At 30.2% G+C, this 115343-nt stretch carries 115 protein-coding genes, 2 tRNA genes, 1 rRNA gene and 1 pseudogene (1 of these 119 running past the window's edge); 97 read left to right on the top strand and 22 right to left on the bottom strand.

Annotated elements, in window-relative coordinates; genetic code table 11:
- Positions 1-117: the 3' end of a hypothetical protein gene (locus HZY82_RS00650; RefSeq protein ID WP_135157254.1), read on the top strand. The gene continues 132 nt to the left of window position 1, outside the view; 117 of the gene's 249 nt are visible here — the last part of the coding sequence; its start codon lies off the left edge, out of view; it ends in the stop codon at positions 115-117.
- Here HZY82_RS00650 and HZY82_RS00645 read toward each other — a convergent pair.
- On the bottom strand, positions 107-304 hold the full coding sequence (locus tag HZY82_RS00645; RefSeq protein WP_135157252.1) for a hypothetical protein: 198 nt from the start codon (positions 302-304) through the stop codon (positions 107-109). The two genes, HZY82_RS00650 and HZY82_RS00645, sit on opposite strands and share 11 nt — an antisense overlap.
- 284 nt (positions 305-588) lie before the next feature.
- Here HZY82_RS00645 and HZY82_RS00640 point away from each other — a divergent pair, with 284 nt between their 5' ends.
- From HZY82_RS00640 to HZY82_RS00530, 23 genes are all read left to right on the top strand, one after another.
- Positions 589-1158 (top strand): hypothetical protein, encoded by a 570-nt coding sequence (locus tag HZY82_RS00640; protein WP_179938386.1) that lies wholly within the window; start codon positions 589-591, stop codon positions 1156-1158.
- Between the two features lie 21 nt (positions 1159-1179).
- Positions 1180-2061 (top strand): phage capsid protein, encoded by an 882-nt coding sequence (locus tag HZY82_RS00635; RefSeq protein WP_179938384.1) that lies wholly within the window; start codon positions 1180-1182, stop codon positions 2059-2061.
- Positions 2062-2071: 10 nt separating this feature from the next.
- The gene (locus HZY82_RS00630) at positions 2072-2245 is read left to right on the top strand and encodes a hypothetical protein (protein ID WP_179938382.1); all 174 of its coding nucleotides are present in this window, start codon (positions 2072-2074) and stop codon (positions 2243-2245) included.
- Positions 2246-2273: 28 nt separating this feature from the next.
- A complete protein-coding gene (locus HZY82_RS00625; RefSeq protein WP_135157246.1) occupies positions 2274-2666 on the top strand; it encodes a head-tail connector protein in 393 nt (130 codons plus the stop codon).
- On the top strand, positions 2656-2997 hold the full coding sequence (locus HZY82_RS00620; RefSeq protein WP_179938380.1) for a putative minor capsid protein: 342 nt from the start codon (positions 2656-2658) through the stop codon (positions 2995-2997). Before HZY82_RS00625 ends, HZY82_RS00620 begins: the two co-directional genes overlap by 11 nt.
- Entirely contained in the window at positions 2998-3345 is a 348-nt protein-coding gene (locus tag HZY82_RS00615; RefSeq protein WP_218925219.1) for a minor capsid protein, read from the top strand.
- Positions 3346-3747 (top strand): minor capsid protein, encoded by a 402-nt coding sequence (locus HZY82_RS00610; RefSeq protein WP_135157242.1) that lies wholly within the window; start codon positions 3346-3348, stop codon positions 3745-3747.
- The gene (locus HZY82_RS00605) at positions 3748-4212 is read left to right on the top strand and encodes a phage tail tube protein (RefSeq protein ID WP_179938378.1); all 465 of its coding nucleotides are present in this window, start codon (positions 3748-3750) and stop codon (positions 4210-4212) included. It abuts the gene before it with no gap.
- A gap of 14 nt (positions 4213-4226) precedes the next feature.
- Positions 4227-4565: a hypothetical protein gene (locus HZY82_RS00600; RefSeq protein ID WP_179938376.1), complete on the top strand. Its 339-nt coding sequence runs from the start codon at positions 4227-4229 to the stop codon at positions 4563-4565.
- Positions 4565-5146 (top strand): Gp15 family bacteriophage protein, encoded by a 582-nt coding sequence (locus HZY82_RS00595; protein ID WP_135157236.1) that lies wholly within the window; start codon positions 4565-4567, stop codon positions 5144-5146. The genes HZY82_RS00600 and HZY82_RS00595 overlap by 1 nt, the downstream gene beginning before the upstream one ends.
- An 18-nt stretch (positions 5147-5164) precedes the next feature.
- A complete protein-coding gene (locus HZY82_RS00590; protein WP_179938374.1) occupies positions 5165-9061 on the top strand; it encodes a hypothetical protein in 3897 nt (1298 codons plus the stop codon).
- Positions 9058-9786, top strand: coding sequence for a hypothetical protein (locus tag HZY82_RS00585; protein WP_179938372.1), 729 nt, complete (start codon positions 9058-9060; stop codon positions 9784-9786). Before HZY82_RS00590 ends, HZY82_RS00585 begins: the two co-directional genes overlap by 4 nt.
- Positions 9786-14786, top strand: a complete 5001-nt coding sequence (locus HZY82_RS00580) for a phage tail spike protein (RefSeq protein WP_179938370.1) — start codon at positions 9786-9788, stop codon at positions 14784-14786. The genes HZY82_RS00585 and HZY82_RS00580 overlap by 1 nt, the downstream gene beginning before the upstream one ends.
- The gene (locus tag HZY82_RS00575) at positions 14776-15150 is read left to right on the top strand and encodes a DUF1366 domain-containing protein (protein WP_179938368.1); all 375 of its coding nucleotides are present in this window, start codon (positions 14776-14778) and stop codon (positions 15148-15150) included. Before HZY82_RS00580 ends, HZY82_RS00575 begins: the two co-directional genes overlap by 11 nt.
- Before the next feature lie 31 nt (positions 15151-15181).
- Entirely contained in the window at positions 15182-15559 is a 378-nt protein-coding gene (locus tag HZY82_RS00570; protein ID WP_179938366.1) for a hypothetical protein, read from the top strand.
- Positions 15552-15812: a phage holin family protein gene (locus tag HZY82_RS00565; protein WP_167753244.1), complete on the top strand. Its 261-nt coding sequence runs from the start codon at positions 15552-15554 to the stop codon at positions 15810-15812. Before HZY82_RS00570 ends, HZY82_RS00565 begins: the two co-directional genes overlap by 8 nt.
- A 2-nt stretch (positions 15813-15814) precedes the next feature.
- A complete protein-coding gene (locus tag HZY82_RS00560) occupies positions 15815-15967 on the top strand; it encodes a hypothetical protein (RefSeq protein WP_167753243.1) in 153 nt (50 codons plus the stop codon).
- A 37-nt stretch (positions 15968-16004) separates the two neighbouring features.
- Positions 16005-16349, top strand: coding sequence for a PBECR3 domain-containing polyvalent protein (locus HZY82_RS00555; protein ID WP_135157222.1), 345 nt, complete (start codon positions 16005-16007; stop codon positions 16347-16349).
- Between the two features lie 200 nt (positions 16350-16549).
- Entirely contained in the window at positions 16550-17707 is a 1158-nt protein-coding gene (locus HZY82_RS00550; protein WP_179938364.1) for an N-acetylmuramoyl-L-alanine amidase, read from the top strand.
- A gap of 173 nt (positions 17708-17880) precedes the next feature.
- Positions 17881-18060, top strand: coding sequence for a hypothetical protein (locus HZY82_RS00545; protein ID WP_179938362.1), 180 nt, complete (start codon positions 17881-17883; stop codon positions 18058-18060).
- Between the two features lie 268 nt (positions 18061-18328).
- A complete protein-coding gene (locus HZY82_RS00540; RefSeq protein ID WP_167753241.1) occupies positions 18329-18496 on the top strand; it encodes a hypothetical protein in 168 nt (55 codons plus the stop codon).
- Between the two features lie 118 nt (positions 18497-18614).
- The gene (locus tag HZY82_RS00535) at positions 18615-19475 is read left to right on the top strand and encodes a hypothetical protein (RefSeq protein ID WP_179938360.1); all 861 of its coding nucleotides are present in this window, start codon (positions 18615-18617) and stop codon (positions 19473-19475) included.
- Positions 19476-19778: 303 nt separating this feature from the next.
- Positions 19779-20354 carry a rhomboid family intramembrane serine protease gene (locus HZY82_RS00530; RefSeq protein WP_135156544.1) on the top strand — a complete coding sequence of 192 codons (576 nt, stop codon included), beginning with the start codon at positions 19779-19781 and terminating at the stop codon, positions 20352-20354.
- A 35-nt stretch (positions 20355-20389) separates the two neighbouring features.
- Here HZY82_RS00530 and HZY82_RS00525 read toward each other — a convergent pair whose 3' ends face one another.
- Positions 20390-20701, bottom strand: coding sequence for a DNA topoisomerase IV (locus tag HZY82_RS00525; protein WP_135156546.1), 312 nt, complete (start codon positions 20699-20701; stop codon positions 20390-20392).
- 202 nt (positions 20702-20903) lie between these two features.
- On the opposite strand from HZY82_RS00525, the gene HZY82_RS00520 reads away from it, so the two are divergent.
- The 5 genes from HZY82_RS00520 (at position 20904) to HZY82_RS00500 (ending at position 26796) form a co-directional block, all read left to right on the top strand.
- A complete protein-coding gene (locus tag HZY82_RS00520) occupies positions 20904-22325 on the top strand; it encodes a sucrose-specific PTS transporter subunit IIBC (protein WP_135156548.1) in 1422 nt (473 codons plus the stop codon).
- The gene (locus HZY82_RS00515; protein ID WP_228098193.1) at positions 22315-23619 is read left to right on the top strand and encodes a glycoside hydrolase family 32 protein; all 1305 of its coding nucleotides are present in this window, start codon (positions 22315-22317) and stop codon (positions 23617-23619) included. The genes HZY82_RS00520 and HZY82_RS00515 overlap by 11 nt, the downstream gene beginning before the upstream one ends.
- 2 nt (positions 23620-23621) lie before the next feature.
- Positions 23622-24557, top strand: a complete 936-nt coding sequence (locus HZY82_RS00510; protein ID WP_135156552.1) for a carbohydrate kinase family protein — start codon at positions 23622-23624, stop codon at positions 24555-24557.
- Between the two features lie 163 nt (positions 24558-24720).
- Positions 24721-26022 carry an NCS2 family permease gene (locus tag HZY82_RS00505; protein WP_135156554.1) on the top strand — a complete coding sequence of 434 codons (1302 nt, stop codon included), beginning with the start codon at positions 24721-24723 and terminating at the stop codon, positions 26020-26022.
- 261 nt (positions 26023-26283) lie between these two features.
- Positions 26284-26796 (top strand): NADPH-dependent FMN reductase, encoded by a 513-nt coding sequence (locus HZY82_RS00500; RefSeq protein WP_135156560.1) that lies wholly within the window; start codon positions 26284-26286, stop codon positions 26794-26796.
- A 154-nt stretch (positions 26797-26950) separates the two neighbouring features.
- On the opposite strand, the gene HZY82_RS00495 is transcribed toward HZY82_RS00500, so the two are convergent.
- Positions 26951-28111, bottom strand: a complete 1161-nt coding sequence (locus HZY82_RS00495; RefSeq protein WP_135156562.1) for a class I SAM-dependent methyltransferase — start codon at positions 28109-28111, stop codon at positions 26951-26953.
- Positions 28112-28254: 143 nt separating this feature from the next.
- Between HZY82_RS00495 and HZY82_RS00490 the strand changes: the two genes are divergently transcribed.
- The 9 genes from HZY82_RS00490 (at position 28255) to HZY82_RS00450 (ending at position 37632) form a co-directional block, all read left to right on the top strand.
- On the top strand, positions 28255-29751 hold the full coding sequence (locus HZY82_RS00490; protein ID WP_135156564.1) for a UDP-N-acetylmuramoyl-L-alanyl-D-glutamate--2,6-diaminopimelate ligase: 1497 nt from the start codon (positions 28255-28257) through the stop codon (positions 29749-29751).
- Positions 29752-29769: 18 nt separating this feature from the next.
- Entirely contained in the window at positions 29770-31332 is a 1563-nt protein-coding gene (locus HZY82_RS00485) for a peptide chain release factor 3 (RefSeq protein ID WP_179938358.1), read from the top strand.
- Between the two features lie 7 nt (positions 31333-31339).
- On the top strand, positions 31340-31759 hold the full coding sequence (locus tag HZY82_RS00480; RefSeq protein ID WP_135156568.1) for a GtrA family protein: 420 nt from the start codon (positions 31340-31342) through the stop codon (positions 31757-31759).
- A gap of 18 nt (positions 31760-31777) precedes the next feature.
- Entirely contained in the window at positions 31778-32614 is an 837-nt protein-coding gene (locus HZY82_RS00475; RefSeq protein WP_179938356.1) for an HAD family hydrolase, read from the top strand.
- Between the two features lie 9 nt (positions 32615-32623).
- Positions 32624-34921, top strand: a complete 2298-nt coding sequence (secD, locus tag HZY82_RS00470; RefSeq protein WP_135156572.1) for a protein translocase subunit SecD — start codon at positions 32624-32626, stop codon at positions 34919-34921.
- Positions 34922-35063: 142 nt separating this feature from the next.
- Positions 35064-36371, top strand: a complete 1308-nt coding sequence (locus tag HZY82_RS00465) for an isochorismatase family protein (protein WP_179938354.1) — start codon at positions 35064-35066, stop codon at positions 36369-36371.
- 85 nt (positions 36372-36456) lie between these two features.
- Positions 36457-36532, top strand: a tRNA-His gene (locus HZY82_RS00460).
- Positions 36533-36543: 11 nt separating this feature from the next.
- Positions 36544-36614 (top strand) — tRNA-Cys (locus tag HZY82_RS00455).
- A gap of 130 nt (positions 36615-36744) precedes the next feature.
- The gene (locus HZY82_RS00450) at positions 36745-37632 is read left to right on the top strand and encodes a phosphate/phosphite/phosphonate ABC transporter substrate-binding protein (protein WP_135156574.1); all 888 of its coding nucleotides are present in this window, start codon (positions 36745-36747) and stop codon (positions 37630-37632) included.
- A 166-nt stretch (positions 37633-37798) separates the two neighbouring features.
- Here HZY82_RS00450 and HZY82_RS00445 read toward each other — a convergent pair whose 3' ends face one another.
- Positions 37799-38662, bottom strand: a complete 864-nt coding sequence (locus tag HZY82_RS00445; RefSeq protein WP_179938352.1) for an NAD(P)-dependent oxidoreductase — start codon at positions 38660-38662, stop codon at positions 37799-37801.
- Positions 38663-38802: 140 nt separating this feature from the next.
- On the opposite strand from HZY82_RS00445, the gene HZY82_RS00440 reads away from it, so the two are divergent.
- From HZY82_RS00440 to mutM, 4 genes are all read left to right on the top strand, one after another.
- Positions 38803-39153 carry a YlbF family regulator gene (locus tag HZY82_RS00440; protein ID WP_179938350.1) on the top strand — a complete coding sequence of 117 codons (351 nt, stop codon included), beginning with the start codon at positions 38803-38805 and terminating at the stop codon, positions 39151-39153.
- Positions 39154-39221: 68 nt separating this feature from the next.
- Positions 39222-40163, top strand: coding sequence for an HD domain-containing protein (locus HZY82_RS00435; protein WP_135156578.1), 942 nt, complete (start codon positions 39222-39224; stop codon positions 40161-40163).
- A gap of 114 nt (positions 40164-40277) precedes the next feature.
- Entirely contained in the window at positions 40278-42299 is a 2022-nt protein-coding gene (locus tag HZY82_RS00430; RefSeq protein ID WP_135156580.1) for a glycosyltransferase family 39 protein, read from the top strand.
- A 116-nt stretch (positions 42300-42415) separates the two neighbouring features.
- Positions 42416-43273 carry a DNA-formamidopyrimidine glycosylase gene (gene mutM / locus HZY82_RS00425; protein ID WP_135156582.1) on the top strand — a complete coding sequence of 286 codons (858 nt, stop codon included), beginning with the start codon at positions 42416-42418 and terminating at the stop codon, positions 43271-43273.
- Between the two features lie 22 nt (positions 43274-43295).
- Here the strand turns inward: mutM and HZY82_RS00420 are convergent, their stop codons facing one another.
- The 3 genes from HZY82_RS00420 to HZY82_RS00410 form a co-directional block, all read right to left on the bottom strand.
- The gene (locus HZY82_RS00420) at positions 43296-44423 is read right to left on the bottom strand and encodes a peptidylprolyl isomerase (RefSeq protein WP_135156584.1); all 1128 of its coding nucleotides are present in this window, start codon (positions 44421-44423) and stop codon (positions 43296-43298) included.
- A 419-nt stretch (positions 44424-44842) separates the two neighbouring features.
- Positions 44843-44980, bottom strand: coding sequence for a protein phosphatase (locus tag HZY82_RS00415; protein ID WP_167753228.1), 138 nt, complete (start codon positions 44978-44980; stop codon positions 44843-44845).
- A gap of 27 nt (positions 44981-45007) precedes the next feature.
- On the bottom strand, positions 45008-45199 hold the full coding sequence (locus HZY82_RS00410) for a hypothetical protein (RefSeq protein WP_135156586.1): 192 nt from the start codon (positions 45197-45199) through the stop codon (positions 45008-45010).
- 433 nt (positions 45200-45632) lie between these two features.
- Here HZY82_RS00410 and HZY82_RS00405 point away from each other — a divergent pair, with 433 nt between their 5' ends.
- The 4 genes and pseudogenes from HZY82_RS00405 (at position 45633) to HZY82_RS00390 (ending at position 48957) form a co-directional block, all read left to right on the top strand.
- On the top strand, positions 45633-45788 hold the full coding sequence (locus HZY82_RS00405) for an SE1561 family protein (protein ID WP_167753229.1): 156 nt from the start codon (positions 45633-45635) through the stop codon (positions 45786-45788).
- A gap of 55 nt (positions 45789-45843) precedes the next feature.
- Positions 45844-47187 carry a 23S rRNA (uracil(1939)-C(5))-methyltransferase RlmD gene (rlmD, locus tag HZY82_RS00400; protein ID WP_135156590.1) on the top strand — a complete coding sequence of 448 codons (1344 nt, stop codon included), beginning with the start codon at positions 45844-45846 and terminating at the stop codon, positions 47185-47187.
- 929 nt (positions 47188-48116) lie between these two features.
- Positions 48117-48182 (top strand): annotated as a pseudogene (locus HZY82_RS06670) (DUF2087 domain-containing protein); the annotation flags it as partial.
- Positions 48183-48297: 115 nt separating this feature from the next.
- Complete coding sequence (locus HZY82_RS00390) at positions 48298-48957, top strand: DNA alkylation repair protein (protein WP_135156592.1); 660 nt, start codon at positions 48298-48300, stop codon at positions 48955-48957.
- Positions 48958-49315: 358 nt separating this feature from the next.
- Here HZY82_RS00390 and HZY82_RS00385 read toward each other — a convergent pair whose 3' ends face one another.
- On the bottom strand, positions 49316-50218 hold the full coding sequence (locus HZY82_RS00385) for a hypothetical protein (protein WP_135156594.1): 903 nt from the start codon (positions 50216-50218) through the stop codon (positions 49316-49318).
- Positions 50219-50549: 331 nt separating this feature from the next.
- Between HZY82_RS00385 and HZY82_RS00380 the strand changes: the two genes are divergently transcribed.
- The 6 genes from HZY82_RS00380 (at position 50550) to HZY82_RS00355 (ending at position 56983) form a co-directional block, all read left to right on the top strand.
- Complete coding sequence (locus tag HZY82_RS00380; protein WP_135156596.1) at positions 50550-51227, top strand: ATP-binding cassette domain-containing protein; 678 nt, start codon at positions 50550-50552, stop codon at positions 51225-51227.
- Positions 51221-51919 (top strand): hypothetical protein, encoded by a 699-nt coding sequence (locus HZY82_RS00375; protein WP_179938348.1) that lies wholly within the window; start codon positions 51221-51223, stop codon positions 51917-51919. Before HZY82_RS00380 ends, HZY82_RS00375 begins: the two co-directional genes overlap by 7 nt.
- A 354-nt stretch (positions 51920-52273) precedes the next feature.
- Positions 52274-53776 (top strand): glycerol kinase GlpK, encoded by a 1503-nt coding sequence (gene glpK, locus HZY82_RS00370; RefSeq protein ID WP_179938346.1) that lies wholly within the window; start codon positions 52274-52276, stop codon positions 53774-53776.
- A 13-nt stretch (positions 53777-53789) separates the two neighbouring features.
- Positions 53790-55400 (top strand): type 1 glycerol-3-phosphate oxidase, encoded by a 1611-nt coding sequence (gene glpO / locus HZY82_RS00365; RefSeq protein WP_179938343.1) that lies wholly within the window; start codon positions 53790-53792, stop codon positions 55398-55400.
- A 181-nt stretch (positions 55401-55581) separates the two neighbouring features.
- Positions 55582-56223, top strand: coding sequence for an ABC transporter ATP-binding protein (locus HZY82_RS00360; RefSeq protein WP_135156604.1), 642 nt, complete (start codon positions 55582-55584; stop codon positions 56221-56223).
- Positions 56216-56983, top strand: a complete 768-nt coding sequence (locus tag HZY82_RS00355) for an ABC transporter permease (RefSeq protein WP_135156605.1) — start codon at positions 56216-56218, stop codon at positions 56981-56983. Before HZY82_RS00360 ends, HZY82_RS00355 begins: the two co-directional genes overlap by 8 nt.
- A gap of 134 nt (positions 56984-57117) precedes the next feature.
- Here the strand turns inward: HZY82_RS00355 and HZY82_RS00350 are convergent, their stop codons facing one another.
- Complete coding sequence (locus tag HZY82_RS00350) at positions 57118-58491, bottom strand: glycine--tRNA ligase (protein WP_135156607.1); 1374 nt, start codon at positions 58489-58491, stop codon at positions 57118-57120.
- A gap of 513 nt (positions 58492-59004) precedes the next feature.
- Here HZY82_RS00350 and dnaG point away from each other — a divergent pair.
- The 4 genes from dnaG (at position 59005) to HZY82_RS00330 (ending at position 63560) form a co-directional block, all read left to right on the top strand.
- Complete coding sequence (gene dnaG / locus HZY82_RS00345; protein WP_179938341.1) at positions 59005-60795, top strand: DNA primase; 1791 nt, start codon at positions 59005-59007, stop codon at positions 60793-60795.
- 11 nt (positions 60796-60806) lie between these two features.
- Complete coding sequence (gene rpoD / locus HZY82_RS00340; protein WP_135156611.1) at positions 60807-61898, top strand: RNA polymerase sigma factor RpoD; 1092 nt, start codon at positions 60807-60809, stop codon at positions 61896-61898.
- Positions 61899-62193: 295 nt separating this feature from the next.
- On the top strand, positions 62194-62412 hold the full coding sequence (locus HZY82_RS00335; RefSeq protein WP_135156613.1) for a hypothetical protein: 219 nt from the start codon (positions 62194-62196) through the stop codon (positions 62410-62412).
- Positions 62413-62618: 206 nt separating this feature from the next.
- Positions 62619-63560, top strand: coding sequence for an ROK family glucokinase (locus HZY82_RS00330; RefSeq protein ID WP_135156615.1), 942 nt, complete (start codon positions 62619-62621; stop codon positions 63558-63560).
- A gap of 200 nt (positions 63561-63760) precedes the next feature.
- Here the strand turns inward: HZY82_RS00330 and HZY82_RS00325 are convergent, their stop codons facing one another.
- The 4 genes from HZY82_RS00325 to HZY82_RS00310 all read right to left on the bottom strand — a co-directional run bounded on the left by HZY82_RS00325 (position 63761) and on the right by HZY82_RS00310 (position 65494).
- The gene (locus HZY82_RS00325; protein WP_135156617.1) at positions 63761-64132 is read right to left on the bottom strand and encodes a thioesterase family protein; all 372 of its coding nucleotides are present in this window, start codon (positions 64130-64132) and stop codon (positions 63761-63763) included.
- A gap of 9 nt (positions 64133-64141) precedes the next feature.
- Positions 64142-64618: an NUDIX hydrolase gene (locus tag HZY82_RS00320; RefSeq protein ID WP_135156619.1), complete on the bottom strand. Its 477-nt coding sequence runs from the start codon at positions 64616-64618 to the stop codon at positions 64142-64144.
- Positions 64619-64665: 47 nt separating this feature from the next.
- Positions 64666-64854, bottom strand: coding sequence for a DUF2929 family protein (locus HZY82_RS00315; RefSeq protein WP_135156621.1), 189 nt, complete (start codon positions 64852-64854; stop codon positions 64666-64668).
- Positions 64855-64930: 76 nt separating this feature from the next.
- A complete protein-coding gene (locus HZY82_RS00310) occupies positions 64931-65494 on the bottom strand; it encodes a thermonuclease family protein (protein WP_135156623.1) in 564 nt (187 codons plus the stop codon).
- Positions 65495-65616: 122 nt separating this feature from the next.
- On the opposite strand from HZY82_RS00310, the gene tsaE reads away from it, so the two are divergent.
- The 25 genes from tsaE to HZY82_RS00185 all read left to right on the top strand — a co-directional run bounded on the left by tsaE (position 65617) and on the right by HZY82_RS00185 (position 89392).
- On the top strand, positions 65617-66078 hold the full coding sequence (gene tsaE, locus HZY82_RS00305; RefSeq protein ID WP_179938339.1) for a tRNA (adenosine(37)-N6)-threonylcarbamoyltransferase complex ATPase subunit type 1 TsaE: 462 nt from the start codon (positions 65617-65619) through the stop codon (positions 66076-66078).
- The gene (gene tsaB, locus HZY82_RS00300; RefSeq protein ID WP_179938337.1) at positions 66066-66728 is read left to right on the top strand and encodes a tRNA (adenosine(37)-N6)-threonylcarbamoyltransferase complex dimerization subunit type 1 TsaB; all 663 of its coding nucleotides are present in this window, start codon (positions 66066-66068) and stop codon (positions 66726-66728) included. Before tsaE ends, tsaB begins: the two co-directional genes overlap by 13 nt.
- Positions 66712-67161 carry a ribosomal protein S18-alanine N-acetyltransferase gene (gene rimI, locus HZY82_RS00295; RefSeq protein ID WP_135156629.1) on the top strand — a complete coding sequence of 150 codons (450 nt, stop codon included), beginning with the start codon at positions 66712-66714 and terminating at the stop codon, positions 67159-67161. Before tsaB ends, rimI begins: the two co-directional genes overlap by 17 nt.
- Positions 67151-68167, top strand: coding sequence for a tRNA (adenosine(37)-N6)-threonylcarbamoyltransferase complex transferase subunit TsaD (gene tsaD / locus HZY82_RS00290; RefSeq protein ID WP_135156631.1), 1017 nt, complete (start codon positions 67151-67153; stop codon positions 68165-68167). The genes rimI and tsaD overlap by 11 nt, the downstream gene beginning before the upstream one ends.
- A 141-nt stretch (positions 68168-68308) precedes the next feature.
- Positions 68309-68659, top strand: coding sequence for a holo-ACP synthase (acpS, locus tag HZY82_RS00285; protein ID WP_135156633.1), 351 nt, complete (start codon positions 68309-68311; stop codon positions 68657-68659).
- Between the two features lie 6 nt (positions 68660-68665).
- Positions 68666-69796, top strand: a complete 1131-nt coding sequence (alr, locus tag HZY82_RS00280; protein WP_135156635.1) for an alanine racemase — start codon at positions 68666-68668, stop codon at positions 69794-69796.
- 4 nt (positions 69797-69800) lie between these two features.
- Positions 69801-71969, top strand: a complete 2169-nt coding sequence (locus HZY82_RS00275; protein ID WP_135156637.1) for a Tex family protein — start codon at positions 69801-69803, stop codon at positions 71967-71969.
- A gap of 9 nt (positions 71970-71978) precedes the next feature.
- Positions 71979-73910 (top strand): acyltransferase family protein, encoded by a 1932-nt coding sequence (locus HZY82_RS00270; protein WP_179938335.1) that lies wholly within the window; start codon positions 71979-71981, stop codon positions 73908-73910.
- A 76-nt stretch (positions 73911-73986) separates the two neighbouring features.
- The gene (gene deoD, locus HZY82_RS00265; RefSeq protein ID WP_135156640.1) at positions 73987-74697 is read left to right on the top strand and encodes a purine-nucleoside phosphorylase; all 711 of its coding nucleotides are present in this window, start codon (positions 73987-73989) and stop codon (positions 74695-74697) included.
- A gap of 27 nt (positions 74698-74724) precedes the next feature.
- Positions 74725-76440, top strand: a complete 1716-nt coding sequence (locus HZY82_RS00260; RefSeq protein WP_135156642.1) for a phospho-sugar mutase — start codon at positions 74725-74727, stop codon at positions 76438-76440.
- 166 nt (positions 76441-76606) lie between these two features.
- Positions 76607-77134, top strand: coding sequence for a QueT transporter family protein (locus HZY82_RS00255; RefSeq protein WP_135156644.1), 528 nt, complete (start codon positions 76607-76609; stop codon positions 77132-77134).
- A 158-nt stretch (positions 77135-77292) separates the two neighbouring features.
- Complete coding sequence (gene upp, locus HZY82_RS00250) at positions 77293-77922, top strand: uracil phosphoribosyltransferase (protein WP_135156646.1); 630 nt, start codon at positions 77293-77295, stop codon at positions 77920-77922.
- A gap of 138 nt (positions 77923-78060) precedes the next feature.
- A complete protein-coding gene (atpB, locus tag HZY82_RS00245; protein WP_179938333.1) occupies positions 78061-78789 on the top strand; it encodes a F0F1 ATP synthase subunit A in 729 nt (242 codons plus the stop codon).
- 48 nt (positions 78790-78837) lie between these two features.
- On the top strand, positions 78838-79050 hold the full coding sequence (gene atpE, locus HZY82_RS00240) for a F0F1 ATP synthase subunit C (protein WP_135156650.1): 213 nt from the start codon (positions 78838-78840) through the stop codon (positions 79048-79050).
- Between the two features lie 42 nt (positions 79051-79092).
- Positions 79093-79617: a F0F1 ATP synthase subunit B gene (gene atpF, locus HZY82_RS00235; protein WP_179938331.1), complete on the top strand. Its 525-nt coding sequence runs from the start codon at positions 79093-79095 to the stop codon at positions 79615-79617.
- Positions 79617-80156 (top strand): ATP synthase F1 subunit delta, encoded by a 540-nt coding sequence (gene atpH / locus HZY82_RS00230; RefSeq protein WP_179938329.1) that lies wholly within the window; start codon positions 79617-79619, stop codon positions 80154-80156. The genes atpF and atpH overlap by 1 nt, the downstream gene beginning before the upstream one ends.
- Before the next feature lie 26 nt (positions 80157-80182).
- Positions 80183-81685: a F0F1 ATP synthase subunit alpha gene (gene atpA / locus HZY82_RS00225; protein WP_135156656.1), complete on the top strand. Its 1503-nt coding sequence runs from the start codon at positions 80183-80185 to the stop codon at positions 81683-81685.
- A gap of 28 nt (positions 81686-81713) precedes the next feature.
- Positions 81714-82586, top strand: coding sequence for an ATP synthase F1 subunit gamma (atpG, locus tag HZY82_RS00220; RefSeq protein WP_135156658.1), 873 nt, complete (start codon positions 81714-81716; stop codon positions 82584-82586).
- A 42-nt stretch (positions 82587-82628) separates the two neighbouring features.
- On the top strand, positions 82629-84044 hold the full coding sequence (gene atpD / locus HZY82_RS00215; RefSeq protein WP_135156660.1) for a F0F1 ATP synthase subunit beta: 1416 nt from the start codon (positions 82629-82631) through the stop codon (positions 84042-84044).
- A gap of 14 nt (positions 84045-84058) precedes the next feature.
- Positions 84059-84463 (top strand): F0F1 ATP synthase subunit epsilon, encoded by a 405-nt coding sequence (locus HZY82_RS00210; protein ID WP_179938327.1) that lies wholly within the window; start codon positions 84059-84061, stop codon positions 84461-84463.
- A gap of 172 nt (positions 84464-84635) precedes the next feature.
- Positions 84636-85778, top strand: coding sequence for a glycosyltransferase family 4 protein (locus HZY82_RS00205; RefSeq protein ID WP_135156664.1), 1143 nt, complete (start codon positions 84636-84638; stop codon positions 85776-85778).
- Positions 85768-86403: a phosphatase PAP2 family protein gene (locus HZY82_RS00200; protein ID WP_135156666.1), complete on the top strand. Its 636-nt coding sequence runs from the start codon at positions 85768-85770 to the stop codon at positions 86401-86403. Before HZY82_RS00205 ends, HZY82_RS00200 begins: the two co-directional genes overlap by 11 nt.
- Before the next feature lie 190 nt (positions 86404-86593).
- Positions 86594-87217 carry an MptD family putative ECF transporter S component gene (locus HZY82_RS00195; RefSeq protein WP_135156668.1) on the top strand — a complete coding sequence of 208 codons (624 nt, stop codon included), beginning with the start codon at positions 86594-86596 and terminating at the stop codon, positions 87215-87217.
- 3 nt (positions 87218-87220) lie between these two features.
- Complete coding sequence (locus HZY82_RS00190) at positions 87221-87910, top strand: energy-coupling factor transporter transmembrane component T family protein (RefSeq protein WP_135156670.1); 690 nt, start codon at positions 87221-87223, stop codon at positions 87908-87910.
- A 51-nt stretch (positions 87911-87961) separates the two neighbouring features.
- Entirely contained in the window at positions 87962-89392 is a 1431-nt protein-coding gene (locus tag HZY82_RS00185; protein ID WP_135156672.1) for an ATP-binding cassette domain-containing protein, read from the top strand.
- 34 nt (positions 89393-89426) lie between these two features.
- Here the strand turns inward: HZY82_RS00185 and HZY82_RS00180 are convergent, their stop codons facing one another.
- The 3 genes from HZY82_RS00180 to HZY82_RS06665 all read right to left on the bottom strand — a co-directional run bounded on the left by HZY82_RS00180 (position 89427) and on the right by HZY82_RS06665 (position 91205).
- Positions 89427-89921: a universal stress protein gene (locus tag HZY82_RS00180; protein ID WP_135156674.1), complete on the bottom strand. Its 495-nt coding sequence runs from the start codon at positions 89919-89921 to the stop codon at positions 89427-89429.
- Positions 89922-89994: 73 nt separating this feature from the next.
- Positions 89995-90489 (bottom strand): universal stress protein, encoded by a 495-nt coding sequence (locus tag HZY82_RS00175; protein WP_135156676.1) that lies wholly within the window; start codon positions 90487-90489, stop codon positions 89995-89997.
- A 65-nt stretch (positions 90490-90554) separates the two neighbouring features.
- The gene (locus HZY82_RS06665; protein WP_135156678.1) at positions 90555-91205 is read right to left on the bottom strand and encodes a lipoprotein intramolecular transacylase Lit; all 651 of its coding nucleotides are present in this window, start codon (positions 91203-91205) and stop codon (positions 90555-90557) included.
- 240 nt (positions 91206-91445) lie between these two features.
- On the opposite strand from HZY82_RS06665, the gene HZY82_RS00165 reads away from it, so the two are divergent.
- The 3 genes from HZY82_RS00165 to HZY82_RS00155 all read left to right on the top strand — a co-directional run bounded on the left by HZY82_RS00165 (position 91446) and on the right by HZY82_RS00155 (position 93698).
- Positions 91446-92000 (top strand): GNAT family N-acetyltransferase, encoded by a 555-nt coding sequence (locus HZY82_RS00165; protein ID WP_245174675.1) that lies wholly within the window; start codon positions 91446-91448, stop codon positions 91998-92000.
- Between the two features lie 98 nt (positions 92001-92098).
- Entirely contained in the window at positions 92099-93331 is a 1233-nt protein-coding gene (locus HZY82_RS00160; RefSeq protein ID WP_179938325.1) for a peptidoglycan bridge formation glycyltransferase FemA/FemB family protein, read from the top strand.
- 1 nt (position 93332) lies between these two features.
- Complete coding sequence (locus HZY82_RS00155) at positions 93333-93698, top strand: hypothetical protein (RefSeq protein ID WP_135156682.1); 366 nt, start codon at positions 93333-93335, stop codon at positions 93696-93698.
- A 31-nt stretch (positions 93699-93729) separates the two neighbouring features.
- Here the strand turns inward: HZY82_RS00155 and HZY82_RS00150 are convergent, their stop codons facing one another.
- Both HZY82_RS00150 and HZY82_RS00145 read right to left on the bottom strand, forming a co-directional pair.
- Positions 93730-95037, bottom strand: a complete 1308-nt coding sequence (locus HZY82_RS00150; RefSeq protein WP_135156684.1) for an aspartate kinase — start codon at positions 95035-95037, stop codon at positions 93730-93732.
- A gap of 79 nt (positions 95038-95116) precedes the next feature.
- On the bottom strand, positions 95117-96241 hold the full coding sequence (locus HZY82_RS00145) for a homoserine dehydrogenase (RefSeq protein ID WP_135156686.1): 1125 nt from the start codon (positions 96239-96241) through the stop codon (positions 95117-95119).
- Positions 96242-96352: 111 nt separating this feature from the next.
- On the opposite strand from HZY82_RS00145, the gene thrC reads away from it, so the two are divergent.
- The gene (gene thrC, locus HZY82_RS00140; RefSeq protein WP_179938323.1) at positions 96353-97828 is read left to right on the top strand and encodes a threonine synthase; all 1476 of its coding nucleotides are present in this window, start codon (positions 96353-96355) and stop codon (positions 97826-97828) included.
- Positions 97828-98706 carry a homoserine kinase gene (gene thrB, locus HZY82_RS00135; RefSeq protein ID WP_179938321.1) on the top strand — a complete coding sequence of 293 codons (879 nt, stop codon included), beginning with the start codon at positions 97828-97830 and terminating at the stop codon, positions 98704-98706. Before thrC ends, thrB begins: the two co-directional genes overlap by 1 nt.
- A 62-nt stretch (positions 98707-98768) precedes the next feature.
- On the opposite strand, the gene HZY82_RS00130 is transcribed toward thrB, so the two are convergent.
- Positions 98769-99380: an acetate uptake transporter gene (locus tag HZY82_RS00130; protein ID WP_135156692.1), complete on the bottom strand. Its 612-nt coding sequence runs from the start codon at positions 99378-99380 to the stop codon at positions 98769-98771.
- Positions 99381-99666: 286 nt separating this feature from the next.
- On the opposite strand from HZY82_RS00130, the gene rplM reads away from it, so the two are divergent.
- From rplM to pepT, 5 genes are all read left to right on the top strand, one after another.
- Positions 99667-100104: a 50S ribosomal protein L13 gene (gene rplM / locus HZY82_RS00125; RefSeq protein ID WP_135156694.1), complete on the top strand. Its 438-nt coding sequence runs from the start codon at positions 99667-99669 to the stop codon at positions 100102-100104.
- Between the two features lie 19 nt (positions 100105-100123).
- Positions 100124-100516 carry a 30S ribosomal protein S9 gene (gene rpsI, locus HZY82_RS00120; protein WP_135156696.1) on the top strand — a complete coding sequence of 131 codons (393 nt, stop codon included), beginning with the start codon at positions 100124-100126 and terminating at the stop codon, positions 100514-100516.
- A 329-nt stretch (positions 100517-100845) separates the two neighbouring features.
- A complete protein-coding gene (locus HZY82_RS00115) occupies positions 100846-101493 on the top strand; it encodes an NAD(P)-dependent oxidoreductase (protein WP_167753230.1) in 648 nt (215 codons plus the stop codon).
- Positions 101494-101504: 11 nt separating this feature from the next.
- Positions 101505-102008: an acyl-CoA thioesterase gene (locus tag HZY82_RS00110; protein WP_135156701.1), complete on the top strand. Its 504-nt coding sequence runs from the start codon at positions 101505-101507 to the stop codon at positions 102006-102008.
- Between the two features lie 2 nt (positions 102009-102010).
- Positions 102011-103237, top strand: coding sequence for a peptidase T (gene pepT, locus HZY82_RS00105; protein WP_135156703.1), 1227 nt, complete (start codon positions 102011-102013; stop codon positions 103235-103237).
- Between the two features lie 169 nt (positions 103238-103406).
- On the opposite strand, the gene HZY82_RS00100 is transcribed toward pepT, so the two are convergent.
- Positions 103407-104189: an aldo/keto reductase gene (locus tag HZY82_RS00100; RefSeq protein WP_135156705.1), complete on the bottom strand. Its 783-nt coding sequence runs from the start codon at positions 104187-104189 to the stop codon at positions 103407-103409.
- 80 nt (positions 104190-104269) lie between these two features.
- On the bottom strand, positions 104270-105088 hold the full coding sequence (locus HZY82_RS00095; RefSeq protein ID WP_135156707.1) for a choline kinase family protein: 819 nt from the start codon (positions 105086-105088) through the stop codon (positions 104270-104272).
- Positions 105089-105292: 204 nt separating this feature from the next.
- On the opposite strand from HZY82_RS00095, the gene yaaA reads away from it, so the two are divergent.
- The 5 genes from yaaA to ppc are packed head-to-tail and all read left to right on the top strand — an operon-like array spanning position 105293 to position 113782.
- A complete protein-coding gene (gene yaaA, locus HZY82_RS00090) occupies positions 105293-105508 on the top strand; it encodes a S4 domain-containing protein YaaA (RefSeq protein ID WP_135156709.1) in 216 nt (71 codons plus the stop codon).
- Positions 105498-106634, top strand: coding sequence for a DNA replication/repair protein RecF (gene recF, locus HZY82_RS00085; protein ID WP_135156711.1), 1137 nt, complete (start codon positions 105498-105500; stop codon positions 106632-106634). The genes yaaA and recF overlap by 11 nt, the downstream gene beginning before the upstream one ends.
- Before the next feature lie 14 nt (positions 106635-106648).
- Positions 106649-108565 (top strand): DNA topoisomerase (ATP-hydrolyzing) subunit B, encoded by a 1917-nt coding sequence (gene gyrB, locus HZY82_RS00080; RefSeq protein ID WP_135156713.1) that lies wholly within the window; start codon positions 106649-106651, stop codon positions 108563-108565.
- Positions 108566-108585: 20 nt separating this feature from the next.
- Positions 108586-111033 (top strand): DNA gyrase subunit A, encoded by a 2448-nt coding sequence (gene gyrA, locus HZY82_RS00075; protein WP_179938319.1) that lies wholly within the window; start codon positions 108586-108588, stop codon positions 111031-111033.
- Between the two features lie 55 nt (positions 111034-111088).
- On the top strand, positions 111089-113782 hold the full coding sequence (gene ppc, locus HZY82_RS00070; protein ID WP_135156717.1) for a phosphoenolpyruvate carboxylase: 2694 nt from the start codon (positions 111089-111091) through the stop codon (positions 113780-113782).
- 12 nt (positions 113783-113794) lie between these two features.
- Here the strand turns inward: ppc and HZY82_RS00065 are convergent, their stop codons facing one another.
- Positions 113795-114322 (bottom strand): GNAT family N-acetyltransferase, encoded by a 528-nt coding sequence (locus HZY82_RS00065; protein WP_135156719.1) that lies wholly within the window; start codon positions 114320-114322, stop codon positions 113795-113797.
- Between the two features lie 405 nt (positions 114323-114727).
- Between HZY82_RS00065 and HZY82_RS00060 the strand changes: the two genes are divergently transcribed.
- Positions 114728-115343, top strand: a 16S ribosomal RNA gene (locus HZY82_RS00060); the annotation flags it as partial.

The following is a 115343-nucleotide window of genomic DNA, read 5'->3' as shown; positions in this document are numbered from 1 at the left end:
ATTAAATTAGAAATGATCGCAGGAAAAAGACCAAAACTCACTATAGAAATGTATCCAAGACAGATAGATATTGATTCTATAGTGAGTTCATTAGATATTATAGAAGTTAATGAATAAACCTTAGATTATATTCGTAAAAATATTCAAATTCAGCTGATATTGAACCGTTAGCTATTAGATGTTCAGCGGTATCTTTAAAATCCTGTTGGTCGTAGTCAGGAAGTGCAAAATCGTGAGCTTGACCTTTAGGAACAGAACGCTTTGATTCATCTAAAATTAGTTGAGCAATTTCAGGATTATACATAATATCACCACCTTTTTATAAATTGTGTATGTGAGTAAATTATAACATATAACAAGGAGTAATCCATGGACTGGATTCAAACATATTTTCAATACAAAACAATAACATTGATTATAGAAATTCTTATATGCATTATAGGAGTAGTTTTATTAATTTTAAGTAATAGGAAATAAGAAATAAATAGTCGTCCTAGACATGACGTTAAAAGGTCTTTTTATTATACCTTTTTATCCGTGGTGGGTAATTAAAACGGAAGAAAAATACCTATATTAGGAGGAAATAGAATGAGTGAGAACATTCAAACACAAACAGACCAGTCTGTTAATACTGGAGGACAAGTAGAGCAACAAGAGAAGACATTCACTCAGGAACAAGTAAATGGTTTTGTTGCTAAGGAGGTTAAATCAGCACAAGAAAAATTTTTACGAGACCTAGGCATTGAAGATTTTGAAAGTGCTAAACAAGGTTTAGAACAATTCAAAGCTTATCAAGAATCACAAAAAAGTGAAGCTGAAAAGCAAAGTGAATTACTAAACAATACTACAAAAGAGTTAGAGCAAGAGAGAACTAGAACAAAATACCTAGAAGCTAGTTTATCTGCTTTAAAACAAGGAGTTAATACTGATTCAGTAGAAGATGTAATAGCTCTTGCTGAAAGATTAGTTACAGATGAAAAAGATATTAGCCTTGCAATTAGTGAAGTACTTGCTAAATATCCGCACTTTGGAACTATTCAAGAAGTAAAAAAGGAAGTTACACCAACGATCACAGTCGGTGGTAATCCGAATGGAAATGGGAGCAACCCAGTAACTGACCCATTCCAAAAAATTATAGACAGTTACAAGAGAAAATAATAAAGAAAAGAGGATATAAATATGTCAACAGCAAATCAAAATTTACCAGTAAGACAATATGCACCCCAGTACAAACAAATGCTTTCAACTGTATTTGATGTAACAAGTGCCTTTCAAGGTGTATTAGCACCTATTCAAGTCTTAGATGGTGTACAGGAGAACACAAAGGCTTTTTCTGTAAAAACTAACACAACACCAGTTGTGATCGGAACTTACAACACAGACAAGGATTCAGCAGGTTTTGGTAATGGTTCTAATACTAACCGTTTCGGAGCGAGAACGGAAGTTATCTATGGAAATACAGATGTAGATTATGACTACACTTTAGCTATTCACGAGGGATTCGATAGATACACAGTTAACAACGACTTAAACGCAGCAGTAGCTGACCGTTTAAAATTACAATCAGAGGCACAAACACGTTATATGTCTACGAAAATCGGTAAGTTCTTAGGTGATAATGCCGGAAAAACTGAGGCTCTGGCTGACTTGTCGGAAGAGAATGTAAGAGGCTTGTTTAACAAATTGTCTGCTTATGTAGTAAATACTGAAATTAATGCAGCTATGACAGTTTATTTACGTGCTGAATTATACAACGCTATTGTAGATATGACAGCTAACACTAGTGCTAAAGGATCTTCTGTGTCTTTAGATTCAAACGGTCTACTTAAATATAAAGGATTTACTTTAGTAGAAACAGCTGAACAATACTTCCCAACAGGAGTGGTAGCTTTTGTATGTGCACCATCAATCGTTATTCCATTTGTGGGTATCTCTACAGCTAGAACTGTAGAATCAGAAACTTTTGACGGACAAGCATTACAAGCAGCTGCGAAAGGTGGTACTTTTGTACTTGATGACAACAAGAAAGCTATTATCAAAGTAACAGCTACGCTTGCTTAGGAGGTAGTTTATGAAAAAGTATAAAGTAAATGTTGGATATGTTGATAAAGAAACTAGAGTTAATGTTAACGTTGGTGATATTGTTTCTTTATCTAACGAACGATACAAGGAAATCACTTCTGTTTTAGGTGAAGAAGCATTAACAGAAGTTAAAACAAAATCTAAAAAAGAGGATAGCAAGTAATTATCCTCTTTTTATTATGGAGGTAATTATGAAATATCTAACAAAAGAAGAATTTGAATATATGGGTTTTAGTGTAGATGAATTTACTAAATTATCTACAAAAGCTGAAACAACTATTGATATTTACACTAGATATGTTTATCATTCTGTATCTTTTGAAGATGAGATCCCTTTTAAAAAAGAAGCTGTTAAAAAAGCAGTTGCTTTTCAGATTGATTATTTAAATGAGAGTGGTATTTTAAGCGCTGATGATAAAGTTATAACTTCTTCTATGTCTATTGGTCGTACATCTGTTAATTATAGAAATGGTTATAGTGCAGATAGAAAAATATCACAGGCTTTGAATATGTCTTTGGACGCTATAAATATATTGAAAAGCGCTGGTTTTGGGACAGTGGAGGCGGTTTGCTATGATAGATAAACGATTATTGACTGACAGCGTTACTATTTCTCTTGCTGGTTCTAAGAATGAATGGGGAGAAGTTACATATCAAGATGAATTCGAATTATCGAATGTTAGGTTTGATAGAAGAATTGTCAGTAAAGATAATAAAACTACTAATATACATAATAGCTTTCGTGATAAGCCAGGTATAATCTTTATCTACCCAAAATTTACACCAGTCACTATTACTGATGAATGGCTTGACGCTATCGTTAAAGATGAATATTCAACTTACAGAGTGGTTGGTTATTCAGTTAACAAACTGTATGGCGATAAGGTTTTCTCGTATGAAGTGGAGGTGGTTTAGATGGAAATAAAAGTTAAAGTTGATGTTGATTTAAGTAGAATAGAGAAAGTATTTTCTCATGGAAACATCAAGAAGTCAAAGACGGCTCTAGCTAATCAAATTTTAAAGGACATGACACAATATGTACCTTTCAGAGGAGGAGATCTTCGAGCTGACGGTAGAGTCACTGATGGAGGTAGTTATATTAGGTATAGGATTGTATACGCTAGAGCACATTATTACGGTACGAACGGTATTGTAACTTTTAGTAAATATACAACACCCGGTACCGGAACTAACTGGCTTAACAAAACTTCTGGAAATATAGGTAAATGGGAAAATATTGTAGCGAAAGGTCTAGGTGTATAGATGGGGAATGATTTTTCAATAGTATTAGTTAGATATATTAATAGTTTTGACCTACCTTTACAGGTTAGGTTGGATTATTTCAACGATAATGAAGATGATTTAGTAGTTAACCCTATACCAGGAGGGAAAGTAGATAAACAGTATATGGACGGTACAAAAGAAGTTTCTTTACCTTTTGAAATTGCTGTTAAATCAAAATCTAGTGAATTTGCCAACGGGTTAATTTGGACTATTAATGACGCATTATCGCTTTTTGATTTGGAATTACCAAGTCAAAATAATTCATATATTTTTTTAAATTTAGAAGTGGAGAAGCCGGCTATCAACGGAAAGGATAGTCAAGGCTTTTTTGTTTATACGTTAGGGCTGACAGCCAAAATAGAAATAGAGGAGATTATATAAATGACAAGATTTAAAAACGTTAAAAGAATACACGAAGTAGGAGTATACGACCCTGAAAATCCAACAACAGAGCCAACAGAATGGTTGAAGTTAGCTAAATATATAGCGACTGTGTCTGACGAGTCAGATGAGGAAACAGAAGACGAGGCGTTTTATGACGGAGATGGTACGCCGGAAGAGGTAGTGTATTCTGTTTCTGCTGGATATGCTTTTGAGGGTCACTATGATTCAGAAATACCAGCTCAAAAACTGATTGCTGATATGAAATATGAGGTCGGAGATAAAAGACGATTATGGTTTAGAGTGACCACGGCAGATGGCAGATATACTTTTACTGAGGTGGCATCTGTCACAGGAATTAAAGCGGGTGATGGTGACGCTTCAGAATTTGAAGGTTTTGAAGCGACTATTAAGTGGATTAGAAAACCTAAAAAAGTAGAAGTTAAAAATAGACCGGTAGTGTAAAAGGAGGATAATAAATGGTAGTAATTAAAAAAGTAGAAAATAGTATTCCGATAGATTTTGGAGAGTTCGTATTGGAATTTAGTATTAGTGATGAAAGTATAAAAAGATTAGATGAAGCTAAGAAAAAATATGAAAATTCCAAATTACAAGATAACAGTAATTTAGATGAAGTTAGGGAGGTTTTAAAAGAAACTTGGATAACTTTATTTAGTCAGGAAGATTATGAAAAAGTCATTAAACTAGCTGGCGATTCTACTATCAACTTCTTTATTTATCTTGTGCAAACTATCCAAGGGATTCAAACTGAAATTGAAGTTAGAGGATCTCTAGAGAATATTCAAAGTTATATGTAATGTTAGATATTTCTAAAAAATTAAAAGATGAAGTAATTATTAAAGATGAGGTCTACAGGATAAATTTAGCCTTTGATAATGTCTTGAGAGTCTTAGATATATTTAATGATGACAGTAAATCTAATTATAGTAAGATTTTTATCGCATTAGGTTTTTTAACTGGGGTTAATTTAATGGATAGATTGACACTAATAGAAGCTATTGGGATTTATAATAAAATATTAGACGAGTATATTAAATTATCTTCTTTATCGGATTTTAATAATCTTGATTTAGAGGGAAATCCTATGCCTTTAAAAAAAGGAGAAAAACAAGAAAAGCGAGTATATAGTTTACGTTACGATGGCGACTATATATTCGCTTCTTTTTTACAAGCATATAATATCGATTTAATCGAACAGCAAGGTAAACTGCATTGGAAAAAGTTTAATGCTTTACTTGTAGGGCTTCCTAAAGATACTAAATTTATGCAAGTTTGCAAAATACGTTCGTGGAAACCCTCGAAAGGAGAAGATAGGACGTATAAGGAGCAAATGAGAAGACTACAGGAAGAGTATAGACTCCCTGATGAAGATTTTTAAAGAAAGGAGGAAAAAGAAATGGCTCAAGGTAAGGTTAATATACAAGTTAATGTACAGTCTGGTAATGCTAAAAGTGAAATATCAGCTTTAAAAGCACAGTTACAAAGTCTTAGTAGTGCGGGTGGCAAGTTAGCTGGTGGTATTGCAAAGTTTAGTGATAAAATGCAGCCGTTAGGACAAGCAATGACTGCTGGACTTACAGCTCCAGCCTTAGCTGGTATTGGAGCTGTCATTAAAGGATACGCTAAGATGGAACAAGCTGTCGGTGGTGTTAGAACTTTATTTAATAACGCTAGCGGTGATGCCTCACAAGTAGTTATTGATAACGCTAATAGAGCTTTTAGAACAGCCGGTGTATCTGCAAGTGAATACATGGAACAAGTGACATCTATCTCTGCTACTTTACTTCAAGGTTTAGGTGGAGATACGGCAAAAGCTGCAGAAGTTGCTGATAAAGCGATTATTCAAATGGCAGATAACGCCAATAAATTTGGTACTAACATGTCGGAAATACAGCACGCTTATCAAAACTTCGCAAAAGATAATTACAGCTTGCTAGATAACTTGAAACTTGGGTACGGGGGTACTCAAGAGGAGATGGCTAGGCTTGTTAATGATTCGGGTGTAATGGGGGAAAACTTTAAAGCGACAGCTGAAAACATTAAAGATATCCCTTTACATAAAATCATTGAAGCTATAGGTAAAATTCAAGATCAACTTGGTATTACAGGAACGACAGCAAAAGAAGCAAGTGATACAGTTGAAGGATCTTTTAATAAAATGTTATCAGCCGGAAAAAATTTAGTATCCGGTTTAGGTGATAATGAAGCAAATATATCCGAACTAATGTCTAACATGAAAGAAAGTGTTACAGACTTTGGTAAAAATGTCAAACGAGTTCTAGGAAATATTTGGGATAACTTACCATTAGCACCATGGCAGAAATGGGTTGGAGCTGTTGCACTTGGTGCAGGACCAGCTATATTGGCACTTGGAGGAATGGTTAAGGCTGGTAGAGTAGTGCGAGATGTTTTTAAAGGTACTACTAAAGCTATAGGCGGGGTAGTCAAAGGTATGAAGAAAGTTGCTAAACTTTTCAAGAAAAACCCTAAAGAAGAACTACCTGAAACAGCGAAAAAATCGACTAAAAAAACTTCTGGAAAAACTGTAAAAGATCCAAGCCCGTCAAAAAGTGAAAGAATGAAAAAACGTGGTGCAGGTAGCAGACAAAAAACGTCAAAACCAAAATCTGTACCTGAAGCACCTGTTAAAGAATCTGTAGGAAAAGCAAGACATGCTCAAGGAAGAATCGCTCAGGCTTTCAATGGGTTAGGAAATGTTATACGATCGTCTGGAACAGCTGTAGGGAGAGTGATAAAATCTATTGGAAACGGGTTGAGTAAAACTTTCACTGGTTTAGGTAAAGGTGTTTCTACTGCAGCTAAAGGTGTAGGAACAGGTATAGCTACAGCCTTGAAAGGTGCCGGAACAGGTATTTCCATCGCAGCTAAGGGAATCGGTACTGGTGTTTCAATAGCCGCAAAAGGAATCGGTACTGGTTTAGCAACGGCATTCAGAGGTTTAGGTGCAGCTATTGCTATGGTACCGCCTCAAAACTTTATCGCTCTAGGAGCAGGTATCGCTATTGCAGCTGCTGGTTTTGCCTTATTAGCTACACAAGCTGATGGAGTAAGTCAGATACTTACGACGGTTGGTGATGTAGTAAGTCAAGTTTTACATACGATTGGTGATGTAGTAAGTCAATTGATTACAACAATAGCTGACGCAATTGTTAAAATAGGTCCGACAATAGTCAGCGTTATAGATTCTATATCAAATGGAATCTCAAGGGTAGTAACTTCTATAGCTAGCGGTGTTTCACAAGTTGTTGATTCGCTTTCTGGTCTAGCTGATTCTATTTCAGGGGTCTTTGATTCTATCGGTGGTGTTATTGAATCTATCGGAGGAGCTATTAAAGATACATTAGAGGGTCTAGGAACAGCTTTTGAAGGATTTGGAAATGGTGTAAGACTAGCTCTTGAGGGTGTTGGAGATGTTGTTAAAGAAACAGGAGAGGCTATCAAGAAAGGTTTTGATGGTGTAGCTAACGTTGTTGAAAAGGCAGGAGAAGCTATTAAAAAGGCATTTGAGGGTGCTGCAGACTTAATTCGTTCGGTTGGAGAATCTGCTGAAAAAGCAGGTAATGGATTTAGATTGTTTTCAGAGGGTATGAAGACACTGTCTGAGATCGGAGCTATCGACATAGCAACTACACTGGCTGCCGTTGCGACTGGTATTAGAAAATTAACGGATAAGTCAGACGACTTGTCAACTGTTAGTACATCGATGACAAGTATTTCAAGCGCTATGAGCTCATTTTCTACTGCAGCAAGTGCTCTTACAGGAGCTATGGGTCAATTACCTGGACAGTTAGAAAAGTTTTCAACTTCTGCTAAAGACTTACCTAGTAATTTAACTAGTGCAGCAACGTCTATTGGTGAATTCGGGACAAAAGTATCAAGTAGTCTTGAAGGTCTTACTCAGGCTGCAAGTCAAATGCAGCAATTTGCGCAAGCTGTAGGTCAGTCAATGACTTCTTTAAGCGCAGCTGATACTGCATTGACTGCTTTTTCTAGTAAAATAACAGAGATTTCTACAAGTTTAACAAGTGTAGTTGCTGATTTTACTAGTTTAGATACTACACTAAGTACATTGAATACAAGTTTAACTACACTTACAAGTTCGCTTACAACTTTTGTGACTAGTTTTACCCAATTATCAACAAGTCTTACAAGTGCAGATAGCTCTATTACTACGTTTACTACTAATCTAACTAACTTACAAACTACTTTAACGACAGTATCTACTAGTTTTACCACTTTTATAAGCGGGGTAACTTCTGCGATGAGTCAGCTAAGTTCTGCTAATTCAGCAATAAGTGCTTTTAATACTAGTTTCACTAGTGTAGGAACTTCTATTACAAGCTTAAACACTTCTTTTACAAGTCTTTCTACAACGATAACTACAGTAAATACAGCATTAACTACTATAAATACTTCTATCACTAGTTTAATAAGTCAGTTTACAGCTTTATCGGCTGCTATGACGACTTTAACTACGAGTGTAACTACTATGATTACAAGCATTACTAGTGGTTTTGCTAGTCTAGGTTCAAGTGTTGAAAGTGCATTTAGCGCAATTGTAGCTACTATTAGTTCTTCTATGTCATCTGCTGTTTCAGCTGTACAGTCAGCTACTGACAATATGATTAGTATAGTAAGATCTTTTGCATCTCAAATGCAATCTTTGGGTCAACAAGCAGGAAGTCAGTTCTCACAAGCATTAGCTGCGGGTATTGCTGGAGGAGCAGGTGCTGTGACTGGAGCAATAGCTTCTATTAGTGCAGCTATAACATCTGCTTTGTCATCACTACCAGGGCAAGCTCAAGCGATAGGAGCTCAAATTTCACAAGGTATAGCTTCTGGTATGATGTCGGCGCTTGGTGCTGTAACTGCTGCAGCAAATGCTATTGTATCTCAAGTGGAAAGAGCACTTAGAGCTAAAGCTCAAATTCATTCACCATCAAGACTTATGGCTAACAGGGTTGGTCGTTACATTCCGCAAGGGGTGGCAATGGGTATGAATAAAGGATTAGGAGCGATCGATAAGTCGGTTGGCTTTATCAACGATATGATTTCTAGCTTTAGAGTTCAACCTGAAGCTATGCTATCTTTTGGTAGAGGATATTCACCAATTACATCAGCTACTACAAATAATAGTAATGTAACAAATAATAATAGTTCTTACGGCTCTTTACTACATATAGAAAACTTCCAAAATACAGATGGTCAAGACGTAAGAAAACTAGCCCATCAAATAAAATTCTTAATGAGAGAGGAGAAAGATAGATTATGATAAGTAAATATATAATTTACAACGGTGTAAGATCTAGCGAGCTTGGTTTAAGATTAGTAGACGATATTACATTTGAATCGCCCGAAAAAGATGTTGAATTAATTAATATTGATGGTGTTAATGGCTCTAAAATAAGAAGTAAACAAAGGTTGAATGTCATTTCTAAAACTTTTCCTTTCAAGGTTTATAATTTCAATGTTGATATTCAAGATATTATAGGTAAATTGAATGTCACTTATCTGAATCAAGAAGACAAATGGCATGATTTTGAATTATCGTGGGATCCTGATTATATTTATAAGGCTTATTGTTATGAAACTTTTTCAATTGAAGGTAGTTTGAAAGCTAGAAAAAAATGTGTAATTAATTTTAAAGTTCACCCTGTTAAATTTAGAAAAAATGGATTTAGAAAATTCGTATTTATGAGGACTGGAGATTATCTTGTAAATCCCGAAAAAAGAGAGGCTAAACCACTAATAAAATTAGTTGGTTCAGGAGATGTTACTCTTAATATCAACAGTCAGATTTTCAGACTTAAGGGGGTTCAAGGTCATATAATTATTGACTGTGAATCTCAGTCAGCTTCTTGGGATAATAAGGAGGCTCAGTATGACAAAGTCTATTCTTATCCATTCCCAAAACTTGAATTAGGTAAAAATTTAATCAACTGGGATAATAGTAATTTTAGGGTTGAAATAACGCCTAGATGGGAGGCGAATGTGTAATGTCATATCCAATTTTGTACAAAGCAAATGAAAGTAATTTTAATCATTTAGGAGTGTCTGTTTTATCAGACGCTCTTTCTTGTTTAGTAACTAGAGAGCGTAACGGAATTTATATACTCGAGATGGAATATCCTGTAGATGGTAAAGACGCCCAAAAAATAAAAGAGGGTATGATAATCAAGACTGACGCAGGCTACAGGGCTAAGAATCAAAAATTCATAGTTTCACAAATTATTGATAATATGAATGGAACTAAAAAGGTTTACTGTAAACATATTTCTCAAGTTAAAACGATGATGAATGCCATTAAACCAAATGTATCTGTAGCTGGTTCTGCCCAGGCAGCGCTTAGAGTTTGGAGAGAGAACCTGTTAGATTCATCTTCTGAATTCACTGTTTGGTCGGACGTTCCAGGGGATAATTTAACTGTTTGGGATATTGAAGAGATAGAAAACGCCAGAGAGGCTCTTGGTGGTAAGAAAGGTTCTATTTTAGATGTATGGGGCGGAGAATATGAATTCGATAATTTAAATATCAAATTACACAATCAAATGGGAAGGGACGTAGCTACGATAATAGCTTATGGACGTAACTTAACCGATTTAGAACAGGAATTGTCAATACTTGAAACTTACACGTCTATATATCCTTTTAAAAAGACCACAGAAAGCGTTGAAGTTGAAAAGGACGGAAACAAAACTACAGAACAACAAGATAAATTAATATTCTTACCTGAATTTTTCATCAATTCAGAACATGCTAATAAATTTACTCATAAAAGAATTTTAAAAGTAGATTTTTCAAGTGAAGAAGAAATAGAAACGGTAGAGCAATTACGAAAACATGCTGAAAAATATATTAAAGATAATAATGTAGGTGTACCTAAAGTTAACCTAACTATTAAATATCAAGATTTATCCAAAGTAGAGGGGATTTGGGCTAATTCAACCCTTGAAGAAGTTGATTTGTGCGATAGAGTTAAAGTTTACTATGAAGATTTAGGTATAACTAACGAATCGGCTAAAGTCATTAAAGTAGTATGGAATGTACTTCTTGATGAAAACTATGAGATTGAGATCGGAGATTCAAAAAGTTCTTTCGTAGAATCCAGCGGAGTAGCAAGTCAAGCTGATTTATCTGAATTAAAAAAGGAAGTGACTGGTTTACTACATGACGCTGAATACGATAAGAAGATAAAAGAAGCACATGAGGCTTTTATAAGATACTTTAACGAAGAAAGTCAAAAGATAAAAACCGAGGTTAAAGACGGTATTGAAAAAGAAAGATTAAGAGCACTAAGAGAAGAAGATAGAATAAGTAGAGAAATAAATTCTAAAATCTCAGAAGCCACCAAAGATATTCCAAAAATTAGGTCAAACTATCAAAAAGATATTGATAAAACTAAAAGAGATCTTGAATCTTTAGTTGTAGGAAGAATAGATTCTATTCAGATTCCTGACGTAAGTTCCATTGTAAACACTAAAATTAGGGAAGAAAGATCTACTACAGAAAATTTAATTAATGAAAAGATTGCAAACATTGAACCTATTTCTGTAGGAGCTAGAAACTATATATTAAATTCAGATAGATCAATTGTCTTATCTGGCGGAGAAACTAGATCACTAACGCTATCAGATGATTTTTTAAATAATTTAGATTCACTAAGAGGACAAACACTTATTGCAAGTGTCCATATTCAAAACGTTAATGCTTCTGGACAAGCAACGCAGTATCCCGCAAACTCAGCATTAGAGCTAAGATTAGAATACGAAGACGGAGAAAAGCAGTGGTTAACTGCATTTAACGGAGATTCTAATTTTTCAGGAAGAGTTTTTGGAAAATTAAAAGTTAAAGACAAGCCAATTGCCAAGATTGGTAAAATAGAGCTTTACAACAGGTTTTCAAATGGAAGAAGTGATCTAACACGTCCAATGATAGAAATAGCAAATACTCAATCAGACTGGCGACCGGCTGAGGAAGATAGCAAAGGTTATTTAGACAATAAATTTTCTGAATATAAAAGAAATATTGACGGTGAAATTTCTAGATTTAGTGGTGTAGTTGACGGCGCTACTAAAGTAGCTAACGAAGCTAAAACAACAGCTACAAGTGTACAGAGCGTTTTATCTAGCATAAGACCAAGATTTAATGCAGATGGAACGCTAAAAGAATTTAAAAACTTTGAAAATAACTACAACAGGACAGCAAGAGAAACAAATGAGAAATTTCTTAATTTAAACGCTAAGTTTAATGCTGACGGAACAATAAAAAATACTTCTAATATAACAGCTGAAATTAATAGAACAGCTGACAGTATAAGAGAAGATTTACGTAAAGTTAATCAAAAGTTCAATGCAGATGGATCTTTAAAAGAATTTAAAAACTTTGAAAATTCTTACAACAGAACAGCTAATGAAACAAGTAGAAAACTTGAAGAACTGACGTCTTACAGAAACGCTGATAGGACTAGACGCGATGAGATAATACGTGCTACATCTAGTGAAACAGCTAGACAGATAAACGCTGAAAGAGAAACTATTAGACGTGACTATATCGCAAAATCAAGATATGAAGAAGATGTTAGAGGTCTTACTAGACGTTTTAATGAACAAATAGACAGCTTAAATTTTGGAGCTAGAAACTATGCTGAAGATTATAATTTTTCAAGAAATCTTTGGGAATATACTCAAGGGGACGCGTCACGACGAGACTATAACTTTAATGACGGCGTGTATACATTAACAAGTATTACTAATAACTGGAAACAGCTACAGATTCATTCTAAAACAGGTTCTAGGGCGAATAACAATAACTCATCAACTACCTTAGCTCAGCTTGAAAAAGGAAAACAATATACATTATCTTTTCAAGCCAAAAGAATTTCTGGTTCTAATGAGGTTTGGGTATGTCTTAGAGAAAATAGAAAAAGTGCTGAAAATGTTGATCGTATTTTTGCAAGTTTTAATATAACAGATGACTGGAAAACTTATGAAGTGACTAGTGATTCACTTGAGATAAGCTCTGAATTCGATTTTTGGAGAATTATTTTGGGATATTCACAGGTTGGGAAAGTAGCTTTTAAAAAAGTAGAACTAACACAAAGCAGAAGACGAACTGACGCTGGACAAGCTTTAGAAGACAGCCAATTTTTCGCAGATAGAAAAGTAGCTGAATATAGACAAACGGTTGATGGAACATTGTCTAGATTAGAACAATCAGACAGAGATAGCAATAGAAAAATAAGCACGATTGAACAAAATATTAATAATATCACGTCATCGCTATCTACAACATCTGCTGATTTAAACAGATATAAAACAGAGAGAAATCAAACAGATAGACAGATTAGCGACAAAGTAACAAGTCTTGAAAATAACGCTTTGAAAATAGGAGATATTCAAATAAACAGTGACAATATTAGATTAGGGGCAAGTAAGACTATTGATAAAGCTACTATAGCATCTATGGTAGTTACTACGCCGGAAGCAGTAAAAGCTATTACAGATAGTTTTGTAGTCACTGCAAATCATGAAAATCTTTTAAGAAAAGATTCAGACAGAAATTTCACTATAAATAATACAAGGGATAAATTCGCTAGCGACTGGTATCAAAACACGGGTGATTTTAAGTTAAAAGCCGGAGATGAATTTTTAATAAAAGGTGAAATAGTTAATAGCAATAGCTCTCATGGATCTAATATTGGTATTCATGCAGACACCACGTCTGGTGGTAAGTGGTGGTATGTTCCTTTTGCACAAGCAGGAGAAACTGGTGAAAGGACAGTTACTTTAAAACTACCCCAGGAAGTTAATGATTTAAATATTACAAAATATAGAATCGGTGCTAACATTAGTGCTTATTCAGATCACGGATCAAGAACTTTCGCTAACATGTACGTTATCAAGAAAAAAGACGCTTCTTTAATTGTTGACGGAAGTGTAACAGCTAGACAGATAAAGTCAGAATCAATAGAATCTGGTCACTTTAAGACAGGGGCTTTCTCAGCTCATATAGCTAAAATCAACGCTATAGAATCTGAAAATGTAAAACTAAGAAATGCTTTGATTGATAATCTAATGATAGATAATGCGATTGTAAATAGATTGAAAGCTAATTCTGTATTCACAGCTTATCTGAATTCAGTAACAATTGACGCTAGTCAAATAAACGGTGGTGTGATTAGTGCTAATGTTAAATACCGTATTGGGACAAAAGGACAAATAGCACCTTTTTCTACAGGGGTTAGATTTACAGTTCCAGAAAATGAGTTCAGTAATCGCGGGGTTGGTTTCCAGGTTAGCGGTAAGCAGAACGGAAATATTAATAAGGGTATTAATGTTTATAAACTTGATGATTTCTCAAGCCCTGATAAACCAAGACAAGACTATGGTGACACCTTGATGACAGTTCATGGTCAGATATTAGCTGGTTTCCAGTTTGAAAATGACATTAACGGAAAAGTTGATAATTTTCTTGGAAAAGTAGTTTGTACAAACTTACATGAAAACAGACCAATTCAATTAGTAGGTTTTAACGGTGCTAAACTAAAACCAATCCACGCACTTTCTTGGGGTGAGGGAGGAGGACTGGGTGGTCAAAAGATTGTCTTTACTTACGGTGGTAGAAACAACGTCAATACATTTATGGTCAATGTAGCCCAGTCTTACTCTGATGAAAAATTAAAGACAGCTATTGAAGATAGTGACGTGAATGCGATAGACTTTATCTCAAAACTTAAGTTTAAAAAATTTAAGTGGAGGGGTGATATAGGAGAAGTTGCTGGTATGGCTGATGTTAATGTTGGTCTTGTAGCTCAAGATATAGAAGAGATTGAAGATAATTTGGTTTCTGATGTTAATAAATATAAAGAGCTTGAATATAATAGATTAACTATGTACACAATGAAAGCTGTACAAGAATTGATTGAAGAAAATAAAATCTTGAAAGAGAGATTAGAAAAAATAGAAAAAATGTTGGAGGATAAATACAATGAAATTTGAAATAAGTCAAATATTACCTATTTATAATAATGAAAATGAAGTTGTGAAAACTAATATCACATTCAAACCAAATGAAAAGTCTATTATGGTTATTGATATTGACAGAGATTTAATTAATGAAAATCACGAAGTTATTACAAGTGCAGTGCTTGAACAAATTTACAATGACTGGTTCCCAAATCGTGCTGAAAATGAAAAGTTTAATGAAATGGATAAATCTATTGAAAAAGTAAGTGAAGACATTAACTTAAATAAAAAATCATGTGACAAGCTTATTAAAAGAGTAGATGATTTAGAAGAATTGGTTAATAGAATCGCAAAAGAAATTAATTTTCATACAGTCGAAATTGAATTAGAAGACTAGAGAAATCTAGTCTTTTTATTTTGGAGGTAAAATGAAAGATTTATTAATGAATCCGCAGTTTTGGAGCGTAGTGACTCCAGGTCTATTAATACCAGTTATAAAATACTACAGCGAAAAATCCAAAGAAAAAACCGAAAAACAAAACGATAAAACTATTGAAAGACTTGATAAAATAGACGCTAAACTCGAAAGTCAAGGACAAGCTACTAAAAATATTATTAGATACAGGCTCATAAAAAATATGAGGCGTGCAATTCGTCGTGGTTATACGTCTAGTTCTGAACTGCAAGAAATGTGTAATTTGTATGATTCATATCACGATCTTGGCGGAAACGGGACGGTTGATAAAGTTTACAATGATTTTATTAATCTGAAAATAGATGATGAAAGGAGTATTGAAAATGACTGAATATTTAATGAAAGAATTTTTTGTTCCAGTTGTGGTACTGGCATTTTTACTTTTTGGAAAGTTTTTGAAAGAAAATCCAAAGATTGATAACAAATATATACCAATAATCCTTACATTTACTGGCGGATTATTAGGAGCAATCTTTTTTAAAGACACAAGTTATGTTTTAACAGTTGCCGGTCTTGGTGGATTTTCAAATAATTTACATCAGATTTTCAAAGGGTTTTCAAAAGATTTAAGGGAGGATAAATAAAAATGTTATTTGTAATTTTATTTATTTTAGTTGGAATTTATATGTTTTGTGAATTTTTATTAGAAAGAAGACATAATAAATATATAACTAAACATATGAAAAAATATATCTCAAATACAGAAATTTTGGAAGATGATTATCATTTAAAATCATAATGAAAATGTGATATGATATCTATACGGAGGATTCAATATGAAAGTAAATAAAGAAGTAAAAAAACTGTTAAACATTAAAACAGATGTTGAAAAAATCATTATTTCAAATGGTTTAAAATCACATATGATAAAACATAATCACAGTAACGTTTTATCGTATATTGACAATATAAAAGAAATTATTAAAAACCCTGATTTTGTAGGGGTAAATAGAAGAATAAAAGGTACAAGTGTTGAATATTTAAAGTTGCTTGATGATAATATTTTAGTTGCTGTTAAACTTGATAGCAAAAATAACTATTTTTATACAGCTTCTATGTATGAAGTTAAAACAGCAAAACTAGAACATATGATAAAAACAGGCAGACTAAAAAAATATTGATTGACATTTGTTATTAAATAGTGTATTATTAAGATACAAATAAATATTTTTTTGAAGTAGAAAAGGCACTCTACGCACCCGAAAGGGTACCTGAGATGTTGGATACGCCGCCCAACCAAAAAATATTTTATATTGAATCCGAAAAAGAACAATTCGTTTGAGTTGTTCTTTTTTTATTTATACAAAAAGGAGATAAATAAATGGTAAAAGTACAAGAAGCAATAAATTACATTCATTCAATAGTAAAAAACGGGGGAATTGACGTTGACGGATATTGGGGAAAACAATGCGTTGATTTATCTAATGCTGTTCCTCAAAAATTTTTTAATACGAGATTAGAGGGGAACGCTATTGATTTATTAAATTCAGCTAAAAAACGTGGCTGGGTAGTTGAATATGACGCTGTCGGTGTAAATCCAAAAGCCGGAGCAATCTTTGTATCACAAGAGGCAATGCCATATGGACATACTGGATTTGTTTATGAGGACAGTAATGGTTTTACTATTAAAACAGTTGAACAAAATATTGATGGATATTCTGATAAAAATAATGATGGAATAAACGATCAATTGCAAGTCGGAGGACCGGCTAGATATCATGAAAGAACTTTTGATGGTGTTCTTGGTTGGTTTTATCCGCCGTATGAAGATTTTAAAAAAGGAGATAAAAAAATGAGTAAAAAAATATTATTAATTGCCGGACACGGTGCTGGAGATCCTGGAGCTGTGAGCGGAGGACATACAGAAGAAAAAATTACAAGAGAATTAGTTAAAAAAATGTGTATTATAGACCCAACGCTAGATCATTATGACTATAATCGCAATTGCTTTGCAGATAATGGGTTAGCTAGATATGCGCTAGCAGAAAAATATGACGAGATTGTCGAATTTCACTTAGATTCTAGCGGTCGTGGTACTGCAACTGGAGGTCATACTATTATACATTCAAGTTTCAGACCAGACAATACAGATAAAGCAGTGCAAGCTGTAGTTAATAAATACGTTGGAACTTTCAAAGGTCACGCAGCAAATGGAGGTTTTTCATTCAGAAATAACTTATTAAATTTAAACGTGGCAGCAACTGTTGGTTATGCGAGCTATCGTTTAGTTGAACTTGGTTTCATTGACAACGCAACAGATAGAAACAAGATTTTAAATAATTTAGACAAGATAGCTAATGATTTTGTCCTTGCTTTAAGAGGTGAGATTAAAACTGAATTAAAACCTCTAAAAGAAGTGGCTAGAGAAGTGCGACTTGGACGCTGGGGGAACGGGAAAGAAAGAGTAGATAGATTAACTAAAGCTGGTTACAATGCTCCTGAAGTTCAAGCAGAAGTTGACAGACAGAAGAAAAAGTAGTATAATATATACATAATCTAAAACCCAAAATTGGCAATTAATTTTGTCACCATACATAAAAGAGCGTATTAATTTACGCTCTTTTTTTTTTGTTATTTTAAAAAAAACTCTTGACTTTTTGTGAACCCCATAATATAATTTGATTATGGGCAACACCGAAAGGAGTGAGAGAAATGAGTAGTCCAAAAATTGGGAGACCTAAAAGTGAAAATCCTAAATCAAAAAGATTGTCTGTGAAACTTACAGACAATGAATTTAAATATATCGATGAGTGTTCTAAAAAATTGAATATGACAAAATCTGAAATGGTTTTTAAAGGAATTGAACTTTTAATCAAACAAAAAAAAGATTAGAGATTTACTTTTCGACGGTGTATCTCTAATCAATATCACAAACCATTAAGATTTGGTAAATACATTATACCATATTCTTACTGGTTAATCGATTTAACTTAGGAGAATGAATATGAATTTAATAGTAAGTAATTTAACTTTAGATAGTAGAGAAGTAGCAGAAATGATTTCTAAAAAATTCTAAAAAAATTAAAAATATACTTGACATATTGTTGCAAGTAACATATAATAAATGTAGCTCGCAACAATAGACAGAGAGGTGAAAATAATGAGAAGTAGAGCTGATTATTTCAAAAAACGTCGAGAACAATTTAAACAATTTAATGTTTCGGTTGAAAAGGAAAAGATTACAATATTTGAAGAAATATTGAAAAAGAAAAATCTAACTAAAGCGGAATGGTTAAATAAAAAAATAGACGAAGAAATAAAAAAATAGAAGATTGTGGAACCCTGAGAAAGTTTCAATCTTCTACACTGATAGGAATTATATTCCTAAATAAAGTATAACATAGGAATGTAATTTTTATCAAATAAATAAAATTTAGGAGATAAAAATGCAACAACTACAGATTAAAGATAATATTACAAGTTTAGAATTATTAGAACAAATCAATTTTTTTAGAAGTGAAATAGAAAATAAATCAAAACTTAGACATGATGATTTACTTAATGTAATCAGAAATGAATTTGAAGAAGAAATCTCACTCCGAAAAATTTCGGAGTCAAAATATACAAATAGTCGTGGTCGTAAATACCCTATGTTTATTTTAAGTTTATCACAAGCAAAGCAAGTACTTGTAAGGGAAAGTAAATATGTTAGACGTGCTGTTATTAAGTATATAGAAGATTTAGAAAAACAACTATCACCTATCCCACAACCAACTTTTACACGCTTGTACTGGAATAATCAAGTAGTAATGACTGTTGAAATGTTTTCTAATTTAATGAATGTTTCTAAAATAAAGATCAATCGAATTCTTGTTAAATTAGGAAATAATGATATACTTTGTGGTGCTGAGTTACAGTTATTCAAGAAGAATAATGCTAACCATAAAATGAAATGTAATTCATTACGTGTTATCACGCATAAAACTGCTATTGAAGTTGCTAATATATTAAATAAATCTTGTGATTTATTCTTGAAATATTACACAGTTATGGAAGAAAAGTTTAAACTTCCTACTGAACAAATGAAGATTGCTTTAGAACAAGCAAGATTGCTTTGTATGTCTTATTCTCAAATTAGAGATAAGGATATTAGAGAAGCTATTGGTATTCAAGTAACTACTATTTTATCTAATATTGGTTTATGGGATAAGGAAATAGATAGTGAATTAGATAATAATACTTTGCTTGGTTGGAGCAAGCAGTCTATTATCCAGAATAATATTTCTGGTATGAAGTTATTGAAATAATATTAAAAGAGGGTATTTACACCCTCTTTTATTTCTTATCTTTATACAAGATTCTTGTATAAAGTCAAGTATTTTTATAAAGTTTTTTTATTTTTTTAATTAAGAATCCGAGCAAGATATTTTATTTTTTAGTTACGATTTTAGTTACGTTTTTAGTTACGTTTTTTAAGTTTAATAAGCGTTGTTTATTGTTTTGTATTTTTGTAAAGTGTTTATTTTATAGGTTTTAAGGTTGTTTATTGTTGTTTTGACTAATAACCCATGATATAATAACAAACATTACTGACTATATAAGAGGTTATTATGGGTAAAAATTTTCCTTTTGCAACTATTGTATTTGCTTGTGGATCAATTATTTGGTTCATGTATATGATGTTTGTTTATGGTACAACAACTAATTCAAAAATACTATATTTGAATGGAGCAATCTATGGGGCAGAATTCACTATTGTTGAATGGTGGAGATTAATCACACCTTTATTTGTACATATAGGTTTAGACCATTTATTATCGAATATGCTTTTATTAATAACTGTTGGCCGTGTATTGGAAACTTTAATTGGGAGTTTTAAATTTACTATGCTGTATCTTTTATCGGGTGTTGCAGGTAATTTAGCTGTTGTATTTTATGACCCAAATACTATTACAGCAGGAGCTTCATCAGCACTTTTTGGAGTCTTGGGCTTATTAGCAACTCATGCTATATTCAAGATAAGTCCTTATATCACTTATTTTGGTAAGTCTTCTTTTGGGATTATAATTATTAATCTTATATATACTTTTGTAGTTCCGGGGATAAGTGTTGCTGGCCACATTGGAGGTTTCATAGCCGGAATAATTTTAGGTTTATTTATCACAGAGAAGAATAGTGTAAAATAATATTAGTAGAAAAAACTAGAGGCATAATTATGCCTCTAGTTTTTTCTATCTTCGTCAGAAGCATCTTCTAACATCATTTGATCATTAGATATACCAACTTCATCATATTCAAAGTCATCCTCATCATAAGAATATTCCATGGTAAGACCTATACTATCTGAATAATCATTAAAATCATCTTGATACCTATCATTAATTAGTTCATTACTATTAAATGATTCATCTGCATAATCAGATAGAATTTCATCTTCATAGTCAATTTCTGTATCAAAGTCCTGGGAATATTCATCGTCATCTGAATAGATGAGGTGAGGGGACTCCAAATTAGATAAGTTTTTATAGTACATAAACAATCTCCTTATAATAATATTTGAAAAAATTATATAACAAATATAAGAAACAAGCAAGAAAAATATAAAAATGATAAACGTTACCATTTTATATTGACAAAGTTTATAAAAAAGTATATACTAAAAAAGTAACGTTACCACAATTGAAAAATTGAGTTTTACGTATTTATTTTAAAATTTTATATAAAGGAGAATTACGATGGACTTAAAAAAAATAATTAAAGACATCGTTGAGCACGCAGGTGGTAAAGAAAATATTCACAACGTGACTCACTGTGCGACTCGTTTAAGAATTGAATTAAACGATGAATCTAAATATAACCAATCAGCCTTAGAAAATGTTGAAGGAGCTAAGGGTGTGTTTTTCACTAATGGTCAACTTCAGATTATCTTTGGATCAGGTCTAGTAAACCAGGTTTACGGAGCATATAATGATGAATTTGGTGGAGGAGAAAGCCCTGAGCCAAAAGAAAGAAAGGTTCAAGGAAACGCAGCACAACGTTTTGTTAAAATGTTAAGTGATATCTTTGTTCCAATTATTCCAGCAATTGTTGCTGGTGGTCTTTTAATGGGGATTAACAATGTTCTTACATCGGCAGGGATTTTTGATTCTACAAAATCTTTGATTGAACTATATCCAAATATTGCAGACTTAGCGGCTATGATTAACTTATTAGCCAATGCACCTTTTGTATTTTTACCGGTATTAATAGGATTCTCGGCTACTAAGCGTTTTGGAGGAAATCCATACCTTGGAGCAGCTTTAGGTATGATTCTTGTCCATCCAGATTTAACTAATGCTTATTTAGAAGTTAAGGCGCGCGCGGCTGGAGAGATTGTTTCTTGGAATATCTTAGGTTTATCAATAGAACAAATTGGTTATCAAGGAACAGTATTACCAATTATAGTAATGAGTTTTGTATTAGCTACAATTGAGAAATTTTTACGCCGTGTAACACCTATCTATTTAGATAATTTAACAACACCACTTATTTCGTTATTGACTACAGGATTTTTAACATTTGCAGTAACTGGACCACTTTTACGTGATGCTGGTAATTTATTAGCTGATGGATTATCTTGGTTATACAACACTTTAGGATTTGTAGGAGCAGGTATCTTCGGATTATTCTACGCACCAATTGTTATTACAGGTATGCACCATTCATTCTCAGCAATAGAGACTACATTATTATCTCAAATTGCTGATACTGGAGGAACATTCATCTTCCCAATTGCTTCTATGAACAATATAGCTCAAGCAGGGGCAGTATTCGCTGTTATGTTCTTTATTAAAGATGCAAAAATTAAATCCTTAGCTTCAGCTTCTGGTGTTTCTGCAGCTTTAGGTATTACAGAACCAGCCATGTTCGGGGTTAACTTAAGATTAAGATATCCATTCTACGGAGCTATTATAGGATCCGCAGTAGGGTCAGCTTGGTTAGGATTTAACAAGGTATTGGCTTCAGCATTAGGAGCTGCTGGTCTTCCAGGATTCCTATCAATCCCACCACATCACTGGGGAATATTTGCTATAGGGCTATTACTGTCATTCGGTACAGCATTTGCAGTAACAGCTTACTTCTTTAAAACGAAAAAGGAGTTAGTTGATGCAAAATAATAACCACTGGAAGCAAAGTTTACACTTAGAACCAGTCAAAGGCTGGCTTAATGATCCCAATGGTTTGGCTTACTTTTCTGGTAAGTACCATATTTTCTATCAATATTCATATGAAGTAGATGGAGGACTAAAATATTGGTATTACCTAACAAGTAAGGATTTGATTAACTATACAGATAAAGGTGTATTTCTGAAGCCCGATACAGAATTTGATTCGCACGGTGCTTATTCAGGAAGTGCTAATATAGAGGGAGATAGATTAGCATTTTATTACACTGGAAATGTTAAATACAAAGGTGATTATGACTACGTCCATGAAGGACGTGGTCATAATACCATTTTATTCACTACTAAAGATGGGATTAAGTTTTCTGAAAAAGAAGTTATCTTAAAAACAGAAGAATATCCAAATATGTCAAACCATGTAAGGGATCCAAAAATATTTGAAAAAAATGGAGATAGTTATTTAATATTAGGAGCAAGAGATTCTAAAGACTATGGCTGTCTACTGGTTTATAAAAATAGACAGTACTTTAAAACAATTTACTCTGACAAAAATTTAGGTTATATGTGGGAATGCCCTGATTATTTTAACTTAGATGGTGAGGAGATATTTTTATTTTCACCTCAAGGTATAGCAAACATGTATCCAGATAATAAAAATGTATATCAAATGGGATATTCTATCGTTAGTGAGGGTATTGAAAATGTTGAAAAAATCAAAAATTTTAAAATTTTAGATTTTGGTCATGATTTTTATGCATCACAAACTTTCATTGATGAAAATGGAGATAGGGTTATGTATGCTTGGGCATATGTACCTGATTCTGCCTATACAAACCCTACAACAAAATTTGGATATCAAAATTGTCTAACAGTACCAAGAATATTAAAATTTAAAAATGGACAACTTATTCAAAAGATACACTCATCAGTTGAAAAATTATATGCTGAAGAAATTAAGGAAAATACTTTTGATGGAAAGGCATGGTACTTCAAACAAGATAATGGACAAGAATTTTCTATCTTGGTAGATAGAACAAGTATTTCTTATAAAGAGGGAAAATTGGTAATTGAAGTGAATGAAAATGGATATGGTCGTGATAATAGAAAGTTTGATCTAGATATAAAAGACGTAGAGATAATTTTTGACGCATCATCTATGGAAATTTTTGCTAATGGTGGATCTTGGACATTTACTACAAGATTTTACCCAGAAAATCACAATTACAAAGTTATATCAAATGCATATCTTGCTAGAAAAATTAATTCAATTAATGTAAAGGGAGAATAGTTATGGCAATTTTATCAATCGGGGAAATGCTTATAGACTTTATTGGAACTGAAAAAGCTTCAATTGATAAGGTATCGGCATTTAAAAAAGAAGCAGGGGGCTGTGTAGCTAATGTGGCCTGTGTCGCTTCAAAATTAGGTCATAAATCATACTTACTAACTTCACTAGGTCAAGATGGCTTTGGTGATTTTTTAGAAAATATTTTAGAAAAGGAAAATGTAGATACAAAATATGTTTCAAGAAGGTCGTTTACACCACTAGCTTTTGTCGCTTTGGATGAATCGGGAGATAGATCATTTTCTTTTTATTTCAAAGGTTCTTCAGCTTTATCGATTTCTAAACAAGATATCGAGAGTGTTGACTTGTCAGAAATAAAGGCAATTCATTTTGCATCAATTGCAATTCAAGAAGAGTCAAAAGAAAGCCATATGCTTTTAATGAAAAAAGCTAAAGAAAAAGGAATTTTAATCTCATTTGATGTTAATTTACGATTTAATTTATGGGATTCTAAGGAAGAATATCTGAAAACAATTAAAGAATTTTTACCTTATGTTGATGTAATTAAAGTTGCTGATAATGAATTGGAATTTCTAACAGGAACTACTGATATTAAAGAGGCCTTGAATAATGATTTATCCCATATCAAATTTGTATTGTATACAAAAGGAGGAGATGGAGCAGAAGTTTACAACAAGTCTAATGTAGTTCTGAAAAAAGTACCTAAGGTAGAAGTTATTGATACTACGGGAGCAGGTGATGCCTTTGCGGGTTCATTTTTATCTCAATTATTGAAAGTTGCAGATATAGATAATGTATCAATAGAAGAACTAGAAGAATTGGCAACATTTTCTACAAATTATGCTAGCTTTACGACAACAAGAACAGGTGCCATTTCTTCTTACGTAACAAGAGAAGAGCTAGCTCACTATATGAAATAATTATAAAAAGAACTTAGTAAATAACTAAGTTCTTTTTATAAGTTTATGATTTATAGTAATTATGAATTTATATAAAAATGGACTTGATTTTATATAAGAAAAAGAGTAAACTAATATAGTTCGATTTTTAATTGAATATTTAAAATTTACAGGAGAAACATATATGTTAAATCGTTTTTTTAAATTACAGGAAAACAAGACTAATGTTAGGACGGAATTGTCATCTGGAGCGATCACATTTTTCGCTATGGCATATATTCTTGTCGTCAATCCAGCTGTTTTATCTAGTGCTGGAATACCCTTTGATAGAGTCTTTACAGCTACAATTATATCTATAGTCTTGGCAACACTGATCGTTGCGTTTGGAGCGAATTATCCAATTGTTGTAGCACCAGCAATGGGGATTAATTCATATTTTGCAAGTATGGTAGGTTTGTGGGGTGTTGATTATAAAACAATATTAGCCACATGTTTAGTAGCAGGACTTGTATTTATCTTTTTATCTTTAACTAATTTAAGAGAAGAGCTAATCAATGCAATTCCAAACAACTTAAGACATGGAATTTCAGTTGCTATAGGATTATTTATTACTTTTATAGGTTTTAAAAATTCAGGGATTATAGTCGCTAATCCAGCTACAATTCTTTCATTAGGGAAATTAGGTGAACCATCTGTTTATCTAACAATACTAGGTGTAGTATTAATTCTAGCTCTTATAGTCTTGGAGGTTAAAGGAGCAATCTTTATTGGAATGTTTATAACAGCAGTCATTTCATACTTTATGGGTATTTTAAAAATAGGTGAGATATTTGAGATGCCCAATATGGACTTTTCCTTATTATATAATCCTATAACTGAAATATCTAATATATTTGAAGTAGGGCTATACGGTGTTGTGTTTGCTTTCTTAATGGTAACTTTATTTGACACTACAGGAACTATGATGGCTGTAACTAGTCAGGCAGGATTGGTAAAAAATAATAAGATTCCAAAAGCAAGATTTGTATTTTTAGCTGATTCGATTGCAACAACAGTGGGTGCTTTATTAGGTACATCACCAACAAGCCCTTATATTGAATCTTCATCAGGAGTTGCTAATGGTGGACGTACAGGTTTAACAGCTTTAACAACAGCGGTTTTAGTATTTTTATCACTATTCCTTGCTCCTCTAGCGGCAGCTCTATCATCGGTACCAGCGATTACATCGCCTGCATTAATTATCATTGGTTCATTTATGATGGAAAATGTTTCTAAAATTGAATGGGATGATATAACAGAATCATTTCCAGCATTTATTACTATTTTGGGAATTCCATTAACTGGATCAATTAATGATGGTATTGCATTTGGATTTATTTTCTATGTTATTTTAAAAGTAATTAAAGGAAAAGCAAAAGATATACATCCACTAATGTATATATTCTCATTATTATTCTTGATACAATTGATAGTAATGTATAAATAAGATAAGAAAATAAGATTATAATCCTTCATCTTAGGATTTTTTATATGGGAAATGTGATTACATACAAAACAAAAATAGTAAGTTAGCTTCAGCTAGCTTACTATTTTTGTTTTGAAATTGTTTAAAATTTCTAAATTATATTATATTTAGCTAATATTTTTGAGCAAATGCATTTACATAAAAATAATATAGCTTTATAATTATATTACTAGTTAGTGCTAAATTAACTTGAAAAATTTTATAACTTAAGGAGAAAAAGCAATGTCAAAAAATATTTTATTTTTAGTAGGATCATTAAGAGAAGGTTCTTTTAATTATCAAATGGCTAAAGAAGTAGAGGGATTATTAGAAGGGAAAGCTGTTGTAACTTACTTAGATTATAAAGATGTACCTGTATTTAACCAAGATTTAGAAACACCAGTTCTAGCATCAGTAGCTAAAGTTAGAGAAGAAATTCAAAAAGCGGATGCAATCTGGATTTTTAGTCCAGTTTATAATTCTGCAATTCCTGGACCAGTAAAAAACTTGTTAGATTGGGCATCACGTGTTTTAGATTTAACAAACCCGGGTGGACCATCTGCACTTCAAGATAAAGTAGTTACTGTATCATCAGTTGCTAGCAGCTGGCAAGAGAAAGTTTTCCCAGCTTATATAGATTTACTAACATTCGTTAGAACAAAAGTTGTTGGTGAATTTACAGCAGCTAAAGTAAACCCAGAAGCATGGGGAAATGGGAAATTAGTTTTAGCTGATGAATTATTAGCAGCACTTTAATATAAAAAAGATTTGTGATGAAAATCACAAATCTTTTTTATATTAAAGCATTAATGTTAATTTTAAAAAATATCATTGGACAATATAAAAAGAATTAGAAATAACTATTTTTAGATGTTAATTATCAATAGTTGAAAATATCAATATATCCTAATTATTTAGTCACTTGTTTTAGTAACATCATCTCTATACCAATATTTGCTAGATATGATTTTTTTTCTAATAATTTAGCTTTATCAATAAAATCACTTTCTTTATAGGCTCGGATTAGCATATTTTTAGGTGTATTATCCTCTGAGATAAATTCTATAATATCAGTCTTGTAACCATAGCTATTTAATACATCAGCCCTAATAGAGTCAGTAAGTAAGCTAGCATATTTTTCTTTTATTATCCCGTGTTTAAGCATAAAAGGAATATGCTTTTCTTTCAGTTGTTTGTTAATTTCTTTTTGACAACAAGGCACAGCTAGGAAAACTTTTACTTTCCATTTTAAAGCTTTAAGTATAGCGATATCACTAGCTGTATCGCAAGCATGCAAACTTATAAGCATATCTATTTCATCAGTAGTAGAGAAATCAGCCACATCTCCGTAAATAAACTCTAAGCCAGAATAGTTTAGATTTTTTGCTATTTCATTACAAGAGTCAATTACTTCTTTTTTTAGATCAATTCCAATAATGTTAACTTTAATGTTTTTTTCTAGGGCAAGATAGTGATAGGCAGCAAATGTCAAATAAGATTTTCCAGAAGCAAAATCTAAAATTTTGATAGTTTTTTTAGGATCTAATTTTTTTACAGCATGATCAATAAATTCGAGGTATTTGTTTATTTGTCTAAATTTGGAATAACGTTCTTTCTTTATCTTACCATCCTTGCTTTGAATTCCTAATTCGATTAGGAAAGCGTGAGGTTTATTTTCATCTAGAAGGTAGCTCTTCTTCTTATTTTGACCTGTTATCGTAAGTTTATTGTCAGCATTTTTTCTATTAATTGCTAATTTGAATTTTTTAGAAATCTTAATATTAATATTTTGTTTTTTAGTTTGGATATTGATGTCTTTAGCTAAATTGAAGAGTTCAGTTAAAGTTTTTTCTAACTCAAGTTTATCAGTTATGAGGATATTTTTATGTTTAATAATACGTTTATAACGATATTCTATTTGTAAGGAAGTTGAGCCTTTGATTAAAATTAGATTGGCAAATGATTTCTCTAGTTCTAATTCTTTATTTCTAATATTAGAAAAAGTAGCTTTAATAAGTTCTGAATTTTGGATAGTTGAGATTAATTCTTCTATAAATTCTTGGATATTCATATTGTTCTCCTTAAATCATTCTGTTTTTATTATAAGACATTAAAGAGAAAAATAAAAGATTAAGTTACTTTTAATATGATTGTTAATAAACTAGTATCGTGGTATAATATAGGGTGGCAAATTTTATAAAGGTTGATTATTTTATGAACGTAAAAAAAATTATTAAGGACATTAAGATAAAAAAAATTTATGGAGAAATTCCAAATGAAGTAAGCTCTATAAGTGCAGATTCAAGAAAAATTAAAAAAGATTCAGTATTTGTAGCAACTGTAGGTTATAGGGTAGATGGACATAACTTTATTAATAAAGCAGTTGAGCAAGGGGCTATTTTAATAATTGCTAGTAAGGATGCGGACTATTCTTATCCCAATACATGTGTAATTGTGGTCAAGGAAAAAGAAGTTAATAAAATTGCATCAAAGCTAGCTAAAGAAATAAATGATAATGGTTCTAAGTTATATACAGTGGCAGTAACCGGAACAAATGGTAAAACTAGTATCACAAGTTTATTACACAATATATGGAGACTTTTAGGAAAGACATCATCTTACCTAGGAACAAATGGTTTTTGTAAGAATGACGATGCACCAGTTTATTTTGGAAACACAACACCCGATGTTGTAACACTGCATAACATGATAGGAGAAGTTAAACGTGAGAGGATAGATAATCTTACTTTCGAAGCTTCTTCACATGCTATGGTGCTAGGAAGAATTTACAATGTTGATATAGATGTTGCTGTATTTTCCAACCTGACTCACGAACACTTAGATTTTCATGGGAATATGGAAACCTATGCTTTTGATAAATCTTTATTATTTGCAACTTTAGGTAATAACTTAATGGAATCTAAGTATGGGGTAATTAATAAAGATGATGATTATTATCCACTTATCTCCAAAAACTTATACCACGAGGAAATTTCTTATTCTATAAAAGATGCAAGTGCGGATTTTTATGCTTATAATATTAAAACTGTAGAAAAAGATGGAGTCTTATCGACATCGTTTGATTTGAAAACGCCTTATAAAAATTATTCTGTAGTAATACCTTTTATTGGTGATTTTATGGTTGCTAATGTTATGGCTGCTATGATACCTGTATGGTTAAAAGGTGAAGAGTTGGATAAGATAGTGAATATCTTAGGAAAGTTATCGCCCTTATTTGGACGTATGGAGATACTAGGGAAAGATTTACCTGTAGATATAGTTTCTGATTTTGCTCATACACCAGATGGATACGAGAAATTATTGGAAGCAACTACTAGTATGAGAAAAGGAAGAAGAACCTTGCTGCTTACAGGTATGGGTGGTGGAAGAGATATTTCTAAAGGACCACTTATAGGTAAGATAATTTCGCAAGCAGACTATGTAATTATTACCACAGATAGCCCTAGAGATGAGGATGTGGAAGTTCTTATGGGAGCAATTGAAGAAGGTATGACTCACAAGAATTATGAAAAAGTATGGTTTAGGGGAGATGCAGTAAGGAGAATTTGTCAGCTTGCTGAGGAAGGTGATGTAATAATTCTAGCATCTAAGGGACGTGAAGATTATGAAATTTTAGCAGGTGGTAAAAAAGTGTGGCACTCAGATCCACTTATTGCATTAGAGGAACTTGAGAAAAAATTTAAGAAATAATAAGTTGAAGGGTTAATTATGACAAATATAAAAGAACAAGTAGAAAAAAGAAGAACTTTTGCGATTATATCTCACCCCGATGCAGGGAAAACTACATTAACAGAGAAACTTCTATTATTTGGAGGAGCTATTCGTGAGGCAGGAACAGTAAAAGGTAAGAAGACAGGTAAATTTGCTAAATCTGACTGGATGGATATAGAAAAACAACGTGGTATATCGGTAACTTCTTCAGTAATGCAGTTTGATTATGATAATAAAATTATCAATATTTTAGATACACCAGGTCATGAAGATTTCTCTGAAGATACATACCGTACACTTATGGCAGTTGATTCCGCAGTAATGGTTATCGATGGTGCTAAGGGGATAGAGGCACAAACTTTAAAATTATTTAAAGTTTGTAAAATGCGTGGGATACCCATTTTTACATTTATTAATAAACTAGATAGGGAAATAAAAGATCCTTTAGAATTATTAGAAGAGATTGAGGAAAAATTAGATATTGAAACATATCCAATGAACTTACCTGTTGGTATGGGACAAAATTTTTTCGGGATTATGGATAGAAAGAATCATTATATTGAACCATTTAAAGATGAAGAAGATTTTATAAAATTAGATGAGAACTACAAGATTATTGGAGATAATCCGTTAACAAATGATTCTATGTATCAAAAATGTGTCGAAGATATGATTTTAATTACAGAAGCGGGTGTAGACTACAATTATGATAAACAAATTCGTGGGGATCAAACACCAGTCTTCTTTGGATCAGCCCTATCTTCATTTGGAGTTGAGTCATTTCTTAACTACTATGTAGATACAGCACCAACACCAAAAGATAGAAATACATCAGATGGAGGTAAGGTAGATCCATTTGACCAAGATTTCTCTGGATTTATTTTTAAAATTCAAGCTAATATGGATCCAAAACACCGTGATAGAATTGCTTTCTTACGTATATGTTCAGGAGTATTTAATAGAGGAATGGATGTGAATTTATCAAGAACTGGTAAAAAGATGAAGATTTCACGCTCAACTAACTTTATGGCAGATGATAAAGCCACTATAGATGTTGCTTATCCGGGTGATATTATAGGTCTTTATGATTCAGGTAATTACCAGATAGGAGACACATTATATCAATCGAAGAAAGTAGAGTTTGAAAAGTTACCGTCCTTTACACCGGAAATTTTTGTAAAAGTTTCTCCTAAAAATGTACTTAAACAAAAACATTTTCATAAGGGTGTTGAGCAGTTAGTTCAAGAAGGAGCTATTCAGTATTATAAAACATTGCATACTAACCAAATTATTCTTGGGGCCGTTGGACAGTTACAATTTGAGGTCTTTGAACATCGTATGAAAAATGAATATAATACAGAGGTTGTCATGGAACGTGTAGGGCAAAAAACTACTCGTTGGATAGAAAATGAAGAAGAAATCAAAGAATCAATGTCTTCATCAAGAAGTATACTTGTTAAGGATATATATGGTAAATATGTATTTCTATTCGAGAATGATTTTGCTATGTCTTGGTTCTCTGATAAGTATCCAGAAATTAAGTTATATAGTCTATTGTAGGTGTATTATGGAAAATTTGATGTCAAAACTTTTAAATTTTTATAATAAACCAAGAAATAAATCAATAATTAACTATCTATTTTTTGGAGTATGTACAACATTAGTTAATCTAGTATCTTACTACTTACTAAGCAAGATAGGTGTTGAAAGACTACCAGCCAATTTTATATCTATAAGCGTATCAATACTATTTGCATATTTTGTCAATGCTAGATATGTTTTTAATTCTACAGTTCGTGGTTTTAGAAAAGTTTTTAAAGAATTATCAAAATTTTTTACATCAAGACTTTTTACTATGGCTGTAGAGATTCTTGGAGTTGAAGTTTTAGTATGGATAGGGATAGCTGATTTTACAAGTAAATTAATAACACAATTTATAGTAATAGTAGCTAATTATTTAATTAGTAAATTTTTGGTATTCAAATAAATAGGAGGAAGAAAAAGTATGAACTGGTTTATAACTGACATGGATGGGACATTCCTTAATTCAAATAGAGAAATTGCTCCTAATTCTAAAGAAGTATTGACAAAACTACAAGATGCAGGTAGTAAATTTATTATTGCAACTGGTAGGGTTGATCTTGCAGTTAGAAATTACTATCAACAAATGGGGCTTAGAGATGTAACGATTTCTTGTAACGGAGCATTTATAAGAAATCAAAGTAATGGAGAAGTGATTTATCAAAATTCTTTTTCTACAGAAGAGTTAGAGATAATTCATAGAAAATTTACAGAAATGAATGATGGAAGTATAGATTTCCATGTTTACACTGCTAACTATATTTATTGTGATAAAATTTCTTTTAGCTTAGCAAGAATTTTAAAAGCTGAAGAAAATGCTAGTCCAGAATTTAAAACGCCTATGCTAATAGATAAAGATGTTATACCCAATATAAAAAATAATAATGATCCTTGTTTTAAAGTACTTTTAACATCATCTAACCATGACTTATTGCTACAAATTTATAAAGAAATTAGTAAGGAGTTTGAACTTGAGTCTGTCTTTTCTGCAACTGATTTCTTTGATTTAACACCTAAAGGAACAAGTAAAGGTAATGCTATTAAAAAGGTAGCTCAATATTACGGTTTAGATATCAAGGATACAGTTGTTTTTGGTGACAACTACAACGATATTGATATGCTTACTGTAGCAGGGAGAGCGGTATGCCCATCAAATGCCAAGGATGAAGTGAAGGAAATTTGTCATGAAATAATTGGATCGCATAATGATTTTTCAGTAATTAAATATGTCGAGGATTACTTGAAAAGTCTTGAAAAATAGGAGAATATAATGAAAAAAAAGAGAAATAAAAAAAATAGACTTAAGTTTAGTAGAATTTTTTCTTTCTTAAGTCTACTTGTACTAATTTTTACAAGCATATTTTTAACATATAAACCAAGTTTAGCAAAGACAAATCTTGGTTTAGACTTACAAGGTGGTTTTGAGGTTCTTTATCAAGTAGAACCCCTTAAAGAAGGAGATGTAATAGATGAAAATGCTGTAAAAGCAACATCTGACACAATAGGTAGACGTATTAATATCCTAGGAGTTAGTGAACCGGTGATTACCGTAGAATCTGGTAATCGAATTAGGGTTGAACTTGCTGGAGTAAAAGATCAAACGACAGCACGTAAAGTCTTATCAACCCAAGCTAATCTAACTATTCGTGATGTTGATGATAATATTTTATTAGATGGTTCAGACCTTCAAGAAAATGGTGCTACTCAATCATTTGATGAATTGAAAAAACCAAGTGTATCTTTAAAATTAAAATCTGCAGAAAAATTTGCTAATGTAACATCCGAAATTAGTAAAAAAGAAAAAGGTTCTAATTTAATGGTAATTTGGATGGATTATGAAGAAGGAGACTCATTCCTATTGGAATCTAATAACGAAAATCCTAAATATATTTCATCACCACAAGTTATTCAAACAATTAACTCAAATGACGTACAGATAACAGGGGATTTCCAATTAGAAGAGGCCAAAGAAATGGCGGCTTTACTTAACTCGGGATCTCTACCAGTTAAACTAACAGAAATTTATTCAAACTCGGTTGGAGCTCAATTTGGAGTAGATGCACTTAAACAAACAGTAATTGCAGGGCTTATTTCATTAATAGCAATTTCAGTATTTATGATAATTTTTTATAGATTGCCAGGATTGGTAGCAGCATTAATGTTGATTGCATATGTCTATCTGGTAATTTCAGGTTTCAATCAAATTGGTGGGGTATTAACACTACCGGGGATTGCCGCTATAATACTTGGGGTAGGGATGGCAGTAGATGCAAATATCATTATGTATGAGCGTATTAAAGAAGAGATAAGAGCAGGTCATTCGCTACAGAGGGCTTATAACATCGGTGCTAATCAATCACTATGGACTATTTTTGATGCACAGATTACAACTGTAATTGCAGCTATAGTTTTATTCATCTTTGGGACAAGTTCTGTAAAAGGATTTGCGACCATGTTATTACTTACAATTTTTGTCAGCTTTATAACAGCAGTATTTGCTACTCGTTTATTATTAAGATTATTAGTTTCATCAAATGTGTTCAATAAGGCTACTTGGTGGTTTGGAGTTTCTAAGAAAGCAGTTTATTCTAAAGACTATCCAATAAATTCATTGGACTTACCTACTAAGTATGATTTTATTAAGTTTTCTAAATTAAAACCAGTGTTTTTTACTTTAAGTATTATTATAATGCTTGCAGGTTCAGCATCTATGTTTGTTAATAAACTAAACTTAGGAATTGATTTCACAAGTGGAACTCGTATTGACGTAGTATCTGCTTCTAAAGAACTATCTGTTGATGAAATTAAATCGGATATATCAGCTTTAGATGTTAAAGATGAGAAAATTATTATTGCTCCAGATAAAAAACAAGCTACTGTACATTCTAAAGAATCTTTTGAACAAGATAAATCAGTAGAAATTAAAGAATATTTCCTTAAGAAATATGAAAAAGATGCTAATCTGAGTGTGGTTTCTCCAGTAGTAGGTAAGGAATTAGCTAAGAATGCGATTTCAGCTTTAACATATGCAGCTATTGGTATAATTATCTATGTAGCTCTTAGATTTGAATGGAGAATGGGGGTAACCAGTGTAATAGCCTTACTTCATGACGTAGCAGTTATTATATTCATGGCTTCAATTTTAAAATTAGAAATTGATATTACATTTATTGCAGCAATTCTTACTATTGTAGGTTACTCTATCAATGATACAATCGTTACTTTTGATAGAATTCGTGAACTTATGCGTCATAAAAAAGTTATTAGAACTAAAGAAGATATTGATAATATTGTAGATATCTCTCTAAGACAAACATTAACTCGTTCATTTAACACTGTAATCACAGTTATTATAACTGTAGCAATAATGCTTGCAATTGGTTCGAAAGCAATTTTTGTATTTAACCTTGCTTTATTAATTGGTTTAGTATTTGGACTATATTCTTCTTTATTTATTGCAGCACAATTGTGGGCAGTATTAAAAGTAAGAGAACTTAAGAAAAAAGGAAAAATAGAAGTAATATTACCTAAATCAGAACGTGATGAGAAAGATAAGGTATTAGTATAATGAAAGAGGTGCAGAAGCACCTCTTTTTATGTATAATTATTAGACTTATGTTTGTTATTTTATGTTATTTATACTATAATGTAAGTAATATATGTAATTTTACATTTAATTAATAAGATAGAGTTACAGGAAGGAGATATTAATGGAAGAAACACTATTTAGGTTACTTTCGGAGCATGTATATACCATTTTATTTTTATCAATGATATTAGAGTTTGTTGCCTTACCGATTCCAGGGGAAACCATGATGGTATTAGCAGGAGTTATGGGGTATCATGGACATGCTAACTATTGGCTTATGGTTTTAGCAACATCAGCAGGAACTATATTAGGAATGCAATTATCATTCGAAGTAGGTCGCAGAATAGGAGCTAAGGCTATAGATAAATATGGACCATATGTAGGTTTAACAAAATCTAGAATGAAACAAGCTAGTAAATATTTTAATAAATACGGTAATATAGTAATCTTTATTGCATATTATTTACCTGGTGTTAGACATATTCTTGGTTATTTTTCAGGTATAACTAAGATGGATTCTAAAAAATTTCATATATATTCTTCATTAGGTGGAATTATCTGGGTTTTCACATTTATCACATTAGGTTATATTGTAGGGCCATCATGGAAACATATATTTAATCTCATGCATAAATTTGGATTAATGCTAGTATTGTTAGGTTTAGCAGGATTACTAATTTACCAAATATACAAAAAATTAGGAAGAAAAGAGTTTTTGCAAGAAGCTAGATTGACCTTAAAAGTAGTAGGACCAATTTTGTTAGTAGTTGCAGGGATTGCTACATACCTAGTATCTAATGCTAGAGGACCTAAGATGCGTGACGATGTTTTTATGGGTGTTTCAGTAATCATCTTAATAATTTCTATCTTCATTTTCTTAAAATATAATAATAAAAATAAGACTAGTGAAAAATTATTAGTAGTGGTAGATTTTCAGAAAGATTTTGTTGATGGAGCTTTAGGCTTTGAAAAAGCTAAGACATTAGAACCGATTATTATGGAAAAAATAAAAACTTATAGAAGTGAAAATCAAGATGTAATCTACACGTTAGATACACATGAAGAGGATTATTTGAAAACAAGAGAAGGTAAATTTTTACCAATTGAACATTGTATAAAAGATACAGATGGGCATAGGGTAGTGGCTGCTCTAGAAGAAGATTTTAAAAATGCAAAAAGAGTGTTTGAAAAAGATGTTTTTGCTTCTATACAGCTTGCTCAATTTATTGAGAAGAGTGACTATAAAGAAGTTGAATTTTGTGGTTTAGTATCTAATATTTGCGTATTGAGTAATATAGTTTTAACACAGACATTAAATAAGGAAGTTCAAATTGTTGTGGATTTATCAGCAACAATGAGTAATAACGAAAAAATCAATGATAGTTTTGAAGAATATTTAAAAGCACTAGGTGTTAAGGTTATTAAATAAGGGGATAAAATTCTATCTCCTTTTTTATTTTACTATTGACAAGAAGGTGGAATACTATTATAATATTAAGAGTGTTAATAACATGGCGATCGTGGCGAAGTGGTTAACGCATCGGATTGTGGTTCCGACATTCGGGGGTTCGATTCCCCTCGGTCGCCCCATTTATAATAATGGCGGATTAGCCAAGTGGTAAGGCACGGGTCTGCAAAACCTTGATCACCGGTTCAAATCCGGTATTCGCCTTAATTTAGACTGTAATCTACAGTCTTTTTTTATTTTTTCCGAACAAGTAAAAATTATTTTATTGACTAAGATAAGAACTTATGATACTATATAGTTAAATTTGAAATTAACTTATTAGGAGGAGTTTATAATGAAAAAATTATTTGTTCTATTAGCAAGCTGTCTTTTAATTCTGACAGGATGTGTTAGCTCAAATACAAGTACAGACAAAAAAGAAGAAAAAGTTTTAAAAATGGGATTTGTACCTACAAAAAATAGTGAGAAGTTAGTAGAAGATATTAAACCACTTGCTGAAAAATTAGGTGAAAAATTAGGTATTAAGGTAGAAGCCTTTGTAGCATCTAATTATGTGGGGGTAGTAGAGGGAATTAATAGCGGATCTGTTGATTTTGGTATTATTCCTCCATTCGCTACAATATTAGCTAAACAGCAGTCACAAGCAGAACCTATCTTAGTAACTAGAAATAGAGATAGAGTTACTGGATATAAGTCAGTAATTCTTACTAAAAAAGATTCTGGTATAAACTCATTAGCAGATTTAAAAGGAAAAAAAGTAGCCTTTGTTGATCCAACATCAACTTCTGGATACATTTATCCAGGAGCTACATTAGTAAAAGAAGGAATATCTTTAGAAAATGATATCACAAGTCAATTTTCAGGTGGTCATGATAAGTCTATTACATTACTATTAAATGGAGATGTGGATGCAATCGGGACTTTTGAAACATCACTATCAAGATATAAAAAAGACTTTCCAGATGCAGAAGATAAAGTAAAAGTTCTTGCTACAAGTGATTTAATTCCTGCAATTACAGTAACTGCTTCAAAACATATGGATAAAGATACGCAAGCTAAACTTAAAAATGCTTTATTAGAAATCCAAAAAGATGAAGAAACGATGAAATTATTTGGAGATTTATTCTCAATTACTGGATTTGAAGAGATAGATCAAGATGCCTATACTAAAGTAGAAGAAACTGCTAAATCAATGAAAGTAGACCTAGAAAAAGTTAAATAATAAAGAGAACCTAAAGATTAATCTTTAGGTTCTCTTTGAAATCTTATAGCATTAATATTATTTAATTAAGCAATTCTGAAATTTATTCTTTATTAAACTTTAATCAAGAATAACTCATCACTAAAAATAATCGGAAGATTAATTTTCTAGATTATTTTAAAAGAAATTATTTTTCATAATATTTAACTATTGATTGAGTACCTTCATTATACTTGATTTCATCAGATAATTCATTGTAGATTGTGTAGGATAGCTCTAATCCAGGAAGTGTTATACCTGATCTTTCACATTCTTCTAATGCAAGTTTCATATCTTTAATAAAGTGATGAGTAAAGAATCCTGGTTTGAAATCTTTTTTTAAAACTCTAGGACCATAAGAAGTCATTGAGAATGAGCCAGCAGACCCAGTAGAAATTGTTTCTAGAAATTTTTCTAGATCAAGACCGGTTTCTTTGGCAAACATATATGATTCTGCTAATGAAATCATAGTAGACGCGATAGCGATTTGATTACCAAGTTTTGCGTACTGTCCTTTACCAGCAGGACCAAAATATTCAATAGTTCTTGAAAAAGCAGTCATAACATTTTTAACTTTATTTTCAAATATAGACTTATCTCCACCCACGAAAACAGTAAGACTTCCATTCTTAGCACCTATATCTCCACCAGTTACAGGACTATCTAGAGTATAGGCTTCTTTTTTTAAAAATTCTTTGTTTATTTTTTCAGCCAATATTGGAGATGATGTAGTCATATCTACAAAGATTTGTCCACTTTTAGCATTTTTTATAAGACCATTTTCTCCTAAATAAACTTCTTCCACATCTTTTGGGTATCCCACCATAGTAAAAATTAAATCAGCCATTAAAGGTGCATCTTCGATTTTTTTTAATTTATTAGCTCCAAGAGCAAGAACATTGTCACATTTACTCTCAGTTCTGTTATAGACAAATAGTTCGTGACCTTTATTAATAAGGTGTTTAACCATAGATTCTCCCATAACACCAATACCAATCCATGCTATTTTCATAAATCAGCTCCTTAATAATTATTTAACTACATTTTAGTATTAATTTCTTTCTTGGTCAAGTTAAGTAGGATATTTTCTAGGAAAAAATTTTTTATATGTGTTATAATTTTAATAGTAAAAAACATTAGGAGATAATTACAATGACAAAATTATATGATAAAGCAAATGAATTAGAGAGAGCACTAAGAGATGATGAAAATTATACAGCAGTGGAGAAAGCTTTCCAAAACTTAGATAAAAATGAAGAGTCTAAAAATTTATATAAGGAATTTATTTCAACTCAAAATGAATTTATGGAATTAATGAATACAGGTCAAGAGCCAAATGAAGAAGCAATGGCTAAATTCCAAGAATTACAAACTAAATTAGTAGCTGATGAAAATGTCTCAGCATTAATTCATGCACAACAAAGATTACAAATCACAATGGAAGATATTCAAAAAACAATCTTTAAGCCATTAGAGGAATTATTTACAAAATACGAAAAATAATATTATTTTATAATAAAAGCACCTTGATATCTTCAAGGTGCTAATTTTAGATAAATAGAGGAGAAACTATGTATATAAGTGAATTTGAAAGTGGTATGGATATCAATCAATTTTTTTTATTGGATCAAGTTATAAAGGGAACAGCATCTAATGGGAAAAATTTTCTAACCCTTGTATTAAAAGATAGAACAGGATCAGTAGATGCAAAAATTTGGGAGGTAAAGCCTGAAGATTATGATAATTTAAAAATAGGTGAATTAATTCATATAAGCGCACTGGCTAATGACTATAGAGGGAAGATTCAGCTTAAAGTAAATTCTTATAGATTAAAAGAAGAACATGAGGAATTAAATATTGAAGATTTTATTCAAACAGCACCACTTGCTAAAGAAGAAATGATTGCAGATTTAAATATTTATCTTAATGATATAGAAAATCCCAAACTAAAGGCAATTACTTCAGAAATTTTGAAAAAATATAAGAATGAATTTGTAGTTTATCCGGCTGCTAAGTCAATGCATCATGATTTTTATTCTGGTTTAATCTATCATACAGTAACTATGTTGAAAATTGCTAAGTCATTAATAGAAATTTATCCTAGTCTAAATAAAGATCTATTATATGCAGGTGTAATTCTTCATGATGTTGGAAAAACTGTAGAATTATCTGGACCTATATCAACAACATATACATTAGAAGGAGAGTTATTAGGACATATTTCTATTATTTCTGATGAAATAGTAAGAGCAGCAGAAAAATTAGGAATAGATGGGGAAGAGATTGTATTGCTTCGCCATCTAGTTTTATCCCACCATGGACAGTTAGAATTTGGTTCTCCTAAACGCCCAATGCTTAAGGAAGCAGAAATTCTAAACTTTATTGATAATATAGACGCACGTATGCAAATGTTTGACAAAAATTTAAGTAAGCTTGAACCGGGAACATTTTCTGAAAGAATATTTGGTTTAGAAAATCGTCAATTCTATGTAACAAAGTTTGACAAAGAATAATAAAAAGTGCTTAAGGAAAGTTCTTTAAGCATTTTTATTATGTTTATTGCTAGAAATTCTAAGTAATGATATAATAAATTAATTATATTATAAATAAAATTAAGGAGTAGAATAGTGAGGAGAATATTACACAACATTTTCGCTTATGCATTTATTTCCTTATTTGCAATAGCACTTACCTGGATATGTGTGTCCCCTTTTGTTTATGAAAGAATACTTAATCCTGTAGTGCTTTTATTAGGAATTCCCTTAATGGCAATTTTAGCAGTGGTTGTTGCCAAAAAAATATTAGCAGCAGATGATGGTAAGCTAAAAATATATACTAGGTGGATAATAGCTATATATTTGAGCTTCCAAGCCTTAATATTATCCATGGATACTTTAAACTTTTCTGACGGAGCAGAAATTGAAAATGAAGCCCACTATATGCTTAATTACGGTAAATTTTCTGGAGAGAGATATTTTTTAGTTTATCCTAATAATATAAATCCGACGATAATCCTATATTGGATTTATAGAATAGCAAATTTCTTACATATTTCACATGTATGGGCCTTACATATATTCTGTTTTATTGTTACAAGTCTAGCAATGTATTTTACCTATAAAGCAGGTGGTAAGTTATTTAATAAAAATAAGCAAACATTATTATTACTACTAATGCTCGCATATATTCCATTTCAAATGTATAGTTTATTTTACTATTCAGATACCTTTATGGTAGTTTTAGTTGCTTTAATAATATATGTGCTTATTCCATCGGACGGAAGTTTTATTTTTAGAACTAAGCATTTAGTGGCAGTTGCTATAATTATTGCCTTTGCCTGGAACTTAAGATCTAATATTATTATTGTAGTACCTGCCTTGATAATATATTTATTATTCTTCAAATGGTACAGCAAATTACTAATATTTTTAGTAAGTTTTGGAGTTAGCTTTATTCTTTTTGGAAAAGCCTTTGATTCTTTATGGACTTATTATGGATTCTTCCAAGATGACGGTTATAAATTCCCAATGTTACATTGGGTTATGATGGGAATGAGTATTCAGGGTGGATCTTACAATTGGCAAGATTTTCAGTTTACATATTTGAGTCAAAATAAATCTGCAGATGACTTATCTTTATTCCTAAATAGAATTCTTAATAGACCAATTTTCTTAAATCTCTTAGTCTTCTTATTGAAAATTAGAGGTAATTGGTCAGATGGAACAATAAATTATACAAATGGTACTAGAGCACTCCGTGATGGAGATGGATTTTTATGGCAATTATTTTATGGTTCTAATAATTCATTCTTCATCTATATATCACAGCTGCTTTATGCAGTAATAATATTTATGATGGTTTATTATATGTATAAACGTCGTAAGGAATATATTACATCAGTATTTTTACTTCAAATTATAATTTTTGGAGTATTTATGTTCCACCTTATCTGGGAAGCTAAGCCAAGGTATGTATTTTCTTGGATGCCTATAATATTTATCTTAGCAATAAAGGGTCTAGTAATATTTACTGAAAATAACAAGATAGCTAGGTTAAATAAGTATAAGAAAAAATTGTTAGTAGCTTTTGCTTTTGTTTTTTCTATACAGATAGTGAGTGATTCCTTCTTAAGACCTACATATTCTATGAATTTAGATTATGACTCTAGGGTAATTAATGGTATTTCAATCTATGCTACTGATAATTATTTAAGAGATGGAATAGTTAGGGTGAATAAAGATAATATTGTAGAACAAACTTACAAGGCTACTATGAAATATAATTATATAAGAGCCTACATTTCATCTTATGATGAATCCAATAACTCTAAGTATAAGGTAGAAATTCTAGATAAAGATAGAAATGTGCTAAGAGAAAAAACTTTTATGTATAGAGAATTGTATTGGGAATTACCACTACAAACATATACAATGAGGTGGTACTTTGATGATTTACCTCCAGGTGACTATAGTGTAAGATTTAGTCAGATAGAAAATGAAAACAATGGTTCAATTGTTATATCTGCAGTTCCTAATGAAATGATAGATATGTATGAACCTGGAAGACTGTATATCAACAATGAAGATCAACAAAAGAAGGATTTGGCACTGCAAATTGGTCGCAAATATGAAAAATTATGGTGGTACTAAAAATGATAGCTTTATGCTGTCATTTTTTATTTATCCTAGAGATATTTTTAGATAGTGATAATTTAGTTATAAGTATTTTTATGATATAATTATGAGAAATTTATAGGAGGTATATTATGCCTGAATTACCAGAAGTAGAAAATATAAAAATAGGTTTAAAGCCTAATGTAGTAGGTAAAAGAATATTAGATGTAAAATTTTCAGAACTTGTAATAAATTCACATTTAGCAGCTAGATATGCTTTAGTTAAGTCAAAATTGAAATATTTTAAAGAAAATATTATAGATAAAAAAATTCTTTCATTAGAAAGAAGAGGGAAATATTTATATTTTATTTTAGACAAGGGATATATGATTACTCATTTTGGAATGACTGGTGCATATTTTGTGGTTAATAGTATTGATGAAATTAAAAATAAAAATTATAATAAACACAGGCACCTTATTTTTAAATTAGATAGTGGAGAACTCTTGGTATATTCTGATATTCGTAGGTTTGGAGAATTACGATTTGTAGATAATATAGAAGAATTCAAGCCTTTTAATAATTTAGCCCCGGAACCATTTTCTGAACATGCTTTAGATCACTTTATGGAAAAACTAGATAGCAAAAGATACTGTATGCAGAAGATAAAAGCTCTTTTATTAGAGGGGAGTGTATTTTGTGGGTGTGGAAATATATATGCTTGTGAAATTCTATATCAAGAAAAAATACATCCAGAAAAATTAGCATGTGAATTAAGTCATGAAGAAAAAGTTAGATTATTTAAGTCCTTAGTAAAGATGCTAGAATTTAGTATTGAGCAAGGTGGTTCTACAATATCAGATTATGTTCACTCTGATGGAAGTGAGGGTAATATGCAAAATTTCCATAAAATATATGGAAAAAAAGTGTGTCCATTAGGGCATACAGTTGAGAATTTAATAATAAAAACAAGGTCAAGTCATTATTGTCCTCAATGCCAAAAAAAATAGACTGGATTATCCAGTCTATTTTTTAATTAGAGCTTACTGCTACTGTAGTTACACTAGTTGCACTTGGAGCAAGGCTTGTCTGTACTTGACTTGTTGTAGATGCTGATTCTGTAACACTTGTTTGTGTTTGGTTTGATGTAGAAGTAGCACCCGATTCTGTAGAACTTGTTTGTTCTTGTTGTGCTTGTGCTGCCAATTGAGCAGCAGCTTGATTAGATCCTGCTGATAACATACTTTCTAAGTAAGTTTTAACAGCGTCAGTATTACCTTTTACATTGTATTCTTCAAATAGTTTTTTAATTGCATCAGTATATATATTTGGATTTTCTGCAATTGCTTTCTGTGCTAAACTTAGAACTGCTTGAGTTTTAACTTCATCAATAGAAACTTCTTTAGTATCTAAAACTTTGATAATGTGGTAACCAAATTGAGTTTTAACTATATCTGAGTATTTGCCTTTTTCAGTATTGTAAGCTACATCTGCGAATTCTTTGACAAAAGGTGTTGACTCTTTAGATGACCAACCTAATTCTCCACCATTAGAAGAGTTAGATGTATCAGTAGAATATTCCTTAGCTAATTCAGCAAAATTTGCACCGGAATCTAATTTAGCTTTTACTTCATCTATTTTTGCTTTAGCTTCTTCATCACTAACACCAGTTGGAATAGCATCAGATTTCACAGTGATTAAGATGTGAGCTAAATTGTATTGACTTTTTTCTTTTTCTGCTTGTTCTGCGATTTTAGCGTCATCAATTCCTTTAGCATCTAAAATCATGTAAGGAACAGCAAAATTTAGTTTTAATCTATTTTTATATTTTTCAAGACTAGTTCCTTGAGATTTAAGTGCAGCCTCAAGTTTATCTTTTCCACCTAGTTGTTGTTCTAATTCAGAAATTTGAGTATTAATAGTATTCTCATCAATTCTGTCTTTATATTTGCTTAGAAGTACTTTTTGCATAACTAACTCAGTGGCAACTTTAGAAATATCTTGTTCCCCCATAAATTCTAGCACTTCTTTTTGTGTAATATCTCCATCTTTAGTAGAGATATAAACATCTCCATTAGTTAAGCCAGTAGCTGAACATCCAGTAATTACTAAAGCTCCTGCTAAAAGGCCTGGTAATAAAGATTTTTTTAGCTTTTTCATACTTTAATTCTCCTTAATTTGAGTATATTTAACTACTATATCATATATCTAATGTAAACTCAATTAAAAGTGATAATATTAGAGAATGACGCAAATATGTTATTTGTTTTATAATCACTTTATAAGTTATATTAACTATAAGGTTAGGGCTTTTGTTGAAGTTTTTTAAATAAAATTCATATAATTTTTCAACTGTATCCAAAGTTAAATTTCCGATATTTCTTTTACCGGATTTTAACGTATAAATACTTTTAGTTGATATGCCAGTTTTTTTGAAATTTTGTACACTGTAATATCACTGTTTAAAAGTTCTTCTATTTCTTTTCTCATAACTATTGCCTTTTTCTTGACTTTGTTTTATAATAAATCTAACAGGTGGTGGCAAGTACCACCTGCAAATTTTTATTTTGTAAGAAGTCTTATTTTAATAAGGCTTCTATTTTTTTTATAGCCTCTTCCAAACTTTCGCTTTCTTTTAAGATTTCAAGTATTTTTCTTGTTTGGTTTTCTTCGGCTAATTCTTTTAACAACTCACTTAAGTTCATTTCGTTTTCCATTTTGTCTCCTTTCTGCAACCTGCCTGCTTATTTATAAAGTTTTTTTAATTTTTTTCTTCTTTCTTCAATTAAGTCCTCTAATTCTCTTAATTCTTCTTCTGTTTCTGCAACTTTTATAAAACTTTTAGCTGTTGATTTTTTCACTATATAATTCTTTTTTTGTCTATTATTACTATCCCACTTAGCGCTAGCTCTTTTTTGTGCATCACTTGTTTTCATACAAATCTCCTATTTGAAAAATATTATATACAATTGTAATATGAATGTTATTAGTAAATAAACAATTGTTATTAATTGAAGTAATACAGTTATAAATTGTAAAAAACCTATTACTTTCAATTTGTCTTGTTCTTTTTTCTTTCGTCTAGATCTTATCTTTCTAAGATTACTCATCTTTATTTTTCACCTCCTTTCTTTATAATTATATTATACGTTATAACTTATAAAAAGTTAAGTTTTTTATTTTTTAATTAAAATCCGAGCAGGATATATAATTTTAATTAGGATTTTTAAGTTTAATAGATGTCGTTTAAAATTTTATATTTTTATATTTTTATAAAACTACTTATATTTACTAAGTTGAGGTTGTTTATGGTTGTTTTGATTAATAAGGTTTGATATAATGAAATTAAGAACAATTAAGGAGTCTATTATGTCTGCTAATATTTTAGAAGAATTAAAAACTAAATTTGAAAACATTGCTAATGAACTAGATAGCATTGAGCCTGAAAGTGTTGACTTAACACAAGTTGATAGATTAATAGCTTTATTAGAAGAGCTAGATACTGAGATAAAAACGATTAAATAAAATTAGTCCCAACAGGGGCTTTTTTTCTTAAAATATAATGGAGTGAATAAACAATATGACAAAAAAAATTACACTTACAATAAAAAAAATAGGAATAAATGGAGAAGGAATTGGATACTATCGTAAAAAAATTACTTTTGTAAAAGGAGCATTACCTGATGAAGTAATCAGATGTCAGATTGAAGAAGAAAACGAAAAATATATTAAAGCTAGATTATTAACAGTGTTAGAAAAATCTCCTTATAGGAGAGAAAATGTAAGAAAAGAATTTCTAGAATCAGGGGCCTATGCTTTAGCTCATGTTGAATATGAAAAGCAATTAGAATATAAACGTGATATAGTTCTTGACGCATTTAATAAATATTTAAATATCAAGAATCCTGAAAATAAGATTGCCAAAACCATGCCATCTCCAAAAGAATACCATTACCGAAATAAAAATCAATTTCCTGTTGCTATAAGTAAGGAAGGTAGGGTTGTTGCAGGATTGTATAAAGAAGGGACTAACCAATTAGTAGATATTAAGGACTGTATAGTCCAAACTGAAGCAGCTAATAGGATTATTGAACAATGCAAAAAATATATTGCTAAATTTAAGGTTCCAGTATCAATTTCTAAGAAATATGTTGGTATTAAATATATTTCAACAAGAGTATCATTCTATAATGGTGATATGCAGGTAATCTTTGTTGCAAATTCTAAAAAAATTGATGGATTAGATAGACTTGTTAGGGAATTGAAACGTGAAAGAATAGTTAAATCTATAATTTTGAATATCACCAATGATAAAGATCATTTAGTTATGGGGACGGAAAATATCACTTTATATGGAAGTGACTACATTATTGAAAAAATAGGTCATATTGAGTACAAATTATCAGCTAACTCATTTTTCCAATTAAATCCTAAGCAAACGAAAAATTTATATGATAAAGTTTTAGAATTTGCTGATTTAGATAAAGATGATATTGTATTGGATGCCTATTGTGGTGTAGGTGCTATTGGACAATATATTAGTAAGAACTGCAAAGAAGTTTATGGAATTGATATTGTAGAAGAAGCTATTAAGAATGCTGAAGATAATGCAGAATTAAATGGGTTGGATAATTGCAATTATTCTGTGGGAGATGCAAGTAAAATCTTGCCAAAACTAAAAAGAGAGGCTTACAAATTTGATGTTGCTATCGTAGATCCACCACGTACGGGACTAGGATACTTGGCTAAAAATTTACTAAATGTAGGAGCAAAAAGAATAGTCTATGTATCATGCAATCCATCAACACTCGCTAAAGACTTAAGAATATTAACTAAAAGGTACAAGTTAAGGACAGTTCAACCTATCGATATGTTTCCGCAGACGCCTAATGTTGAGTGTGTAGTTTTGATGACAAAAAACTAAAAGAAAGCCTTTAAATAAAGGCTTTTTAATATGAAGTAATATAAATTTTTAATCTATTAAATACATAGAACATTATGAAATTAGTAGGGTTGAGACTTTAATATAATTACTGGTATATAGAGTTATTAATATAGAAGGCAATATATAGATAGAGTACTATTATAATATTGGGGAAGAAATTAATGAATACAGGAAATAGAATAAAAACTAAGATAAAAAAATTAATATTATAAGAATGAGGTTAAAGAACAAATATAAGTAGATAAAATTTCCTAAGTATGAACAAGGGTATGAAAAAATTTTACTAAAATCTTAATAATTGTCCCTTGAATATTGGGGGAGAATAAAATATGAAAAAAAATCAGAAAAGGTATTAAAAATTAAAAATAAAGAAAATATAGATATAAATACAAAAGATGAACTAATCTATATACTATCTTAAAAGATAATAGAAGATTTATTTATCCTAGGAGAAACAAGTTTAAAAGAATATAGAAAAATAAGGAAAGAGAATCAGAAAAGTTTCAACCATACCTATTTTGAAAGATTAATATCAAAACACAATAATTGTAAACTAGTAAAAATTTTGACATCAGTACCGTTTATTCGTAAGAATCCATTAGAAAAAGAAATACAGTTAAATTAAATAATAGAAAAATAAAAATAAAACATTGTAATAACAAAAATTATATTAGATTTAAACATTTCTCTTTAATTTATTTGAATAATATAAGATTAGTTGAGAATGACTTGGATACAGAAATAGAAGTCTATAAATATTTAACAATTTTTTAAGTAGAGGAAAAATGGAGAAAGAAACAATAATAGATATTAGGGGATGGAAGACTACCTACTATATCTTAAAAATGATTATATTTTTATACTTGTTAAATCAATTATATAAGGATGTTATACTGTAAGTAAATAGTTTTTTGAAAACATATAGTGATGATTATGCTATTTTAAGAAGATATATGATTGATTATGGATTTTAAATAGAGATGATTATGGAGAAAGATATACAATAAATAAAGGAGAATGATATTGATACTAAGAGTAGAGTTATTAGCTAACATATGACTTGGTAGGATATCGAAAAAGATAGAAAATATGAGTAAGTACAGGAATATAGAAGAGCAATTTGAAAAACATCGAAATGAAATAAAAGCCATTTCAATGTCAAAATATATGAGAAATAAATTTTTATTTTTTGGAATTGCAACTCCTGAAAGGAGAAAAATCTATAATGAATTTTTGAAAACTGAAAAGAAAAATGGGGCTGTAGATTGGGAGTTTTTATTTCAATGTTATGAGAATGAACATAGAGAATTTCAATATCTTGTATGTGATTACCTACTTAAAATGAAAGACTTTTTATTTTATAAAGATATTTCAAAAATTAGGAAATTAATAAGGGATAAATCTTGGTGGGATACTATAGATGTTCTTACACAGGTTATTGGCAATATAGCAATTAAAGATGAAAGAGTGCATCAATTAATGTTAGAGTGGTCAAATGAAGAAAATATATGGATAAAAAGAACTGCAATAGAATATCAATTAAGATTAAAGGAAAAAACTAATACTAGAAATCTAAAAAATATTATACTTAATAGTTTGAATACAGATGAATTTTTTATAAACAAAGCTATAGGATGGGTACTAAGAGAGTACTCAAAGACAAATAAGGAGTGGGTAATTGCTTTTATACAAGAACAGCAAGATAAAATGGATAAGTTAAGTATTAGGGAAGCAAGTAAGTATCTTTAAAGTTAGCAGATAGAGCGGTGGATTAAGTTGAGTATACTGATGCTGGTAAGCAAAGTTTATTATTATTTTTATTATTGAACTTCATAAGAGATGGAAATTTGATTGGGAAATACAAAATGGATTTAATTATATTATTAAACTAGATTTATTATTGGATATAAATATATAATAAAAGGATATTACATGCAGGACTAGTGTAGAGAAGAACAGTCAATAAAAAGCACGTATTTAATATTTAGTTTCTGAATAATATATTTATATAATATCTGATGTGATGAATAAAAAAACTCTCTAGGTAAATCTAGAGAGTTTTTATAAGGTTGAGAAAAGTTGGGTAAGTATTAATCCATGGTTACTCTTATTTTAATTTGTTAGATTTTTCTTTTGTATTTTTAGTTGAAATATCTCTGCTTTCAAGTATATCATCTATTATATCAAGTAAAATGTTTTTTATGAGTTCATAATTAAATATATTATTTATATAATAAGTTATATAAATAATGATAACAATAATAATTGAAATATTAATAGTAGCAAGTATTAATTCAAAATTATTATTTTTTGAAAGATTATTAAATATTGCATATACACCACCTGATCCAACTAGTGTGGGAATTAACTTTAATACATAATTGGCTATTCTTATAATTAAATTATAATTTTTAGAGTTTGTAAGAGCTATGCGTAAATAAATTATCTGATCCCTATCGAGTTTACCTATAGATTCACTAACAAGTTTTATATCATTTGATCTAGGAATCAATACAATAATTTCATTACGACTTATCTTTCTTTCTTTTTTATCATTTAAATGGTAGTGCCATACCCATAAAGGAAAATATAAGTCGATTTTTTTATTTTCATAGGATATATTAGTAGGAAATCTAGAGTCAAAATATTGTTTTATAAAAAATATTATTAGCATGTTACTAAATCCAGGGTATAAAATATTTTTATTAATACAATAAAAAATGTAAATTCCCCATATAATAAAAGTAAGTAGTGTAAGATAATTAATGGATTTAATCATTACGCTATTATCTGTCTTTTCTTCTCGTAATGGTGGAATTTCAAATAAGAATTTGGAAACAACTAAAGAAATTATAAATGCAGCTGCAAAATTGAAAGAAAACGCAAAGAAATCTGTATTCATAAATTCAATAGGATGCTGCCAATACCATATTCCACGCCCAGTAAATAATAGGAAAACTGCAAATAGATATAAGTATGCTATCCAATGTTTGATGATTATACTCTTCATTAAAATTCTCCTTTATAAAAATTTTATATATTTTGATTATACCATCAAATAAACCCTATAAAAATATTAATTAAATAATCTTGCTATAAAATTTTGTAAAGAAAATAAAAATTTAAGACTTATTTTCAAAGAACTTTGAAAACCTTGACAAAAAAAAATGTAAGCGGATATAATTAAGGTATAAAGTATTCATATCTAGAAAATACTAAATAAATTATAGGCTTATTCTTAATTGGATTTTAGAATTTTGGATGATTGTAATATAGTAAATAAAAAGAAAATTAGATTGAAATAAATTTAAATAATTTTAATATTATAGGAGGACTAGGAAATGTTGAAGATTTTAAATTTAGATTTTTCTTTTTCCAGAAATAATAAGATATTAAATAATATATCTTTAGAAATAAAAAATAAAAATCAAATAATAGCCTTGTTGGGACCTAATGGTGCAGGGAAAACAACCTTATTGAATGCTATTGCTGATGTTTATCAAAAATATACAGGGAAAATTATAAAGGGGAATAATAGAATATTTTTAATACCTGATGCAGAATTTATACCTAAGGAAATGACAATAAAAACTTGTATGAAAGAATTTTCAGTATTATATGAAGATTTTAATGTTACAAGAGCAAAAAAGATGCTAGATTATTTAAAAATAGATGACAATAAAAAAATTGCAGACTATTCTAAAGGTATGAAGGAACAAATACATCTTGTATTTGGTTTAGCACATGATGTAGATTTTTATTTATTTGATGAACCATTAGCAGCAGTAGATCCACTAACTAGAGATACCATGATTTACTTAATAGAAAATTTTAGAAAAGCTAATAGTCTGGCGATTATCAGTACTCATATAGTTTCTGATATGGAGAAAATTTTTGATGAAGTAATTTTTATAAATGATGGGAAAATTCTTTTATACGAAGAGACTGAGAAATTAAGAAAACAATATCAAGATAGAAAATTAGATGAAATTTTTAAGGAGGTAAATAAAGTATGCTAACCTTAATAAAGAGATTATCACTAAACTATATAAAAATATTTGCCTATATGTCTATAATAGCTCTCTTTTTCAGGTTATTGATGAAGTATATAGATAATCCTATCTTAACAATGATAAATGCTATATGGATATTGACGTCAACAACAATTATGATTGCCTTATCTACATATTTTTTATATGAATTTATTTATACTAAAAGATATTATTTTTACCATACACTAAAATATAGTATCCATGAAGTTTTAGTTATTTTATCTGCGATACTTATTGTATTTAATCTAATATATTACATAATATATAGTAACTTTAATCTGTATGATTTTATTCAAAAGACAATTTCATTAATTTCATACTTTAGTATCTTAATTTTACTTCTATATTTCTTTAGATCTATAAATTCAAAAAAATTCGCTACTAATCTAATCTTATTTAGTTTGTTAGTTTTAATTGCTATTTATCCTGTCATCTTCAATCTAGTATTTAAAGATGAATTAGGATTTGTAATGATAGGAGTAAATTCTAATGAAGGAATTAGAAATATATATACGACAATTCTTCCTTTAACATTGTTTGAAAAAGAAATAGACTACTCTTTATTTTCAAAGTATACTTTAGTAATTAATTCAATCATTACGCTTATATGTGGCTTCTTATTTACAATGATAAGAAAAATAAAAATAAACTGGAGATAGATAATAGAAATGTAGAGAAAAATTCCTTAATAAGCAATTGCTGTATAGAATTAGAAAAATTGGTAAATGATATAAAAACAGAAAAATAATGATATTTGCTATATAAAGCTATTTTAGAGAAATACTTTCTAAAATAGCTTTTTAATATTAGAATGTAAATAGTGTATTCTTATGATTGTGAAAGTTTAGCTGACTTATTTGGAGGCTACTTTTCAGTTTCATAGGAAATTTTATTTGAGATTAGTAGAAAGTATCATATTTTTTCTAAAAAATAAAAAAAATGATAAGGATTACAGGCTATAATTTTATATAATGTAATTGTAAAAAAACGCTTACTATTAGGAGGATATATTTATGGTAGAAAAATACATTATGGCAATTGATCAAGGAACAACTAGTTCTAGAGCTATAATTTTTAATAAAAAAGGGGAAAAAGTTAGTGTTAGTCAAAAAGAATTTCCACAAATTTTCCCACAAGCTGGTTGGGTAGAACACAATGCAAACCAAATTTGGAATTCAGTTCAGTCAGTAATTGCAGGAGCATTTATTGAAAGTGGTGTACATCCTGATCAAATAGAAGCTATCGGTATAACTAATCAACGTGAAACAACAGTTGTTTGGGATAGGGAAACAGGTTTACCAATATACAATGCTATTGTATGGCAGTCACGTCAAACAGCTCCTTTAGCAGAACAATTGAAGAAAGATGGATATGCAGATTTCTTCCATAAAAAAACAGGTTTAGTTATTGATGCTTACTTTTCTGCGACAAAGGTACGTTGGATTTTAGATCATGTACCGGGAGCTCAAGAGAGAGCAGAGAAAGGGGAATTGTTATTTGGTACTATTGATACTTGGTTAGTATGGAAATTAACTAATGGAGCTTCTCACGTTACTGACTACTCAAATGCAGCTAGAACAATGCTTTATAATATTAATAAATTAGAGTGGGATGATGAAATTTTAGAATTGTTAAATATTCCTAAAGCCATGCTACCGGAAGTTAAATCCAACTCAGAGATCTACGGTCAAACAGCTCCTTTCCATTTCTATGGAGGAGAAGTTCCTATTTCAGGAATGGCTGGAGACCAACAGGCTGCTTTATTCGGACAATTAGCTTTTGAACCGGGAATGGTTAAAAATACTTATGGAACAGGATCATTCATAGTAATGAACACTGGAGAGGAAGTTCAGTACTCTAAAAATAATTTATTAACAACTATCGGTTATGGAATTAATGGAAAAGTTTATTATGCATTGGAAGGATCTGTATTTATTGCAGGATCTGCTATTCAATGGCTGCGTGATGGATTAAGAATGGTTGAATCATCTCCAGAATCAGAGCAATTAGCATTAGCGTCTAAAAATGATAATGAAGTTTATGTAGTACCAGCTTTCACAGGACTTGGAGCTCCATATTGGGATTCGAATGCACGTGGATCAGTATTTGGACTTACTCGTGGTACTACTAAAGAAGACTTTGCTAAGGCGACATTCCAGTCTATAGCATATCAGGTTCGTGATGTAATTGATTCGATGAAATTAGACTCAGGAATTGATATTCAACAATTAAAAGTTGATGGAGGAGCAGCAATGAATAACTTCTTGATGCAATTCCAATCAGATATTTTAGGAACTGAAATAGCAAGAGCTAAAAACTTAGAGACTACAGCTTTAGGTGCTGCGTTCTTAGCGGGATTATCAGTAGGGTATTGGAAAGATTTAGAAGAAATAAAAACTTTAAATGAAACAGGACAGTTATTTAAACCAACTATGAATGAAGATGAGAAAGAAAATCTATACAAAGGTTGGAAGAAAGCTGTTAAAGCTACTCGCGTATTTGCGGAGCAAGACTAGTAAGGAGAATAAAATGGAATTTTCAAAAAAGACGCGTCAAACTTCTCTACAAAAAATGAAAGAAAAAAATTTAGACCTACTAATTATAGGTGGAGGTATCACAGGAGCTGGAGTTGCATTGCAGGCTGCTGCAAGTGGGATTGATACAGCTTTAATTGAAATGCAAGATTTTGCTGAAGGTACTAGTAGTAGATCTACAAAACTTGTACATGGAGGATTACGTTACCTTAAACAATTTGATGTAGAAGTGGTGTCGGACACAGTTTCCGAAAGGGCAGTGGTGCAAAAAATTGCACCACACATCCCTAAACCAGACCCTATGTTATTGCCTGTATATGAGGAAGCTGGTTCTACTTTCAGCCTATTTCGTTTGAAGGTAGCTATGGATTTATATGATCTATTAGCTGGAGTAAATCAGACAGATATGGCTAATAAAGTTTTAACTAAAGAAGAAGTTTTAGAAAGAGTGCCAGATCTGAAGAAAGAAGGATTAGTAGGTGGGGGAGTATACCTAGACTTCAGAAATAACGATGCTAGATTGGTTATTGAAAATATTAAGAAAGCCAATCAAGATGGAGCACTTATAGCAAACCATGTTCGTGCAGATGATTTTATATTGGATGCAAATGGAAAAATTATAGGTGTTAAGGCAACAGACTTGTTGACAGGAGAAAATCTAGAAATAAAAGCTAAATTAGTAATAAATACTACAGGACCACGGAGTGATGTAATTAGAAATTTCTCTAATTTAGGTGAAAAAATTAATAGGATGAGGCCTACAAAAGGTGTTCATTTAGTTGTAGATAGTAAGAAATTAAAAGTACCGCAACCTGTCTATTTTGATTCAGGATTAGCTGATGGTCGTATGATTTTTGTATTACCTAGAGAAGATAAGACATATTTTGGAACAACAGATACAGATTACAAAGGAGATTTAGCTAAGCCTACAGTGAATCAAGAAGATGTTGATTACTTATTAAAAATAGTAAACAATAGGTTTCCTAATTCAAAATTGACTATTGATGATATAGAAAGTGCCTGGGCAGGACTTAGACCCTTAATATCAGGTAATAGTGCCTCAGATTATAATGGTGGAAATAGTGGTAAAATTAGCGATGAAAGCTTTGATGCACTTATTGATACTGTAAAAGCTTATTTAAATAATGAAAAAACGAGAGACGATGTAGAGAAGTCGGTTTCAAAATTAGAGTCAAGTACATCTGAAAAATCTTTAGATCCATCAGCAGTTTCTAGGGGATCAAGTTTTGAACGTGATGATAATGGTTTATTAACACTTGCTGGAGGAAAGATTACAGATTACCGTAAAATGGCTGAAGGAGCTTTAGAAAAAATTGTGGATATTCTGAAAGATGAATATAATCAAGAATATAAATTGATTGATTCTACAACTTACCCAGTATCTGGTGGAGAAATAAATCCTAATAAAGTAGATGAAGAATTAGCAACTTTAGCTCAAAGTGGAGAGAAATATGGCTTAAATTATGAAGATTCTCTGTATCTAGCTAATCTTTATGGATCTAAGATAATTTGTCTAATAAAAATAAAGATATTATTCTTTGATAGATTTATCATGAAAAATATAGTTATTTTGAAAATTAAGTAATGTTGTATCTTAAAATTACTAATGTAATTTTAAGCCAAGCAATGAATGATTAAATTTAAGTTATCTTGGCCACTTATTTTAAAATTTATTTGAGCTACAACATATTAAGGTTATATTGACAAAACTAGTTATTAGATTTATAATTAATCAATAGTAATAAAAATATGAAAAGAGGTCTCAAATGAATATTTTTGAATTGAAAAATATTGACTACATTAGCAATGATAAATCAATATTAAAAAATATTAATCTTAGTGTTAAAAATGGTGATAGAATAACCTTAGTAGGACCATCAGGAAGTGGAAAATCTAGTATTCTAAAATTATTAGCAGGTCTACAATCACCTACTAATGGAAGGATTTTATTTGAAAATAAGAATATTGAAAACTTAGATATGGAAGACTATCGTAAGGAAGTGTCTTATTTCTTTCAACAGGCTGTTTTATTCGGAGATACTGTAAAAGACAATTTAGAGTTTCCATTTATTGTGAGAGGACTTGATTTTGACAAGTCGAAAGCAGTCATTGCATTGAGAAGTGTTAATTTGTCAGAAGAGTATTTGAATCATAAAATTAAAGATTTATCTGGTGGAGAAAAACAACGTGTGGCTTTAGTCAGAAATATGATTTTTGAACCTAAAGTTTTGTTACTAGACGAGATAACAGCAGGTTTAGATACAGATACAAAACACTTAGTCCACAATTTAATAAATGAGTATCATAAAAAAGGAAAAACAATTATTGAAGTAACTCATGATCAAGAAGAAATAGATTTAGCTACAAGTGTAATTAATATAGAAGGAGGGGAAATCAAGTATGAATAATAATGTAACAGTGGACAACTTATCACTTGTTTTAATATTTTCTTTAGTTATACTAGCAATGATAATAAGTCAGAAAGAGAAGTTAGATTTGTCTAAGGATATTTTTTATGCAGTAATTAGAACAGTTCTACAACTTACTTTAACTGGTTTTATTTTAAAATATATTTTTCAGGTTTCAAATGCTTTTCTAAGTTTGGCAATGGTGTTAGTAATAATATATAATGCTAGTAGTCAGGCCAAAAAGAGAAATCCTAATAAATCAAGTAAGCAATGGCATTCATTTTTAGCAATTTTGTTATCAACAGGTGTAACTTTAGGGATTTTAGTAGTATCGGGTGCTATTAAATTTATACCATCACAAATTATTCCTATTTCAGGTATGATTGCGAGTAACTCAATGGCAGCTATTGGGCTTGCTTATAAGTCAATGTATAGCTCTTTTAAAGATAATAGGCAACAAATACTAGAAAAATTAACATTAGGAGCTTCTGTTAAGTTGGCATCACAATCAATTTTACGTGATAGTATTAAGACAGGTATGCAGCCAACCATAGATTCAGCAAAAACGGTAGGATTAGTAAGTTTACCTGGTATGATGTCAGGACTTATTTTTGCAGGAGTAGACCCAGTTCATGCTATTAAGTATCAAATTATGGTAATGTTTATGTTGCTATCTGCAACAAGTTTAGGTTCAATGGTGGCAGCATACTTCTCATATAAAACATATTTTAATAAAAGAGACCAATTAGAATTTGAATAAGAAAAAGAGAATTAAGTTTTACTTAATTCTCTTTTTCTTAATTTTAGTGTAAAATTGTGAAATATATTTTATGTGCTAATAGAAAAAAATAGATAAAGTAAATAGACCCGAGGCTAACATCGGGTCTATATTTATTAGAATTTTAATTTTTCTTCTATAAATGCTTTTACTTCAGAAATAGGAATACGAGTTTGTTCCATTGTATCACGGTCACGAATTGTTACCATTCCATCAGTTTCTGAATCAAAATCGTAAGTGATACAGAATGGAGTACCAACTTCGTCTTGACGACGGTATCTTTTACCGATAGATCCAGTTTCATCGAAATCTACCATAAAGTCAGCAGCTAAGTCTGCATAAAGCTTAGTAGCAGCTTTTGATAATTTTTTAGAAAGTGGTAAAATAGCAGCCTTGTAGGGTGCTATTGCTGGATGAAATTTTAGAAGAGTACGTACATCTTTTTCTCCAACTTCTTCTTCCATATAAGCATTACATAAAAATGCTAAAAGAACACGATCAACCCCTACAGATGGCTCGATGCAGTATGGTAGATATTTTTCATTTTTCAGTAAATCATGGTAAGTCAAGTCTACTTTAGAGTGTTCTGAGTGTTGTTTTAAATCGAAATCAGTTCTCGAGGCAATTCCCCATAATTCTCCCCACCCAAATGGGAATAAAAATTCGATATCTGTTGTGGCGTTAGAGTAGTGAGATAATTCTTCTTTATCGTGGTCACGTAGTCTTACAGCTTCTTCTTTCATACCAAGTTTTAATAACCATTCTTTACAGAAGTTTTTCCAATAAGTATGCCATTCTAAGTCAGTTCCTGGTTCACAGAAAAACTCTAATTCCATCTGTTCAAATTCACGAGTACGGAAGATAAAGTTACCTGGAGTAATCTCATTACGGAATGATTTCCCTATTTGAGCAATACCAAATGGTAATTTTTTACGCATAGATCTTTGAACATTTTTGAAGTTTACAAAGATACCTTGTGCTGTTTCTGGACGTAGGAAGATATCACTTGTAGAGTTTTCTACAACACCTTGGCTTGTCTTGAACATTAAGTTGAATTGACGAATCTTAGTATAGTTGTGTTTACCACATTCTGGACAAGGGATATTTTCATCAGCGATGATTTTTTCTAACTCTTCAAATGGTAGTCCGTCAACAACCTTATCTTCACCTTTTTCATTGTAGTAGAATTCTTCTATTAATTTGTCTGCACGTAAACGTGATTTACATTCTTTACAATCCATCATTGGGTCTGAGAAATTACCAACATGACCTGATGCTTCCCAAGTTTTTGGATTCATAAGAATAGCTGAATCTAGACCTACATTGTAGGGAGATTCTTGAATGAATTTTTTCCACCATGCTTTCTTAATATTATTTTTTAATTCAACACCTAGGGGACCATAGTCCCAAGTATTAGCTAGACCTCCGTAAATTTCAGAACCTTGAAATACGAAACCTCTATTTTTAGATAAAGATAAAATCTTTTCCATCAATAAATTCCTCCTTAAAAATATAAAAATCCCTGTACATAGTTAAAGAGACTATATACAGGGACGAATAAAAATCCGTGGTTCCACCCTCGTTAATGCTAAGCATTCACTTTGGTATTAAGTTATAAAAATTCCAAATAAATTTTGCTAAACTCACACCATCATTAGCTCGCTTAGATTTATTTTATCATCTTTAGAATAAAAATACAAGTTATGTATTAAATATATTTTATAAACTTATATATAGATAAGAAGAATGAGTTATAAAATTAGTGTAAGTTAATCATTAAAGGAAATCGTAAGTTTTCTTGCTTTTACTGATAAAGATATTAAGAAGATGGAGATACTTATAAAATAATGATTATTATGAACTAGAATAGTTGTTTTAGTTAGACTTTTTTTAGTTTAAAATAATTGTAAAAAATTAAGGATAAGCTATTAAAAAAATTTGTATTTTATGCTATAATTACACTACTATTATTATGTCTAAATTAGTATTTGGAGGTGAGATGAATGGCTAGAATTGATATAGATTATGTTTTAGAAAATACAGATATTGTTTCTTTGGTTAGCGAATATGTAAAATTGGAAGCTAGAGGAAAAAATTATATAGGTTTGTGTCCATTTCATAATGAAAAAACTCCATCTTTCTCAGTATCTCCTGAGAAAAAAATAGCTCATTGTTTTGGTTGTGGACAGGGAGGAAATGCTATTAATTTTTTAGCACAGCTAGAAAGTATTTCTTTTAAACAAGCCCTAATTAAGTTAGCAACAAGATTAGGTCTAGAGGTAGAAGAAGAAAGAAAAACAAAAGCATACAACTTAGATAATCGTATAGATACAATGTATTATTCATCTGATTTAATAGCAGACTATTATAACTATATTTTATTAAATACAAAAGAAGCAGAAAAAGCACTCAATTATTTATTAAATAGAGGTATTACTAAAGAAAGTATAAAACATTTCAATATAGGATATGCACCAAATGTCGATAAGTTAATAGTAGATTTTTTAAAATCAAAGAATATAAGTTTAGAATATGCTGCAGATGCTGGTTTAGTAACTATGGCTTCAAATGGTAGCTACTATGATGTATTTAAAGATAGGATAATATTTCCTATAAAGGACGATAAATCAAGGGTAGTTGCTTTTTCAGGTAGAACTATGTCTGAAGATAAGTCTGTTGCCAAATATTATAATACTCAGGAAACTGATATTTTTGAAAAAAGAAATATTTTATATAATTTTTCAGATGCAAGACCTTTTATAAGTAAAGAAAATAACATAATTCTTGTTGAAGGATATATGGACGTCATAAGAGCTTACCAAGAAAATGTAAAAAATGTTGTAGCAATAATGGGAACCAGTCTTGATGAAAATAGGGCATCTAGTTTATTAAGATTGGTAGATAATGTAAGCTTAGCCTTAGATAATGATAAGGCTGGCCAAGATGCCTGCATTAATATCGGTAATAGCTTATTGAGTAAAACTAACAATATTTATAAAATAAATATTACTAGCAAAAAAGATATTGATGAATTTGTAGCATATAGAAAAGAAAAGGATGAGAACTTTTCTTTTAGTGACTATGTTATAAATAATAAAACTCACTATATCGATTGGAAAATTTCTTATTTAAAAGATCACTCTAAAAATATAGAAGCGAAATTAAATAATAAAAACGAAATACTAAAAAACATTGCTTATTTAAAAGAAGAATCTTTAAAGGATCTACTTCTATCAAGTTTAGCTAATAATTTTGAAATAGATAAAAAAATATTGGTTAGGGAATTAGCAGCATTAGGAATTACTAGAGATACTATTTCAGTTAATGATTATGTCCCTAATAAAACTAAAATAGAAAAGTTGTTTAGATCACAAAATTATGATATTAACACATGTAGAATGTTTAAATATTTCTTAAAATCCCGTGATATATTCTTTGAATTTTATGAAGAACTTGAAAATATGAACTTTAGTAACCTTTTGTTTTCAAAACTAGTAAAAAACTTAGGAATATATTATAATAATTATATGGATTTTGAGATGTATAAATTTACATCTAATGTAGTAGATTACGAGTTACTACATTTATTGAATTATATAGATAATACAGACTTTTTGATAGAAGAGGAACCGTCTATAGATTCAGTTAAGGAGTATATTGAATATTTCAAAAAGAAAAATAATCTTAAGCAGGAATTTACTCGTTTGAAAACAGAGTTGGACAATGCAATCGGAGAAGAGGATATTCACGCAAAAATATCTATATTGGATAAATTGAAAAATTATAAAAAATAAGGAGAAAGTAAATGGCAAAACAAACGGCAAAAGATTTTGAAACTTTAAAAAGTGAATTACTTGAAAAAGGTAAGAATAATGGTGAATTAACACAAGAAGAAATATTAGATGCTTTCTCTAAGTTAAACGTATCTTCTGACGATATGGATGATTTTTATGAAGAATTAAGTCGTGAAGATGTCATCTTAATTAATGCTAATGCAGAAAAAGAGAAGATTGAAGAAGAAATTGATTTAGAAGATTTATCAGTTCCTGCCGGAATCAAAACTAATGATCCGGTAAGAATGTATTTAAAAGAGATTGGGAAAGTACCGCTTCTTTCAAAAGAAAGAGAGCTCCAACTTGCAAAAATTATCGAATCTGGAACTGACTTTGAAAAAGAAGAAGCTAAACAAGAATTATCAGAAGCTAATTTAAGACTTGTAGTATCTATCGCTAAAAGATATGTGGGCCGAGGAATGTTATTTCTAGACTTAATCCAAGAAGGGAATATGGGTCTAATTAAAGCGGTTGAGAAGTTTGATTATTCTAAGGGATTTAAGTTCTCAACTTATGCAACCTGGTGGATTCGTCAAGCAATTACACGTGCAATTGCAGACCAAGCTAGAACTATCCGTATACCGGTACACATGGTTGAAACAATCAATAGGCTTATAAGAGTACAAAGACAATTACTTCAAGATTTAGGACGTGAACCTAAGCCAGAAGAAATTGGTAAGAAAATGGGAATGACTTCTGAAAAAGTAAGAGAAATTTTGAAGATAGCACAAGAACCAGTTTCACTAGAAACACCAATTGGAGAAGAGGATGATTCGCATTTAGGGGACTTTATCGAAGATAAAGATGCGCAATCTCCAGTAGAGCACGCTGCTAATGAAATACTTAAAGAGCAATTAGAAGAAATTCTTGAAACATTAACAGACCGTGAAGAAAATGTACTAAAATTACGATTTGGATTGAAAGATGGTAAGACACACACTCTTGAAGAAGTAGGTGCTGCTTTTGGTGTAACTCGTGAGCGTATTAGACAGATTGAAGCAAAAGCAATTAGAAAATTAAAACATCCATCTAAGTTAAACAAATTAAAAGGATTTATGGAGTAAACGTTAAAACCTTTGATTTATCAAGGGTTTTAATGTTGTGTTTTTAAAAATGGGGCAGTTAGAATGATATTTTTTTAAAATACTCATGTTCTTTCGGCTCTATTTTTTGTGTTTTATGGATATATATATTTTAGTTATTTCATATCCATCATTACCTAATCTAAATGAAATGAAATTAAAGCTAAAGAAAAATCAATAGAATATGCTGAAAGATATAAATTACCAAAAATTAAAATCGACGCTGTAAATAATGATATAGCGTACTATAAGAAAAAATAAAGGAGTTTGATTAGTTATGATAGTAGAAAAAGTTTTTAAATTTGGAAATATAATAATGTTAACACTGAATAAAGATATACCTAACGAGTTTACTAACCACTCTAATATAATAATTGATGGTCGAACTTTTAAAGATGTAATAATTCCTAGCCCTAACGGAGATTACAGTAGGAGAGATGTTTCTGTAATTTTTGATGGAGATAACTATTTAGTAGGCAAAGAAGTCCTTATTTAACACTTAACAATAGTTAGGTATTTTTATTATATAAAATCAAGGAGATAATTAAGATTTTTAATTATAGTTACATCATTTGTCTTTTTATTTATCATAATTTTAATTGTTGAAACGACTAGAATGATTTAGAAAAATGTTATATAATAAAAGTTAGTTAATTATTGTAAATCATAATATCAATTTTAATTGATAGAAGGGGGTATTTTATGAAAGTTATAGGTATAGATTTAGGTGGAACAAGTGTTAAGATGGCCATATTGTCGTCAGAAGGTAATCTTGAACATCAATGGACAATTGTTACAAATACAGAAAATTCTGGTAAAAACATTGTTAATGATATAGTGACTTCTATAAAAGAATACACAGCAGAGCATAGTATTTCTTTAGATAGCGTTAAAGGAATCGGAATGGGAAGTCCTGGTCAAATTGATTATGAAAAAGGAACTGTAAAAGGGGCCTATAATCTAGGTTGGGCAGAGGTACAAGAAGTTAAATCAATTTTTGAAAAGGAATTTAATAAGCCTTTCTTTATTGATAATGATGCTAATGTGGCAGCTCTTGGTGAAAGATGGCGAGGTGCTGGAGAGAATGAAGAAGATGTTGTATTTGTAACTTTAGGAACAGGAGTAGGTGGTGGAGTAGTTGCTGATGGGAAACTACTTCACGGAGTGAGAGGATCTGCAGGAGAAATTGGACATATGGTAGTTCAGCCAGATGGTTTTGAATGTACATGTGGAAATAAAGGGTGTTTAGAAACTGTAGCTAGTGCAACAGGTATTGTTAAACTTGCTAAAGATATGATTACATTATTAGAAGAAAGTAAATTGAAAGAACTTATTGATAAGGATAAGCTTACAGCTAAGGATGTATTTGACGGAGCAAAAGAAGGGGATGAATTTGCTAATAAAGTAATTGATAAATTTGCCTTTTATTTAGGGCTAGCATGCAGTCAGTTAGCCAATGCTTTAAATCCAAGTTTCATCGTAATAGGAGGGGGAGTATCTGCAGCTGGAGATTTCTTACTTGAAAGAGTAAGAAAAGAATATGAAAAATTTGCATTCCCACCAGTAAGGGAGTCAACGAAATTAGCTTTAGCAACATTAGGAAATGATGCTGGAGTTATTGGGGCAGCTAGCTTAGTGTTATAGTCATTTAATATAGCATAGAAAAACTTAGTAGACATAGGGCTAAATCTTTTAATTAAAAATATTAAGAGCTTACTTATATTAGTAATTTTTCATAAGTAAGAAATAAAAAAGAGTGGTGGGAGTACACCACTCTTTTTGCAATAGAATTTTTATAGGTAGTTTCTATAATTATTATAAAATTATCAAAATGTTCAAATTTATTATAATCTTTCAATAAATTTTTCTTTATTTACTAAAACTCTGGTATGTTTTGCTTTTCCTACAATTTTTTCTCCATCTAAGGCTAGTATTTCAAAGTAGAAAATCTTTTCTTTTTCAATATTTCTTAATTCAACTTCAACTTTTATATTTGTTCCAATTTTACTTGCTGTAAGGTGATCAAGACTTATATGTGAGCCTACACTAGTTAATTTAGTATCTAAATTTTTAGCTAATAAATCTCGAGAAGTCTCTTCCATAAAAGCAACTAGGCAAGGGCTAGATAGTACTTCTAAGTCTCCACTCCCCATATTTTTTGCAGAATGTTTATCTAATACTAAAAATTCTTTATATAATTTGTCTCCAATTTTCATAAATATCTCCTAATAAAAATCAACACTATAATTTTTTAATTTTTTATCTATATATTCAAATTTTGCAGAGAAAAAAGATTTCTCATCAATCAACCAGTCAAGGAAGATGAAATCTCCTTCCCAAGTTTTTATTTTTCGATTTTTTATATCTTCTTTTGCTATCCAAAGCAAATCTCCTTCAGGAGAGTCTTCTAATATTTGCCCTGTATAATCACTTGCTGTAAATACATAAGTATACCAGTTAGATTTACCATCAAAATTAGGAAAACTAATAATTCCTCTGAGTTTTGGATTTTTTAAGTCAAGACCAGTTTCTTCCTTAACCTCTCTAATAATTCCTTCTTGCGGACTTTCTCCTCCTTCCATTTTTCCACCTACCGATATTGTAAGTCCTTCGTGAATATCATTGTCTTTTTTATTTCTTTTAAGCATAAGATAGTGACTACCTGTATCTATATAACACATTGTTGCAAGAATATTATTCATAAATTTCACCCCATATAAATAAAGAACTACCTAGGTAGCTCTTTATTTTATTTTTTATTTTCTTTAATTAAGCTGTTAAGACCAACAGATGTTAATGTAAATAGTACAGCCAGTATAGAACAGTTTAATACCGTAGTTCCCTGGCTAATTTCATTACTTCCTAAAATAGCAGTAATGATGAAAATTGCTATGAAAGAAAAAATATATCCCCAAAATAATGAAACTAAAAATTTCATACTAACACTCCTTTAGTTTAATCACCTTTCATTATACTAGAAAATTCTTAATAAAACAATAAAATACATACAAATTTTATTGACTCCAAATATTTCTTTTATTAGATTTAGCTTGATTTTCAGCTTTTTTTAAAGTAGCCAAATGTCTTGTATTTGGTTCTTTAACATATTTAATTTGAGCAAGACCTTGTTTCAGTAGTATTTCTTGAACTAATTTTCCATCAGCATATACGTAAGCTAAGGCTCTATTATATTTATCTTTTTTTTCACTGACGTCGAATTCTATTTCTACTTTTTTAGCTCTTTTTAAAAGACCTTCATTAGCCGCACTTGCTTCTTTTCCGAAAGCTTGGGGAGGAGTATTAGGTTTTACTGTCTCTGGTGTATCAATATTTAGATATCTTATAGTCAATTCTTGTTTATTGAATAATACTACTATGGTATCACCATCAATTTTTCTTAAAAATTTAACAGGATATCTTGTTTCATCCCCTTTTACAACAATTCCATTTATTGTATCAGATTTAGAATTAAATGATTTAAAAATAGATAGTAAGTCTGGACCACCTAGAGAGTTAACTAACCAAATAATAGTTGCTGTAAATACTACTGTAAGTAGCGAAAAAAATTTCTTTTTCATATTTGTTCTCCTAATATATTCCCCTTTTTATAATAACATAAATAGTATGCTTTAGCATTGAAAATATATTGCAAATGGGTTAGTATAATATATGGATATAATTATAGAAATAGAGGTAAGATATGACTAAAATTATCTTGAAAAATTTATCAGATACAGAAAGATTAGCCAATAATTTAGCATCTTTAATTGATAGGAAATTTTTACTTACTCTAAACGGAGATTTAGCTGCTGGTAAAACAACATTTACAAAATATTTTGCTAAAGCAATCGATATTGAAGCTACAGTCACATCTCCAACTTTCAATATTTTAAAAGAATATGAGGGTGATGATTACTACCTTTGTCATATAGATGCTTATAGATTAGAAGATAATGATGAAGAATTACCATTTGAAGATATTTTTTATGAAGATAAGATATGTTTTGTGGAGTGGGCGGAATATATTGATGACTTCCTTCCTAAGGAGAGATTAACTTTTTCTCTTCAATTAGAGGGAGATGTAAGAGTAGTAAATATATCTTCTATTGGAGATAAGTATAAAAAAATAGAAAGTGAGTTAGAAAAATTATGGTTAAATTAGTATTAGAAGCTTCTAATTCATATTTATCAATAGCTTGTATTGAAGGTGATAAATTACTAGCTGAGTCAAATCTTGAGTGTGGTAGAAACTTATCAGAAGTAATACTAGTCGAGCTTAATTCTTGTCTTAAAAGAGCAGGTGTAAGTAAATCGGACTTAACAGAAATAGTGGCAGTCAAAGGACCAGGTTCTTATACAGCTCTTAGAATTGTATTAAGTGTAGCTAAGGTTTTATCATTTTCTTTGAATATTCCACTGAAAACAATATCGACATTAGTACTCCAATCTTATTATAAAGATTCTAGGAATAAGCTGATAGTACCTTTAATAGATGGAAGACGTGGCAATGTTTTTGCAGCAATTTATGAAGAAGGTAGAGAAATATTAGAAGAATCCTATTACCCTTTAGAAGAAATTATAGAATTTTTAAATAAGGAGTATAAAGAAGTTATTTTTATAGGTCCTAATCTAGATAAGTATAATTTTGTTAGTGCAGATTTTAAATATATTTTGCATGAAACTTATAATTTTGCAAGAAATTTTTTATATCTAGAAGACTATGCAATAGAATCTGACTATTATAGTGCGATACCATCTTATTTAAGATACACAGAGGCTGAAAGGAATTTGAAAGATGATAAAAATAGATAAGGTAGGAGTGGAGTATTTAGACATTCTATCTGTAATTGATAGAGAAAACTTTGTAGATCCATGGTCTAAGGAAATGTTTAAGAAGGAATTGGAGCAAGAAAATTCTGAATACTATGCTATTTTTAACGGGGAAGAAGTATTAGGATTTTGTGGTGGATGGTATGTTTTAGAAGAATATCAAATTAACAAAATTGTAATTGATAAAAAGTATCAAAACAAAAAAATGGGCTCTTTATTTTTACTTTATATGATGCAACTTTATGCTAATAAAGGAGCTAAGAGAGCAATTATTGAAGTAAGAAAATCAAATAAAGCAGCTATAAAAGTATATGAAAGAGTAGGTTTTGAACTTATAGGAAAGAGAGAAAAATATTACCAAAATAATGGAGAAGACGCTTTAATAATGATAAGGAATTTTGAAAATGAATCTTAATATATTAGCAATAGAATCAAGTTGTGATGAAACTAGTGTTGCAATTGTTAGAAATGGTAAAGAAGTTTTATCTAATATTGTTGCCAGCCAAATTGATATACATAAGGAATATGGAGGTGTAGTGCCTGAAATCGCTAGTCGACATCATATTGAAATAATTATGCAAGTTATAAACGAAGCATTAGCAACAGCTAATATGGATATGGGAAATATCGATGCAATTTGCGTTACCCAAGGTCCTGGATTAGTAGGTTCTCTATTAGTAGGTGTAACTGTAGCTAAAACTTTGGCTTATGTTTATGAAAAAAAATTAATTGCGGCTCATCATATAGCGGGACACATTTATTCTGCAAATATAGATGCAGATATTAAGTATCCATCACTTGCTTTGGTAGTTTCTGGTGGGCACACTGAACTAGTTTTATTAAAAGATGAATTGAATTTTGAAATAATAGGCCAAACTCAAGATGATGCAGTAGGTGAGGCTTATGATAAGGTGGCACGCCAGCTTGACTTAGAATATCCTGGAGGACCAAAGCTTGATTCATTAGCGAAAATTGGAAAGGATAGCTATAATTTACCAAGAGCTATGATTGATAGTAAAAATTACAATTTTTCATTTTCAGGTATGAAATCAGCTATAATCAACTTAATTCATAATAAAAATCAAAGAGGAGAAGTTATTGTTAAAGAGGATTTAGCAAGATCTTTCCAAACAGCAGTTATGGATATATTGGAACATAAGACAAAGAGTGCACTTGAAGATTATGGGATTAGTCAACTAATTGTTTCTGGGGGAGTTGCTGGGAACTCTGAATTGAGATCCAGAATGATTAATTTAGCAAATAATTTGGATATTGACTTACTAATTCCTAAAATGAAATATTGTTCAGATAATGCTGCTATGATAGGTGCAGTAGGATATTACTATTATAAACATAATTTATTTGCTGATCCATTAACTTTAAATGCTAAGTCAAGTATTAGTTTAGAAAAGATTAAATAAAATTATATAGGATAATTTTACTAAAAAATTTAGTGAAATTGTCTTTATTTTTGCTTAAAATTTAAGAGAAATAAACTTGTATAAATTTATTATAAGTATTATAATTGATGGTGAATAATATTAAGTTTTTGAGGTAAAATTATGATTTATGGAATAGGAACAGATATAGAAGAGATATCAAGGTTTTATGAATTCTTTGATAAAGCAAATTATTTAGAAAAAATTTATACTGAGAAAGAAATTAAAGAGTTTTATAATATAAATAACCCAAGGAAAAAGGCAGAATTTTTGGCTTCTAGATATGTTGTTAAAGAAGCTATGTCTAAAGCTTTGGGAACAGGAATTTCTAAGGAATTTTCTTTTAAAGATATTGAAGTTGAAAAAACGGACTTAGGAAAGCCATATATAATTTATCAAGATTTTATTTGTCATCTTACCATTAGTCATACAAAAACAACTGCTGTAGCATTTATAGTATTAGAAAGGGAGTAGATAATAATGTTTCAAGATAGACCTACATATTTAAAAGTTAATTTAGATGCAGTATTAGAAAATTATATAAATATAAAGAGAACATTAGGTGAGAAAGAAGTAATAGCAGTAGTAAAGGCTGATGCATATGGTTCGGGAGCTAAAGTATTAGTAAAATATTTATATGATAATGGAGTAAAGCATTTTGCTGTTTCTAGTTTGGAAGAAGGGTTAGAAATAAAAGAGGTTGCGCCAGATGCTTTTATATTGGTATTAGGAATTATTAATCCAAGAAATATCACTTATGCAATAGAGCAAAACCTGTCTATTACGTGTCCTTCTAAGGATTGGTTAGAAGAAGTGGTAGAGAATATAGGTGAGTTAGGGAGAAAATTAAAACTACATCTAAAAATAGATAGCGGTATGTCTAGGATTGGTATATCATCTAAAGAGGAAGCTATAGCTGTAAATGAATTATTGAATGATGATAGATTGGAATTAGAGGGTATATTTACACATTATTCTAATTCTGATGCTGATAATGATGAGTATGATAAATATCAAAGAGAAAGATTTACTTACCTAACATCATTTATAAATCATAAAGCCAAATATGTTCATCATGAAAATTCAGCAGCAAGTATGAGATACGCCAAAGAAAACAACAACTTTAATATGGCAAGAGTTGGTATATCTTTATATGGTCAATATGCATCTGATGAAATTGCTAAAATAAGTGATATAAAATTAAGAACCGTATCCTCTTTAATTTCTGAAGTATCACATGTTAAAGAAGTAGCTCCGGGAACTAAGATTGGTTATGCTTGTAGCTATGAAAGTAAGGATAGTGAATATATAGCAACTGTAGCCATAGGTTATAGAGATGGTCTACTCAGAAGGAGTCAAGGCTGGTCTGTGCTCATAAATGGAGAAAGGTGTGAAATAGTTGGACGTGTATGTATGGACCAGACAATGATTAGATGTCCTAAGAAACCAAGTATAGGTGATGAAGTTTTGTTTTATGGTGAGCACAATGGACAAGTTTTAAGTGTTGAAGAATTTGCTAAATATCAAAATACAATTTCTTATGAAATATTTTGCTGTATAGGACAAAGAGTTCCTAGACGATATTTTGTAAACGATAAAGAAGTGGGGTAAGTAAATGTATGATAAGATAAAAACTAGTTTAGCTAAGAAGTTAAAAATTAATGAAAAGTATATAGAAAATGTCTTGAAAATGCTAGAAGAGGGTAATACTATTGCATTTATAGCCAGATATCGTAAAGAGATGACTAATTCTCTAGATGAAGTAGCTATTAAAACAATTCAAGATGAATATAATTATTTAAAATCTCTAGAAAAGAGAAAAGAAGAAGTAATTAGGATTATTGAAGAGAAAGGATTACTTACTGAGGAACTTAGAAAAGATATTTTAGTACAAGAAAAATTACAAAGAGTTGAAGATTTGTATAGACCTTTTAAAGAAAAAAGGAAAACAAAAGCAAGTATTTCTAAAGAAAAAGGGCTGGAACCATTGGCTAAATTTATTTCCAGAATACCTAAGACAAAGGTGGAATTAGAAAAAGAAGCAGCAAAGTACATTAATATTGAAAGAGAAGTTAATTCCATAGATGAGGCCATTGCTTTCTCTTTAGACATTATTGCTGAGAATATTTCGGATACAGCTAAATATAGAGAATATATTTTGGAAAATACAAAAAAATTTGGTTCGGTAGAATCTAAACTAAAAAGAAATGGACAAGAAAAAGATTCAAACAAAATTTATTTAAATTACTATGAATATAGTGAAAAAATTTCTAGATTAGCATCTCACAGAATCCTTGCTTTGAATAGAGCGGAGAAAGAGGGAATTATAAACATTTCCATTGTGAACGATAGGGATAGATTATGTAATTATATTTTAAATAATTTTATGGGGAATAAAACTACCGAATTAAAAGATTTATTCTTATCATGTATTGAAGATGCTTATAAGAGGTTAATATTTCCATCAATAGAAAGAGAAATTAGAGCAGAGCTTACTAAAAAAGCAGAAGAAGATTCGGTTGCAATTTTTTCTGTCAACTTAAGGCAATTATTGATGCAATCACCATTAAAAAATAAAAAAGTTTTAGGTATAGATCCAGCTTTTAGAACAGGTTGTAAGTTTGCTGTAGTAGATGAGTATGGGAACTTTGTAACTAAGGGAGTCATGTACCCACATAAACCAGCTACTATTGAAAAACAAAAAGAAGCGGCTAAGATACTAGTAGATGTTATTAAAGAAAATTCTATTAATATAATTGCCATAGGAAATGGTACGGCGTCGAGAGAGACAGAATCATTTGTTTATAATACCTTAAAGGATATTGATTTGAATATTAAGTTTTGTATAGTCAATGAAGCAGGTGCTAGTATATATTCAGCAAGCGAGATTGCTAGAGAAGAGTTTCCTAATTTTAATGTGGAAGAAAGATCAGCAATTTCAATTGCGAGACGTTTGCAAGATCCTCTAAGTGAACTTGTTAAAATTGATCCTCAGTCGATAGGAGTAGGACAATATCAACATGATATAAGTCCAAAATTTTTAGAGAAAGAATTAGCTTTTGTTGTTGAAACTGCGGTTAATTCAATAGGTGTTGATGTTAATACAGCATCAGTTTCTCTAATGTCTTATGTTTCAGCTATTAACAGAACTATTGCAAAAAATATAGAAAATTATCGTAAAGATAAAGGTAAAATTACTACAATTAGAGAACTAGCTAATGTACCTAGACTTGGTAAGAAAACCTTTGAACAAGCAGTAGGTTTTTTTAGGGTAGTCGATGGTGATAACATTTTAGATTCTACAGGCATACATCCAGAATCTTATCATATTGCGGAAAAATTACTAGAAAAACTTGATATAGATAAGAATGAAATTGGGAGTGATAAGATTCTTAAAAAATTGGAAGATGTAGATTTAAAAATTTTGTCCAATGAATTAAAATCAGGTTATGAAACTTTGCTTGATATAGTTATGGATCTAAAGCAACCTATGCGTGATATTAGGGATGATTTTGAGAAACCTTTATTGAGATCAGATATTTTAACAATTGATGATCTGCAAGTAGGAAGTAAATTGAATGGTACAGTAAGAAATATTACTCAATTTGGTGCATTTATCGATATTGGTTTAAAGCAAGATGCTATGGTACATATTTCAAAGATTAGTAAGAAGTTTATAAAAAATCCTTTAGAAGTTCTTTCAGTAGGTCAAATTATAGAAACTTATGTTATTGAAGTAGATAAAGAAAGAGGACGTGTTTCTCTATCCTTATTTAGAGATTAGGAGGTTAGAATGGAGAAAAAAAAGAGATATTTACCCAGTATAGACAGTATTAGGGCAATAGCTGTAATATCTGTGATAATCTATCATATTAATCCTAAATATCTACCGGGTGGATTTTTAGGGGTAGATTTATTCTTTGTGTTATCTGGTTATTTAATCTCATCTCTTATTATGAGAGAGTATAGAATAACAGGTAAGTTAAATCTATGGAATTTCTATATAAGAAGAGCTAGAAGACTATTACCAGCTGTTTACTTGATGATAAGTATAGTACTTATAGTAATGGTACTATTTAATAAATCACTATTAGAAAAAACATATTTAGACGCACTTTTTGGTTATGTTTACTCAAGTAACTGGTGGTATATTTTTCATAAACTAGATTATTTTGACACTTTTTCAACAAGTCCATTTAAACATTTATGGTCATTAGCAATAGAGGAACAGTTTTATCTGTTATTCCCGCTTATTTTCTTAATGTTTAATAATAAAAGTAGGAAAGTAAGATTAACACCAGTTTATAAATTTTTAATCTTTACATTAATTTTTGCGTCATTAGCAACTCACATATATTTATTTGATCCAAGAGATATGAATAGGGTTTACTATGGTACTGATACAAGAGCTTTTGGTTTATTGGTCGGAGTAGCAGGTGCTTTCTTATTTCCAATGTATAAGTTGACTGCAAGAATTAATAAGAAAGAAAGTATATTTTTTACTTTTTTATCAGTAATATCGATAGCTGTGTTTATATGGTCAATGTTCTTTGTATCTGAAAGTGATGAATGGATGTATCGTGGAGGTTTTTTGGTATATTCAATATTATTTTTAATTATAATAATTTCTACTGGTAGGCAAAGAACTTTTATTTCAAGACTTATGTCATTTACACCACTAGTATATATTGGAAAAATATCATATAGTTTATATCTATGGCATTTTCCAATAATAGTTTTAAGTTCTACGGGACAAGAATCATCTTGGATAAGCAATATTTTCAGACTAGTGTTGATCTTTTTTATAGCATTTGTTTCTTATACTATATTTGAAACACCTATCCGAAAATATGGGGTAATTAAGTATTTCAAAGTATTGATTAGATTAATGTTTAGTCTTAGAGGATATAAAAAAATATTGGCAGTATCAATGTCTATTGCAACAATTATATTATTGCTTATGGGGAGTTTAGGAAAAGCTATGCCTATAACATCAACATTCTTTAATAAAGAAGACACTTTTAAGTTGGACTCGGTTTTTCAAACAGGAGCTAATGTAGAAGTTCCACAAACTACGAAACAAGAAGAATCTTCAATAAAAGTTAAAAAATATACAAATTTACTTGTCTTAGGAGATTCGTTGGCGGTTAATATAGGTGAACGTTTCGTTGAGAAATATGCAGGAGCGGTTGTAGATGGAAAGGTATCTAGACAAGGTTATCAAATGGTGGAATTACTACCCAAGTACGCCTCTTACAATATTCCAACAACAGCCGTAATTTACATGATTGGAACCAATGGTAACATTACAAAAAATGAGATAGATGAGATGGTTAAAGCTTTTGACAAAACAGAAGTTTATTTTGTAAATGTAAATGTCCCTAGAGCTTGGCAAGATGCCAATAACAAATTATTAGAAGATGCTAAATCAAGGTATTCTAATGTAAATATTATTGATTGGTATACTTTAGGTAAAAAACATAGAGAATATTTTGAAGCAGATTATGTTCATTTAAATTCAAGTGGTATACAGGCTATGATAAATTTAATATCATCAGCTTTTAAGTATGAAGTAGAAAGTCCTCAAATGATGGAAAAGAAAAAAGCTGAAGAAGAAGCTAAACGAAAAGCTGAGGAGGCCAAGAGAAAAGAGTTAGCAACTCAAACTAGTGTAGTTGTGGAAGCAAGCGAAAGAGAACTTATAGTAACTTCATCAATTCAATAAAATAAAAATATCCTTGTATAAATGAGAAAAAACGTATATAATATAAGTAGTAAAACATTTTCATGGGAGGCTCTAAATGTCACATAAACAAACACCACATATTAAACCTAATGGAGTAGAGATAGCAGAAACTATTCTTTTACCGGGAGATCCACTTAGAGCAAAGTTTATAGCAGAAACATTTTTAGAAGATGCAGTTTGCTTTAATGAAATTCGAGGTATGCTTGGTTATACTGGTACATATAAAGGCAAAAAAATTTCAGTAATGGGAACAGGTATGGGACCAGGTAGTATCGGTATTTATTCATATGAATTAATTCATTTCTTTGGAGTTAAGAATTTAATAAGAATTGGTACTTGTGGTTCTCTGCAAGAACATGTTAAAGTATACGATGTTATTTTAGGGATGGCATCATCAACTAATACCAACTACATGCATCAATACAAGATTCCAGGAACTTTAAGTTTACCTGCATCATACGAGTTATTAAGTAAGGCTTATAACATTGCTAACGAAAAAGATGTAAATGTACATGTAGGTAACATCTTATGTAGTGATATCTTCTATAACGCAGATAAAGATGCAATGAAAAATTGGATGAAGATGGGAGTATTAGGTGTTGAAATGGAATCAACAGCTCTATATGCAAATGCTATTGCTGCTGGGGTAAATGCTTTGACAATCTTAACGGTTTCTGACTCTCTAGTTACAGGGGAAGAAACAAGTCCAGAAGAAAGACAAACAGCTTTTACAAAAATGATGGAGATTGCTTTGGAATTAGCATAATAAATTAGATTAAGGAAGACGAGAACAATGGCTTACAATGAATTATTTGAAAAATGGCTTAACAGCCCAGCATTAACTGAAGAGGAAAAAGCGCAACTATCTGCAGTAACAAAAGAAGAAGAAAAAGAAGATAGATTTTATAAAGAATTAGAATTTGGTACAGCTGGATTACGTGGAAAAGTAGGAATGGGAACAAATCGTATGAACCGTTTTATTATTGCACGTGCATCCAAGGCGATGGCTAAAACTATTATTGACAATGGATTGCAAGACAAAGGTATCGCTATTGCGCATGACTGTCGTTTATTTTCAAAAGAATTTGCTAAATTATCAGCATTAGTAATGGCATCTAATGGAATCAAGGCTTATTTATTTGAAGACTTACGTCCAACTCCAGAGCTATCATATGCTATACGTTATTTAGGAACTGCTAGTGGTATTAATATTACTGCTAGTCATAACCCAAAAGAGTACAATGGCTATAAGGTATATTGGCAAGAAGGATCTCAAATTAAATCTAATATTTCTGATAAAGTTTTAGAGTATATTAATGAAATGGATATTTTTGAAAATTATGTGACTTTAACAGAAGAAGAGGCAATTGAAAAAGGTTTATTAGAGTATATTGGAGAAGAAGTAGATGAAAAATTCTATGAAGAAGTATTAAATCAAACAATTAACGATGACAATCTTGATAAAGGTATCTCAGTAGTATATACTCCATTAAATGGTGCAGGATATAAAGCTGTTACAACAGTTTTAGACCGTCGTGGATTTAAGAATGTTCATATAGTAGAAGAACAAAAAGATCCAGATGGAACATTCCCAACTATTGAATATCCAAATCCAGAAGATACAGCTGCCTTTGAATATAGTGAAAGATTAGCAGAAAAAGTAGGTGCTGATATTTTAATTGCAACTGATCCAGATTGTGATAGGCTTGCGGTTGAGGTTGTTCATAATGGTGAAATTATATCTTTAAATGGAAATCAAGTTGGTGCTTTGTTAGTTCAATATGTTATTGAAAATCAAAAAACACAAGGTAAGTTACCGGAAAATCCATATATCGTTAAATCTATTGTTACATCTAAGATGGTTGAAAAACTATGTGAAGAAAATGGAATTGAAGTATTTAATGTTTTAACAGGATTCAAGAATATTGCAGAATTACCAAATACTTATGACCAAACAAAAGAGAAAAATTATGTAATGGGTTATGAAGAATCAATCGGTTATAATCTTGGAACTTTTGTTCGTGATAAGGATGGAGTAACAACAGCAATGATGTTAGTAGAAGCTGCTGCTTTTTACAAGGCACAAGGTAAGACATTGGTAGATGTATTAGAAAGATTCTATGAAAAATATGGTTTCTATCTAGATAAGACAGTTTCAGTTACTTTAGAAGGAGCAGCTGGTGCTAAACGTATAGAGCGTATGATGGACAAATATCGAGAAATTTACGCTAAAGAAATTTCTGGAGCAGAAGTACTTACAGTAACTGATTATCTATCTGAAAAAGAAATGGATCTTAAGACAGGTGAAGAAAAAGCGACTGGAATTGAAAAAACAGACGCAGTTAAATTCTCATACTCTGATGAAACTTGGTACACACTAAGACCATCAGGAACAGAACCAAAAGTGAAACTATATATCTATGTTCGTGGAGAAGATAAGGCTGAAGCACTTGCTAAGATAGAGACAGTAGAAAAAACAGTATTAGATTTATTGTATTCAATAGAATAATTAAAAGGAGGAGGAGATATCCTCCTTTTTTCTTGACTAAACAATAGTAGAATGCTATTATAAAATTTCAAATATATAAGATGTTTGAGAGATCCATCTATAAAAAAAACTAATAACAGTAGTCTCTCACTATTGTTATTTTTTCTCTTAAACACAAGGAGGAAAAATGAGAAATAATAAGGTTAAAATTTTAACTATCCAAGCATTGATTGCTGCAGTTTACATAGTTTTAACTGTATCTAATTTAGGTTTTTCTTACGGACCTATTCAATTTAGATATAGTGAATCATTAATGCAATTAATAGTATTTAGTCCTTTATTCTTTTTACCACTAACATTAGGAGTAGCAGTTGCTAATATGTTTAGTCCTTTAGGAATAGTTGATGTATTCTTCGGTACAATAGCCACAGGTATTGCTTTAATGTTATCATTAATGGTTTTTAAATTTATAAAAAATAGAGCTATTCGACATATTGTTAATATAGTTATTTATTTATTAGTATGTATGCCGATAATTGCCTTTGAGTTAAGTCTATTTTCTGGTGAAAATGGAGCGAGAGTTGCTTTTGATTTTGCTACATTTACATCATGGTATGTAATCTTAGTAGGATCACAAGCTTTAGTTATGGTTTTGGGTATTGTTGTCACAGAAACTTTACACAAAGTAGTAAACTTGGAAAGAATATTCAAATAATTTTATTAAAATAAACTATTTAAATATTTACTGGGTTAAGTAATAGTAAAAAACGATTTATTAAAAGAAATCGTTTTTTTTTATGCTTTTAACCTCTTGTGAAAAAAGTAAAATTAGAGTAAAATTAGAGTATAACAACATATAAAGGAGAAAATTTTATGTCAAAAGTACATGTTTTTGATCATCCATTGATCCAACATAAACTATCATTTATTCGTGATATTAATACTAGTTCTAAAGATTTTAGGCAGTTAACAAACGAAGTAGGTATGTTGATGGGTTATGAGTTAACAAGAGATCTTCCATTAGAAGAAGTGGAAGTTGAAACTCCCATCCAAGTAACTAAATGTAACAGATTAGCTGGTAAGAAAATTGTTTTCGTACCAATATTAAGAGCAGGTTTAGGTATGGTTGACGGTCTTATGGCTTTACTTCCAGCAGCAAGGGTGGGACATGTTGGTCTGTACCGTGATCCGGAAACTTTGCAGCCGCATGAGTATTTTGTAAAAATTCCTAGTGATCCAGAAAAACGACAATTTATTGTTGTTGATCCTATGCTTGCGACTGGGGGATCTGCAATAGCTGCGATTGATTCTTTAAAACAAAGGGGAGTAACAGATATTAAATTTATGTGTCTTATAGCAGCGCCTGAAGGAGTAGAATTACTTCAAAAAGCCCACCCTGATGTGGAAATTTACATAGCTGGCTTAGATAGTCACTTGAATGACCATGGATATATTGTCCCAGGTCTTGGTGATGCGGGAGATAGAATTTTTGGAACAAAATAATTTGCTTTTAAAAATCTTTAAATATAGATATAAAAGACTTGCTACAAACTACTATAAATATTATAATGGTAGTGTATATCTATCTATCTTTTGTAGTTTATATACTAATTAAATATAGGGAGAGAGGTGGAAATATAGATGCATGAGCAAACATATTTGATAACTAGGTTATTCGGTTCTGATATTACAATAAATCTTCCTAGTGCATTTGCTACTATATTAACTTGCATTATAACATTTTTAGTAGTTGTTTTTTTAACTAATAAGTTAAGTTTGAGACCTAATAGCAAGAGACAAAACTTATTAGAGATAGTAGCGGATCTTGTGAAGAAAGTTATTTCAGATAGTGTTAGTTGGACGAAATATGGTAAAAGCTTCTGGGCAATGGGATTAAGTTTAATTTCTTTGATTGCAGTAGCTAATACGATAGGTGTAATTTTAGAAGTTAGTTATGATAACGTAATATATGTAAATTCGGTTACAGCAGACCCAACATTCACTTTTACAATAGCTATAGCAGTAATTCTATTTACTCACTATTATGGTTTTAGCAATAAGGGCGCTAAGTTTTACTTTGGAACTTATGCATCAGGAGGTATTTTCCTAATCCCATTTAAAATAATTGAAGAGTTTGTTAATGTTTTAACACTGTCAATGCGTTTATATGGGAATATATATGCTGGAGAAGTATTATTGACTATGCTAGTAGGATTAATCGTAACAGGTGGAGCAGTTTATTGGATACCTGGTATGTTAGGATTAATAGCCTGGAAAATATTTTCTCTTTTCATTGGATTTATCCAAGCATACATTTTTACGACAATGTTCTTTATTTACTTATCACACAAAGTAGCAGACGAACATTAAATACATAATTATATAATTTAAATAAAATATTCGGAGGTATAAATAATTATGGGATTATTAGGAGCAGGTATAGCTGCAGGATTAGCGGCATTAGGAGCAGGATTAGGTAATGGATTATTATTTTCTAAATATATGGACGCGTCAGCGAGACAACCAGAATTAGAACCAACTTTTAAATCTAGTGCATTATTAATGTTCGCCCTAGTAGAGGCATTACCTATTTTAGCAATAGTTCTTGCTTTTATTCTTTCAACTAAATAAGTATAAAATACAATATTATAAAAAGCCTAGGAGAATGTAAGTATGTCACAATTAATATTTTTAGCTACTGAACATTCTTCTCATCAAGGATTTAATTTAGGGAATATAGCAGTTAATATTATAGCGGTATTAATCTTATTCTGGGCATTATACAAGTTTGCTTGGGATAAACTTTTAAAAATGTTAGAAGAACGTCAAGAATTAGTAAATAGTCAACTTGATGATGCTGAAAAAAATCAAAAGGAAGCACTAGCTTTACTAAAAGTGAATCAAGAAAAACTTGCTAGTACACAAGCAGAAATCAAAGAGATGATGGAAAATGCTCGTGAACAATCTAAAGTCGAAAGAGAATCTATTGTTAATGATGCTAAATTACAAGCAGAAATATTAAAAGAAAATGCTAAACGTGATATCGCAGATGAGAAGAACAAAGCACTTGCTGAAATTAATAAGCAAGTGGCGGAATTATCTATATTAGTTGCATCAAAAATTATCGAAAAAGATATGGATGCAAAGGAACAAAGTGCTTTTGTAGATAAAATTTTAAAAGAGGTAGGGGATAAGTAATGAAGAACAAAGTTTTAGCTGGAAAAATAGCGAAATCTCTATTTAACATTGCTAAAGAAAATGATGCTTTGTTGGTTGTTGAAAATGATTTAACAGAATCATCAAAAAGTATATTGAACGAACAATCATTCATTACCTTGATGAATAACCCAAATATATTGAAAGAAAAAAAATGTCAAATTATTGATGCAGCATTTAAAGGTGTTAATCCTTATGTAGTAAATGTAATAAAAATATTGGCAAATAATTTACATGTGAATTTAATTGATGAGGTAAGGGAAGACTTCCAAAAACTCAACAATAAATTTAATAAAACACAACTTGTAAAGGTTGAATCAGTTTACAAATTAACTGATGAAGAATTAGAAAAAGTGGCTAATGCCATTAAGTCTAAAATAAAAGTAGACAATGTAGAAATTGAGAATGTACTTGACGAGACTTTAATTGGAGGATTAAGAATTTCTTATGATGGAAAAGTTATTGATTCCACTATAAAAGCTCGTATTCAGGAAATGAAAAATAAACTTTCTACAATCTAGTTTTTAAAAATTAAGGAGGGACACAGATGGCTATTAAAGCTGAAGAAATTAGTGCATTATTGAAATCACAAATAGAAGATTATCAGTTTGAATTAAAGTCAACAGATGTCGGAAGTGTTATTGAAGTTGGAGATGGAATAGCACGTGTTTATGGTCTTAATGACGTAATGAGTGGAGAGTTGGTTGAATTTCCGAAAACAGGAGTTATGGGACTTGCTCAAAACTTAGAAGAGACAAATGTAGGTATAGTAATTTTAGGACCTAGCACAAACATTATTGAAGGTGATGAAGTAAGAAGAACAGGACGAGTTATGGACGTGCCTGTTGGAGAAGAACTTATTGGTCGTGTAGTAAACCCATTAGGACAACCAGTAGATGGACGTGGTGCAATTAATACAAGTAAACGTCGTCCAATTGAGTCACCAGCTGTTGGAGTAATGGGACGTAAATCAGTTTCTGTTCCATTCCAAACGGGAATTAAAGCAATTGATGCCTTGGTTCCAATCGGCAGAGGACAAAGAGAACTTATTATTGGAGATAGACAAACTGGAAAAACAGCTGTTGCTATTGATTCAATTCTTGCACAAAAAGGACAAAATGTTATTTGTATCTATGTAGCAATAGGTCAAAAAGAATCAACAGTACGAAGTGTTGTTGAAACATTAAAAAACCATGGAGCAATGGATTATACAATTGTAGTAACAGCATCAGCATCGCAACCAGCACCCTTATTATACATAGCACCTTATGCTGGTGTAACAATAGCTGAAGAATTTATGTTTTCTGGTAAAGATGTAGTAATAGTTTATGATGATTTATCAAAACAAGCTGCTGCTTATCGTGAGCTATCATTATTATTAAAACGTCCACCAGGACGTGAAGCATACCCAGGAGATGTATTCTACTTACACTCACGCTTATTAGAGAGAGCAGCACGTGTAAATGAAGATTTTGGTGGTGGGTCAATCACTGCTTTACCATTTGTAGAAACACAAGCAGGAGATATCTCAGCTTATGTACCTACTAATGTAATTTCTATTACAGATGGACAAATTTTCTTGCAATCAGATTTATTCTTCTCTGGTGTACGTCCAGCTATTAACGCTGGTTTATCAGTATCTAGGGTAGGAGGGTCTGCTCAAATTAAGGCAATGAAAAAAGTAGCAGGGACACTACGTTTAGACTTGGCATCTTACCGTGAACTTGAAAGTTTTGCTCAGTTTGGTTCTGATCTAGATCCAGCTACACGTGCTAAACTAGAAAGAGGAAAAAGAACAGTCGAGGTTCTAAAACAAGATTTACATAAACCAATACCTGTTGAAAAACAAGTAATGATTATTTACGCTCTAACTAAAGGATATTTAGATGATATCGAAGTTAAAGATATCCATAGATTCGAAAATGAATTTTATGCATATTTAGATGCAGGTTCAAATGAAGCAATCAAATACATTCAAGAAACAAAAGATTTACCATCTGATGAGATCATGAATGAAGTAATTGAAACATTCAAAAAAACTTTCTCTTAAAATATAATTAGAAAAGGCGGTGAATTAGTTGGCATCACTTAGAGATATAAAGAATAAAATTAATTCTACTAAGAAAACAAGCCACATCACTAAAGCTATGGAAATGGTATCTACTTCTAAATTAATGAAGGCACAATCTAATGCACTTAGATTTACACCTTATATGAAAAAAATTCAAGAAGTAATGTCTACTATCTTTTCTAATAATACGAATTTACAGCATCCAATGTTAGTTCAAAGAGAAGTGAAAAAGACACTATATGTAGTTATTACAAGTGATAGTGGTTTATGTGGAGGATTTAACTCTAACATAATTAGAAATTTTGTAAAAACTGTTTCGGAACGTCATTCAAGTTTAGAAGAATATGGAATTATAGCTATAGGGAATTATGGGGCTGAATTTTTTAGGAGAAATAATTTTCCATTAGTTGATTTTTATAAAGATGTTCCAGACGAACCGAGCTTTTTACAGGTAAAGAATATTACTAATAAAGTTATAGGTTACTATATAAATAAAGAATATGACAGAATTTATTTACATTACAATCACTTTGTTAGTATGATTTCTCAAGTGGTAACTGAAGATCAAGTGCTACCAATTGAGAATATAAATGAAATAGCAGAGCAATCAGATGCAGCTATTTCATCATATAAATTTGAACCAAGTGCAGCAGGTGTATTGAATATAATACTCCCACAATATGCAGAATCAATGATATATGGTTCGATTTTAGATAGTAAAGCAAGTGAGCACTCAGCACGTAAGAATGCTATGAAGAACTCGACAGATAATGCTAAAGGTATTATTGATGATCTATCTATTAAATATAACAGAGCAAGGCAAGCAGCTATTACTCAAGAAATTACTGAAATTGTAGCTGGTGCTGCAGCAGCACAATAATAGAAAATTGAAAGGAGAAGCTACTAGTTAGCACAGAACATAATGAATAAAGGTTATATTCTCCAAGTTATGGGACCTGTTGTAGATGTTCAATTCGAAGCAGGTAAAATGCCAGATTTATTAAATGCTTTAGAAGTAGAAGTAGATCGTGGTAATGGAAATAAAGAAAAGTTAGTATTAGAAGTATCTCTACATATTGGAGATAATGCGGTAAGAACTATAGCTATGGCTTCAACAGATGGTTTAAACCGAGGTGCTGAAGTTATTGACACAGGAGCACCTATATCGGTGCCGGTAGGTGATTTTACTTTAGGTCGTGTATTTAATGTTTTAGGTGAACCAATTGATAATAAAGAAGCTGCGGGGGCAGAAGTAAAAAAAGATTCAATTCACAGAGAAGCTCCAATTTTTGATGATCTTTCTACTCAAGTGGAAGTTTTAGAAACAGGTATCAAAGTAATAGATTTATTAGCGCCTTATATAAAAGGTGGGAAAATTGGTTTATTCGGAGGAGCTGGAGTTGGAAAAACAGTTCTAATTCAAGAACTTATTAACAATGTAGCACAACAGCACGGTGGTATTTCTGTATTTGCTGGAGTTGGAGAGCGTACTCGTGAAGGAAATGATCTTTACTATGAAATGAGTGACTCAGGAGTTATTAATAAAACAGCCATGGTATTTGGTCAAATGAATGAGCCACCTGGTGCACGTATGCGTGTTGCTTTATCAGGTCTTACAATGGCAGAGCATTTCCGTGATGAAGAAGGGCAAGATGTCTTATTGTTTATTGATAACATCTTCCGTTTCACACAAGCAGGATCTGAGGTATCAGCTTTATTAGGACGTATGCCATCAGCCGTGGGATATCAACCAACATTGGCAACAGAAATGGGACGTTTACAAGAGCGTATTACATCAACTAAAAAAGGTTCGGTTACATCTATTCAAGCAATTTATGTACCAGCTGATGATTATACTGACCCTGCACCAGCAACAACATTCTCTCATTTAGATGCAACAACAAACTTGGAGCGTTCTCTAACAGAGATGGGTATATACCCAGCGGTAGATCCATTAGCATCTACATCAAGAGCTCTTTCTCCAGAAATAGTTGGAGAGGAGCATTATGAAGTTGCAACACGTGTGCAAAAAACTATTCAAAAATACCGTGAATTACAAGATATTATTGCAATTTTAGGTATGGATGAATTATCAGAAGAAGATAAGAAAACAGTTGATCGTGCAAGACGTATTCAATTCTTCTTATCACAAAATTTCCATGTTGCTGAGCAATTCACAGGACAAGCAGGATCTTATGTACCAGTATCTGAATCTGTAGAAGCATTTAAAGATATATTAGATGGTAAATACGATCATATTCCAGAAGATTGCTTCCGCTTAGTTGGTGGAATTGAATTTGTATTAGAAAAAGCGCGTAAACTTGGAGTCGAAGTATAATTAGGAGGTAAGGTATGAATACTATGAAAGTAACAATAGCTACCCCTAATGGAGAAGTTTTTAGTTCAGAAGATATAAAATTACTTACACTAGAAACACATACGGGATCTTTAGGAATCATGGCTAATCATGAACCTTTAGTAACTACACTAAAAATTGGCGTTTTAAAAGTTGTTAATAATAAAGATGTATATACTTATTTTGCAGTAAGTGAAGGCTTTGCAGAATGTCATGGAAAAGATGTTTCTATATTAGTTCAATCAGCAGAATCTGCTGCAACAATAGATATTGCTCGTGCAGAAAGAGCTAAAGTTCGTGCAGAGCAAAGAATTAGCTTAAAAGGTGATAATGACTTAGTTAGGGCGGAGCTAGCTCTTGCTAAGGCAATTACTAGGCTAAAAGTAGTTGGAATGAAATAAATAAAAAACTTCTGAAGTATACAGACTTCAGAAGTTTTTTATTTATGATAGCTTGTCGATTAAATTTATTACACTAAATTTGGTAAATAGGTCTATTATTTTAAGAATTTTTACATTTTCTCTTCAATTTGATATAATATAAGGATAGTATAAAATTAGAGAGGATAATCAAATGAATATAGCATTATTTTCCGATACATATTATCCAGAAATTAATGGAGTAGCAACATCTGTTTATCAATTAAAAATAGGTTTGGAAAAATTGGGACATAAAGTTTACGTATTTACAACAGCTAGCCCTAATTATAAATCACTTGATAATGAATATAGAGTATTTAGTATTCCTTTTGTTTTAATGAAAGATAGAAGAGCTTCATTACCAATTTATTTAAAATGGCTACGAATAATAAAGAAATTGAATATAGATATAATTCACACACATACTGAATTTTCTTTCGGTGTTTTGGGAATGAGAGTTGCTAAAAAGTTAAATATTAAACATATTCACACCTATCACACTATATACGAAGATTATTTACATTATTTAAAGTTACCAAAAAATAAACATACTATAAAATTTGTCCAAGCAGCAAGTAGATTATATTGTAATAAAACTACAGAAATTGTTGCTCCATCAGAAAAAACTAAGAAGTTACTAGAAGAATATGGGATTACTACAGAAGTTACGGTTATACCTACAGGTATAGATCTAGATAAATTTACTTATATTGATTATTCAAAAGTTTCAAAACTAAGAAAAGAGTATAATATTACCGATAACGAAGTAATTATGCTTAGTGTGAGTAGGCTATCAAAAGAAAAGGATGTAGATAAATCAGTATTAATTTTTTCTAAATTATTTAAAAAGTATTTTAATATTAAATTAATAATTGTAGGTGATGGTCCATACAGAAAAGAATTAGAGATCTTAGTAGATACTTTAAATTTACAGGATAGAGTTTTCTTCACTGGTTATGTCTCATGGGATGAAATTCAGAATTATTATGCTATAGGTAATATATTTTTATCGTCTTCAACAAGTGAAACACAAGGATTAACTTATTTGGAAGCCTTGGCTGCCAAATTGTATTTATTAGTAAAACGTGATGATAGTTTAGTTGGTATACTAGAAGATGTGAATTCTTGCTATAGCTTCACTAATTATGAAGAATTTTTAGAGGGATATGAGAAAATATTAAAAAAATTAGAAAGTAGAAATTCACCTATAATTAATGAAAGATACTCTCAAGAAGGATATGCAAAAAATATAGAAAGTATATATATGAAATATATTGAGAAAATAGATGAAAAATAGAATATTATTCGGAATAACTTTATTATCAATACTTCCATTTTTATATTTAATATATGTTAAGGCCTATAGATTTAATCTTTCCATAGATGTAAATGTATGGTATTTCGTAGAAAGAATAAGATCTAATGAATTGACTAAATTTTTTTCTACAATAACTCATCTAGGAGATGCATGGTTGTTTGTTATTCTTATGACGGCTTTAGTTATTTGGATTATAAAAAGAAAAAGTAATTTAAAATTAGCTGCTTGGTTAGGTTTTTCAGCTATACTAGGAGCATGGCTTATGAATAAGTTTATAAAAGAATATTTCATGAGACCTAGGCCCTTTGTATCGGGATATATAGAGAACTTAACAAGTGCAAGTGGATATTCATTTCCAAGTGGTCACTCTATGGGTTCAATAATTTGTTATATATTAATTGCATATATTTTTTCTTTATATAGCAGGAGTAAATTTATTAATATACTTGTATATGTAGGCTTGATAATATTATCGGCTATAATAGCAATTAGTAGGGTTTATTTAGGGGTACACTATCCAACAGATATAATTGCTGGTTTTACATTTGGAATTTTCATAGTTAATATTTTTATAATAATACGAAGATTTTTAGTTAAAGTATAATTATTAAAGTATAATTATTAAAGGCTAAGTTAAAAGAGGATAGATAAAAATAAGATAAATTAGTAGATATGAAAAATAAATAATAGTTAAAGATTCAAAAAAAATAATATATCTGTTATAATGTATATATTGACATACAGTAAGAAAATCTTAATCTATTTTAATGCATAGTTTAAAAGGAGACTATTATATGACAGAAAATTTAAAATATATAAAGAAAGAGGAGCAGAGTAAATTAAATATAAAAGATTTAATAACCTTAGGTTTATATAATTTGTTAATAATTTTACTTATGGGGGTGGGAGTAGGAGTTTGTGCTGCGTTTTTCTCATTTGCTTTTAATGGACAATATTATTTCGCTATTTTCACCACTGTGGGAACAGGTTTATTTGCAGCTCCAGCTTTCAGTCTTATTTTCAATAAAATCAAAAAGAAGAATGCGATACTAATTACTACACTTATCCAGGCTGTCTTTTTATTGTTATCTGGACATGCAGCTATTGCATTCTTTATTACTATAGTTGCAGCCATATTAGCTGAATATTTCTTTAGAAAAAATAACGAATATTTATCCTATTTAGCTTATACTTTTGGAGGGATAGGTGCAATTATTCCAGTATACTTTATGAAAGATTCATATATTCAACATCTAAGAGACAAAGAATATTCTCAAGAGAAAATTGACTTTATTATGCATAGTTCTAGTTTATCAGTTTTATTAGCTGTAGTTATTGCGACAGTTATACTTACACTTTTAGGGACCTATATAGGAAGAAAAATATATTTTAAAAATTTTGATAAAGCAGGAATTTAATTTATGTATCTAAGATTAGATATAAGAGCCAAGATATTATTACTATTACTTACTAATCTTTTAATGTTTAAAAGCATAAGTACTAAAGAGCATTTTATATTATCCACTATCATGTTTATTTTGATTACGATATTTTCAAGTTTTAAACATGGATTTAGGATATATAGTATATATTTATTTTTTGCACTATATGAAATGTTTTTTGGTCAAGTGACGACTATAAAAATATTTGATACATTTATGTTAGTAAGTGCTCTAATGTTTAAAACAATTTATCTACCAATATGCGCAGGTATAATATTGGTAGATGGTACTAAAGTTTCAGAATTAATAACATTTCTTAGAAAAATAAAAATACCTAATTCTTTTATTATAGTTTTAGCAGTGATTTTTAGATTTTTCCCAATTATGCTAAGAGACTACAAACATATAAGTAATTCTTTAAAAATGAAGGGTATAGGGCTTAGTAAGTTTTATTATATACGATACCCCTTAAAATTTATGGAGTATGTGTTTGTTCCTTATGTAATAATTTCTAGTAATATTGCAAATGAATTATCAATTTCTTGCTTATGTAGAGGAATAGAGAATTCAGAAAATGCGACTTCAATACAAGTATTGAAATTTGAAATAGTAGATTATATATTTATATTGTTTATAATAATTATGAGTTATGTAGTTTTTACACTATAGATAAGAGTGGAGCTAAGTTAGCTCCACTTTTCTATATATTAGGAGGTTAAAATGATAGAATTTAAAAATTTCTCATTCAAATATGAAAAATCAGATGAATTAAATGTAGATAATTTAAATTTAAAAATTGAAAAAGGGCAGCTTGTTTTATTTACAGGTCCTTCTGGTTCTGGAAAAACAAGTATTCTAAAACTTTTAAATGGACTAGCTCCAGAATTTTTTGAAGGAGGATTTAAAGGAGAATTGAAAGTAGCACATTTAAGTATAGGAAACTCTTTATCAGAGTTTTCTGATGTGGTAGGAAGTGTATTTCAAAATCCTAAAAATCAATTCTTTCATTTAGATTCAACAAGTGAATTAGCTTTTTCAATGGAAAATAAGGGTTATAAGCCAGAATTAATAAAGCAAAGAATAGTAGAAGTAGCGGAAGAGTTTTCAGCTAAACATCTTATTGATAGAGAAATTTTAGGTTTATCAGGAGGAGAAAAACAAAAATTAGCATTTATGTCTAATATGATGCTAGATGCAGATATATATATATTAGATGAAGTAACTAGTAACCTAGATTTGAAATCTATAGATTTAATTACAGATGTAATTAAAAAACTAAAAGATAAAGGTAAAACAATAGTCATTGCAGAGCATCGTATATACTATCTTAAAGACTTAATAGATAGAATGTTTATTGTTGTTAATGGAAAACTTATCCATGAATTTTCTCAAGAAGATATTAAAGATTTTGATGGGACTAAATGTAGAACTAGACAATTAGATATGAGTAAGGTAAATATTTTAAAGAAAAAGAAAATAATAAACAAGAATGGATTTTTAAAATTAGTTGATTTTTCTTATAAGATCATAGATAAAAATATTACTATAAACAAAAGTTTTTCAACAGGTAGAGTATATAGTATTATAGGTGAGAATGGTTGCGGTAAAACTACATTTGCTAATGCTTTGAGTGGATTTATAAAATCGAATGGAAATATAATACTAGACGAAAAAAAGTTAAGAAAAAAAGATTTAATAAAAAATTCTTTTATGGTAATGCAGGATGTTAATTATCAATTATTTACAAATTCTGTAGAAGGAGAAATAAAGTTAGGAGCTACTAACTTAGAAGAGTTTGATAGCATTGTAGAAAAACTTAATTTAAAACACTTATTAAAAAAACACCCAAATATGTTATCTGGCGGTGAAAAACAGAGGGTAGTTATAGCTTCTGCTTTAATATCCAATAAAAAAATACTTATTTTGGATGAACCAACCAGTGGTTTGGATTTTAAAAATATGTATGAATTAGCTAATTTATTAAAAGAAGTTGCTAAAAAAGATATCATAATTATTATAATAACTCACGATTATGAATTTCTATGTACAGTTGCAGATGAGGTATTGTATTTTGATTCAAATGGAATAAATGAAAAAATAGAAGCTAGTGATGAAAATAAAAATAAGATACTAGATTTAATGATGAAATAAAGAGATGGAAATTTTATTCCATCTCTTTATTTTATTAGTTTTCTACTTGGAATTTTAAGCTGATTTCATGTGTGAAATCTTCTGGAATTGATTGTTGTTTAATAATTATAACATCAGATTTCGAGTGTCTTACGATTCCTTCTGAAACAGATCCCATAATCATTCGTTTAAGACCTGTTAAACCTGATGACCCACAAACTACTAAATCAATATCATTTTCATCAACGATATCTTCACTTAAAACAATTTTAGGAATCCCATGTTCAACAATTGCGTGAACCTTAGTTAGACCACTTTCTTTGGCATAATTGACATATGAATCAACTAATTCTTTAGTTTTGTTAAAGAATGAATTGAAAATATAAGGATCTGATAAACCTGATGTAGCGATAGTAGAGTCAATAACAGAGGCTACATATAATTCAGCCTTATCATTACGTTTAGCGATAGCAACAGCGTTATGGAATGCCCATTCAGCTTGTCTTGATCCATCAACAGCCACTAAAATTTTTGTATATTTATTTTCCATAAGAGTATCCTCCAATATTTTCTTTAAAACATTATATCATATAAATTAATTAGTTTCAAACCGTTTTCAATGATTAGTTATCTAAGTTAAATTGTTTATTGATTTTGGCTGTGAAATCTGCCGGCATAGATTTTTCTTTTATAATTATTACATCTACTTTAGAGTAACGAGCAATTCCTTCTGAAACAGATCCTAGAACAAAGCGTTTGAATCCAGATAATCCCGAAGAAGCACATACTACAAGATCAATGCCGAAATCATTTACTATTTTTTCGCTTAAAACTAGTTTAGGAGAACCATACTCTACTATAGGAACAACAGTTGTAAGGCCATCTGCTTTTGCGTATGCAGCATAAGTATCTACAAAATTCTCTATTCTATCTTTATAGTCTTTGAAAATTGATGAGCTAGGTGATGCAGATAGTGATAAAGTTTGATCGATAACAGATGCAATGTATAACTCAGCATTATTATTTCTTTTTGCGATAGCAAGAGCGTTATGAAATGCCCATTCAGCTTGTTTTGAACCATCTATAGCAACTAAGATTCTTGTGTATTTATTTTCCATGAGATTTACCTCCATTCTTTTTTCACTTATATTATAACATATATCGCATATCCAGTAAAGCGTTATCATTGTTTATTTTTTAATATCTTTATTAGAAAAAGAAGTAGAAAAAAATAAATGAGTATAGTAGCTACAATGATAGATACAAGAAGGAAAAATAGTTTCTCGGGAAACATTTTTATAAGATTTGATTCAGAAGGATTAAGAAGCCATAGATCATTGTCAAATATTAAGAGATGAAAATTTATCCAAAAAGAATAAAAATCAATAGCTATATAAATGCTTAATGAAAGTAGTAATATAGTGAAAAGTATAAATATTTTATTAAAGGATTTTAGGATAAAAAAAAGACTGTTTTTTCTTTTTGTTATTACTATTAATATGCTTGAAATAATAAAAACAAATAGTAAAATATATACTAAGTTCAAAGAGATTTGGTATAGATTTCTAACATCAGACATATGAAGAATATCTTTGTTTGTATACCAAGTAGTATCAAGTGGAGAAGCTGTCTTTAAATAGCTTAATAAATTCTCTATGTGCTTTAATAGCTGAGTGTTTGAAATGTTTAAATGCCAAGATAAATTAGTTTTTTCATAAAAATATTTGTAAAAAGTATACATAAAAGATATCTTTAATGTTATAAAAATTATACTCATAATAAAAAAAGATATTAGTTGAATAAAGACGAGTGTATTTGATAAAAATTTTTTCATAAGACCTCCTATATATTAAATTATAATTATTTTCTTTTAAAAGAGCAATTGTTAATGCTATAATAAAGATATTGTAAATTTATAAAATTGAAAATAAGCACTGAAGTTTATAATTATATACAAATAATCAAAATATTAATATTTATTAGTATTATGGAAGTAAAAACCATGTAGAATAATATGATTAATATATCTGGAAGGATTGAAGTAGTGTTTATTATAGAGGGAAGGAGTATTATTGTGATAATAAGAAATGCTAAAAAAAATGATATAGATGTTTTACAAGGATTGTATAAATTTATACAATCTCTGGACATTGATCTAATAAAGAAAATCGGAAATGAGAAGTTTTTTAAAATACTTCAAGAATGTTACACTTCAGAAAAGGATAGATTTTCATATAAAAATTGTAGAGTTTTGGAAATGGATAGTGTTATAAAAGGATTTTATTTTTCTTACGAGTATGATTTTATGATAGAATCTAAAGAGTACTGGGAGAAGTTTATAGTTTCTAGATACGATCTAAATATTGATGATGTAATTTTTGAATATAATGAGGCTTTAAGAGGAGAGTATTATCTAGATACATTATACGTTTTTAAAGAAGGTAGATCACAAGGTTTAGGTAGCAAATTATTAGAAGATTTTTTCAAAAAAGAGTATAATCTATTAAGCTTAAATGTCGATAAGAATAATGTTGGAGCTAAAAAACTGTATGAATCTTTTGGAATGAAAAAAGAGGCTGAAATTATGATAGCCAATCATTTCTATGATCATATGGTACTAAAAAAGTAAATTTTTAAAATTACTTGTGACTTTTTGTGCTAAATGTTATAATTAATAATCGATTAGATAAATGAAAATATATATTGTAGAAAGGAATTATATAATATATGGCATTGAAATTATTGACAGAAAAAGAGTATGAAGCAGCTTTAGAGAATTTTTCTAAGTATTACTTTATGCAAACAGCAGAAATGGCTAAGTTATTAATAAAAAGAGGAAATGGGATTTATTATCTAGGTCTTGAGATTAATGGTGAAATTAAGGCGCTAGCACTGGCTTTTTATAAAAAAGTATTTGGCGGAATTAGAATTGAAGTAAATTCAGGTCCTTTATATACAGACTATGAATATTCCAAAATTTTTTATAAAGAGCTAATTAATTTTGCTAAAAAAAATTCTTGTATAGAATTAGTAGTAAAGCCAGATGATAATTATAGTGTTCATGATAGTAGTGGAAATTTATTATCAGAGGAAAATATAAAATTATTAGAAGATTTAAAAATAATAGGTTATGAACATGATGGACTTAAAACTGGATATGGTGATGGAGAGATATTTTGGCACTATATGAAGGATTTAGAAGGTTTGACACAAGATACTTTAACATCAAGTTTTATCAATAAAGCTAAATCATTGTCTAAAAAGGTAGCTACTTTTGGAATAAAATTAAGAACACTATCTAAAAATGAGCTACATTTATTTAAAGAAATTACAGAATCAACTTCTACAAGACGAGAATATGATGATAAACCTCTAGAATATTACGAAATGTTTTATGACGCCTTTGGAGAAAAATGCGAGTATGTTTTAGCAAGTATAAATTTTCAAGAATATTTAGATAATTTGAATATAGAAAAAATTAAGCTGGAGGATAAAATAGCAGATATTGATGCTAAGTTAGCTCAAGTTCCAAACTCAACAAAACAGAATAATCTGAAGAAACAGTATAATGAACAATTATCTTTTATGAATGAACGAGTTAAAGAAGCTCAAAAATTTATTGAAAAATATGGTAAGGATGATGTTTCTTTATCAGGAGCCTTATTCGTCTATGGGAAAGATACTACTTACTATTTATTTAGTGGTTCTAGAACAGAATTTAATAAATTTTATGCACCGGTAGTTGTTCAAGAATATTCTATGAGAAAGGCTATTGACTTAGGTCATACGTGTTATAATTTTCTAGGTGTTCTAGGAATATTTGATGGAAGTGATGGAGTATTAAGATATAAACAAAATTATAATGGATATATTGTTAGAAAAGCAGGAGTGTTTAGATATTATCCAAATAGATTTAAATATAATGCAATTAATTTCATTAAGAAAGTACTGAGACGATAAGATGTATAAATTATTAGAAATAGAGATATATGGTCCTTTTGGATCTCTATATGAGCTACAAATAGATTTTTTCAATAAAATAGCTAAATATAAAAGGCAAGAGGCTATGTTTGTGGACCCTGAAATATTTAATATAAATCTTGATGATAGCAAGTTGAATAATTTTATGGGAAAATTAGATCAATACAAGTTACTTGATTGGAAAGAAGAGTATAGCCACCCAAGCATGAAAAAAGGATATAAGTGGGAAATGAGGATAGTTTATGGAGAGATTAGCAAACAATCATCGGGGTTAGTAGAAGTTCCAGAAAATTGGGATAACTTGTGTAAACAAGTAACTATTTTATTAGGAACAAAATTTGGATAAGAAAGAGCAGGAGTATTACTCCTGCTCTTTCTTATTTAGCAAATTCATTATAAATAGTAGCGATTGTTTTTTCATAGTCAGAATTGTGAACACCAATTATAATATTAATTTCATCATTAGTTTGTGAAATAACCATAATATTGATATTATTCTTTCCTAAAGCTGTAAATAGTCGTCCTGACATTCCTTTATGATTTTTCATTTGATGACCCACGGTAGCAATTAGTGACAATTCATTAACAATAGATACTTCATCAGCATTAGTTGTATCCTTGATTTTTGATAATAATTCATGAATAAATGGTTTAATAGAAGCTGTTTCTACTACTATAGAAAAAGAATCAATTCCTGTAGGTATATGTTCAATACTTACATTGTAACTTTCAAATAAAGCCAGAGTTTTATTAATTAAACCAACTTCCGTAGACATATGATTTTTTTTGATAGAGATAATAGAAAAATCTTTTTTACCAGCAATACCAGTAATTATACTTTTAGATTTTCTTTCAGTATTTTTAATAATTGTTCCTAGACTTTCAGGTTTGTTAGTATTACGGATTTGGATAGGTATTCCCTTTTCTTTTATAGGGAAGATTGCTTCTTCATGAAGAATACTAGCCCCCATATAAGATAATTCTCTAAGTTCAGTATAAGTTATTACGTCTATTTCTTTTGGTGAATCTACAATTCTAGGGTCTGCCATTAAAACACCAGATACATCAGTCCAGTTTTCATAAATTTCAGCATTGGCTAAGTTAGCAATAATAGCTCCTGTAACATCACCACCACCACGGGTCATAACTTTAATTTCGCCATTTGGAAGGGAACCGTAGAAGCCTGGTATAAGTAAGTTATTATTTTCAGTAAGTAGCTTATCAAAGGCTTCTTGAGATTTTTGATAATCAACATTTCCATTGTAGTTAAAGAAAATTAAGTTTTTAGGATCTACAAATTTATATCCTAGATATTGTGCCATAAGAAGACCAGTTAAATATTCTCCACGGCTTATTAGATAATCTTCATCTATACCTTTAATAAGTTCTTGTTTCAGTGAAGATAATTCGCTTTCAATATCGAAATTGATCTTTAATGTATTTTTAATATTTAAAAATTTATTTTCAATGATAGAGTAGATATTATCAAAAGAAATTCCATATTTAATATGTGCATGACATAAATAAAGTAGGTCAGTTATTTTGTTATCTTCTTTATGAGCTTTACCAGCGGCAGAGACAACTACAAGTTTTCTTGCTTGGTCGCTTTGTACGATTGATTTTACTTTTTTAAATTGTTCAGCAGAAGCAACAGAGCTTCCACCAAATTTTGAAACTTTTACCATAGTGGTCTCCTAGTTAATTATTTTAATGTTGAATTTTATTATTAAATTGTATATTTTGAACTATATTTAGATAAAATATTTATAGAAATTTAGCAACTAGATATTCAGTAGTTATACTTTCTAATATTTCATCAAGTTTAGAGAAAGTAATTTTATCTGTATAGTTGTAATAAAAATCGTCAAATTCTTCAATTTTTGTTATAAATGGAGAATTAATAGGCGACGATGTTCTAATTAAAAATTTATTTTTTATTGAATCAATAGAAAAAGTATAATTTTGATTTAAAACTAATTTTTCTCTAGATGTATTACTTTCTAAATCTAGTATATCTTGAATAATTGCATTAGCAGTAGCTAATTTTCCAGCACCTTGACCATAAAATTTAAGTTCACCAATAGTTTCTGCAGTCATACTAACTATATTAAAATTAGTAGGAACAGAATTTTCAAGACTATCCTTATTTATTATGTTAAGCATAGCTGAGGCAGATATATTTAAATTGTCTATGCTTCCCTGTCCTATGAATTTAGTAGAAAGATTTTTAGATTTTAGATAATCTAAATCTACTTTATTTAAGTGGCGCATAGAATATTGAGGAATCCTGTCTTTTATTAAGTAATTAAAGGCCACTGCAGCTGTAACAATAATTTTATTAACAACATCATCACCATCGATATCAGCACTAGGATCCTTTTCAGCATAACCTAACTCCTGTGCTTTAGTAAGTGTAGTGTGAAAATCTGCATTATGGTTATACATATAGTCTATAATGTAGTTGCTAGTCCCATTCATTATTCCATAGAAATTTTGAATAGGATCTATTCTTTTTGTTCTTTCTAATGAGACAATCCAAGGAATTCCACCAGCAACACTTGCTTCGTAAATAAACTGAACTTTGTTTTCACGTGCTAATGTTATAAATTCATCTAAATATTTAGCAACTACAGCTTTATTTGCGGTAACTACATGTTTTCCTGCTTTAAGAGAAGCGGAAATATATTCATAAGCGGGGGTAATTCCTCCCAAAGATTCAACAACAATATCAATTTCAGGATTATTTATTATATCATTGATATCAGTTGTTGATAATTCAGAAGTAATTCTTCTTTCGAAAGATTTTATCACCTGTATATTCTTAAGTTTATTAGAAATTTCTAACACACCAGAACCAACAGTTCCTAAACCTAAAATAGCTATTTTCATAAATTTACCTCGTTTATTTAATTAAAGAACAGTGTCCACAGATAGCAAACACTTGTCTTTTTAACAAAAAAATTGTATCATAGATAATGAAATAAATCAAGGAGTGATAGCATGTTATACGAAAGTAGTAGAGATGAAAGTTTAAAAATAAATCCTAGTCAGGCTATAGTTCAAGGATTAAGCTCAGAAGGTGGACTATTTGTACTAAAAAACTTAGGAGAAAATAAGATTGAATTAGATAAGATAATAGGTAAATCTTACTATCAAATAGCACATCAAGTATTAAAACTATTTCTAGATTTTACAGAAGAAGAAATTGAAGCTTGTGTAGACAACGCTTATAAAGGAAAATTTTCTACAGAAGAAATAACTCCATTAGTGGAACTTAGTGATTCTTATATATTAGAATTATTTCATGGACCTACAAGTGCCTTTAAAGATTTAGGATTATCATTATTACCGCAACTAACAAAAACAGCTTTAGATCGATTAGAAGATAAAGATGATATTCTTATTTTAACAGCAACAAGTGGTGATACTGGTAAGGCTGCTTTAGAAGGATTTAAAGATGTGGATAAGGTGAAAATAATGGTATTTTATCCAAATTCTGGTGTGTCTAAAGTTCAAGAAAGACAAATGAAGATACAAGATGGTAAGAATGTTAAAGTATGTGCTATAGAAGGAAACTTCGATGATGCCCAATCAGCAATTAAAGAAATTTTTGTCGATGAAAAATTCAAAGAAGAATTATCAAGAAGAAATGTGAAATTATCGAGTGCTAATTCTATCAACATTGGAAGGCTTATTCCACAAGTGGTCTATTATTTCAAAGCCTATAGTGATCTAGTTGTATCTGGAAAAATCAAGCGAGGAGATAAGGTTAACTTTGTTGTACCAACAGGAAACTTTGGAAATATTTTAGCAGGTTATTACGCTAAGAAGATTGGGTTACCGGTTAACAACCTAGTATGTGCATCAAATGCAAACAATGTATTGTATGATTTCTTAACTGAAGGTGTATATGATAGAAATAGAGATTTCTTAAAAACAATTTCTCCAAGCATGGATATTTTAATTTCTTCTAACTTAGAAAGACTTTTATACTATTTGACAGATGGAGACAATACCTATGTCAATTCATTAATGACTGATCTAAAAGAAAAAGGTAAATATCAAATTTCTGCTGAATTATTAGCTAAATTACAAGGAGATTTTATAGCAGGATATGCTACTAATGAAGAAACAGCGAAAGTGATTAAAGAAGTTTATGAGAAAGAAGGCTATTTATTAGATACACATACTGCGGTAGGATACAAGGTATTATTAGAACAGGAACTTGATGGCCCAAGTATAGTTTTATCAACAGCAAGTCCTTATAAGTTTACAGGTTCTGTATACGAATCATTATTTGGACAAATAGAAGAAGCAGATGAGTTCAAATTACTTGTAGATTTACATGAAAAAACGAGAGTTAAGATACCAAGCAACTTAGAAAACTTAGATAAAAAAGAAGTCCTACATAATGATCTTATATCTAAAGAAGAAATTGCTCAGTATGTTGCTGAAAAATTAGGAGATTTATCATAATGGTAGAAATTAGGGTGCCAGCGACAAGTGCTAATGTAGGTTGTGGTTTTGACAGTCTAGGTTTAGCTTTGAATTTATATACATATTTTACTTTTGAAGAAATAGAGTCTGGTTTTGAGCTAGTTGGATTTGATGAAAAATTTAACGATGAGAATAACTTAGTATATAAAACATTTTTATACACATTAGATAAGCTAGGGAAGCGTGTTAGTGGTGTTAGGATTGAAATAGATTCTAATGTCCCTGTATCACGTGGATTAGGGTCATCTTCTACTTGTATAGTAGGGGGGATTTATGGAGCTTATGTTTTGTGTGGCCTTCCTTTAGATAGAGATGAAATATTTAATCTGGCATCAGAAATAGAAGGACACCCAGATAATGTATCACCTGCAATTTATGGGTCTTTGACAGCATCATGTGTATGTGATGATGGGACTTCTGCAACACTTACTTACGATATTGATCCGAGATTTAAGTTCCTAGCTTTAGTGCCAAATTTTGAAACAAGTACAGAAGAAGCTAGAGCAATTATGCCAGTTTCATACTCAAGAGAAGATGCTCTATACTCTTCTACAAGAATAGGCTTAATATTAAAAGCTTTTGAAAATTATGATTTAGATATCTTAAAAAGGGTAATGGGTGATAAAATTCATGAACCATATAGAAAAAAAATAATTTATGAATATGATGAAGTAAAAGAAATATGTGAGAAAGTAGATTCAATATCTTTCCTAATATCAGGATCAGGATCTACTCTATTGAATATTTATGAAAATTTAGATAGTGCAGAGATAATCAGAGAAAAACTTTCTAAATTAGAGAATGATTGGCAAGTACTAGAATTGCAAATTGATAAAGAAGGTACGGTAATATTATAAAAATAGACCTATTAACTTTGTGTGTTAATAGGTCTATTTTTATAATATAAGGATTGTTAAATTTATTTTTTTATAAAGATTCCAAAAGGTTTTCCTAGTGGTAAGAACTCATATTTAAAATGTGAGTTTAATACGTTGGCAGCAAAACCATAGAATGAAAGGATTGAAATTGCTAATTCACTGTAGGCTGCTAAATGATGCATAGATTCAGTAGCAATTCCTAGTGTTGATAAAGTAAGTCCAACAAATAGGAAATCAATCAATACAAAAATACTGAATAATACTTTTGTAGTTTCAACTGCTCCAATTGTCATAACTAAAGTGAAGATCAAGTAACCTAGGAAAGCAAATCCTAGTTGTTTAGTATCAGCTGTTTCTACCATCTTTTGACCGAACACACCATTTTGGATTAACCAAGTAAATCCAACACCAAACCAGAAAAATGCGTAAGCACCAAAGGCTGTAGTACCAAATACGTTCTCTTTTTTTGCATCATGAATACATGCAAATAATTGAGCGAATGCACCTAAAAAGATAGCCCAAGGAATAACTAATGAAGTACCTGTTGTAATTCCCATTTTTTGAGAAGAGGCAACTAGAGTAACGATAGCTAAGCCGAATAATCCTATTGCAGATGGATCTGCAGTAGAAACTTTGAATGATTGTTTATTCATAATAAAAACTCCTTTAAAATCATATAGTATATATAAAATATAAAAATACAGTAATTAGACTAGCAAAAAATAGGGGCTTTGTCAATTATTACAGGTAAAATTATATATGGAATACAGACTTGAATAATAAAATTAAATTTATAAATACATTGTACAATATATTTATTGACAATTATAGATTTATACGGTATTATATTAGAGATATTGTTTATATATCTACACGAAAAGGCCCCGGAAAGCTTAGTCGTAATGACATATAAAAACAAAATCTTAGGAGGAATTGACAATGCGTCAAACTTATATGGCGAAGCCATCAACTGTAGAAAAAAAATGGTATGTAATCGATGCTGAAGGACAAACTTTAGGACGTTTATCTTCAGAGGTTGCATCAATACTAAGAGGGAAAAACAAACCTACTTATACACCACATATTGATACTGGAGATAATGTGATTATTATCAATGCTGAGAAAGTTGTATTAACGGGTAATAAACTTAAAGATAAGATTTACCGTCGTCATACAATGCACCCAGGTGGATTAAAAGAAAGAACAGCTGGAATTATGGTAGAGAAATATCCAGAAGAACTTTTAGAGTTATCTATTAAGGGAATGTTACCTAAAAATACTTTAGGAAGAGCACAAGGTATGAAACTTCATGTTTATCGTGGAGCTGAGCACCCACATGCAGCGCAAAAACCAGAAAAATATGAATTACGTGGATAATATAGGAGGAGAATATTAAATGGCACAAGTAGAATATCGCGGAACAGGACGCCGTAAAAGTTCAGTAGCACGTGTTAGATTAGTACCCGGAACTGGGAACGTAACTATCAATGATAGAGAGATGCGTGAATACTTACCATTAGAATCATTAGTATTAGATTTAATGCAACCATTCGCAAAAACATCAACTACAGGAAATTACGATGTACTAGTTAATGTACATGGTGGAGGATATACAGGACAAGCTCAAGCAATTCGTCATGGAATAGCACGTGCTTTATTAGAAGTAAATCCTGAATATCGTAAAGATTTAAAACCTGCAGGATTACTAACTCGTGACCCTCGTATGAAAGAGCGTAAAAAATACGGTCTTAAAGGTGCACGTCGTGCTCCACAATTCTCTAAACGTTAATTGTTGGATAGCATGTTATTTAAACACAGTCATAATATGGCTGTGTTTTTTTGTACTAAAAATATAATTATCACTATGTATTTTAATTTTCTAAAATTTAGCTAAAGTCTAAAAAATTAATAGGGTTGCTAATATTTCTTTATTTTTTTAGTTACTAAATGTAATGATTTTCGTAGATTTATTATAGATACAAGTTTGAATTACTAAGGGTCTATTAAATAAAGTATTTATTGTCTTAATTGGTTAATTTTAGAAAGGCTTATATAGGAATAAAATATGAAAAGAATTGCTAATAGTATGGTAAAATGTGTATGATAGGAGATGATTATTTGAAAATTTTGATTATTGGTGCTAGTGGTAGAACGGGAAACTTAATACTAGTAAAAGCCTTAAAGAAAGGATATAAAGTTAGGACCTACGTTAGGAATATAAAAAAACTAACTTTCTATAATAATTTAGAAGTAGTTCAAGGAGAATTAGATGATGTGGACAAGCTTAGTCAAGCAATGCTAGGTGTTGATGCAGTATTAGTGGCATTAGGAAATAAAGTTAGTCAAATGTCCAATCCCTTATTTACTTTTGCTATTCCTAATATTATTAAGGGAATGGAGATAGCAGGAATTTCGAGAATTATTAATCTTTCGGCTTTAGGTGTGGGCTCTACTTATCTAAATGCAGCTTTTCCTTGTAATATATTTGCTAAAACTATTTTGAAAGCGAATTTTGAAGATCACTATATAGGGGAAAAGATTTTAGAAAATACAGATCTAGAATGGACAAGTATACATCCTGCTCTGCTTTATACAGGAAAAGTTGGAACAGAAAGTCCCAAAATATTTAATTCTAAATCTAAAACAAAGGTCTGGGGTTTGTCGGTTACTAGCAGGCATGACATTGCAACATTAATGATAGATATAATAAAAGATGAGTCAAGTTATAAGAAAAAATTGATAATAGTAAGTAAGAGATATGTTTAAGGGGAATATATATGAAAGTAGATAGAATTAAAGTAGAATCGAATTTTACGGTTTTTCCAAAGGGTATGAACAGGCATAATACACTTTTTGGAGGACAAATCTTATATTGGTTAGATGAAGTTACTAGTATGACTATAAGAAAGTATACTCCATTAAATTTTGTAACAGCAAGTGTTGATTCATACCAATTTATAGATGCTGTATATATGGATGAAATTTTAAAGATAACATCTTATATTTCGCATGTAGGTAATAGATCTGTTGAAATTTTTGCGGAGCTAGTTGCCTATAGTAGTAAAACTTCTTCAGAAAGAGTAGTAGGTTTAGCTTTTTTGACTTTTGCTCTTATGCCGGATGTAAAAGTTTTTGATAAATTAGAGGGAATTGTTTATGGAAATGAACTTGAAAAATTTGTTGCTCAATCTTATAATGATAGAAGACATAATATAATCTCTATTAGAGATTTTACCAAAGAGTATATGAAAAAATATAAAGAAAAGCAGGAGAATGAGTAAGTATGAAATATGTTACTATGTTAGATAGATTTTTAAATTATGTAAAGTTTGAAACTAGATCAGATGCCAATAACAAAGCTATACCTTCAACACCGCAGCAAAAAGAATTTTTAAAAATGCTAAAAACTGAATTAGAAGAAATTGGTTTATCAGATATTGTTTTACCAGAAGAAAATTGTTTTTTAACAGCAATCTTACCATCTAATACTGATAAAGAGTATGATAAGATTGGTTTTATTTCACATGTAGATACAGCTGATTTCAATGCTGAAAATATTAATCCAAATGTAATTAAAAATTATAATGGTAAGGATATCTTATTAAATAAAGAACATAATATTTCTATGACTGTGCAGGATTTTCCTAATTTGGAAAACTATATTGGAAAAACATTAATTACAACTGATGGAACAACATTATTAGGTGCTGATGATAAGGCTGGAGTGGTAGAGATTGTTGAGGCGATGAAATACTTAATTGAACATCCAGAAATTGAACATGGAGATATTAAAATTGCCTTTGGACCTGATGAAGAAATTGGGCGTGGTGCTGATAATTTTGATGCCAAGTATTTTGATACGGATTATGCTTATACCATGGATGGTGGGGTATTAGGTGAACTTCAATATGAAAGTTTTAATGCTGCACAAATTATTTACAAAATTACAGGTGTTAGTGTTCATCCAGGAACAGCTAAAAATAAAATGAAAAATGCTACTACAATAGCAGCAGAACTAGCTATGATGTTTCCAGAAAAAGAGGTGCCAGAACATACAGAAGGCTATGAAGGTTTTTATATGTTGCATTCTATGTCTGCTAAAATAGAAAAGGCTGAGTTAATCTATATTGTTCGTGATTTTGATAAAGAAAAATTCTTGGAAAGAAAAGAGTTCTGTAAGCAAGTTGCTAAAAAGATAAATGAAAAATATGGAGATGTAGTAGTGTTTGAAATGCATGATGAATATTATAATATGGGAGATGTAATTAAAAAGGATAAAAGGTGTGTGGAGAAAGCGGAACTGGCCATGCGTAATTTAGCTATTGAGCCATTGATTATACCTATAAGAGGAGGAACGGATGGTTCTAAAATTTCTTATATGGGAATTCCAACTCCAAATATTTTTGTTGGAGGGGAAAACTTTCATGGACAATATGAGTTTTCATGTCTAGAAGATATGGAAAAAGCTACAGATGTAATAATAGAAATAGCACAGTTAGCTAAGAAATAGAATAGCTGTTATAATTAAGTAGTAAAAAACTATAATTTTGCTGATAACTATCTTATGGGATAATTGTAAATTTTTATTTAATTATTAATATTATTTAAGAACTATTTGATTAAACTGGATATAAAAATTTTAAATAAAGAAACATGAACTGATTTCAGTTCATGTTTCTTTATTTGTAATCGAAAAGTTCAGGATGTTCTCCTGTTCTAAGTCCCTCATCTAATGAATTGATAATTCTTAAATCAAATTCATCAAGTTTTAAATCAGTAGCTTGTAAATTTTCTAATATATGTTTAGGTGTGGCTGATTTAGGTATTGGATGATAGTTTCTAGAAATGTGCCAATTTAGAATTATTTGATTAGGAGTAACCTTGTATTTTTTAGCTAAGTCTACTATTATTTTGTCATTGTTGTAGTGGCCTCTAGCGATTGGTGACCAAGATTGTAATAAGATATCCTCTCTTGATAAGTAAGTTCTTAATTCATTTTGAGCTAGTTTTGGATGAGCTTCTATTTGGTTAAGGAATGGCTTTATATTTGCTTTATTTTTTAATAATTCTAAGTGTCTAATTTCAAAGTTAGATACACCGATTTCTTTAACAGAAGCATCTTCTTTAAGTTTTTCTAATGCTCGATAGGCATCCAGTAGTTTTTCTGGGTGAGGCCAATGAATTAATAATATATCTATTTTGCCATTTAGCTTTTTATAAGATTCTTCAAAAGATCTCATTACATCATCATAAGATAAATCTGTGGTCCAAACTTTTGTTGTTAGTGTGAATTTGTTTGGGTTAAAATCTTTTATGGCTTGGCCAACAAATTCTTCGTTTTTATAAATTGTAGCTGTATCTATGTGGGTATATCCATTTTCAAGTGCGAATTGAATGGCTTCTCTAGTAGTATCAGCATCTTTAAGTCCATATGTCCCAAATCCAATTTTTCCTAAATTCATAATTTCTACTCCTTATATCAATTTTTATTATAGTTTATTGTAAATGATGAATCTGATTTTGTTTATCTTCATAATGTTTTTTAGGGTATAATTTTTCTTGGATATTTTAATGTTCTATATTTTTCATCTGCGATAGTTTTATATTTTTCTTGACTGGTTCTTTCGTATAAAAGACAGGCCCAGGTATACCATAGTAAATCATTAAATTGTAAAAAGATACTCAGTTTTCTAAAATTACATTTTTCATCAAAAAAGTAACTCTTTAAAAATGTAATTGTTTCTTGATAATTTAAATTATTTTCGGCGATAAAACTAGCTATATCGAAATAAGGGTCATTAATTCCAGAATATTCGTAATCAAGAAGGTAAATTTTATTACTAGTGAATAAGAAATTTCCCTCTTTCAAATCATTGTGACATAGTCTATCTGGTGAATATAATTCGATAAATGTATCAATTAATTCTTTATATTCTTCGATATCAAAATTTGAATTTTGAAGTTGATAGGAATATTTTTCAAGAATTTCAATAGGGTTAAATACTGCTTTAGTTTGAAATTTCTTACTATGGAAATTTCTTAAAATTTTTGAAATTTTAATTATGGAAGATAAGTTCCTATTTGAAACAAAAGTCTTTGAGTTTTCTTGGTATTCTGTTATTAATAGATTTGCATCGTAATAAATAGGTTTTAAAAAAAAATCTTCTTCAGACAATAAATTAATTGCTTCTTTTTCATTGTTTTTATTTTTTATTAAAAATGTATCTTTAGGTATTCTGCCAAAATATGTTTTAGCTTTAGTTTCTATTATAAAATTTTCGTTAGTAATACCGTAATTAGTTTTTTTTAGGTTAGTCACTTTAGTATTTAATTCTTTTTCTAATTTTTTTATAAGTTTCATATAGTCAAGCTCCTAATGTTCTTAAATATATTATATAGTATATTAATTGAAAAGTAAATGTAAAGGTTAACAGAAAGCTTGTAATCTATCTCGATATAGATTTAATAGAAGTGAGATATAAATTGAAAATTAGGTAGATTTATGTTATAATCGGTAAGTAAAAATACAAATTTTTTTATAATAAATTTCTTTTTTGGAGTATGCATGAAAAAGTTATATATTGATAGTGAGTTTATTACACTTACACAATTTTTAAAAATGGAATCATTTATTTCTTCAGGAGGAGAGGCTAAGTATTTTTTAGCTGAAGAAGAAGTTTATTTAAATGGTGAATTAGAAAATAGACGCGGTAAGAAAATATATCACGGGGATTTTGTTCTTATTCGGGGAGAAGAGTATCAGATAATTAATGAAAATTAAAAATTTAAATTTATTATATTTTAGGAATTATACTTCCTTAAATCTAGATTTACATCCATCATTAAACATATTGGTTGGTAACAATGCTAACGGTAAAACTAACATAATTGAATCTATATTTTATTTAGCATTAGCCAGATCTTTTAGAACTAGAAGAGATAGTGAAACTATCCAATTTGGTCAGGAAGCAGCTTGTATATCATGTGAACTTGTAAAAAATAATAATCATGTTGACATAATGCTAGCAATGAATGATAAAGGAAAAAATGCTAAAATTGCAGGTTCTAAGAAGTCAAAATTAACTGATTTTGTTGGGGAATTAAATGTTGTTTTGTTCTCTCCAGATGACTTGCAGTTAGTAAAAGGATCACCTTCTTTTAGAAGAGAATTTATTGACAGAGAATTTTATCAATTTTCAAGAATTTATCATAAATATTCTTTAATGTATAAGCATATATTAAAACAGAGAAATACTTTTTTAAAGGATATGAGAAAAAATAGAAATGATGAAATGTCGAGAATTTATTTAGAAGAAGTAACTTTTCAATTGGCTAAACTAGCTCTATTTATAACAAGACAAAGATTTAAATTTGTTAAGCAAATAGCTAGCTATGCACAAAAATCAATGAATAATATATCTGATGGTAAAGAGAAATTAGATATATTTTATAAGTCCTCTATTTTAGAAAATATGAAAGAGGATAAATTATTGTTGGAAGATATTGATGAAAAATATGTTGCGGATCTAATCATGAAAAAAATGAATGAAGATATTAATAACGGCTCAACTAGAATAGGTATTCATCAAGATGATTTAATATTTTATATCAATTCACTAGATGCTAAGATATACGCATCTCAAGGTCAGCAACGTTCAATAGTTTTATCTCTAAGATTAGCGGAATTAGATTTTTTAAAAAAGGAAACAGGATTTTATCCTATATTACTTTTAGACGATGTACTTAGTGAACTTGATAAAACAAGGCAATTTAAATTGTTAGATGCTATAGATAGTAATATACAAACCTTTATTACCGCTCCATCAATAAGTGATATAAAAGAAAGTTTAGTTAAAAATGCTAAAGTTTTTTATATCAATCAAGGTATTGTTGAAATTAGTAAATAAGAAAGGAACAATTAATGGTAGAAGAGAGAAGAAATCAAGAATATAATGCCGACCAGATACAAGTACTGGAAGGTTTAGAAGCAGTACGTATAAGACCGGGAATGTATATCGGTTCTACATCTTCTAAAGGATTACATCACTTAGTTTGGGAAATTGTAGATAATTCTATCGATGAGGCCTTAGCTGGATATTGTGACACAATAACTGTAGCTATCGAAAAAGATAACTGGATAAGAGTAGAGGATAATGGACGTGGTATCCCAGTTGATATTCAAGAACAAACTGGAAAGCCAGCTCTTGAAGTAATTTTAACGGTTCTTCACGCCGGAGGTAAGTTTGGTGGTGGTGGATATAAAGTATCCGGAGGTCTTCATGGAGTGGGGGCATCTGTAGTTAATGCTTTATCTACAAACTTGGAGGCAACCGTACACCGCTCTGGAAAAGTTCACACTATGAAATTTGAACGTGGTGATGTAGTTCAAGGAATTACTGTAGTAGGAGATACTGATACAACAGGAACTATTATTAGATTCAAAGCAGATGGTCAAATATTTCAAGAAACAACAGTTTATGAATACGATATTTTGAAAGCTCGTATTAGGGAATTAGCTTTCTTAAATAAAGGGATTACTATTAAGTTATTAGATGAAAGAGCAGAAGACTTACGCGAAGAAATTTTCTACTATGAAGGTGGAATTATGGAATATGTTGAAATGCTCAATGAAAATAAGGAGTCCTTACATGATCCTATCTATGTTCATAGAGAAATGGATGGGAAAGAGGTAGAGATCTCTATGCAGTATAATTCTACCTACTCAAGTAATGTATTATCTTATGCTAATAATATAAATACCCATGAAGGTGGAAGCCATGAATCTGGATTTAAAACAGCTTTAACCAGAATTATAAACTCTTATGGTAAGAAATCTAATCTTATTAAAGAAAAAGAGACTTTAACTGGAGATGATGTTCGTGAAGGATTGGTAGCTATTATTTCTATAAAACACCCAAATCCCCAATTTGAAGGACAAACTAAGACAAAACTAGGTAATTCTGAAATGTCGACTATTACTAACAAACTATTCTCAGAAGAGCTCGATAGATTTTTATTAGAAAATCCTAAGATTGCCAAGATTATTGTTGAAAAAGGACTGCAGGCATCAAGAGCTAGAATTGCTGCTAAGAAAGCACGTGAATCTACGCGACGTAAGAATGCTTTAGAATTTACAAATTTACCAGGAAAACTCGCTGATTGCTCAAGTAAAGATGCTAGTGAATGTGAATTATTTTTAGTAGAGGGGGATTCTGCAGGAGGTTCAGCAAAACTTGGACGTGATAGTAAGTTTCAAGCTATTTTACCTCTGCGAGGGAAAATACTTAATGTTGAGAAAGTAAGGATAGATAAGGTTTTATCATCTGACGAAATTCGTTCATTAATCACTGCAGCAGGAATTGGTATCGGAGAAGGTATGAATCTTGACAAGCTTCGCTATCATAAAATTGTAATTATGACTGATGCTGATGTCGACGGTAGTCACATTAGAACCTTGTTACTGACATTTTTCTTCAGATATATGAAGGAACTGATAGAGGCAGGACATATTTATATTGCAAGACCTCCACTCTATGGATTAAAAGTTGGAAAAAAGGTTTATTATTCTTTTAATGATACTGAATTACAGGTTAATATTGAAGAATATGCCAAAGATAAAAAATACAATGTTCAGAGATATAAGGGTCTTGGAGAGATGAATGCAGAGGAGTTATGGGAAACTACAATGGATCCTGAAAGACGCCGTATGTATAAAGTAAGTATTGATGATGCTATGTTAGCTGATGCAGCTTTTGACACATTAATGGGGGAAAGAGTTGAACCAAGGCGTAAATTTATAGAGGATAATGCTCTAAATGTAATAAACTTAGATATCTAATATCATAGAAAGGATAAAAAATGGAAGAGAAAAATATTACATTAAGAAATATAACTACTGAAATAGAAAATTCTTTCTTAGATTATTCTATGAGTGTTATAGTGTCTCGTGCTTTACCAGATGTCAGAGATGGACTTAAGCCAGTACATAGACGTGTCTTATATGCTTTTAATGAATTAGGATTAACTTATGATAAACCATATAGAAAGTCAGCTGCAGTAGTTGGTGAAGTTATGGCTAAATATCATCCACATGGAGATTCAGCTACCTATGGTACCATAGTAAGACTTGCTCAAGATTTTAACAGTAGATATCCTATGGTTGCAGGCCAAGGGAATTTTGGTTCTATTGACGGAGATTCTGCAGCAGCTATGCGTTATACTGAGGCAAAACTTAGCAAGATAGCGGCTGAAATGGTAAGAGATATCAACAAAGATACTGTTGATTATCAAGATAACTATGATGGTTCCACAAAAGAACCAAAAGTATTACCTGCAAGAATACCTAATCTTTTAGTTAATGGTGGATCAGGAATTGCAGTAGGTATGGCTACTAATATTCCTCCCCATCATTTAGGTGAGGTTATTGATGGAGTTATTGCCTTAGCTGATAATTCTGAGATAACTATAGCAGAACTTATGACAAAAATTAAAGGGCCGGATTTTCCAACGGGAGCTCTAATTTTAGGTAAGTCGGGTATTGTCAAAGCATATAACACTGGACGTGGTTCTGTTATTATGCGTGGTAAAACTGAAATTGAACAAATGAAAAATGGTAAAGAAAGAATTATTATTTCTCAAATACCATATCAAGTCAATAAGTCTAAACTTGTTGAAAAAATAGCAGATTTAGCACGTGAAAAGAAAATAGAAGGAATTACAGACTTACGTGATGAGTCAAATCTTAAAGAAGGTATTAGAATTGTAATTGAATTAAGAAGAGATGCCAATTCTAATGTAATTTTAAATAACCTATTTAAATTAACTCCACTTCAATCATCATTTGGAGTAAATATGGTAGCTTTAGTAAATGGTAAGCCGAAAACTCTTAATTTAAAAGAAGTTTTATATTACTATTTAGAACACCAAAAAGAAGTAATTGTAAGGCGTACAAAATATGACTTGAAGAAAGCACAAGATAGGGCTCACATCTTAGAAGGTCTTCGTATAGCTCTTGATAACATAGATAAAATAATAGAACTTATTAGGGCATCACAAACAACAGAGGAAGCTAAAAATGGATTAATGGATGGATTTAGTTTATCAGAAGTTCAAGCTCAAGCAATTTTAGATATGCGATTACAAAGGCTTACAGGTTTAGAACGTGATAAGATTGAAGATGAATATAACAAACTTGTGGAGTTGATTAGGGATCTTAAAGATATCTTGAATAAGGATAATCGTATTGTTAAGATCATTAAAGATGAACTACTAGAAATTAAAGAAAAATATAAGGATAATCGACGAAGTGTAATTGTTGAAGGTCAAATTGATGAGATTGAAAATGAAGATTTGATTGAAAAAGAACAAATAGTAATTACCTTGTCATACAATCAATATATAAAACGTCTAGCGGCTAATACATACAAATCTCAAAATAGGGGTGGTCGTGGAGTTAATGGAATGAGTACTAATGATGAAGATAATGTTGAATATATATTAACATGTTCTACTCATGATCATATTCTATTTTTCACAGATAAAGGTAAAGTATATACTCTGAAAGGTTATGAAATTAATCAAATGTCTAGACAAGCTAAAGGTATACCAATTATCAACTTATTAGAGATAGATAAAGGAGAAAAAGTAAACTCTATTATTGCTATTTCTGATCTACATGAAGAAAATACAAATTTAGTATTTGCAACTAAGAATGGTATCATAAAAAAATCAAGTTTAACAGATTATGCAAGTATTATGAAAAAAGGTAAAATTGCATTAAAACTTGATGATGGTGATATGCTAATAGAAGTTCAAAAAGTAACTACTAACAATGATATTATGATTGTTACCGCGGCAGGACAAGCAATAAGAATTAACGAAGATAAGGTGCGTCAAATGGGACGTGTGAGTCGAGGTGTTAAGGGTATTACTCTTGGTACTGATGACTATGTAGTGGGTATGCAGATTATCAATAAAGATAAAAAAATATTAACAGTTACAGAAAACGGTATTGGTAAAATTTCTAAAGAAGATGAGTTTAGAGTAACAAATCGTGGTGGTAAAGGAATAAGAGTTGCTAAGATCACTAATAAGACAGGTAGAATTGTATCGGTTAAGTCAATCACAGGAGCAGAAGACTTGATGATAATGACAGATCAAGGAGTGATTATTAGAATTGATATTTCCATCCTTAATACTTTAGGAAGAACAGCTACGGGGGTTAAATTAATTAACCTAGCTACAGATCAAAAAGTTGCTACTGTAACTTTAGCTGACAAAGAAGAAATTATTGAAAAAGATAATTAGAAAGTAGCCACATTAGAATTTCTAATGTGGCTAAATTTTAGAAAGGAATTACAGGATGAGTTTACAAAAATTAGAATTTGAGTCTAATAAGGAATTAATCAGTAGAGAGATTTCAATTTTAACTAAATTATTAGATGAGGCTACTAAAAAAATATGTACCCCAAAGACATATAATAAAGTAATTAAATTAAGAACTTTAGCAGATTCAGGAGATTTTGGAAAACTATCTAGCGAGGTTGCTTTATTGGATGAAGAAGAGGTAGAAGTAGTAGCAAGGTATTTTTCGATATTACCTTTATTAATAAATATTGCTGAAGATGTTGATTTGGCTTACCAGATAAATTATAAAAATAATGTAGATGAAGACTATTTAGGGAAATTATCTAAAACTATAGAAGATGCTTCTAAATTAGAAAATGCCAAAGAGATTTTAGAAAAGGTAAATATAGTACCGGTTTTAACTGCACATCCAACTCAAGTTCAAAGAGAGTCTATGTTAAATCTTAATAGAAAAATCCATAACTTATTAAGAAAGTATAGAGATGTTAAATTTGGTTTAATTAATCATGAAAAATGGGAAAATGAATTAAAGAGATATATAGAAATAATAATGCAAACAGATATTATTAGAGAGAAGAAATTAAAGGTAACTAATGAAATATCTAACGTTATGGATTACTATAACCATTCATTACTTCAAGCTATTTCTAGTTTATCAGTTAAATATAAGAATTTAGCATTAAAAAAAGGGATTAATTTAGAAAAATCAACTCCTATAAATATGGGAATGTGGATTGGTGGAGATAGAGATGGGAATCCATTTGTTACTGCAGAGACAATGGAAATATCTGCAAGTTTACAATTCCGAGTTATAATGACTTACTACAAAGAAAAAATAATGAGTTTATATAGAAGTTTTTCTATGTCAAGTTCTTTTGTTAAAACAAGTACAGCTTTAGAAATTTTAGCAAGTAATTCACGAGATAATTCAGAGTTTAGAGAAAAAGAATCTTATCGTAAAGTACTTCATGAAATAAATAGGAAAATTGAAAATACAGAAAAATACCTGTTAAGTGATGAAAAAATAGAAGATGATTATTATCCGATAGCTTCTGATTTTAAGGATGATTTATTGGTAGTTAAGAAATCACTAGAGGAAAATGGGGGAGAAACTCTAATAGAAGGAGATTTAGAGGAATTAATCCAAGCAATTGATGTTTTTGGTTTCTACTTAGCGTCAATAGATATGAGACAAGATTCAAGTGTTCACGAGGAATGTGTAGCAGAATTATTAAAATTGGCCAATATAGTGGAAGATTATACTTCATTATCAGAAGATGAAAAAGTACAAGTTTTATTAAAGCAACTAAATGATGACCCTAGAATGTTATCTAGCACTAATAAAGAGAAATCAGATTTATTGAAGAAAGAATTAGAGATATTTAGAAAATCACGATATTTAAAAGATAAACTTGGGGAAGAGATCATCAAACAAAGTATTGTTTCTCACACAACAAGTGTATCAGATTTACTAGAATTAGCAATAATGCTCAAGGAAGTTGGGCTTGTAGATAATGATTTTTCAAGAATTCAAATTGTTCCTCTATTTGAAACTATTGAAGACTTAGATAATGCATTAGAAACAATGACTACATATCTATCTTTAGATATTGTAAAATTGTGGATAAATGAGAACAAAAATTATCAAGAAGTAATGCTAGGATATTCTGATAGTAATAAGGATGGAGGATATTTATCATCAAGTTGGACATTATACAAGGCTCAAACTCAATTAACAGAATTAGGACAAAAATTTGGAGTTGATATTACATTTTTCCATGGACGTGGTGGAACTGTTGGCCGAGGTGGTGGACCTTCATATGAAGCAATCTTATCACAGCCATTAGGCTCTATTAAATCTAAGATTCGAGTGACAGAGCAAGGAGAAGTAATAGGAAGCAAGTATGGAAATAAAGACGCAGCTTACTATAATTTAGAGACTTTAATTTCTGCTACTATCGATAGAATGAAGACATCTTCTAATGTAACCTTAAGAACTGAATATGAAAATGTAATGAATGAGATAGTGGCAGAAAGTTATTCTAGCTATCGTTCTCTTGTTTTTGAAAATAAAAATTTCTATGATTATTTCTTTGAAGCAAGTCCAATAAAAGAAATATCAAGTTTAAATATAGGGTCTAGACCAGCAGCTAGAAAAACAATTACGGAAATAGGGGGATTACGTGCAATTCCTTGGGTTTTTTCATGGTCTCAAAATAGAGTAATGCTACCAGGTTGGTACGGTGTAGGTACAGCTTTTAAAAATTATTTAGCTAAAGATCCAAATAATTTAGCAATACTTCAAGATATGTATAAAACATGGCCATTCTTTAAATCTTTGTTGTCTAATGTAGATATGGTACTATCAAAATCAGATATGACAATTGCAAAAGAGTATGCTAAGTTATCTGATAAAGCGGAAATTGGTGAAATTTATGATATTATTTATAAAGAATGGAATACTACTAAAGAAGTTATTCTTTTAATACAAGACCATACAGAATTATTAGAAGATAATGATTATTTAAAATATAGTTTAAAAAATAGAATGCCCTATTTTAATGCCTTAAATTATCTACAAATTGAACTTATTAAAAGGGATAGGTCTAAAATTACTAAGGATAGTCAACAAAAATCAATTCATACAACGATAAATGGTATAGCAACTGGATTGAGAAATTCAGGATAAATAAAAAGAGGATTAATTAATCCTCTTTTTATTTATCCAAAATCTTTTAGTAAGTTTGTTTGCATTACTCACAATAATATTATCTAAAACACCACCACAAGATAATATAGTTTTTTCTGATGCTATATTAGTACTGTCGCAAGTTATTAATATTTTATCAAGGTTTAATTTATTGAAAGTATAGTTAATAACATGATTAAGTAGCAGCTTAGCGAATCCTCTTCTTCTATAATCACTCCTTATGCTATAGCCTATATGACCACCAAAATTTAAAAGATAGTCATTTAATTCATGTCTTATATTAATTATTCCTATTAAAGTATTATTATCAATTAATAAAAAAGTAGTGGCGGGGACAAAGTTTTTATTTAAAATAGTTTTTTTCGATTTTTCTAGTAGCTTTTCATTTATCCAAGTAGAAACATCTTTACATGTTTCTAATCCTGCGGCGCCTGGGATAGTTTCATTATTATTACTAAAAAAAGATTTGTATTCACTAAGTAAATAAATATCGTTTTTTTGAATTTCTCTAATTATCATAAAATATCTCCTAATTTTTAAATAATTATAATATATAAGTAGGAATAAAATCAATATATATTAAACAACTAATATAATTATATTTTGAAAAAATAATAAAAAAACTATTGACAGTAAGAGAGTAGTAGTATATAATAGAAAAAGTCTTGAGAGAGACGGATAATAAAATATCATCTAAACAGAGCTTTTAAACAAGTGTTGAAGATTTTTTAAAATTTTTCAAGAAAAATTCAAAAAACAATTGACAGATAAAAATAAAGATGATATACTATCAAAGTTGCCGAAAGTAGCAAAGAGATTTGAACATTGAAAACTAAAAGAATTAAGTCAACGTTAATTCCAAAAGGACAGTCTTAAAAGAAAGACTATAAAGAACTTTAAGAGCTAATCAAGCTAACAAAAATAATTTTGGAGAGTTTGATCCTGGCTCAGGACGAACGCTGGCGGCGTGCCTAATACATGCAAGTCGAGCGAAGTTTAAGAGATGCTTGCATCACTTGAACTTAGCGGCGAACGGGTGAGTAACACGTAAAGAACCTGCCTCATAGACTGGGACAACTACTGGAAACGGTAGCTAATACCGGATAATATATTTCTTTGCATGAAGGAATATTGAAAGTCGGTCAAGCTGACACTATGAGATGGCTTTGCGGTGCATTAGCTAGTTGGTAGGGTAAAGGCCTACCAAGGCGACGATGCATAGCCGACCTGAGAGGGTGATCGGCCACACTGGGACTGAGACACGGCCCAGACTCCTACGGGAGGCAGCAGTAGGGAATCTTCCGCAATGGACGAAAGTCTGACGGAGCAACGCCGCGTGAGTGAAGAAGGATTTCGGTTTGTAAAACTCTGTTGTTAGGGAAGAATGATTGTATAGTAACTATATACAGTAAAGACGGTACCTAACCAGAAAGCCACGGCTAACTACGTGCCAGCAGCCGCGGTAATACGTAGGTGGCAAGCGTTGTCCGGAATTATTGGGCGTAAAGCGCGCGCAGGTGGTTTAATAAGTCTGATGTGA

Source organism: Gemella sp. GL1 (genome assembly GCF_013415365.1).
Lineage (GTDB): Bacteria > Bacillota > Bacilli > Staphylococcales > Gemellaceae > Gemelliphila.
The sequence above is the reverse complement of the archived record's forward strand: the minus strand, read 5'-3'. Positions and strand labels throughout refer to the sequence as shown.

Excerpts from the sequence above, each read along its gene's own strand:
- HZY82_RS00355 (WP_135156605.1), top strand. The coding sequence starts at position 56,216 with ATGAATAATAATGTAACAGTGGACAACTTATCACTTGTTTTAATATTT.
- HZY82_RS00555 (WP_135157222.1), top strand. The coding sequence starts at position 16,005 with ATGAAAGTAAATAAAGAAGTAAAAAAACTGTTAAACATTAAAACAGAT.
- glpO (WP_179938343.1), top strand. The coding sequence starts at position 53,790 with ATGGAATTTTCAAAAAAGACGCGTCAAACTTCTCTACAAAAAATGAAA.
- HZY82_RS00410 (WP_135156586.1), bottom strand. The coding sequence starts at position 45,199 with ATGAAAACAAGTGATGCACAAAAAAGAGCTAGCGCTAAGTGGGATAGT.
- rplM (WP_135156694.1), top strand. The coding sequence starts at position 99,667 with ATGCGTCAAACTTATATGGCGAAGCCATCAACTGTAGAAAAAAAATGG.
- HZY82_RS00415 (WP_167753228.1), bottom strand. The coding sequence starts at position 44,980 with ATGGAAAACGAAATGAACTTAAGTGAGTTGTTAAAAGAATTAGCCGAA.
- HZY82_RS00380 (WP_135156596.1), top strand. The coding sequence starts at position 50,550 with ATGTTGAAGATTTTAAATTTAGATTTTTCTTTTTCCAGAAATAATAAG.
- gyrB (WP_135156713.1), top strand. The coding sequence starts at position 106,649 with ATGGTAGAAGAGAGAAGAAATCAAGAATATAATGCCGACCAGATACAA.
- HZY82_RS00575 (WP_179938368.1), top strand. The coding sequence starts at position 14,776 with ATGAAATTTGAAATAAGTCAAATATTACCTATTTATAATAATGAAAAT.
- HZY82_RS00155 (WP_135156682.1), top strand. The coding sequence starts at position 93,333 with ATGTATAAATTATTAGAAATAGAGATATATGGTCCTTTTGGATCTCTA.
- HZY82_RS00270 (WP_179938335.1), top strand. The coding sequence starts at position 71,979 with ATGGAGAAAAAAAAGAGATATTTACCCAGTATAGACAGTATTAGGGCA.
- mutM (WP_135156582.1), top strand. The coding sequence starts at position 42,416 with ATGCCTGAATTACCAGAAGTAGAAAATATAAAAATAGGTTTAAAGCCT.
- atpF (WP_179938331.1), top strand. The coding sequence starts at position 79,093 with ATGTCACAATTAATATTTTTAGCTACTGAACATTCTTCTCATCAAGGA.
- HZY82_RS00500 (WP_135156560.1), top strand. The coding sequence starts at position 26,284 with ATGTCAAAAAATATTTTATTTTTAGTAGGATCATTAAGAGAAGGTTCT.
- HZY82_RS00520 (WP_135156548.1), top strand. The coding sequence starts at position 20,904 with ATGGACTTAAAAAAAATAATTAAAGACATCGTTGAGCACGCAGGTGGT.
- HZY82_RS00150 (WP_135156684.1), bottom strand. The coding sequence starts at position 95,037 with ATGGTAAAAGTTTCAAAATTTGGTGGAAGCTCTGTTGCTTCTGCTGAA.
- HZY82_RS00590 (WP_179938374.1), top strand. The coding sequence starts at position 5,165 with ATGGCTCAAGGTAAGGTTAATATACAAGTTAATGTACAGTCTGGTAAT.
- HZY82_RS00515 (WP_228098193.1), top strand. The coding sequence starts at position 22,315 with ATGCAAAATAATAACCACTGGAAGCAAAGTTTACACTTAGAACCAGTC.
- HZY82_RS00645 (WP_135157252.1), bottom strand. The coding sequence starts at position 304 with ATGTATAATCCTGAAATTGCTCAACTAATTTTAGATGAATCAAAGCGT.
- HZY82_RS00360 (WP_135156604.1), top strand. The coding sequence starts at position 55,582 with ATGAATATTTTTGAATTGAAAAATATTGACTACATTAGCAATGATAAA.
- HZY82_RS00145 (WP_135156686.1), bottom strand. The coding sequence starts at position 96,241 with ATGAAAATAGCTATTTTAGGTTTAGGAACTGTTGGTTCTGGTGTGTTA.
- HZY82_RS00275 (WP_135156637.1), top strand. The coding sequence starts at position 69,801 with ATGTATGATAAGATAAAAACTAGTTTAGCTAAGAAGTTAAAAATTAAT.
- HZY82_RS00525 (WP_135156546.1), bottom strand. The coding sequence starts at position 20,701 with ATGTACTATAAAAACTTATCTAATTTGGAGTCCCCTCACCTCATCTAT.
- HZY82_RS00190 (WP_135156670.1), top strand. The coding sequence starts at position 87,221 with ATGTATCTAAGATTAGATATAAGAGCCAAGATATTATTACTATTACTT.
- HZY82_RS00610 (WP_135157242.1), top strand. The coding sequence starts at position 3,346 with ATGGGGAATGATTTTTCAATAGTATTAGTTAGATATATTAATAGTTTT.
- HZY82_RS00385 (WP_135156594.1), bottom strand. The coding sequence starts at position 50,218 with ATGAAGAGTATAATCATCAAACATTGGATAGCATACTTATATCTATTT.
- HZY82_RS00065 (WP_135156719.1), bottom strand. The coding sequence starts at position 114,322 with ATGATAATTAGAGAAATTCAAAAAAACGATATTTATTTACTTAGTGAA.
- atpD (WP_135156660.1), top strand. The coding sequence starts at position 82,629 with ATGAATAAAGGTTATATTCTCCAAGTTATGGGACCTGTTGTAGATGTT.
- HZY82_RS00630 (WP_179938382.1), top strand. The coding sequence starts at position 2,072 with ATGAAAAAGTATAAAGTAAATGTTGGATATGTTGATAAAGAAACTAGA.
- HZY82_RS00160 (WP_179938325.1), top strand. The coding sequence starts at position 92,099 with ATGGCATTGAAATTATTGACAGAAAAAGAGTATGAAGCAGCTTTAGAG.
- HZY82_RS00260 (WP_135156642.1), top strand. The coding sequence starts at position 74,725 with ATGGCTTACAATGAATTATTTGAAAAATGGCTTAACAGCCCAGCATTA.
- rpoD (WP_135156611.1), top strand. The coding sequence starts at position 60,807 with ATGGCAAAACAAACGGCAAAAGATTTTGAAACTTTAAAAAGTGAATTA.
- HZY82_RS00600 (WP_179938376.1), top strand. The coding sequence starts at position 4,227 with ATGGTAGTAATTAAAAAAGTAGAAAATAGTATTCCGATAGATTTTGGA.
- HZY82_RS00640 (WP_179938386.1), top strand. The coding sequence starts at position 589 with ATGAGTGAGAACATTCAAACACAAACAGACCAGTCTGTTAATACTGGA.
- atpH (WP_179938329.1), top strand. The coding sequence starts at position 79,617 with ATGAAGAACAAAGTTTTAGCTGGAAAAATAGCGAAATCTCTATTTAAC.
- HZY82_RS00130 (WP_135156692.1), bottom strand. The coding sequence starts at position 99,380 with ATGAATAAACAATCATTCAAAGTTTCTACTGCAGATCCATCTGCAATA.
- HZY82_RS00475 (WP_179938356.1), top strand. The coding sequence starts at position 31,778 with ATGAACTGGTTTATAACTGACATGGATGGGACATTCCTTAATTCAAAT.
- HZY82_RS00350 (WP_135156607.1), bottom strand. The coding sequence starts at position 58,491 with ATGGAAAAGATTTTATCTTTATCTAAAAATAGAGGTTTCGTATTTCAA.
- HZY82_RS00540 (WP_167753241.1), top strand. The coding sequence starts at position 18,329 with ATGAGAAGTAGAGCTGATTATTTCAAAAAACGTCGAGAACAATTTAAA.
- HZY82_RS00335 (WP_135156613.1), top strand. The coding sequence starts at position 62,194 with ATGATAGTAGAAAAAGTTTTTAAATTTGGAAATATAATAATGTTAACA.
- HZY82_RS00635 (WP_179938384.1), top strand. The coding sequence starts at position 1,180 with ATGTCAACAGCAAATCAAAATTTACCAGTAAGACAATATGCACCCCAG.
- thrB (WP_179938321.1), top strand. The coding sequence starts at position 97,828 with ATGGTAGAAATTAGGGTGCCAGCGACAAGTGCTAATGTAGGTTGTGGT.
- atpE (WP_135156650.1), top strand. The coding sequence starts at position 78,838 with ATGGGATTATTAGGAGCAGGTATAGCTGCAGGATTAGCGGCATTAGGA.
- rpsI (WP_135156696.1), top strand. The coding sequence starts at position 100,124 with ATGGCACAAGTAGAATATCGCGGAACAGGACGCCGTAAAAGTTCAGTA.
- HZY82_RS00505 (WP_135156554.1), top strand. The coding sequence starts at position 24,721 with ATGTTAAATCGTTTTTTTAAATTACAGGAAAACAAGACTAATGTTAGG.
- upp (WP_135156646.1), top strand. The coding sequence starts at position 77,293 with ATGTCAAAAGTACATGTTTTTGATCATCCATTGATCCAACATAAACTA.
- secD (WP_135156572.1), top strand. The coding sequence starts at position 32,624 with ATGAAAAAAAAGAGAAATAAAAAAAATAGACTTAAGTTTAGTAGAATT.
- HZY82_RS00545 (WP_179938362.1), top strand. The coding sequence starts at position 17,881 with ATGAGTAGTCCAAAAATTGGGAGACCTAAAAGTGAAAATCCTAAATCA.
- HZY82_RS00095 (WP_135156707.1), bottom strand. The coding sequence starts at position 105,088 with ATGAAACTTATAAAAAAATTAGAAAAAGAATTAAATACTAAAGTGACT.
- HZY82_RS00310 (WP_135156623.1), bottom strand. The coding sequence starts at position 65,494 with ATGAAAAAGAAATTTTTTTCGCTACTTACAGTAGTATTTACAGCAACT.
- HZY82_RS00585 (WP_179938372.1), top strand. The coding sequence starts at position 9,058 with ATGATAAGTAAATATATAATTTACAACGGTGTAAGATCTAGCGAGCTT.
- HZY82_RS00390 (WP_135156592.1), top strand. The coding sequence starts at position 48,298 with ATGAGTAAGTACAGGAATATAGAAGAGCAATTTGAAAAACATCGAAAT.
- HZY82_RS00100 (WP_135156705.1), bottom strand. The coding sequence starts at position 104,189 with ATGAATTTAGGAAAAATTGGATTTGGGACATATGGACTTAAAGATGCT.
- deoD (WP_135156640.1), top strand. The coding sequence starts at position 73,987 with ATGTCACATAAACAAACACCACATATTAAACCTAATGGAGTAGAGATA.
- atpB (WP_179938333.1), top strand. The coding sequence starts at position 78,061 with ATGCATGAGCAAACATATTTGATAACTAGGTTATTCGGTTCTGATATT.
- HZY82_RS00605 (WP_179938378.1), top strand. The coding sequence starts at position 3,748 with ATGACAAGATTTAAAAACGTTAAAAGAATACACGAAGTAGGAGTATAC.
- HZY82_RS00510 (WP_135156552.1), top strand. The coding sequence starts at position 23,622 with ATGGCAATTTTATCAATCGGGGAAATGCTTATAGACTTTATTGGAACT.
- alr (WP_135156635.1), top strand. The coding sequence starts at position 68,666 with ATGTTTCAAGATAGACCTACATATTTAAAAGTTAATTTAGATGCAGTA.
- HZY82_RS00405 (WP_167753229.1), top strand. The coding sequence starts at position 45,633 with ATGTCTGCTAATATTTTAGAAGAATTAAAAACTAAATTTGAAAACATT.
- rimI (WP_135156629.1), top strand. The coding sequence starts at position 66,712 with ATGATAAAAATAGATAAGGTAGGAGTGGAGTATTTAGACATTCTATCT.
- HZY82_RS00440 (WP_179938350.1), top strand. The coding sequence starts at position 38,803 with ATGACAAAATTATATGATAAAGCAAATGAATTAGAGAGAGCACTAAGA.
- HZY82_RS00445 (WP_179938352.1), bottom strand. The coding sequence starts at position 38,662 with ATGAAAATAGCATGGATTGGTATTGGTGTTATGGGAGAATCTATGGTT.
- HZY82_RS00185 (WP_135156672.1), top strand. The coding sequence starts at position 87,962 with ATGATAGAATTTAAAAATTTCTCATTCAAATATGAAAAATCAGATGAA.
- HZY82_RS00200 (WP_135156666.1), top strand. The coding sequence starts at position 85,768 with ATGAAAAATAGAATATTATTCGGAATAACTTTATTATCAATACTTCCA.
- HZY82_RS00535 (WP_179938360.1), top strand. The coding sequence starts at position 18,615 with ATGCAACAACTACAGATTAAAGATAATATTACAAGTTTAGAATTATTA.
- HZY82_RS00490 (WP_135156564.1), top strand. The coding sequence starts at position 28,255 with ATGAACGTAAAAAAAATTATTAAGGACATTAAGATAAAAAAAATTTAT.
- HZY82_RS00110 (WP_135156701.1), top strand. The coding sequence starts at position 101,505 with ATGAAAGTAGATAGAATTAAAGTAGAATCGAATTTTACGGTTTTTCCA.
- HZY82_RS00495 (WP_135156562.1), bottom strand. The coding sequence starts at position 28,111 with ATGAATATCCAAGAATTTATAGAAGAATTAATCTCAACTATCCAAAAT.
- HZY82_RS00315 (WP_135156621.1), bottom strand. The coding sequence starts at position 64,854 with ATGAAATTTTTAGTTTCATTATTTTGGGGATATATTTTTTCTTTCATA.
- HZY82_RS00375 (WP_179938348.1), top strand. The coding sequence starts at position 51,221 with ATGCTAACCTTAATAAAGAGATTATCACTAAACTATATAAAAATATTT.
- tsaE (WP_179938339.1), top strand. The coding sequence starts at position 65,617 with ATGACTAAAATTATCTTGAAAAATTTATCAGATACAGAAAGATTAGCC.
- pepT (WP_135156703.1), top strand. The coding sequence starts at position 102,011 with ATGAAATATGTTACTATGTTAGATAGATTTTTAAATTATGTAAAGTTT.
- thrC (WP_179938323.1), top strand. The coding sequence starts at position 96,353 with ATGTTATACGAAAGTAGTAGAGATGAAAGTTTAAAAATAAATCCTAGT.
- HZY82_RS00195 (WP_135156668.1), top strand. The coding sequence starts at position 86,594 with ATGACAGAAAATTTAAAATATATAAAGAAAGAGGAGCAGAGTAAATTA.
- tsaD (WP_135156631.1), top strand. The coding sequence starts at position 67,151 with ATGAATCTTAATATATTAGCAATAGAATCAAGTTGTGATGAAACTAGT.
- HZY82_RS00580 (WP_179938370.1), top strand. The coding sequence starts at position 9,786 with ATGTCATATCCAATTTTGTACAAAGCAAATGAAAGTAATTTTAATCAT.
- HZY82_RS00435 (WP_135156578.1), top strand. The coding sequence starts at position 39,222 with ATGTATATAAGTGAATTTGAAAGTGGTATGGATATCAATCAATTTTTT.
- HZY82_RS00480 (WP_135156568.1), top strand. The coding sequence starts at position 31,340 with ATGGAAAATTTGATGTCAAAACTTTTAAATTTTTATAATAAACCAAGA.
- HZY82_RS00465 (WP_179938354.1), top strand. The coding sequence starts at position 35,064 with ATGGAAGAAACACTATTTAGGTTACTTTCGGAGCATGTATATACCATT.
- HZY82_RS00330 (WP_135156615.1), top strand. The coding sequence starts at position 62,619 with ATGAAAGTTATAGGTATAGATTTAGGTGGAACAAGTGTTAAGATGGCC.
- HZY82_RS00450 (WP_135156574.1), top strand. The coding sequence starts at position 36,745 with ATGAAAAAATTATTTGTTCTATTAGCAAGCTGTCTTTTAATTCTGACA.
- HZY82_RS00255 (WP_135156644.1), top strand. The coding sequence starts at position 76,607 with ATGAGAAATAATAAGGTTAAAATTTTAACTATCCAAGCATTGATTGCT.
- HZY82_RS00530 (WP_135156544.1), top strand. The coding sequence starts at position 19,779 with ATGGGTAAAAATTTTCCTTTTGCAACTATTGTATTTGCTTGTGGATCA.
- recF (WP_135156711.1), top strand. The coding sequence starts at position 105,498 with ATGAAAATTAAAAATTTAAATTTATTATATTTTAGGAATTATACTTCC.
- HZY82_RS00210 (WP_179938327.1), top strand. The coding sequence starts at position 84,059 with ATGAATACTATGAAAGTAACAATAGCTACCCCTAATGGAGAAGTTTTT.
- HZY82_RS00550 (WP_179938364.1), top strand. The coding sequence starts at position 16,550 with ATGGTAAAAGTACAAGAAGCAATAAATTACATTCATTCAATAGTAAAA.
- HZY82_RS00595 (WP_135157236.1), top strand. The coding sequence starts at position 4,565 with ATGTTAGATATTTCTAAAAAATTAAAAGATGAAGTAATTATTAAAGAT.
- HZY82_RS00485 (WP_179938358.1), top strand. The coding sequence starts at position 29,770 with ATGACAAATATAAAAGAACAAGTAGAAAAAAGAAGAACTTTTGCGATT.
- HZY82_RS00570 (WP_179938366.1), top strand. The coding sequence starts at position 15,182 with ATGAAAGATTTATTAATGAATCCGCAGTTTTGGAGCGTAGTGACTCCA.
- HZY82_RS00420 (WP_135156584.1), bottom strand. The coding sequence starts at position 44,423 with ATGAAAAAGCTAAAAAAATCTTTATTACCAGGCCTTTTAGCAGGAGCT.
- yaaA (WP_135156709.1), top strand. The coding sequence starts at position 105,293 with ATGAAAAAGTTATATATTGATAGTGAGTTTATTACACTTACACAATTT.
- HZY82_RS00625 (WP_135157246.1), top strand. The coding sequence starts at position 2,274 with ATGAAATATCTAACAAAAGAAGAATTTGAATATATGGGTTTTAGTGTA.
- gyrA (WP_179938319.1), top strand. The coding sequence starts at position 108,586 with ATGGAAGAGAAAAATATTACATTAAGAAATATAACTACTGAAATAGAA.
- ppc (WP_135156717.1), top strand. The coding sequence starts at position 111,089 with ATGAGTTTACAAAAATTAGAATTTGAGTCTAATAAGGAATTAATCAGT.
- HZY82_RS00325 (WP_135156617.1), bottom strand. The coding sequence starts at position 64,132 with ATGAAAATTGGAGACAAATTATATAAAGAATTTTTAGTATTAGATAAA.
- HZY82_RS00615 (WP_218925219.1), top strand. The coding sequence starts at position 2,998 with ATGGAAATAAAAGTTAAAGTTGATGTTGATTTAAGTAGAATAGAGAAA.
- HZY82_RS00320 (WP_135156619.1), bottom strand. The coding sequence starts at position 64,618 with ATGAATAATATTCTTGCAACAATGTGTTATATAGATACAGGTAGTCAC.
- rlmD (WP_135156590.1), top strand. The coding sequence starts at position 45,844 with ATGACAAAAAAAATTACACTTACAATAAAAAAAATAGGAATAAATGGA.
- HZY82_RS00205 (WP_135156664.1), top strand. The coding sequence starts at position 84,636 with ATGAATATAGCATTATTTTCCGATACATATTATCCAGAAATTAATGGA.
- tsaB (WP_179938337.1), top strand. The coding sequence starts at position 66,066 with ATGGTTAAATTAGTATTAGAAGCTTCTAATTCATATTTATCAATAGCT.
- HZY82_RS00180 (WP_135156674.1), bottom strand. The coding sequence starts at position 89,921 with ATGGAAAATAAATATACAAAAATTTTAGTGGCTGTTGATGGATCAAGA.
- atpA (WP_135156656.1), top strand. The coding sequence starts at position 80,183 with ATGGCTATTAAAGCTGAAGAAATTAGTGCATTATTGAAATCACAAATA.
- HZY82_RS06665 (WP_135156678.1), bottom strand. The coding sequence starts at position 91,205 with ATGAAAAAATTTTTATCAAATACACTCGTCTTTATTCAACTAATATCT.
- HZY82_RS00560 (WP_167753243.1), top strand. The coding sequence starts at position 15,815 with ATGTTATTTGTAATTTTATTTATTTTAGTTGGAATTTATATGTTTTGT.
- glpK (WP_179938346.1), top strand. The coding sequence starts at position 52,274 with ATGGTAGAAAAATACATTATGGCAATTGATCAAGGAACAACTAGTTCT.
- HZY82_RS00620 (WP_179938380.1), top strand. The coding sequence starts at position 2,656 with ATGATAGATAAACGATTATTGACTGACAGCGTTACTATTTCTCTTGCT.
- HZY82_RS00565 (WP_167753244.1), top strand. The coding sequence starts at position 15,552 with ATGACTGAATATTTAATGAAAGAATTTTTTGTTCCAGTTGTGGTACTG.
- HZY82_RS00175 (WP_135156676.1), bottom strand. The coding sequence starts at position 90,489 with ATGGAAAATAAATACACAAGAATCTTAGTTGCTATAGATGGTTCAAAA.
- acpS (WP_135156633.1), top strand. The coding sequence starts at position 68,309 with ATGATTTATGGAATAGGAACAGATATAGAAGAGATATCAAGGTTTTAT.
- dnaG (WP_179938341.1), top strand. The coding sequence starts at position 59,005 with ATGGCTAGAATTGATATAGATTATGTTTTAGAAAATACAGATATTGTT.